The 115,343-nt window shown below is 54.3% G+C and carries 100 protein-coding genes (2 of these 100 cut by a window edge); 52 read left to right on the top strand and 48 right to left on the bottom strand.

Annotated elements, in window-relative coordinates; translation table 11 throughout:
- From TMES_RS14690 to TMES_RS14680, 3 genes are all read right to left on the bottom strand, one after another.
- Positions 1 to 622 carry the 5' portion of a TRAP transporter substrate-binding protein gene (locus TMES_RS14690; protein ID WP_085583846.1) on the bottom strand. 374 nt of this gene lie to the left of the window's left edge, so 622 of the gene's 996 nt are visible here — the first part of the coding sequence; its start codon is at positions 620 to 622; its stop codon lies off the left edge, out of view.
- A gap of 199 nt (positions 623 to 821) precedes the next feature.
- Complete coding sequence (gene kdgD / locus TMES_RS14685) at positions 822 to 1,751, bottom strand: 5-dehydro-4-deoxyglucarate dehydratase (RefSeq protein ID WP_085583954.1); 930 nt, start codon at positions 1,749 to 1,751, stop codon at positions 822 to 824.
- Between the two features lie 449 nt (positions 1,752 to 2,200).
- Positions 2,201 to 3,103: an SMP-30/gluconolactonase/LRE family protein gene (locus TMES_RS14680; protein ID WP_143589671.1), complete on the bottom strand. Its 903-nt coding sequence runs from the start codon at positions 3,101 to 3,103 to the stop codon at positions 2,201 to 2,203.
- 288 nt (positions 3,104 to 3,391) lie between these two features.
- Here TMES_RS14680 and TMES_RS14675 point away from each other — a divergent pair, with 288 nt between their 5' ends.
- Positions 3,392 to 4,315 carry a dihydrodipicolinate synthase family protein gene (locus TMES_RS14675; RefSeq protein WP_085583844.1) on the top strand — a complete coding sequence of 308 codons (924 nt, stop codon included), beginning with the start codon at positions 3,392 to 3,394 and terminating at the stop codon, positions 4,313 to 4,315.
- A gap of 216 nt (positions 4,316 to 4,531) precedes the next feature.
- On the opposite strand, the gene TMES_RS14670 is transcribed toward TMES_RS14675, so the two are convergent.
- Entirely contained in the window at positions 4,532 to 5,248 is a 717-nt protein-coding gene (locus TMES_RS14670) for a FadR/GntR family transcriptional regulator (protein ID WP_085583842.1), read from the bottom strand.
- Positions 5,249 to 5,461: 213 nt separating this feature from the next.
- Between TMES_RS14670 and araD (TMES_RS14665) the strand changes: the two genes are divergently transcribed.
- Entirely contained in the window at positions 5,462 to 7,189 is a 1,728-nt protein-coding gene (gene araD, locus TMES_RS14665) for an L-arabinonate dehydratase (protein WP_085583840.1), read from the top strand.
- A gap of 65 nt (positions 7,190 to 7,254) precedes the next feature.
- On the opposite strand, the gene TMES_RS14660 is transcribed toward araD (TMES_RS14665), so the two are convergent.
- Positions 7,255 to 8,178, bottom strand: coding sequence for an aldose 1-epimerase (locus TMES_RS14660; RefSeq protein ID WP_158091245.1), 924 nt, complete (start codon positions 8,176 to 8,178; stop codon positions 7,255 to 7,257).
- A 121-nt stretch (positions 8,179 to 8,299) separates the two neighbouring features.
- Here TMES_RS14660 and TMES_RS14655 point away from each other — a divergent pair, with 121 nt between their 5' ends.
- Positions 8,300 to 9,031, top strand: a complete 732-nt coding sequence (locus TMES_RS14655) for a FadR/GntR family transcriptional regulator (protein ID WP_085583836.1) — start codon at positions 8,300 to 8,302, stop codon at positions 9,029 to 9,031.
- Positions 9,032 to 9,210: 179 nt separating this feature from the next.
- Positions 9,211 to 9,351: a hypothetical protein gene (locus TMES_RS22805; protein ID WP_158091244.1), complete on the top strand. Its 141-nt coding sequence runs from the start codon at positions 9,211 to 9,213 to the stop codon at positions 9,349 to 9,351.
- A gap of 70 nt (positions 9,352 to 9,421) precedes the next feature.
- On the opposite strand, the gene TMES_RS14650 is transcribed toward TMES_RS22805, so the two are convergent.
- Positions 9,422 to 10,141: an HAD family hydrolase gene (locus TMES_RS14650; RefSeq protein ID WP_085583834.1), complete on the bottom strand. Its 720-nt coding sequence runs from the start codon at positions 10,139 to 10,141 to the stop codon at positions 9,422 to 9,424.
- Between the two features lie 213 nt (positions 10,142 to 10,354).
- Between TMES_RS14650 and TMES_RS14645 the strand changes: the two genes are divergently transcribed.
- Complete coding sequence (locus TMES_RS14645) at positions 10,355 to 11,944, top strand: FGGY-family carbohydrate kinase (RefSeq protein ID WP_085583832.1); 1,590 nt, start codon at positions 10,355 to 10,357, stop codon at positions 11,942 to 11,944.
- Between the two features lie 88 nt (positions 11,945 to 12,032).
- On the opposite strand, the gene TMES_RS14640 is transcribed toward TMES_RS14645, so the two are convergent.
- The 5 genes from TMES_RS14640 to TMES_RS14620 all read right to left on the bottom strand — a co-directional run bounded on the left by TMES_RS14640 (position 12,033) and on the right by TMES_RS14620 (position 16,283).
- Complete coding sequence (locus tag TMES_RS14640; protein ID WP_085583830.1) at positions 12,033 to 12,728, bottom strand: dienelactone hydrolase family protein; 696 nt, start codon at positions 12,726 to 12,728, stop codon at positions 12,033 to 12,035.
- A 245-nt stretch (positions 12,729 to 12,973) separates the two neighbouring features.
- Positions 12,974 to 14,728 carry an ArnT family glycosyltransferase gene (locus TMES_RS14635; protein WP_085583828.1) on the bottom strand — a complete coding sequence of 585 codons (1,755 nt, stop codon included), beginning with the start codon at positions 14,726 to 14,728 and terminating at the stop codon, positions 12,974 to 12,976.
- 27 nt (positions 14,729 to 14,755) lie between these two features.
- Positions 14,756 to 15,082, bottom strand: a complete 327-nt coding sequence (locus TMES_RS14630; protein ID WP_085583826.1) for a lipid-A-disaccharide synthase N-terminal domain-containing protein — start codon at positions 15,080 to 15,082, stop codon at positions 14,756 to 14,758.
- Between the two features lie 9 nt (positions 15,083 to 15,091).
- Complete coding sequence (locus tag TMES_RS14625; RefSeq protein ID WP_085583824.1) at positions 15,092 to 15,904, bottom strand: glycosyltransferase family 2 protein; 813 nt, start codon at positions 15,902 to 15,904, stop codon at positions 15,092 to 15,094.
- On the bottom strand, positions 15,894 to 16,283 hold the full coding sequence (locus tag TMES_RS14620; protein ID WP_143589670.1) for a hypothetical protein: 390 nt from the start codon (positions 16,281 to 16,283) through the stop codon (positions 15,894 to 15,896). The genes TMES_RS14625 and TMES_RS14620 overlap by 11 nt, the downstream gene beginning before the upstream one ends.
- Positions 16,284 to 16,335: 52 nt before the next feature.
- Here TMES_RS14620 and TMES_RS14615 point away from each other — a divergent pair, with 52 nt between their 5' ends.
- Both TMES_RS14615 and TMES_RS14610 read left to right on the top strand, forming a co-directional pair.
- Positions 16,336 to 16,992 (top strand): response regulator, encoded by a 657-nt coding sequence (locus tag TMES_RS14615; RefSeq protein WP_085583820.1) that lies wholly within the window; start codon positions 16,336 to 16,338, stop codon positions 16,990 to 16,992.
- Between the two features lie 3 nt (positions 16,993 to 16,995).
- Positions 16,996 to 18,378 (top strand): sensor histidine kinase, encoded by a 1,383-nt coding sequence (locus TMES_RS14610; RefSeq protein WP_085583818.1) that lies wholly within the window; start codon positions 16,996 to 16,998, stop codon positions 18,376 to 18,378.
- Positions 18,379 to 18,413: 35 nt separating this feature from the next.
- Here TMES_RS14610 and TMES_RS14605 read toward each other — a convergent pair whose 3' ends face one another.
- Both TMES_RS14605 and TMES_RS14600 read right to left on the bottom strand, forming a co-directional pair.
- Positions 18,414 to 19,973: a sensor histidine kinase gene (locus TMES_RS14605; protein WP_085583816.1), complete on the bottom strand. Its 1,560-nt coding sequence runs from the start codon at positions 19,971 to 19,973 to the stop codon at positions 18,414 to 18,416.
- Positions 19,970 to 20,683, bottom strand: coding sequence for a response regulator transcription factor (locus TMES_RS14600; protein WP_245835442.1), 714 nt, complete (start codon positions 20,681 to 20,683; stop codon positions 19,970 to 19,972). Before TMES_RS14600 ends, TMES_RS14605 begins: the two co-directional genes overlap by 4 nt.
- A gap of 221 nt (positions 20,684 to 20,904) precedes the next feature.
- Between TMES_RS14600 and TMES_RS14595 the strand changes: the two genes are divergently transcribed.
- The 3 genes from TMES_RS14595 to TMES_RS14585 are packed head-to-tail and all read left to right on the top strand — an operon-like array spanning position 20,905 to position 25,490.
- Positions 20,905 to 22,101, top strand: a complete 1,197-nt coding sequence (locus TMES_RS14595) for an efflux RND transporter periplasmic adaptor subunit (protein WP_085583814.1) — start codon at positions 20,905 to 20,907, stop codon at positions 22,099 to 22,101.
- Between the two features lie 2 nt (positions 22,102 to 22,103).
- Complete coding sequence (locus TMES_RS14590) at positions 22,104 to 24,062, top strand: MacB family efflux pump subunit (protein WP_085583812.1); 1,959 nt, start codon at positions 22,104 to 22,106, stop codon at positions 24,060 to 24,062.
- Between the two features lie 15 nt (positions 24,063 to 24,077).
- Positions 24,078 to 25,490, top strand: coding sequence for an efflux transporter outer membrane subunit (locus tag TMES_RS14585; RefSeq protein ID WP_085583810.1), 1,413 nt, complete (start codon positions 24,078 to 24,080; stop codon positions 25,488 to 25,490).
- 12 nt (positions 25,491 to 25,502) lie between these two features.
- Here TMES_RS14585 and TMES_RS14580 read toward each other — a convergent pair whose 3' ends face one another.
- Positions 25,503 to 25,985, bottom strand: a complete 483-nt coding sequence (locus TMES_RS14580) for a hypothetical protein (RefSeq protein WP_158091243.1) — start codon at positions 25,983 to 25,985, stop codon at positions 25,503 to 25,505.
- 140 nt (positions 25,986 to 26,125) lie between these two features.
- Between TMES_RS14580 and TMES_RS14575 the strand changes: the two genes are divergently transcribed.
- A complete protein-coding gene (locus TMES_RS14575) occupies positions 26,126 to 26,515 on the top strand; it encodes a cupin domain-containing protein (RefSeq protein WP_085583806.1) in 390 nt (129 codons plus the stop codon).
- A 72-nt stretch (positions 26,516 to 26,587) separates the two neighbouring features.
- On the opposite strand, the gene TMES_RS14570 is transcribed toward TMES_RS14575, so the two are convergent.
- The 11 genes from TMES_RS14570 to TMES_RS14520 all read right to left on the bottom strand — a co-directional run bounded on the left by TMES_RS14570 (position 26,588) and on the right by TMES_RS14520 (position 36,986).
- Complete coding sequence (locus tag TMES_RS14570) at positions 26,588 to 27,430, bottom strand: fumarylacetoacetate hydrolase family protein (RefSeq protein WP_085583804.1); 843 nt, start codon at positions 27,428 to 27,430, stop codon at positions 26,588 to 26,590.
- Between the two features lie 70 nt (positions 27,431 to 27,500).
- On the bottom strand, positions 27,501 to 28,235 hold the full coding sequence (locus tag TMES_RS14565; RefSeq protein ID WP_085583802.1) for an SDR family oxidoreductase: 735 nt from the start codon (positions 28,233 to 28,235) through the stop codon (positions 27,501 to 27,503).
- Positions 28,236 to 28,310: 75 nt separating this feature from the next.
- Positions 28,311 to 28,634, bottom strand: coding sequence for an L-rhamnose mutarotase (locus tag TMES_RS14560; RefSeq protein WP_085583800.1), 324 nt, complete (start codon positions 28,632 to 28,634; stop codon positions 28,311 to 28,313).
- Positions 28,635 to 28,641: 7 nt separating this feature from the next.
- Positions 28,642 to 29,757: a mandelate racemase/muconate lactonizing enzyme family protein gene (locus tag TMES_RS14555; protein ID WP_085583798.1), complete on the bottom strand. Its 1,116-nt coding sequence runs from the start codon at positions 29,755 to 29,757 to the stop codon at positions 28,642 to 28,644.
- 12 nt (positions 29,758 to 29,769) lie between these two features.
- Entirely contained in the window at positions 29,770 to 30,855 is a 1,086-nt protein-coding gene (locus TMES_RS14550) for an ABC transporter ATP-binding protein (RefSeq protein WP_085583796.1), read from the bottom strand.
- Positions 30,856 to 30,877: 22 nt separating this feature from the next.
- Positions 30,878 to 31,741, bottom strand: coding sequence for a carbohydrate ABC transporter permease (locus tag TMES_RS14545; RefSeq protein ID WP_143589668.1), 864 nt, complete (start codon positions 31,739 to 31,741; stop codon positions 30,878 to 30,880).
- Entirely contained in the window at positions 31,738 to 32,631 is an 894-nt protein-coding gene (locus TMES_RS14540) for a carbohydrate ABC transporter permease (RefSeq protein ID WP_085583794.1), read from the bottom strand. The genes TMES_RS14545 and TMES_RS14540 overlap by 4 nt, the downstream gene beginning before the upstream one ends.
- 136 nt (positions 32,632 to 32,767) lie before the next feature.
- A complete protein-coding gene (locus tag TMES_RS14535) occupies positions 32,768 to 34,066 on the bottom strand; it encodes an ABC transporter substrate-binding protein (protein WP_143589667.1) in 1,299 nt (432 codons plus the stop codon).
- Positions 34,067 to 34,147: 81 nt separating this feature from the next.
- Complete coding sequence (locus TMES_RS14530) at positions 34,148 to 35,005, bottom strand: amidohydrolase family protein (protein ID WP_085583790.1); 858 nt, start codon at positions 35,003 to 35,005, stop codon at positions 34,148 to 34,150.
- Positions 35,005 to 36,051 carry an aldo/keto reductase gene (locus TMES_RS14525; protein ID WP_085583788.1) on the bottom strand — a complete coding sequence of 349 codons (1,047 nt, stop codon included), beginning with the start codon at positions 36,049 to 36,051 and terminating at the stop codon, positions 35,005 to 35,007. Before TMES_RS14525 ends, TMES_RS14530 begins: the two co-directional genes overlap by 1 nt.
- Positions 36,052 to 36,206: 155 nt before the next feature.
- Positions 36,207 to 36,986 (bottom strand): IclR family transcriptional regulator, encoded by a 780-nt coding sequence (locus TMES_RS14520; RefSeq protein ID WP_085583946.1) that lies wholly within the window; start codon positions 36,984 to 36,986, stop codon positions 36,207 to 36,209.
- Positions 36,987 to 37,102: 116 nt separating this feature from the next.
- Here TMES_RS14520 and TMES_RS14515 point away from each other — a divergent pair, with 116 nt between their 5' ends.
- From TMES_RS14515 to TMES_RS14485, 7 genes are all read left to right on the top strand, one after another.
- A complete protein-coding gene (locus TMES_RS14515) occupies positions 37,103 to 38,407 on the top strand; it encodes an L-fuconate dehydratase (RefSeq protein ID WP_085583786.1) in 1,305 nt (434 codons plus the stop codon).
- A 378-nt stretch (positions 38,408 to 38,785) separates the two neighbouring features.
- A complete protein-coding gene (locus TMES_RS14510; RefSeq protein ID WP_085583784.1) occupies positions 38,786 to 39,772 on the top strand; it encodes a TRAP transporter substrate-binding protein in 987 nt (328 codons plus the stop codon).
- Positions 39,769 to 40,323, top strand: a complete 555-nt coding sequence (locus TMES_RS14505) for a TRAP transporter small permease (RefSeq protein ID WP_085583782.1) — start codon at positions 39,769 to 39,771, stop codon at positions 40,321 to 40,323. The genes TMES_RS14510 and TMES_RS14505 overlap by 4 nt, the downstream gene beginning before the upstream one ends.
- Positions 40,320 to 41,600 (top strand): TRAP transporter large permease, encoded by a 1,281-nt coding sequence (locus TMES_RS14500; protein WP_085583780.1) that lies wholly within the window; start codon positions 40,320 to 40,322, stop codon positions 41,598 to 41,600. The genes TMES_RS14505 and TMES_RS14500 overlap by 4 nt, the downstream gene beginning before the upstream one ends.
- Positions 41,600 to 42,298 (top strand): GntR family transcriptional regulator, encoded by a 699-nt coding sequence (locus TMES_RS14495; RefSeq protein WP_085583778.1) that lies wholly within the window; start codon positions 41,600 to 41,602, stop codon positions 42,296 to 42,298. The genes TMES_RS14500 and TMES_RS14495 overlap by 1 nt, the downstream gene beginning before the upstream one ends.
- The gene (gene hydA / locus TMES_RS14490; RefSeq protein ID WP_085583776.1) at positions 42,291 to 43,706 is read left to right on the top strand and encodes a dihydropyrimidinase; all 1,416 of its coding nucleotides are present in this window, start codon (positions 42,291 to 42,293) and stop codon (positions 43,704 to 43,706) included. Before TMES_RS14495 ends, hydA begins: the two co-directional genes overlap by 8 nt.
- Before the next feature lie 15 nt (positions 43,707 to 43,721).
- Positions 43,722 to 44,468, top strand: coding sequence for an aspartate/glutamate racemase family protein (locus tag TMES_RS14485; protein ID WP_085583775.1), 747 nt, complete (start codon positions 43,722 to 43,724; stop codon positions 44,466 to 44,468).
- A 222-nt stretch (positions 44,469 to 44,690) separates the two neighbouring features.
- Here TMES_RS14485 and TMES_RS14480 read toward each other — a convergent pair whose 3' ends face one another.
- A complete protein-coding gene (locus TMES_RS14480) occupies positions 44,691 to 45,542 on the bottom strand; it encodes a LysR family transcriptional regulator (RefSeq protein WP_085583773.1) in 852 nt (283 codons plus the stop codon).
- A 105-nt stretch (positions 45,543 to 45,647) separates the two neighbouring features.
- Here TMES_RS14480 and TMES_RS14475 point away from each other — a divergent pair, with 105 nt between their 5' ends.
- Positions 45,648 to 46,970 carry an aspartate aminotransferase family protein gene (locus tag TMES_RS14475; RefSeq protein ID WP_085583771.1) on the top strand — a complete coding sequence of 441 codons (1,323 nt, stop codon included), beginning with the start codon at positions 45,648 to 45,650 and terminating at the stop codon, positions 46,968 to 46,970.
- Positions 46,971 to 47,110: 140 nt separating this feature from the next.
- On the opposite strand, the gene TMES_RS14470 is transcribed toward TMES_RS14475, so the two are convergent.
- The 7 genes from TMES_RS14470 to TMES_RS14440 all read right to left on the bottom strand — a co-directional run bounded on the left by TMES_RS14470 (position 47,111) and on the right by TMES_RS14440 (position 54,739).
- Positions 47,111 to 48,958, bottom strand: a complete 1,848-nt coding sequence (locus TMES_RS14470; RefSeq protein ID WP_085583944.1) for an ABC transporter ATP-binding protein — start codon at positions 48,956 to 48,958, stop codon at positions 47,111 to 47,113.
- Between the two features lie 84 nt (positions 48,959 to 49,042).
- A complete protein-coding gene (locus TMES_RS14465; protein WP_085583770.1) occupies positions 49,043 to 49,921 on the bottom strand; it encodes an ABC transporter permease in 879 nt (292 codons plus the stop codon).
- A complete protein-coding gene (locus tag TMES_RS14460; RefSeq protein WP_085583768.1) occupies positions 49,918 to 50,859 on the bottom strand; it encodes an ABC transporter permease in 942 nt (313 codons plus the stop codon). Before TMES_RS14460 ends, TMES_RS14465 begins: the two co-directional genes overlap by 4 nt.
- Positions 50,853 to 51,977 (bottom strand): NAD(P)/FAD-dependent oxidoreductase, encoded by a 1,125-nt coding sequence (locus TMES_RS14455; protein WP_085583766.1) that lies wholly within the window; start codon positions 51,975 to 51,977, stop codon positions 50,853 to 50,855. The genes TMES_RS14460 and TMES_RS14455 overlap by 7 nt, the downstream gene beginning before the upstream one ends.
- 2 nt (positions 51,978 to 51,979) lie before the next feature.
- Positions 51,980 to 53,353 carry an FAD/NAD(P)-dependent oxidoreductase gene (locus TMES_RS14450; RefSeq protein ID WP_085583764.1) on the bottom strand — a complete coding sequence of 458 codons (1,374 nt, stop codon included), beginning with the start codon at positions 53,351 to 53,353 and terminating at the stop codon, positions 51,980 to 51,982.
- Entirely contained in the window at positions 53,350 to 53,649 is a 300-nt protein-coding gene (locus TMES_RS14445; protein WP_085583942.1) for a (2Fe-2S)-binding protein, read from the bottom strand. The genes TMES_RS14450 and TMES_RS14445 overlap by 4 nt, the downstream gene beginning before the upstream one ends.
- Positions 53,642 to 54,739, bottom strand: coding sequence for an NAD(P)/FAD-dependent oxidoreductase (locus tag TMES_RS14440; protein WP_085583762.1), 1,098 nt, complete (start codon positions 54,737 to 54,739; stop codon positions 53,642 to 53,644). Before TMES_RS14440 ends, TMES_RS14445 begins: the two co-directional genes overlap by 8 nt.
- A 94-nt stretch (positions 54,740 to 54,833) precedes the next feature.
- Between TMES_RS14440 and TMES_RS14435 the strand changes: the two genes are divergently transcribed.
- Positions 54,834 to 55,736 carry a LysR substrate-binding domain-containing protein gene (locus TMES_RS14435; RefSeq protein WP_085583760.1) on the top strand — a complete coding sequence of 301 codons (903 nt, stop codon included), beginning with the start codon at positions 54,834 to 54,836 and terminating at the stop codon, positions 55,734 to 55,736.
- Between the two features lie 89 nt (positions 55,737 to 55,825).
- Here TMES_RS14435 and TMES_RS14430 read toward each other — a convergent pair whose 3' ends face one another.
- Positions 55,826 to 57,385 carry an ABC transporter substrate-binding protein gene (locus tag TMES_RS14430; RefSeq protein ID WP_085583758.1) on the bottom strand — a complete coding sequence of 520 codons (1,560 nt, stop codon included), beginning with the start codon at positions 57,383 to 57,385 and terminating at the stop codon, positions 55,826 to 55,828.
- A 523-nt stretch (positions 57,386 to 57,908) separates the two neighbouring features.
- Positions 57,909 to 58,982 carry an NAD/NADP octopine/nopaline dehydrogenase family protein gene (locus TMES_RS14425; RefSeq protein WP_085583756.1) on the bottom strand — a complete coding sequence of 358 codons (1,074 nt, stop codon included), beginning with the start codon at positions 58,980 to 58,982 and terminating at the stop codon, positions 57,909 to 57,911.
- An 858-nt stretch (positions 58,983 to 59,840) separates the two neighbouring features.
- Here TMES_RS14425 and TMES_RS14420 point away from each other — a divergent pair.
- The gene (locus TMES_RS14420; protein ID WP_085583754.1) at positions 59,841 to 61,430 is read left to right on the top strand and encodes an ABC transporter substrate-binding protein; all 1,590 of its coding nucleotides are present in this window, start codon (positions 59,841 to 59,843) and stop codon (positions 61,428 to 61,430) included.
- A 75-nt stretch (positions 61,431 to 61,505) separates the two neighbouring features.
- Here the strand turns inward: TMES_RS14420 and TMES_RS22800 are convergent, their stop codons facing one another.
- Complete coding sequence (locus tag TMES_RS22800; RefSeq protein WP_158091242.1) at positions 61,506 to 61,661, bottom strand: hypothetical protein; 156 nt, start codon at positions 61,659 to 61,661, stop codon at positions 61,506 to 61,508.
- 47 nt (positions 61,662 to 61,708) lie between these two features.
- On the opposite strand from TMES_RS22800, the gene TMES_RS14415 reads away from it, so the two are divergent.
- The 4 genes from TMES_RS14415 (at position 61,709) to TMES_RS14400 (ending at position 67,355) form a co-directional block, all read left to right on the top strand.
- Positions 61,709 to 62,716 carry an ABC transporter permease gene (locus tag TMES_RS14415; protein ID WP_085583752.1) on the top strand — a complete coding sequence of 336 codons (1,008 nt, stop codon included), beginning with the start codon at positions 61,709 to 61,711 and terminating at the stop codon, positions 62,714 to 62,716.
- Positions 62,713 to 63,540, top strand: coding sequence for an ABC transporter permease (locus tag TMES_RS14410; protein ID WP_085583750.1), 828 nt, complete (start codon positions 62,713 to 62,715; stop codon positions 63,538 to 63,540). The genes TMES_RS14415 and TMES_RS14410 overlap by 4 nt, the downstream gene beginning before the upstream one ends.
- Positions 63,533 to 65,164, top strand: a complete 1,632-nt coding sequence (locus TMES_RS14405; protein ID WP_085583748.1) for an ABC transporter ATP-binding protein — start codon at positions 63,533 to 63,535, stop codon at positions 65,162 to 65,164. The genes TMES_RS14410 and TMES_RS14405 overlap by 8 nt, the downstream gene beginning before the upstream one ends.
- Positions 65,165 to 65,339: 175 nt before the next feature.
- Complete coding sequence (locus tag TMES_RS14400; protein WP_085583746.1) at positions 65,340 to 67,355, top strand: CocE/NonD family hydrolase; 2,016 nt, start codon at positions 65,340 to 65,342, stop codon at positions 67,353 to 67,355.
- Between the two features lie 329 nt (positions 67,356 to 67,684).
- Here the strand turns inward: TMES_RS14400 and TMES_RS14395 are convergent, their stop codons facing one another.
- Together TMES_RS14395 and TMES_RS14390 are read right to left on the bottom strand one after the other, a co-directional pair.
- Complete coding sequence (locus tag TMES_RS14395; RefSeq protein ID WP_085583744.1) at positions 67,685 to 68,626, bottom strand: alpha/beta hydrolase; 942 nt, start codon at positions 68,624 to 68,626, stop codon at positions 67,685 to 67,687.
- Between the two features lie 29 nt (positions 68,627 to 68,655).
- Complete coding sequence (locus TMES_RS14390) at positions 68,656 to 69,588, bottom strand: L-lactate dehydrogenase (RefSeq protein WP_085583742.1); 933 nt, start codon at positions 69,586 to 69,588, stop codon at positions 68,656 to 68,658.
- Between the two features lie 85 nt (positions 69,589 to 69,673).
- Between TMES_RS14390 and TMES_RS14385 the strand changes: the two genes are divergently transcribed.
- A complete protein-coding gene (locus TMES_RS14385) occupies positions 69,674 to 70,060 on the top strand; it encodes an ester cyclase (RefSeq protein WP_085583740.1) in 387 nt (128 codons plus the stop codon).
- A gap of 162 nt (positions 70,061 to 70,222) precedes the next feature.
- Here the strand turns inward: TMES_RS14385 and TMES_RS14380 are convergent, their stop codons facing one another.
- Together TMES_RS14380 and araD (TMES_RS14375) are read right to left on the bottom strand one after the other, a co-directional pair.
- Complete coding sequence (locus TMES_RS14380; protein WP_085583940.1) at positions 70,223 to 70,945, bottom strand: ribonuclease activity regulator RraA; 723 nt, start codon at positions 70,943 to 70,945, stop codon at positions 70,223 to 70,225.
- A 19-nt stretch (positions 70,946 to 70,964) separates the two neighbouring features.
- The gene (gene araD, locus TMES_RS14375; protein ID WP_085583938.1) at positions 70,965 to 72,707 is read right to left on the bottom strand and encodes an L-arabinonate dehydratase; all 1,743 of its coding nucleotides are present in this window, start codon (positions 72,705 to 72,707) and stop codon (positions 70,965 to 70,967) included.
- Positions 72,708 to 73,009: 302 nt separating this feature from the next.
- Here araD (TMES_RS14375) and TMES_RS14370 point away from each other — a divergent pair, with 302 nt between their 5' ends.
- The 4 genes from TMES_RS14370 to TMES_RS14355 all read left to right on the top strand — a co-directional run bounded on the left by TMES_RS14370 (position 73,010) and on the right by TMES_RS14355 (position 77,334).
- Positions 73,010 to 73,729 carry a GntR family transcriptional regulator gene (locus TMES_RS14370; protein ID WP_085583738.1) on the top strand — a complete coding sequence of 240 codons (720 nt, stop codon included), beginning with the start codon at positions 73,010 to 73,012 and terminating at the stop codon, positions 73,727 to 73,729.
- Positions 73,730 to 74,207: 478 nt separating this feature from the next.
- Positions 74,208 to 75,188, top strand: coding sequence for a C4-dicarboxylate TRAP transporter substrate-binding protein (locus TMES_RS14365; protein WP_085583736.1), 981 nt, complete (start codon positions 74,208 to 74,210; stop codon positions 75,186 to 75,188).
- 320 nt (positions 75,189 to 75,508) lie between these two features.
- Positions 75,509 to 76,054, top strand: coding sequence for a TRAP transporter small permease (locus TMES_RS14360; RefSeq protein ID WP_085583734.1), 546 nt, complete (start codon positions 75,509 to 75,511; stop codon positions 76,052 to 76,054).
- A gap of 2 nt (positions 76,055 to 76,056) precedes the next feature.
- Positions 76,057 to 77,334: a TRAP transporter large permease gene (locus TMES_RS14355; RefSeq protein ID WP_085583732.1), complete on the top strand. Its 1,278-nt coding sequence runs from the start codon at positions 76,057 to 76,059 to the stop codon at positions 77,332 to 77,334.
- A gap of 110 nt (positions 77,335 to 77,444) precedes the next feature.
- Here TMES_RS14355 and TMES_RS14350 read toward each other — a convergent pair whose 3' ends face one another.
- Positions 77,445 to 78,338 (bottom strand): LysR family transcriptional regulator, encoded by an 894-nt coding sequence (locus TMES_RS14350; RefSeq protein ID WP_158091241.1) that lies wholly within the window; start codon positions 78,336 to 78,338, stop codon positions 77,445 to 77,447.
- Between the two features lie 134 nt (positions 78,339 to 78,472).
- On the opposite strand from TMES_RS14350, the gene TMES_RS14345 reads away from it, so the two are divergent.
- The 4 genes from TMES_RS14345 to TMES_RS14330 all read left to right on the top strand — a co-directional run bounded on the left by TMES_RS14345 (position 78,473) and on the right by TMES_RS14330 (position 82,905).
- The gene (locus tag TMES_RS14345) at positions 78,473 to 79,759 is read left to right on the top strand and encodes a TRAP transporter large permease (RefSeq protein WP_085583728.1); all 1,287 of its coding nucleotides are present in this window, start codon (positions 78,473 to 78,475) and stop codon (positions 79,757 to 79,759) included.
- A gap of 37 nt (positions 79,760 to 79,796) precedes the next feature.
- Positions 79,797 to 80,795: a TRAP transporter substrate-binding protein gene (locus TMES_RS14340; protein ID WP_085583726.1), complete on the top strand. Its 999-nt coding sequence runs from the start codon at positions 79,797 to 79,799 to the stop codon at positions 80,793 to 80,795.
- 16 nt (positions 80,796 to 80,811) lie between these two features.
- On the top strand, positions 80,812 to 81,354 hold the full coding sequence (locus TMES_RS14335) for a TRAP transporter small permease (RefSeq protein WP_085583724.1): 543 nt from the start codon (positions 80,812 to 80,814) through the stop codon (positions 81,352 to 81,354).
- Between the two features lie 99 nt (positions 81,355 to 81,453).
- The gene (locus TMES_RS14330) at positions 81,454 to 82,905 is read left to right on the top strand and encodes an N-acyl-D-amino-acid deacylase family protein (protein WP_085583722.1); all 1,452 of its coding nucleotides are present in this window, start codon (positions 81,454 to 81,456) and stop codon (positions 82,903 to 82,905) included.
- Positions 82,906 to 82,979: 74 nt separating this feature from the next.
- On the opposite strand, the gene TMES_RS14325 is transcribed toward TMES_RS14330, so the two are convergent.
- Positions 82,980 to 83,990, bottom strand: coding sequence for a fumarylacetoacetate hydrolase family protein (locus TMES_RS14325; RefSeq protein WP_085583720.1), 1,011 nt, complete (start codon positions 83,988 to 83,990; stop codon positions 82,980 to 82,982).
- 217 nt (positions 83,991 to 84,207) lie between these two features.
- Positions 84,208 to 85,581 carry a homogentisate 1,2-dioxygenase gene (gene hmgA / locus TMES_RS14320; RefSeq protein ID WP_085583718.1) on the bottom strand — a complete coding sequence of 458 codons (1,374 nt, stop codon included), beginning with the start codon at positions 85,579 to 85,581 and terminating at the stop codon, positions 84,208 to 84,210.
- A 79-nt stretch (positions 85,582 to 85,660) separates the two neighbouring features.
- On the opposite strand from hmgA, the gene TMES_RS14315 reads away from it, so the two are divergent.
- Positions 85,661 to 86,089: a MarR family winged helix-turn-helix transcriptional regulator gene (locus tag TMES_RS14315; protein WP_085583716.1), complete on the top strand. Its 429-nt coding sequence runs from the start codon at positions 85,661 to 85,663 to the stop codon at positions 86,087 to 86,089.
- Between the two features lie 8 nt (positions 86,090 to 86,097).
- Here TMES_RS14315 and TMES_RS14310 read toward each other — a convergent pair whose 3' ends face one another.
- Positions 86,098 to 86,916, bottom strand: coding sequence for an IclR family transcriptional regulator (locus TMES_RS14310; RefSeq protein WP_245835441.1), 819 nt, complete (start codon positions 86,914 to 86,916; stop codon positions 86,098 to 86,100).
- 218 nt (positions 86,917 to 87,134) lie between these two features.
- On the opposite strand from TMES_RS14310, the gene maiA reads away from it, so the two are divergent.
- The 6 genes from maiA to TMES_RS14280 all read left to right on the top strand — a co-directional run bounded on the left by maiA (position 87,135) and on the right by TMES_RS14280 (position 93,743).
- Complete coding sequence (gene maiA, locus TMES_RS14305) at positions 87,135 to 87,773, top strand: maleylacetoacetate isomerase (RefSeq protein ID WP_085583712.1); 639 nt, start codon at positions 87,135 to 87,137, stop codon at positions 87,771 to 87,773.
- Positions 87,774 to 87,860: 87 nt separating this feature from the next.
- Positions 87,861 to 88,919, top strand: a complete 1,059-nt coding sequence (locus tag TMES_RS14300; protein WP_085583710.1) for a TRAP transporter substrate-binding protein — start codon at positions 87,861 to 87,863, stop codon at positions 88,917 to 88,919.
- On the top strand, positions 88,916 to 89,452 hold the full coding sequence (locus tag TMES_RS14295) for a TRAP transporter small permease (protein ID WP_085583708.1): 537 nt from the start codon (positions 88,916 to 88,918) through the stop codon (positions 89,450 to 89,452). The genes TMES_RS14300 and TMES_RS14295 overlap by 4 nt, the downstream gene beginning before the upstream one ends.
- Positions 89,452 to 90,765 (top strand): TRAP transporter large permease, encoded by a 1,314-nt coding sequence (locus tag TMES_RS14290; RefSeq protein ID WP_085583707.1) that lies wholly within the window; start codon positions 89,452 to 89,454, stop codon positions 90,763 to 90,765. The genes TMES_RS14295 and TMES_RS14290 overlap by 1 nt, the downstream gene beginning before the upstream one ends.
- 186 nt (positions 90,766 to 90,951) lie before the next feature.
- Complete coding sequence (locus TMES_RS14285) at positions 90,952 to 92,118, top strand: hypothetical protein (RefSeq protein WP_085583705.1); 1,167 nt, start codon at positions 90,952 to 90,954, stop codon at positions 92,116 to 92,118.
- 332 nt (positions 92,119 to 92,450) lie between these two features.
- Positions 92,451 to 93,743 carry a WG repeat-containing protein gene (locus TMES_RS14280; RefSeq protein ID WP_158091240.1) on the top strand — a complete coding sequence of 431 codons (1,293 nt, stop codon included), beginning with the start codon at positions 92,451 to 92,453 and terminating at the stop codon, positions 93,741 to 93,743.
- A 63-nt stretch (positions 93,744 to 93,806) separates the two neighbouring features.
- On the opposite strand, the gene hppD is transcribed toward TMES_RS14280, so the two are convergent.
- The gene (hppD, locus tag TMES_RS14275; RefSeq protein ID WP_085583701.1) at positions 93,807 to 94,919 is read right to left on the bottom strand and encodes a 4-hydroxyphenylpyruvate dioxygenase; all 1,113 of its coding nucleotides are present in this window, start codon (positions 94,917 to 94,919) and stop codon (positions 93,807 to 93,809) included.
- A gap of 142 nt (positions 94,920 to 95,061) precedes the next feature.
- Between hppD and TMES_RS14270 the strand changes: the two genes are divergently transcribed.
- Positions 95,062 to 95,526: an Lrp/AsnC family transcriptional regulator gene (locus TMES_RS14270; protein WP_085583699.1), complete on the top strand. Its 465-nt coding sequence runs from the start codon at positions 95,062 to 95,064 to the stop codon at positions 95,524 to 95,526.
- A gap of 56 nt (positions 95,527 to 95,582) precedes the next feature.
- On the opposite strand, the gene TMES_RS14265 is transcribed toward TMES_RS14270, so the two are convergent.
- Complete coding sequence (locus TMES_RS14265; RefSeq protein WP_085583697.1) at positions 95,583 to 96,713, bottom strand: Gfo/Idh/MocA family protein; 1,131 nt, start codon at positions 96,711 to 96,713, stop codon at positions 95,583 to 95,585.
- A 101-nt stretch (positions 96,714 to 96,814) separates the two neighbouring features.
- Here TMES_RS14265 and TMES_RS14260 point away from each other — a divergent pair, with 101 nt between their 5' ends.
- The 10 genes from TMES_RS14260 (at position 96,815) to iolG (ending at position 108,758) form a co-directional block, all read left to right on the top strand.
- Positions 96,815 to 97,639, top strand: a complete 825-nt coding sequence (locus tag TMES_RS14260; protein ID WP_085583695.1) for a MurR/RpiR family transcriptional regulator — start codon at positions 96,815 to 96,817, stop codon at positions 97,637 to 97,639.
- A gap of 205 nt (positions 97,640 to 97,844) precedes the next feature.
- Positions 97,845 to 98,801 carry a sugar ABC transporter substrate-binding protein gene (locus tag TMES_RS14255; protein ID WP_245835440.1) on the top strand — a complete coding sequence of 319 codons (957 nt, stop codon included), beginning with the start codon at positions 97,845 to 97,847 and terminating at the stop codon, positions 98,799 to 98,801.
- An 88-nt stretch (positions 98,802 to 98,889) separates the two neighbouring features.
- Complete coding sequence (locus tag TMES_RS14250; RefSeq protein WP_085583693.1) at positions 98,890 to 99,987, top strand: ABC transporter permease; 1,098 nt, start codon at positions 98,890 to 98,892, stop codon at positions 99,985 to 99,987.
- The gene (locus TMES_RS14245; RefSeq protein WP_085583692.1) at positions 99,987 to 100,766 is read left to right on the top strand and encodes an ATP-binding cassette domain-containing protein; all 780 of its coding nucleotides are present in this window, start codon (positions 99,987 to 99,989) and stop codon (positions 100,764 to 100,766) included. Before TMES_RS14250 ends, TMES_RS14245 begins: the two co-directional genes overlap by 1 nt.
- Positions 100,766 to 102,676: a bifunctional 5-dehydro-2-deoxygluconokinase/5-dehydro-2-deoxyphosphogluconate aldolase gene (locus tag TMES_RS14240; RefSeq protein WP_085583690.1), complete on the top strand. Its 1,911-nt coding sequence runs from the start codon at positions 100,766 to 100,768 to the stop codon at positions 102,674 to 102,676. The genes TMES_RS14245 and TMES_RS14240 overlap by 1 nt, the downstream gene beginning before the upstream one ends.
- Positions 102,673 to 104,502, top strand: a complete 1,830-nt coding sequence (iolD, locus tag TMES_RS14235; protein WP_085583688.1) for a 3D-(3,5/4)-trihydroxycyclohexane-1,2-dione acylhydrolase (decyclizing) — start codon at positions 102,673 to 102,675, stop codon at positions 104,500 to 104,502. The genes TMES_RS14240 and iolD overlap by 4 nt, the downstream gene beginning before the upstream one ends.
- 4 nt (positions 104,503 to 104,506) lie before the next feature.
- Positions 104,507 to 105,412 carry a myo-inosose-2 dehydratase gene (gene iolE, locus TMES_RS14230; RefSeq protein ID WP_085583686.1) on the top strand — a complete coding sequence of 302 codons (906 nt, stop codon included), beginning with the start codon at positions 104,507 to 104,509 and terminating at the stop codon, positions 105,410 to 105,412.
- Positions 105,412 to 106,215, top strand: coding sequence for a 5-deoxy-glucuronate isomerase (iolB, locus tag TMES_RS14225; RefSeq protein ID WP_085583684.1), 804 nt, complete (start codon positions 105,412 to 105,414; stop codon positions 106,213 to 106,215). The genes iolE and iolB overlap by 1 nt, the downstream gene beginning before the upstream one ends.
- Positions 106,216 to 106,251: 36 nt before the next feature.
- Positions 106,252 to 107,754: a CoA-acylating methylmalonate-semialdehyde dehydrogenase gene (locus TMES_RS14220; RefSeq protein ID WP_085583682.1), complete on the top strand. Its 1,503-nt coding sequence runs from the start codon at positions 106,252 to 106,254 to the stop codon at positions 107,752 to 107,754.
- Between the two features lie 11 nt (positions 107,755 to 107,765).
- The gene (gene iolG / locus TMES_RS14215; RefSeq protein WP_085583680.1) at positions 107,766 to 108,758 is read left to right on the top strand and encodes an inositol 2-dehydrogenase; all 993 of its coding nucleotides are present in this window, start codon (positions 107,766 to 107,768) and stop codon (positions 108,756 to 108,758) included.
- Between the two features lie 79 nt (positions 108,759 to 108,837).
- Here the strand turns inward: iolG and TMES_RS14210 are convergent, their stop codons facing one another.
- Both TMES_RS14210 and TMES_RS14205 read right to left on the bottom strand, forming a co-directional pair.
- A complete protein-coding gene (locus tag TMES_RS14210; RefSeq protein ID WP_143589665.1) occupies positions 108,838 to 110,634 on the bottom strand; it encodes a ShlB/FhaC/HecB family hemolysin secretion/activation protein in 1,797 nt (598 codons plus the stop codon).
- Positions 110,635 to 110,740: 106 nt separating this feature from the next.
- Positions 110,741 to 115,343, bottom strand: the final stretch of a protein-coding gene (locus TMES_RS14205) for a filamentous hemagglutinin N-terminal domain-containing protein (RefSeq protein WP_085583676.1). The gene runs 19,847 nt beyond the window's last position; the window shows 4,603 of its 24,450 coding nt (coding positions 19,848-24,450); the start codon falls outside the window, past its right edge; its stop codon occupies positions 110,741 to 110,743.

The following is a 115,343-nucleotide window of genomic DNA, read 5'->3' as shown; positions in this document are numbered from 1 at the left end:
CAATCACACCCAGTTTCAGCGACTGAAAGACCTCACCATAAGGCATCGGAGTTGCATTGCCGCCCAAAGCATCGACCATCTGAACATAAAGGTCGTTGCTCATAACGCGAAACTTCAGGCCTTTCATATCGGCCGGCGTTTCGATCGGATGTTTGGTGTTATAAAACGAGCGCGCACCCGAGTCATAATATGCCAGCGGCTGCAAACCGACCTTTTCCAAACCTGCCGAAATCTTTTCCCCAACCGGACCATCCATCACTTTGTGCATGGAATCCATATTGTTGAAAATAAACGGCAAGGAAACAACGTTCGCTTCCGGTGCCACTTCGCCAAGCGGGCCCAGGTTGAACTCCGCCCAATCCAGACCGCCAAGGCGAACCTGCTGGATCGCATCGGGCTGGTCGCCCAGAACGCCATTGTTATAAACCTTTGCCGACAGTTCCCCACCGGACTTTTCCTTGATAATTTCGGCAAATTTTTCCATGCCGATGGTCACCGGGTATCCCGGCGGATGAATGTTCCAGCCGCGCCATTCCCCGGCATAGGCTGAACCAGCGGTAAGCGTCGCACCCAGGGCGACGGCTGCCAAAGTCAAAGTGGTGGTCTTTAGAAAATTATTCATTCCTGGAATCCTCCCGTGACGTTAATCGTCGGATAAGCCTTCCCCGTGATCGGGGTTTTGTTGTTGTGAGAAAAGCGTACAACTTGTAACTTGTAATTACAAGACAGTGTTTATACGTTTTCCAAACAAATGACGTGCCGGGTTTTTATTGTGGCGCCGTCGGGTGCCAGATGACTGCAAACAGCCACCGGGCAAATGACTATGGATGGTAATTTACAGCATCTTTGCCAAAGGCCGCGGCCACGACATCGGCCAGCATGGCAACTTCGGTGGCAGTCAAATCAACCAGCGGCGAGCGCACCGGCCCGGTATCGCGGCCAATCACCTTCATGCCTGCCTTGACAATGGAAACGGCATAGCCCGTGCCACGGTCGCGAATGGCAAGGTAGGGATAGAAAAATTCGCGCAACATCTTGCTCATGGTGGCATCATCATCGGCACACAAGGCATCATAAAATGCCAGCGCCTGTGTCGGCAAAAAGTTAAAAATCGCCGATGAATAGGTCGTAACCCCGGCGGCCTTATAGGCCTTGGCATAGACTTCTGCCGTGGGCATCCCGCCAATATAGCTCAGCCGGTCGCCCATCAGGGTGCAAACACGGGTTACAAGCTCAACATTGCCATGCCCGTCCTTGAAACCGATCAGGTTGGGGCATTCCTCGCACAGGCGTGCAAGGGTTTCGGCACTTAAAATCGAATTATCGCGATTATAAACAATCACCCCAATATCGACCGACTGGCATACTTTTTTTACCCGGTCAAACAACCCGGCTTGCGAAGCCCCGATCAGATATTGCGGCAACAACAACAGGCCATCGGCCCCGGCCGCCTGGCAATCCCGGGCCAGGTCAACCGCCATTGCGGTGCCATAACCGCAACCGGCAATAATCGGCGTTTTCCCGGCAACATCCTTGGCGGCCTTCACCGTTTCGACCACTTCACGGTGGGTTAGCGAAAAAAATTCACCTGTCCCACCCGCCGCAAACAGGGCCGCGGCCGGATACTGTGCCAACCATGATACATGGGCGCGATACCCGGCAAGGTCCAGCCGCTGTTCGGCGTCAAACGGTGTCACCGGAAAGGACAACAGCCCTGCACCGATGGCAGATTTCAATTCGGTAAAATCCATTTCCATCCCCGGATATCGTGTTTCGTGTTCTTGTCGGGAAATTTAACAACTCATCATATCTTTATGTCAATTGTTATATTACGGGGGCGATCATTGAAAACACTCCGAAAATTCACTTAAATTCATATATATCAAATACTTGAGTGTAAAACTGACTACGAAAATCACAAAAAACCGACCGCCGGTCTTGTCAAATAGTATGATGATATATCACTTACAACCTGACAGATGGCCGATTTTCGAACGCCGGACGCCCCATCACCGCGACGGTGTGTTGCACCAGAAACCGCATCGGTCATGCCGCTCTATCGCAGTCCCACGGCGCAAACCAACGACCCCAAATACAAAACGGCCCGCAAACCGCGCGATACCTCACCCGGCTGCAGACCGTTTTAACTGTATAGCGCATATGCCGGCCTGAATGACCTTAGCCCGACGACAAAACCCGCCTATGCTTCGCGGAATTTATGCACCGGCACCCCCGCCACATCGACGCGCAACGACAGCACCATCCCCGCCAGCGGATAGGCTTCCAGTTTTGATGCGTCATAATTTTCGGTCAGGCTGGTCAGGAAAATGGTTTTCATATCCGGCCCGCCAAAACAGGGCATTGTCGGGCTGGGTACCGGCAATGGAATGGACATCAGCAAGGCGCCATCCGGGGCAAAGCGGTTAAGGTTTCCCGCCGAAACCCCGGCACTCCAGTAACATCCTTCAATATCGGTTGCGCCACCATCAGGCCGCCCCAGCGTATCGTCAAGGTCCAGGAACCGGGTGCCGTTTGAAACATCGCCAGTTTGCGGGTTAAACTGCCAGCGGTTGACCCACGGCCCGCGCGAGTCGGAATGGTACATCGCCCGCCCGTCCGGCGACCATGCCAACCCGTTCGAGATTTTAACCCCGCCAATCTTATGCTCGACTGCTCCATCGCCGGCAACACGATATAACCCGGCCACCGGCTGCTTTTCGACATTCTGGTCCATGGTGCCAATCCAGAACGCGCCGTCGGGGCCAATTTTGCCGTCATTTGTGCGGGTCATCTGGTTATCACCGTCAACCGCGGCAATCTTTTGCTGCACGCCGGTCTCAGGATCAAACAGGATCACGTCGCTTTTTAACGCCACCACCCAACGTCCCTTGTCGGTCAGGCCAAAACACCCCACTTCGCTGTCAAAGCTCCAGCTTTGCCGCGCCCCATCCGCCAACGACAACGCATGAATTTTCTGGCCCAGAATATCGGCCCACAACAAACGGTTATTGTCCGCATCCCAATTCGGGCATTCCCCCAGCAAGAACCGTTCGCGCACGGCGACATCCACCTTTGGCATTTGCTGCTGTTTGTTCGATGCCATTCCGGCCTCCTGCTTTCATCACATGACGTTTGACTAAATCTGTTTATGTCATGCCGTTCGTACCGATACTTGTCAATGTTGTTAGTATCTTTATGACAACCGGCGGCCCAATGGGCCGAAACCACGGCAAACCACACAAGCAAAGACCAGCGACAGTTTATTTTTATCATTAACAAAATCAATTTATTAGCGCCATGTAGCGCGCCGTGTCGGCTCAAACATCGGAAAAGAGATTGCCAAGATCAAACTTGTAACTTAAAAATACAACTAGACATCACGGAGGTTACAATGAAAACAAGTGCCGTTACCTCGGCAGATCTGGGGAAATCGATCCTTTCCGTCCCACCACTGGCGCGCAGCGCTGATTTCAGTGTATCGGACGTGGAAAATCAAAAACTGGTCAACCACCTGAAACAAGGCGGCGTCAGCACCTTCATGTATGGCGGCAACGCCAATTTTTACAATATTTCGGTTGGCGAATATGATGGTGTGCTGACACAGCTTGAAAGCTGGGTTGGTGACGATGACTGGGTTATTCCCTCCATCGGCGCCGATTATGGCAAGGCGCTGGATCAGGTTAATATCCTTAAACACCGCGACTTCCCAACCGCCATGGCCCTGCCGCTGAATTTTCCATCGACACCAAAGGGCGTTAACGAAGGCCTGCGCCGCCTTGCCGATGCCTATGGCAAACCCTTAATTGTTTATGTGAAATCCGACACGTATCTGACGCCACGTCTGGTCGCCGACCTTCTGGCCGACGGTGTTGCCTGTGCCGTCAAATATGCTGCCGTGCGTGAAAACCCCGCCATCGACGCCTTCCTGACCGAACTTGTTGGCTATGCCGGCACCGATCACATCATATCAGGCATCGGCGAACGCCCGGCAATTGAACATCTGATGGATTTCAAATTGGCTGGCTTTACCTCTGGCTCGGTGTGTCTGGCCCCGGCCCTGTCGACCGCGATGTTAAAAGCACTTCAGGCTGGCGACGTCACAACCGCCGCCAATATCCGCGAAAAATTCATCGCCCTTGAAGATTTACGAGACGGCTATTCACCGCTTCGCATTTTGCACGAAGCCGTGCGCCTGGCAGGCATTGCCGATACCGGGCCGATGTACCCGTTTTTGTCCAATATCGACGATGCAAAGGTTCTGACCGATCTGGAAACAGCATCAAAAGAACTTTTGGCCGCCAATAACGCCGCTTAACACACCAGAACCATCAATTCTTCCGCGTGCCAAACCGGGCACCCATGCGCACAAGCACCCCGGCAAAAGGGACAACGGGGCCGCACGCGGATTGATTGTGCATTAAAGCGGCGATCAAAACGGCACCATACGCCAAGCTTGCAAATCAAACACGGACGCTATGCAGGACACTGTTTTAGACAAGCGTGGCTAGAGCCTGAAATCACCGGGAACAGGTCATTTGTCGCGGGCATGGTCTGTTACACGCTGGCGCGCCTGCATCAAATGATACCGCATCAGCAAATCGGCGGCGGCGGAATCCCGGCTTAGAATGGCATCAAAAATTTGCTGATGCTCGCCCAGCACTTTTTGCGCCCGCTCCTTTGATCCCGTGCGTGTAATGCTTAATGCAACCCCCATGGAATTGGCGATAACGGTATGAAGCGAATTAAGCATGGTGACAAAAATATCGTTGCCGCTGGCCCGCGCAATGGCGAGGTGGAAATCAAAATCGGCCTCGTTGGCAATGCCGCCGCTGCCAATGCCTTGCTCCAATGTGCGCAGGGCAAATTCAATTTCCTTATGGTGGCGCGTACCGGCACGCTCGGCCGCAAGGCGGGCGGTTTCGCCTTCAATAGCAATACGGGCTTCAAAACAGCGCAGCAAACCGGCCACGTCACCCGCTTGGGCAAATTCGATCAGGCCCTGTGGCGGGCGTTTTTTAACAAACGATCCCACCCCCTGGCGGGCAAAAACAAGCCCGTCGGTTTGCAATTTGCGCAGGGCTTCGCGCACCACGGGGCGCGATACACCAAAGGACGCACAAATTTCGTTTTCCGAAGGCAATTTGGCCCCTTCGGCAAGGTTCCCCGAAACGATCTGCTCAAGGATCTGTCCATATAACTGATCTGCCAGTTTTTCGCGTTTCTGAATTTTAAGTTTCAACCCCGCCATGATGTGCCCGTGCCCCACTTGTCATCTTGTAAATTATCGTTGCAGGAAGTTAACGCCAAATGACAGGCGGGTAAAGGCCCAGAACACAAATCAAGGGCATGAAAAGCCCGGTTTTAAAATAATTTCAGCCGCTATCTAGCGGTTTTTTCTTGAACCATACCGCTTTGGCGATCACCATCCTGTTACAAAATTTTACAAGAATCGAGAGGGATCATGGAGAGGAAAAAAACACCCGAGCAGCTTAGAAGCCATCGCTGGTTTGGGGCCGAAGATTTACGTGCCTTCGGTCATCGCTCGCGCATGTTGCAAATGGGCTATTCGATTGACGATTTCAAAGGCAAACCGATTGTCGCCATCATCAACACCTGGAGCGACATAAACCCCTGCCACGCCCATTTCAAAAACCGTGTCGAAGACGTTAAACGCGGCATTTTACAGGCTGGCGGTTTCCCGGTGGAACTTCCCGCCATTTCACTGGCCGAAACCTATGTCAAGCCCACCACCATGTTTTATCGCAACCTTTTGGCAATGGAGGCCGAGGAACTGCTGCGATCCCACCCGGTGGACGGTGCCGTTTTAATGGGTGGGTGCGATAAAACCACCCCGGCCTTGCTTATGGGCGCCATCAGCATGAATTTGCCCGCCATCCTGATGCCCGCCGGGCCAATGTTGCGCGGCAACTGGGGCGGCAAAACCCTTGGCAGCGGGTCTGACGTCTGGAAATACTGGGCGGAAAAAGAAGCCGGCAATATCAGCCAGGCCCAATGGGAAGAAATGGAAGCCGGCATTGCCCGGTCCTATGGTCATTGCATGACAATGGGCACCGCCTCCACCCTTACATCCCTTGCCGAAACACTGGGCTTTACCCTGCCCAATGCGTCCTCTATCCCGGCACCGGATTCCGGTCACCCGCGCATGGCGGCCAATACCGGCAAGCAAATTGTTGAAATGATCTGGCAGGACCGTAAACCGTCGGACGTTTTAACCCGTGGCTCGTTTGAAAACGCCCTGACCGTGCAAATGGCGCTGGGCGGCTCCACCAACGCCATCCCGCATCTGATTGCCATGTCAAAACGGGCCGGGCTTGATATTGGCCTGAAAGATTTTGAGGCCGCATCGCGGCGCATGGGTGTGATTGCCAATTTGCGGCCATCGGGCGAATTTTTAATGGAGGATTTCTTTTATGCCGGCGGGTTGACCGGCCTGCTTGAAAACATCCGAAGCCACCTTGATACCGATTGCATGACAGTAAATGGCAAAACCCTGGGCGATAACATTGCCGGAGCGCCGATTTATAATGCAGATGTTATTCGCGGTGTGGAAAATGCCATATATAGTGCCGGTGCCACCGCCGTTTTATATGGCAACATCGCCCCGCGCGGCTGTGTGATGAAACCCAGTGCCGCCGACCCGCGCCTGTTAAAGCATACCGGCCCGGCGCTGGTTTTCCGCGATTACAACGATATGAACGCGCAAATCAACCGCGACGACCTCGACGTTACCGCCGACCATATTCTGGTTTTGCAAAATGCCGGGCCGGTTGGCGGGCCGGGCATGCCCGAATGGGGCATGTTACCAATCCCCAAAAAGCTTTTGAAACAAGGGGTGCGTGACATGCTGCGCATTTCAGATGCCCGCATGAGCGGCACCAGCTATGGCGCGTGTATTCTTCATGTCGCACCGGAAAGCTATATTGGCGGGCCATTGGCCGCCGTTCAAACCGGCGATATGATTTCGGTCGATATCGAAAACCGCAGCATCCACGTCGCGCTTGGCGATGACGAAATCCAGTCCCGCCTTGCAATATGGAACCCGCCCAATCGCGACTATGGAAGGGGTTATGGCCGCATGTATGCCAACCATATTACCCAGGCCGATGAAGGCTGTGATTTTGACTTTTTAACTGGCACTACCCCGATTGAAGACCCGGAAATTCACTAGTTCTGCTATCGCGACCAACAGCATTACAGCAAACAGGCCCGCTCACACCGGGCCTGTTTTGCCTTTCAGGCCTCAGACAGCAATTCGGGTGTTAACGTCATGGTCCCGGCCAATGCCTGGCCATTTGCCAGCACCACAACATCGCCAAACGCCTTAAAATCAGCCCGGTTGTGCACATTGGGCACATGCGATACCGGCTCCAGACACACAGCCCCGCCATCCTTGGGCACATAGACCTGCAAATTGCGCAAACTGTCCGATGAACTCATGGTCAAGGCAACACCATCTTCGGGCCAGTCAAGCCGTGCCGTGCCGTCCCAACCGCTATAATGGGTATCAAGCCCGCGATGATGACGCGCCATTTTGGCCCGTGAAAAATCCCGGCCCAAATCAACCACGGCGGCGGCAACCGGCAATACGTCATCGTCGGCGTTAAAACAGCCTTCGGCATCAAACGACAGGGTAACGTCCTCGGTCGCACGAAACCACGGATGCAGGCCAATGCCATAGGGCATGGCCCCCTGCCCCATATGTTTTACGCCCAATTCCCATTGCAAAGCCCCGTCACACACGCGCAATTCCTGCCACGCCATATAATCAAAGCCGTTTTTATGGATATCAGCATGGCGGGTCTCAAGACGCAGGGCGACGTCATCGTTTTGTGTAATTTGCCAGTCTTCCCGGTGGGAAAAACCGTGAATGGCATGCGGCCCCGAGCTGCGATTTACCGGGACGCTAATCGGGCGATGATCAAATTCAAACTGCGCAAAAGCGATCCGGTTGGCAAAGGGCACCATCGGAAAACAACCAAGATATGATGGATTACCCGATTCCAGTGCTGATTGGTCTGACGGCCGCAACAAATCCACCGGGCTAACCCCATCCGGCCGTGTCCATTCCAGCCGGGTGACAGCCCCCCCAAACGGAAGAAAACCCAAGCGAAAAGCACCACTTTCCCAAAACATTTCCTGCACTGGCTTTTTTTGCATGGTAATCATTCCCATATATCGTTAAATCATACTATGACTTTAGCTATAAACGATTTATCGCGTTTAAGCAAAACGCCGCCTGTCGAGTATATGACATGCAAACGTCAATTAAAGAGATTCCATGAACAACAGCGCGCCGCAGAAAACACACCGTAAAGTTTCATTGACCGAAAAGGTTATTTCCAGCCTGCGCCGGGAAATTGAAAGCGGCAATCTGACACCGGGGGCAAAACTGCCCACCGAACCGGCCCTGACCGAACAGTTTGGTGTCAGCCGCACCGTTGTGCGCGAAGCCATTGCCGCCTTAAAGGCCGATGGTTTGCTTGAACCGCGCCAGGGGGCGGGTGTGTTTGTGCTGGCCCCGGCCCCGCGCAAAAATACCGGGTCGATCTTTGATGTCGATTTTGCCCAGATTTCCGACGTGCTGGAAATTCTCGAACTGCGCATGGCGGTTGAAATCGAAGCCGCCGGTTTGGCCTGTGCCCGAAGCTCGGTTGCACAGCAAGCCAAAATTTACGAAGCCCTGCGCGAAATGGAATTTCAGGTACAGTCTGGCAGCCCGGCGGAAAAGGCCGATTACGAATTTCATCGTGCCATTGCCGATGCCACCAATAACCGCCGCTATGGCGAATTTCTGGAATATCTGGGCGATAAAACCATCCCCCGCGCCCAACTGCGCCGCAAACCGGCCGAAGCCGAAGACCAGAAAGCCTATATGGAAAAAATTCTGGCTGAACATCACCGCATTTATGATGCCATATCGCTGCGCGATGCCGAAGGCGCGCGCGAAGCAATGCGCGAACATCTCAGCCAAAGCCAGACCCGCTATCAAAGCCTGCTGCGCAATCGCTAGGCCGTGCAGAGTGCCGCCCTTATCTGGACGGAAAAAGGCAGTGGCCCCGCCCTGATTTGGGCGCACGGGCTGATGTTGAACAGTTATTCGCGGGCGCAAAAAGGCATTTACGATTTTGAGCCGGTAATCCTGCAGGATCGCGCCTGATACGGTATCACGCACGCGGGCATGGCCGCTCGATGGCGCAAGCCGTTCCGCCCCATCCCGTTACCTCGGCCCAGCGGCTGGCCGAATTCATTTCCGGTGCAAAATTACATATCGCCACACATGTCAACGATGTGCGCAACTGGGGACATCTGGTGGCTGATTTTCTGGCATAAAATTAAAGGGCATAAATGATAAATGTAACCGCACAGCTCGGGTTCAGGTGTGCGGTCTAAACACGCGCGCCTAGCAGGCAATTACCGCCGCAATATCGGCCATGCTGTCAAACACCTGATGCGCCCCGGCCTCGATCAGGCGCTGTGCAGCACCCGCGCGCGCGCCATCGTAATGGCCGCCACCGACAAAACCCCAGCATGTCATCCCTGCGGCAATGGCGGCTTGTACACCGGCAACGGAATCCTCAATCACGAGACAGCCTGCCGGGTCATAACCCATATCATTGGCGGCATACAAAAACAGATCGGGTGCCGGTTTGCCATTGCGCACAAAATCGGCACTGTAAATATGGCCGTCAAACCAATGCCCCAACCCGGTAATGCGCATGGTGGTTTCAAGGCGCTGAACCGAACTGCTTGATGAAATACAAAATGGCAGGTCGCGGTTTTTCAATGCTGCCAGAACATCATCAATATCGGCAATTTTATGCAATTCGGTTTCATAGCGCACAAACAGCCGTTCATAAAAAAACGGTTTGAAATCCGCGCTCACATCGCGCCCGGTTTCAGTGCGGATATGATCCATCGGTGCGGCACTGGACCGGCCCGTAAACCGGCGTGCCACTTCCGCGCCCGATAAGGGCGCCTCGAAATGGGCAAGCACATCAACCAGGGTCGAAAGCGAAATGGGTTCACTATTGACCAGCACACCATCGCAATCAAACAGGACCGCCTTGATAGCGGCGGGCAGTTCGATGCGCGACGCAGGAACATCGGGTTTGCTTTGCATTTGTTTCTCGGACGTTATTTTTTTAATGGTCAAACCCTATCCAATCGAGAATATTCACGTCAACTAAAATGAACATTTGACCAATAGGTGGTCTTTTGTTCAATTTGCAACCCGATTGCGCAAGATGGCATACTGGCCTTCTGTTGGGCGCATCAAATCGGGTATAAACCCGGCTTGGGAAAATAACGTCTAAAGGCGGGAGGAAATATCGCCATGACCCTGAAAGATACAGCAATTATTGGTGTCGACGTCGGCACCGGCAGCGCACGCGCCGGGGTATTTGACGGCACTGGCAAACTTTTGGGCAGCGCATCCCACCCGATTGCGATGAACCGCCCGCGCCCGGATTTTGTCGAACAGGATTCTGAAAATATCTGGCAATCCGTCTGCCAATCGGTCAAGGACGCTCTGATAAAAGCGGGCATCGATGGCAGCAAGGTATCGGCGATTGGCTTTGACGCCACCTGTTCACTGGTTATTCGCGGTGCCAATAACACCCCCCTGCCCGTATCGCCCGATGGCCCGGCCAACTGGGATGTAATTGTATGGATGGACCACCGCGCCACCCGCGAGGCCGAACAATGCACCGCCACCGGCTCCAGGGTTCTGGATTATATCGGCGGCACCATGTCACCCGAAATGGAAATTCCCAAACTGATGTGGCTAAAACGCCATAGCCCCTCGGTTTGGAACAAAATGACAGCGGCCTATGACCTGGCCGATTTTTTGGCCTTTCGCGCCACTGGCGACAATGCCCGGTCATGCTGCACGGTAACATGTAAATGGACACACCTTGCCCACGAAGAAAGCCCGTGGAACCAGGATTTTCTGTCATCTGTCGGGCTGGACGATTTTATTGAAAAAGTCGGCATTGATGGCCCTGCGGTTGCCGTTGGCGCCCCGGTTGGCAAACTTTCGGCCGATGCCGCCCGCGACCTTGGCCTGAATAGCAATTGCATGGTCGGTGCCGGGCTGATCGATGCCCATGCCGGTGCGCTGGGCACGTTGGGCGCGCATCTGGGCGGCAATTTGGACCAGCGCTTTGCCATGATTGCGGGCACATCCACCTGCCACATGGCCTTGTCGGCCGAACCCCGCTTTATCAAAGGGGTTTGGGGCCCGTATTTTGGGGCCGTTGCACCGGGACTTTGGCTTAACGAAGGTGGGCAATCGGCGACCGGCGCGTTGCTGGACCATATTTGTGCCATGCACCCCTTTGCCCGTGACATGGGCCGCGATGCCCACCGGCTGGCGGGCGAAAAACTGCTGCCCCGCATGATGGAAAAGGCCGACCTTGCCCCGCGCCTGCATATCCTGCCCGATTTTCACGGCAACCGCTCGCCTTTGGCCGACCCAGAAGCATTGGGCGTCATCAGTGGCCTGTCGCTCGATCAAAGCGAAGACAGCTTTCTCGATCTTTACTGGGCCACCGCCTGCGCCATTGCCTATGGCACCCGCCATATCATTGATGCGCTTAACGCGACCGGCTACGATATCCGCTATATCCATCTCAGCGGCGGCCACACTGCAAGCCCGGTTCTGGTTAAACTTTATGCCGATGTTACCGGGTGCGAAGTTGTAATGTCCGAATGCCCCGAACCTGTACTTCTGGGTTCCGCCATACTGGCCGCAGCGGCCCTTGACCCCGAAGGCGGGCTGGCAGCCGCGTCAAAGTCTATGGCGGCCCCTGATACGGTTAAATCACCAGACAGCACCGCCAAAGCCGACCACGACCGCCGCTATACCATTTTTCACAAACTGCACGCCCATCGTCAGGAACTTGACGCCATGAGCGAAGGTTAAACAAACACACGCGTAACATCGAAAAACAACAGCGCCCCGTCCAATCTCGGACAGGGCGCTGTATTACGGCAGTCTAAAACTTAACCGTTCAGGCGAGGTTCTGTTTCAAAAACTCTGCCGTGCGGGCATTTGCCGTTGCAGCATCGTTTTCATCGTAATGATTGCCACCTTTGCGGCAGAACGCATGATTACGGTCCGGATACTGATAAATGGTGGCATCGGTATTACCCTTTACCGCTGCCTTGATTTTATCCTGCGCCTCGGTCGGAATAAATTCATCCTGCCCGGCCAGATGCATGATCAGGGGTTTCTTGATGTTATCAACTTCACCCAGATAATTATCAATCCCGGCACCATAATAGGATGCAAAAGCATCGCCATCGGTGCGCGTGGCTGCCAGATAGGTCAGCATTCCGCCCATGCAATAGCCAACCACGGCGGCCTTATCGGTCGCATCGGGCAAGGCGCGCGCTGCGCTCAGGGTTGCCTGAATGTCAGAAGCCCCCTTGTCGGCATCAAATTTCTGCAAATAACCAAAGGCCTTTTGCCATTCTTCATCGGTTTTATCGGTCAGCTCGATACCGGGTTCGATCCGCCAGAACAGGTCGGGACAAACCGCAATATAACCCAGTTTGGCATAATCATCGGCCACACCGCGCATCACGGCATTGACCCCGAAAATTTCCTGGATCACCACAACAACGGGGGCCGGTAATGTCGCGGGTTTGGCGACATAGGCATTAAACGTGCCATCAGGTGTTTCAATGCTGAGATTCTGGCTCATGGGGCCTCCTTGGTGTTTACGACATTTATGTAACGCGCAGCGCCCGGTTAACCCCCGACCAACGCACGATTAACTGTGAGGTAAGACAGAACCCCGCCTTGCGCCAGTGCCATCATCAAATTTAACAAATTCAAAACACTGCCCACCATGCCCGCCGCGCGCGCCTGCACTGACAAACAAAACGGGCAGCACCCCATGGCACTGCCCGTTCGTTCTTCAATCCAACCCTCTGGAAACGTAAAATATCAGCGCGCCAGTATTTTTTCCGGGTCACGGGCAACGGTTTTGGCATCCCAAATCACCAAATGGTCGTTTTTGTAATCAAACCGGGCCATTGGCTGCGCCGAACCGATTACCGGGTTATCGCGCCGTGAAATCACTTCACCCTGTGGGTGGGCATCAATCCACGCATGAACTTCATCAATATCAAGCAGAACCGGGATCGGCTGTTCCAACCGCCCCAAAAACTGGAACTGGGCATGATATTTGCCCCAATAGGCCACATCATGGCCCGCCTGTTGCTGGCTTTTCAAATAAACCGCCATCGGGCGCATATTGTAATCGGTTTGCAAACGGGGCGCGGCAATCATAAACACCATCGCCACCAGCAGCAAATTAACCCCGGCAATCACGCCAACAACAGCCACCCGGCGCGCCTGTACCAGCACCAGTGCAATACCGGCCGCCAGCAAAAACGCCCCCCACCAGCCATCCAGCGTTCCGACCCATGCCGGAATTTTATCGAAAAAGCCCGGCAGAAACGGTCCGACCAGCCCGGCCACACCCAGAATAATCACAAAAACCGCCACCGGAATCTGATCGATCCGCCGGGTCGGCACATCGGCGATGATGCGGGCAAAAACCAGCACCATCAGCGGCAAAACCGGCAAAATATAATGAACACGCTTGCCCGAAATCAGGCTGAAGGCCACCAGCAGGAAAACCGAAACCAGCAAACAAAACCGTAACCCGGCATCGAGATCCGTGCGCCAGCCAAACCCGAAGACCGAGCGCCACAAACCACCCCAGAACACCCACGGCAACAACATGGCGGGCAAGGCGACCAGATAATAATAGAAAGGCTCAACATGGGCAAAGCTGTCAACCATGCGGCCCGCTGTCTGACCCCAGAAAATCGCATTGCGATATTCCGCGCCGCCAAATACCGCCGCAGGCACCGCCCACAAAAGCGCAATTACCGCACCCAGCAACACCGCAAGCCCCATACCGGCATACCAGCGTTTATACGCGCCACGCCCGGCAAACGGGCTGACACCGCTGCCATTAACGCGATCAGTTGCCGATGCGGAATATGTAGTGGCAGAAGCAGCAGCACCGTTCGCCCCTGCTTTACCTGCCTTGCGCGCCCTGAAGGATAAACCGGCCCAGCTTTTGTGCCAAACCGGGGCAAAAACCGCCGCTGGCAACACATACAGCAAAATCACCGGCCCTTTGGCCAAAACACCAAGGCCGATGGCAAACGCGGTAATAATCCAGCCTTTTTTGGCATTGCCATCACGGGCGACAAAAACCCCGTACCAGCCCAGCAAGGCAAAAAAGCACTGCAACATATCGAAATAGGTCAGCGTGCCATAGCCGGCATAATAGGTACCGCCGATCAGAAACATCGGCGCAATATGCGCTATCGAGGTTTTTTCCGGCCAGATGCGCCGTGCCAGCACCGCCACCATGACCATGTTCAACCCGGCAAATAACGGGGCAATCAGGCGGGCGGTAAAATCATTAACCCCGAAAATCGCCCAGCTGGCATTGATCAGCCAGAACAGCAAGGGCGGTTTGTGGGCATAAGGCTCGCCGTTAAGATGCGGCACCAGCCAGTTGTTATGCACCCACATTTCCCACGCCACCGACAGGTAACGTGTTTCATCGACCGGCAACAATGGCCGGGCACTTACCCCGACAACCGCAACCAAAGCCCACAATACCAAAATCACGCCAAACGATGCCGTCTTTGCGCCGGTACGATTGTTCAGGGTCATGTAAAATCCGTAAATTTGAACGCCGGGTTAATCGGCTACGATCGACGGGATGGTTTCGGTCTGGGCGTTGCGTTTTTCGCGGTGAATAAAATACAGGTTCCGCGCATAAACAATCAGGCCAAAGGACTGCCCTAAAATAATGATCGGCTCGGCCCGTTTCAGGCCGTAAATCATCAAACAGATGCCGCCAAGGATACTGAAATACCAGAACGCAACCGGGACGATACTTTTGGAATGTTTTTCACTGACAAGCCATTGCACCAGAAACCGCCCGGAAAACATGACCTGACCAACGATGCCCAAAACAAACCAGGCATCCATATGGGCGAACAAACGTGCAAACCAATCATGCATTGCCGCCCCCTATTCCTTTGATTTCACAACAGGTGCTTTGGCGCGGGCTTGCAGCCACATCACACCCATAATATCGACGATCCCAACCCAAAGGCGGTTCATCATGCTGTAATTTGACGTTCCTCGCAACCGGGGGCGATGATTGACCGCAACCGAATAAACCTTGCCGCCATCGCGCAACATCAGTGCTGGCAAAAAACGGTGCATATGGTTAAAACGCGGAAACGCCAGAAAATCATCACGGCGAAACAGTTTGATGCCACAACCGGTATCGGGCGTTTCATCCTTTAGCAACCCGCCGCGCACCTTGTTGGCAATGCGCGACTGAATGCGTTTCATCGCCGTATCGTGGCGATTGGCCCGCCAGCCCGCAATCAGAACGCGGGCATTGTCGCCCTCGGCACGATAGCGTTCCAGCAGTTGCGGAATATCGGCCGGGTCATTTTGCCCGTCCCCGTCAAGTGTGACAATCAAATCGCCACGGGCATTTTTAACCCCGGTCAAAACCGCAATCGACTGGCCACAGCTTTTTTCGTGGCAAATCAGGTGCAGTTCTTCAACCGACTGGCGCAACTGACGCACAATGCTTGTGGTCTCATCCGTGCTGCCATCGTCAACATAGATAATTTCAAACGCAACAGTACCGCGCAGCGCGCTGACGATCTCGGTGACCAGCGGCTCGATATTCTCGGCCTCGTTCTTAACTGGCACCACAACCGAAAGCACCGGCGCAGCCGCGCCAGGGGTGCTGGCAGTTACAGCTGCGGTCGCCACTTGTGACAAGGTCGGATCTTCGGGCAGCGAATTTTTGTCAAATGTCATTCTGATGAACCGTCGTGGCGATCAACGCATTACCTGCATCACGCACCCAAATCGGGGCGGTCGCGCGCGCAGAGGCGTCAATGTCCTTATCTTGTTGAAACGTCATATGTTTATGCACAAACAAAGCAATCAATAATACCGCAACATAACCGCCATTTCCACGAATGGAGATGCAATAACAGCCAGTTGACCATTCTATTACAATCTGATGTGAAAATAACGACGTCGTCCCGCATTGCCGTTCGCGGTGTTGATAATATTTTCCGACCCGCACCGCAAGAAAACTCTTGGGCTGTATCTGCATATGCGGTGCGCCTTCTGGCAGGCAAAGCTGACAGCCAGCTGAAACAACCTGCAAATGACGAAGCGATTTTAACACGCTATTGTGGCACTGTAAAACACTGGTAAAAATCGGGAAAAAGTGGCACCCCATGCGCATACTGCTAATCGAGGACGAACAGTCTCTGGCCCAGGCCATCAAGGACCATTTAATGGCCCAGGGCGAAGCTGTTGACTGGCTTCCTGCCCTTGCCGACGCCGAAGATACCCTGCGCAGTACCCGCTATGATATTATCTTGCTGGATTTGAACCTGCCCGATGGCAATGGCATTACCCTTTTGCAAAATATCCGCAAACGCGGCGATGTGACGCCTTGCGTTATCCTGACCGCCCAGGACCAGATATCAGACCGGATCAAGGGCTTAAACGCGGGGGCAGATGATTATCTGGTCAAACCGTTTGATCTGGGCGAAATGATTGCCCGGCTGGCCGCCGTTTCGCGGCGATATTCAGGTAACCCCAACCCGCTAATGGAAATTGGCAATCTGGAAATAGACCAGGCCAACCGCCTTGTGTTTGTATCGGGCCGCCAGATCGACCTGACCGCGCGCGAATGGGCCGTGTTTGACCAGCTTTTGCGCCGCCCCGGTGCCATCCTGTCCAAACGCCAGCTTGAAGATGCGCTGTATGAATTTGGTGCCGAAATTGAAAGCAACACGGTCGAGGTTTATATCAGCCGCCTGCGCAAAAAAATCGGGCCCGAACCCATTCGTACCGTGCGCGGCGTTGGCTACCGGCTGGAAGGATAAGCCATGCGTATCCTGAAAATGAAAAACAGCCTGATCATTGCCATCGTCACCCGGGTCACCGTGGTAATGACGCTGACATGGCTTTTGGGTTGCGCACTGGCGTTGCTGGTCATGCAAGATGAAATGGGCGAAGCCTTTGACAGCGGCCTGCAACAAACAGCGCACCGCATTTTGCCCCTCGCGGTTGATTATTTGTTCGAACATGGCGATGGCCCGGCCCCCCATCGCATGCCGGTTACCAACAGCGTCCCCAATGACGAATTTGTCGCCTATCAAATCCGCGATGCCAAAGGGGCCGTTCTGGTCCAGTCATTCGAGGCGGGCATCGGTGCGTTTTCCGCCCCCCTGAAACCGGGCTTTTTTGAAGACGACAAATTTCGCTATTACACCGAAACCACCATCTCGGACAGCCTGTTTATTCAGGTGGCCGAGCCCGTTGCGCATCGCCACGAAGCGTTGCGCGAAAGCATATCTGCCATTATTGCCCCGCTTGTGGTGCTGATCCCGCTTAGCATCATCGGCATCTGGTGGAGCGTGCGGCGCGGCCTGCGCCCGGTAACATTGTTGCAAGAAGACATCCGCAATCGTGGCAGCGGCAACATGATGCCGATTGACCGCCCCGAACTGCCCGACGAATTGCACCCGATTGTTATCGCCGTTAACAACCTGCTGGCCCGGCTAAAATCTGCCTTAACCGCCGAACGCAACTTTGCCGCCAACAGTGCCCATGAATTGCGAACACCCATTGCGGCGGCACTGGCGCAAACCCAGCGCCTGCGCGCCGAAATGCCCGCCCAGGATGCCAACACCGCCCGTGCAGAACATATTGAAACATCCTTGCACCGCTTGAAACGCCTGTCGGAAAAACTGTTACAGCTTTCCCGCGCCGAAGCCGGGGTGGCCGTGGTCGGCGACCTCCAAGACCTGTCGCCCGCGCTGTTACTGGTAATCGAGGATTTCAGCCGGGATCCCCGTTATATCCACCGCATTGCCGTTGATTTTACCGGCCACGATACCCTGCTTGGCAAAATAGACATTGATGCCTTTGCCATCTGCCTGCGCAATGTTATCGAAAATGCCCTGATCCACAGCAACGATGATGACCCGGTCCGCATATGGGCCAGCGGCGGCACAGAAGCCATCCCTGCCAGCATACATGTTGCCAACCAAAGCCCGGTGGTGCCGCCCCGTATTCTGGCAAAACTGACCGAAAGGTTCGAACGCAACAACCCGTCCAGCAAAGGATCGGGGCTGGGATTGGCCATTGTTGACACCATCATGCAACAGGCGGGCGGAAAACTGGTTTTATTATCCCCGGCCCACAATCGGGACAGCGGATTTGAGGCTGTTTTACAATTACCCGGCGATGATAACAGCGCCGCTTAACACCTGTTTGGCAAGTTTGGTAAATTGCCGCGCGGTCACACGAGGTCGCTGTCAATCCGCAAGGTAAAGGGCAGGGTGATGCGCACAATCAGCCCGCCCCCCGCGCGGTTTTGCGCGGCAATGGTGCCCCCGTGGGCCAAAATGGCGCGCTGGGCAATTGAAAGGCCAAGACCAAACCCCGATTTGCTGGCAAAAAACCCGCCAGACGGCCCGGCGGTGCTGCCGCTGGCGACGGCGACATGCGGGACTGGCGCAGGATGCACGGGGCCAACTTGTGTGTTTTCGGGTTTTATCCCGACATCGCGGGTAAAGGGATCAAACACCGTTTCAAGCATGTCCGGGGCAATGCCCGGCCCGCGATCGGCAATGGTAATATCAAAAAGCTGGCGGTCAAAATCGGCACGGGCGGCAATATCCACCTGTTGCCCCGCCGGGGTATGATGCAGGGCATTGCGGATCACGTTTTCAAAGGCCCGCCGCAATAATTCGGCATTGCCCTGCACCACTGGCACCGCGCCGCCGTGGGTGCGCCGCACCGCCAGATCGGTTTTAACCTCAATGCCCAGCCCATCGGCTTCAAAGCGGGCATCACCAATCACACGGCCTAAAAAATCATCAAGATCCATATAAACCGTTTGATGCGCCGCCCCGCTTTCCACCCGCGACAGGGTCAACAACCCGCCGACAAGTTCGTCAAGGCGAATGGTTTCCTTTTCAATACGGTCAAGCGAGCTTTCCACCCGTTCGGGTTTTTGCCGCGCCAGCCCGACGGCCAGTTGCATCCGCGCCAGCGGTGATCGCAATTCGTGCGATACATCGTTTAAGAGGCGATCACGCGCGCCGATCAATTGTTGCAGGCGATCTGCCATATGGTCAAAATCGCGGGCGAGATCGGCAATTTCATCGCGCCTGCGGCCCATTTTCGGACGTAACCGATGCGACATTTCGCCCGAGGACAATTCCTCAAATCCGCGTCGCAATTGCAAAATCGGCCGGGTTAAATACCACGCCAACAGTGCGCTAAAAATAAGCCCGCCAACCACCCCGGCAATAATCATGGGCATGGGCACATTCAAATGCCGGTCACGGGGAATTTGCCCCACAATATCACGCACATCAAAAGACAATTGCACCCATTGCCCGTCGGGGGCCTGAACCGCACGGTCAATTTGCCCGGTATCCCACACCTGGCGCGCCACCTGATATCCATCCCGAAGCTGTTCGGGCGTCAGGTGCGCGGTCGGGTTGCCGGTTTTTTGCGACCATTGGGCAAGCTCGGCGCTATCTGGTGCTGTGTGCGGGGCCAATGCGGCCTGTTTTGCGGCCTGTTCTGGCGATAGCAGGGTGAATTCAAATCGTTCCGCCTCGGCGCTGGGCCAATTGGCAACCAGTTGTTCAAGGGCGGGCACCCCGCCGCGCGTGGTGGCATGGGCCGCCATTTCGACATAGCCCGGCACGGTTGCCGACAAATACCCGATAAAATAGGGGATGGGCGGATGACCATAAAACTGAAACAGCAACCACACCCCTTCGGCAATACCGATAAAGGTAATGGCAAAACCAACCAGAATTTTCCAGAAAAGCCGCCCCTTCATAGGCCCGGCCTTAACCGGTAGCCAAAGCCGCGCACGGTTTCAATCACCGATGCATCCCCGCTAACCTGCTGAAGCTTTTGGCGCAGGTTGCTCATATGCACATCAATTGACCGGTCATATACTTCGCGCGGGCGGCCCAGCACGGTAAGCGACAATTCATTTTTTGACAGGGCCCGCTCGTTGGCCCGCATCAGGGTTTCAAGCAAATTGAACTCTGAAACCGTTAAATCCATTTCCTGCCCGCCATAGGCCGCCAGCCGCCGGGCGGGGTCAAGCATCACCGGGCCGTTGACCAGTTTGGCATTATCACTATTGCCATCACTATTGGCTGCGCCATCGCCATCATTCCCGCCCGCACGGCGCAAAACGGCACGAATACGCGCCACCAGTTCACGCGGGTAATAGGGCTTGGGAATATAATCATCGGCCCCCAGCTCCAGCCCCACCACCCGGTCCACATCATCGCCCTTGGCGGTTAACATGATAATCGGCATGCGGCTTTGGGCGCGCACCTGGCGCAAAACCTCTATCCCGCCAATGCCGGGCATCATGATATCAAGTAACGCCATTTCATAATCGCCCGACAGGGCATGCGAAATGCCGTCGCGGCCATTATGTACCACGGTAATTTCAAAACCTTCGCCGTCCAGATACTCTGCCAGCATCTCGCCCAGTTCGGTGTCATCATCAATCAGAAGTATGCGACTCACGACTGTCTTCTCCAAATCTGAATGCATCATACCGCTCGAACTCACCGCGCAAAGGCCATATCGCCCAGCTTTACACATCGCTTACACATGTTTTTCGCCCTGCTCACCCCATGATGGATCAATGAATGCTATCTAGGATCACGATAAGGTCGGAAACGATTGTTTTGTTCGTGCCTTTCGCCCCATACCGACGCTTCAAGAATTCAGCATAACGGATTCCCATGAAAAAACTGCTCGCCCATCGCACCACCATCATTGTCATTATCATCCTGCTGACCGCTGGCGGGTGGTTTGGCCGCGATTATCTGTTTCCGCCCGAAACAGCGCCCGGCTATGTCACCGCCAAGGTGACGCGCGGCGATCTGGAAAGCACAGTTCTGGCAAGCGGGGCGCTTGAATCCTATCAACTGGTGTCGGTCGGCGCCCAGGTTTCGGGCCAAATTCAAAAACTGCATGTCGCCCTGGGCGATGTCATCAAACAAGGCGACCTGATCGCCGAGATTGATCCCTCGACCCAGCAAAATGCCCTGAGCGATGCCAAGGCCAACCTTGCCAATATTCAGGCACAACTGGCCTCAAAAAAGGCTACCCTGCGCCAGGCACAACAGGCCTATGAACGCCAGCAAAAGATGCGCCGCCTCGATGCCAGCCCGCAAGAAGACCTTGAAACCGCCACCGCCACCCTTGCCGTGACCAAGGCCGAAATTAACGCGTTAAATGCCGAAATAGACCAAGCCAAAATCGCAGTTGATACCGCCCAGATCGACCTTGGCTATACCGAAATCAAAGCACCCATGGATGGTACGGTTGTGTCCCTGCCCGTCAAGGTCGGGCAAACGGTGAATGCGGTGCAAACCACACCGACCATCATCAAGCTGGCCCAGCTTGATACCATGACGGTCAAGGCCGAAATATCGGAGGCCGATGTTATTCGCGTCAAACCGGGGCAAAACGTATATTTCACCATTCTGGGCGACCCGGACACCAAATACCACGCCACCCTGCGCGCAATCGAACCCGCCCCCGATGAAATAGACGACAATGACGACGGCATCGCCGATGACGAGGCGGTTTATTACAACGCCCTGTTTGATGTACCCAACCCCGATGGCATTTTGCGCATTGCCATGACCACCGAAGTCACCATCATTTTAAAATCGGTCAAAGACGCATTAATCATTCCATCTTCCGCCCTGATAAGCGGGCAGGATGACAAACAATATGTGCAAATCGAAGATACCACTGGCGACGGTAAAACCGTGGTCAAACAGGTGCCTGTCACAGTCGGGCTTAACACCAATGTCAAAGCCGAAATCACATCGGGCGTTGCCGAAGGCGACAATGTTGTGATTGGGGCCGCCAGTGGCGTTGTCATTGACAGTTCCGGCATTCGTCGCCCACGGGGGATGATGTTCTGATCATGGCAGCACCGTTAATCGAAATTACCGACCTGTGGCGCGAATACCCCGCAGGCGACCAGAAAATTGCCGTGCTAAAAGGCGTTAACCTGACTATCGAACGCGGTGAAATGGTTGCCATTATGGGCGCGTCGGGCTCTGGCAAATCGACCTTGATGAATATTCTGGGCTGTCTGGACCGGCCCACACGGGGCACATACCGCGTTAATGGCCGCGCCACCGACGCGCTGGAACCCGATGAACTGGCCGCCCTGCGCCGCGAATATTTCGGCTTTATCTTTCAACGTTATCATTTGCTGTCCGACTTGACAGCACTCGGCAATGTTGAAGTCCCCGCCATTTATGCCGGTTATTCCGCCAGCCAGCGCCACGCCCGCGCCCATGACCTGCTTGATAAAGTCGGGCTATCGGACCGCACCCATCACCGCCCCGGCCAGCTTTCAGGCGGGCAGCAACAGCGTGTCAGTATTGCGCGTGCGCTGATGAATGGCGGCGATGTGATATTGGCCGACGAACCCACTGGCGCACTGGACAGCAAAAGCGGCGAGCAAACCCTGGCCCTTTTGCGCGACCTTCACGCCGATGGCCACACGGTAATTCTGGTTACGCACGACCCCAACGTTGCCGCCCATGCCGAACGGGTGATCGAGATTCTCGATGGCGCAATCATCCGCGATGAACGCCAGACCGCAGCCAATGGCAACGACACCGCCACCCCCGCCCCGATTGCCAAAAAACCATCGGGCAACCGCCTGTGGGCCGAATTTAGCCGCTTTGGCGAAGCCTTTAAAATGGCGCTGGTGGCAATGGCGGCGCACCGTTTGCGCACCTTCCTCACCATGCTGGGCATTATCATCGGCATTGCCTCGGTCGTGTCTGTCGTTGCCCTTGGCACCGGGTCGCGCGAAAAGGTGCTGGCCGACATTAGTTCGATTGGCACCAACACCATCGACATTCGACGCGGGCAGGATTTTGGCGACCGCGATGCCGACAGCATCCGCACCTTAACGGCGGACGACGCCACCGCGCTGGATGATGAATATTATGTCGATAGCGTCACGCCCAGCGTTTCTGCCAGTGTTACCCTTCGTTATCGCAATATCGAGGTTACATCGGCCGTCACCGGCGTCGGGGTTAATTACGACCGGGTGCGCGGCTATGAAATGGATCAGGGTATCTGGTTTAACCAGCGATCGGTGCAAAACCGCGATCAGGATGCCATTATCGACAATAACACCCGCGACAAACTGTTCCCCAATGGCGAAGACCCGCTGGGCAAAGTGATCTTGCTGGGTTCTGTCCCGGTGCGCGTGATTGGCGTAACCAAAAAACACGACAGCGCCTTTGGCCGGGGCGATACCCTTAATGTCTGGCTGCCCTACACCACCGTGATGACACGCCTGACCGGGCAAAATTACCTGACCAGCATCACCGTGCGCGTCGCCGACGCGGTGGATACCAAACTGGCCGAACAAAAAATTGGCGACTTCCTTGAAAAGCGCCACGGTATTCGCGATTTTTTCACCATCAACACCGATACCATCCGCCAAACCATTGAAACCACGACGGCAACGCTGACCCTACTGGTGTCCTCCATCGCGGTTATCTCGCTTATTGTGGGCGGCATTGGCGTTATGAACATCATGCTGGTATCGGTTACCGAACGCACCGGCGAAATTGGCGTGCGCATGGCCGTTGGCGCACGACAGGGCGATATTTTGCGCCAGTTCCTGATCGAAGCGGTGCTGGTATGTCTGATCGGCGGGGCGCTGGGCGTATCGCTGGCCCTACTGTTCGGGGTGTTGTTCGACATGCTGGGAACGGCATTTCAAATGATTTACTCCACCACCTCAATCGTTGCGGCTTTCGCCTGCTCGACCATGATCGGGGTGTTGTTCGGCTTTTTACCCGCGCGCAGTGCCGCCCGCTTAAACCCTGTCGATGCCTTGAACCGGGACTGATGGAGAATTTTGAAAATGCTTAAATCCACCCTCAAGACCGGAACCATTCTGTCGCTGCTGATCCTTGCGGGTTGTTCCAGCCTGAAAGAAGTCAGCTATTCAAGGCCCGATGTTGGCGTGCCCAATGGCTGGTATTCGGCCAGCGACAGCAATGTTAACGGCAACAACAAAGCCACCATCCCCGGCAAGGACGCGGCCTTTGCCCCGTCAAACTGGTGGCATAATTTTAACGACGATGCGCTAAACCAGCTTGTCGCCGATGCCCTTGCACGCAATAACGACCTTGCCGCCGCCACCATCAAGGTCCGTCAGGCCCAGTTGCAGGCAGGCATTGCCAAAACCGACCTGTTCCCCGACCTTTCGGCGACCGCCAACAGCTCCACCTCGCGCAACCTCGATAATGGCAATATCTCGCGCAGTTATGGCACCACCTCGGGTGTCAGCTACGAAGTTGATCTGTGGGGGAAACTTGGCAACGATTATGACACGGCAAAATGGGAAGCCCTTGCCACCGAAAAAGACCGTGCCAGCACCGCCTTAACCCTCACCGGCACCACGGCCAATCTGTATTGGCAAACGGTGTATGACCAGCAACGCCTTGCCATTGCCCAGGCCAGCATTGATTATGCGCGCAAAACACTGGAACTGGTGAACGTGCAATATGAAAGCGGGGCGTCAAGCTCGCTGGAACTTTATGAATCCCGCCGCAGCCTTGAAAGCCAGCAGGCCGATTATACTCAAATTGCACAAAGCCTGAAGGCCAATAAAAACGCGCTTTCGATCCTGTTTGACCAGCCACCGCAAAACATGGAAATCGCGCGCAATACCCTGCCCGATAACGGCCTGCCAATTGTCGCCTCGGGCCTGCCCGCCACCTTGCTGGACCGTCGCCCCGATATCAAAGCCGCCGAACTGCGCCTGCGCGAAGATGTGTCGCAGCTTAACTCCACCAAAACCAGCCTGCTGCCCACCCTGAACCTGACCGGCGAACTCGGTACCAGCAGCGACCAGTTGCGCAACTTCCTGCAAAACCCGATTGGTACGCTGGGTGCCAGCCTCGCCCTGCCGTTCCTGAACTGGAACGAAGGCCAGCTGAACATCAAGGTATCGCAAGCCCAATACGAACAGGATATCGCAACCTATCGCCAAACCCTGTATCAGGCGTTTAGCGACGTTGAAACCGCCTTGTCCGCCCGCGATCATTATCTGGAACAGGCCCAAAATCTGCGCGCTGCCCTAGATAACGCACGCAACGCCGAACGCATCTACGAAACCCGCTTTCGCGCCGGTGCCGTCTCCATACAGGATTGGCTGGACGCCCAGGAAAACCGCCGCACCGCCGAAGAATCGCTCCTGCAAAACCAGCTCAACCAGATTTTGAATTTGGTGACGCTGTATCAGGCGTTGGGTGGCGATGATATTTATTGACACAATGAACGGCTAAAACGTAAGAAAAATCTCTTTTTCATTTAATTCTTCATCTTCCCAAGTGACATTCAATCGATGCTTTCTTTTCGCATCCATTGCTAAAAAGACAGACAACTCTACACTTTGGCTTTTATATAAAGTTTCCAGAGGAAACTTTGAATTTATCGCATTCATCGGAACAGGTGCATCCCCGTCAGGAAAAGATATATTGACGTCTTTTGCTGCGGCAGAACCATCGTTTGAAATTAAAATAACATATTTTCCACTTATTTGTTTCTCCACAGTTGCGATTACGTCAGCTTTATTTATCTTCCTCATATATTCCATTGCTTTTTTCATATCTACTGTGCTCAGAAACTCCTGATTTTTGAGCAATTTTTGTTGCGCCCGATTAAAGGAAACTGTTTTTACAGTCGCATACCCAGAAAGGATCAAAGCCAAGAAAGATATTATATTCCCAGCAATTACAGAAAACGCATCCATTTCGCCACCCATTTTATTAAAAACCACGGTTCCAAAAAATATAAATCTCACATAAATAATCAGTCAATCGAAGAAAAATTCAAACAACTCTTTGATTATTTGGCTACATTTAATATACGGTACCTAATAGACATAAGACGGAACACAACACCATGAAATGCCTCCGAATCTACGCCGCCCCGGACGGGGAATCACATTTTGATGAAGTTGAATTGCCGACGACAAAGCGCACGGTGCATCCCGAGGCTGTGCCGTTTGATGTGACGGCGAGTTATCCGGCGTCACGGGTTCGCATCACGCATATTCCGACCGGGATGCGCGAGGTTTCGTGGCATACGGTGCCGGAGCCTGTTTTGACGGTTCGGCTGGATGGGGCTGTGGATTACGAAACAAGTGATGGCGAGGTGCGCCATGTGGCGGCGGGCAGCTTTGTACTGGTGGAAGATACCCATGGCAAAGGCCATCTCTCGCGCCATTCGCCAGAGGCGCAGACCGTGATCTGGGTGTCCCTGCCCAACAGTTTTAATGTGCCGCCAGAATAGAAAAAGCCGCCATCCGTGGTTAAACAGATGGCGACTTTCTAAAATACGGGTCTTTAAACAGCGTGTGGGCGATTAAGCCTGTACGGTTGTCTGCTTCTGGCTACCCATGCCTTCAATGCCCAGTTCCATAACGTCACCGGCTTTCAGGTAAACCTGCGGCTTCTGGCCCATGCCAACGCCGGGGGGCGTGCCGGTTGAAATGATGTCGCCCGGTTGCAGGCTCATGAATTGTGACAGGTAGTGGATCAGGAACTGCACGCCATAGACCATGGTTTTGGTGCTGCCATTCTGATATTTATGGCCGTTGACCGTCAGCCACATCGGCAGGTTTTGCGGGTCTTTTACTTCGTCACGGGTGACGAGGTAGGGACCGACCGGGCCGAAGGTGTCGGCACTTTTGCCCTTTACCCACTGGCCGGACCGTTCGATCTGAAACGCACGTTCGGACAGGTCATTAACCACGCAATACCCGGCCACATGGTCCATCGCGTTGGCTTCGTCGACATATTTAGCTTCTTTGCCAATGATAACGCCAAGTTCCACTTCCCAGTCGGATTTTTCCGAGCCGCGCGGGATTTCAACATTGTCATACGGGCCGCACACGGCCGAGGTGGCCTTAAAGAAAATCACCGGTTCGGGCGGCACGGCCATGCCGGTTTCAGCCGCATGGTCAGAATAGTTAAGCCCGATGCAGACGAATTTGCCAGGGCGGCCAACACAGGCGCCGATGCGCGGATCGCCGGAAACTTCGGGCAGCGTTGTCGCATCGATGGCGGCAATTTTATCAAACGTTTCCTGCGAAATCGTCGACGCATCAAGATCGGCAATCACGCCGGAAAGATCGCGGATGGTGCCATTGGCATCAAGAAGACCGGGTTTTTCTGCGCCAACCGGCCCATAACGTAACAGTTTCATTGAACATTTGTCCTTTTGGTTTTGTGTGAATTAAGGGTCAAAACCCAAAACCGGAGAGATCCTGAATGGATCAGTTTACCCAGCCGCCGTCAATCACATGAATGGTGCCGGTGGTATAGCTTGCCTCGTCTGAGGCCAGATAAGTGGCAAGAGCGGCAATTTCGCCGGGCTGGCCAATGCGGCCAATCGGCTGGCGGGCAACAAATGCCTTGCGGACTTCGGCAAAGTCGCCGCCCTGCGATGACATACGTTGTTCCAGCGACGGGCTTTCGACCGTGCCGGGGCAAATGGCGTTACAGCGAATGCCCTTGCCGACAAAATCAGCCGCAACCGATTTGGTCATGCCAATAACCGCGGCCTTGGTCGCCCCGTAAATAAAGCGCACCGGCACCCCTTTTACCGAGGATGCCACCGACGACATATTAACAATAGACCCACCGCCATTTTCCAGCATGGCGGGCAAAAAGGCGCGCATCATGCGATATTGCGAGCGCACATTAAGGTTAAAGCTGAAATCATAGGCGTCTTCATCGCACTCAAGAATGCTGCCATGATGCACAAACCCGGCACAGTTAAACAAAATGTCCACCGCCCCGGTTTCCTTGCCAAAGGCGGCAATGGCGGCACCATCGGTAACATCAAGCTTGCGGGTTTCCATGCCCGACAGGGTCGCCAGAGCATCTTCGTTAATGTCGGTGGCAATGACTTTTGCCCCTTCGGCGACAAACATTTCTGCGGTTGCCCGGCCAATGCCTTGGCCTGCAGCCGTAACGATGGCGGTTTTACCGGCCAGTCTTCCTGCCATTTCGCTCTCCTGCGTTTCTGGTCAAATCTGATGGGTCATAAAAAGGGTGTAACGGGTGCAATCGGTGCCACACCTTCATGCCATGTAAAAAACTTCTTCCATCTCGGCCCACCATTCGCCTTCCTTGCGCGTTGCAAGCGGGGACTGGCACGGGTCGGTCTGTTTCCACCATTCCTGTGTTACCGGGTCTTTGGCGATCTCGGCCATGTCGGCTTTAAAATCGTCGCCGTCATATTCCAGATGACCAAACAGCAAATCGGCATGGTGATAAATCACATAATTATGAACGTGATGGGCTTTCAGAGCGGCAATCACGCCGGGCCATGGCTCCGCATGGAGTTTTTTATATTCCGCCAGTTTTTCCGGCTTTACATGAATGACCATGCCAACACGTTTCATAACGGCCTCAATTGCTGATGGTGATGGTGATGGGTGTGAACATTTGTTGTGCTTCTATCGCGTCCCAGTCCCAGTCAATGCCCAGCCCCGGCTGGTTTGACGGCACCGCGTGACCATCAACAATATCCAGCCCGCTATGGGTCAGGCTATCAAGCTGCGGGATATATTCCAGCCAGCGGCTGTTGGGCACGGCACAGCACAGCGATACGTGCAATTCCATCAAGAAATGCGGGCAGACGGCAACATCAAAACTTTCCGCCAGATGAGCAACCTTTAGCCACGGTGTAATGCCGCCAATACGCGCCACATCAACCTGCACAATCGAACAGGCATCCATCGCCAGATATTCGCGAAACTGCCCCAGGCTATACATCGATTCACCCACCGCAACCGGCAGCGAGGTTGACGCCGCCAGCCGTTGATGGGCGACAACGTTATCGGCCGGTAACGGTTCTTCAAACCACGCAATATCAATCGGTTCAAACAGCCGGGCGCGACGAATGGCCTCGGCCAGATCAAACCCCTGATTGGCATCGGTCATAATTTCAAAATCATTACCAACAGCTTCGCGCACCGCTTGCAACCGGGCCACGTCCTCGGCCCCGCGCGGTTTGCCAACCTTGATTTTCGCCCCGCCAAAGCCCTTGGCCTTCATCGCCACCGCATCATCCACCAGTTGCGATTGTTCAAGCTGCAACCAGCCGCCTTCGGTGGTGTAAAGCGGGATTTTGCCCTTGGCCCCACCGGCCAGTTGATAAAGCGCAATGCCGGTTTTGCGCGATTGCAAATCCCACAGCGCGGTATCAATCGCAGCCAGCGACAGCGATGTAATTGCGCCAACCGTTGTGGCATGGCTTGAAAACAGTAAATCGCGCCAGATCGCTTCAATATCATTCGCATCCCGGCCAATCAGTTGCGGGGCCAAATGATCGCGCAGCAGCGCCACCACCGATGATCCGCCAGTGCCAATGGTGTAGCTATACCCCGTGCCCACCACGCCATCGGCATCGGTGATGCGGACAATCGGCGTTTCCTGACTGACAAAGGACTGGATGGCGTCGGTTCGAACGACCTTTGGTTTTAAATCCACCATCCGGATATCGACATGGGTAATAATCGCCATGATAAGCCCCCCTTACAGCCGCTTTTCGGTGGTTTTATCGAACAGATGGATGCTTTCCATATTCACATGCAGGGTTATGGTTTCGCCCGGCGCAATATCGCGCGGGTTAAACATCCGCGTCACCCATTCTGATCCGCCATATTCAAAGAACACAAGGCTTTCATTGCCAAGCGGTTCGGTCAAATTAACCGCCGCTTTGATGGTGCTGATATGGCTGCCAATGCGGCCATGCCCGTCAATCGCAAGGTCTTCGGCCCGCACGCCAAGGGTAACAGCCGTGCCTTCGGGCACACGGGCGGCCATATCGGGCGCAAGTGTTAAAACATCCCCATTGGCAAGGGTAAGTTTGCCGTTACTGCCGACAATCCCCTCGGCCAAATTCATCGGCGGGCTGCCAATAAACTGGGCGACAAACAGGTTGGCCGGGTTATGGAAAATATCCATCGGGGTGCCGACCTGTACAATATGCCCACCGCGCATAATCACAATCCGGTCGGCCAATGTCATGGCTTCGATCTGGTCGTGGGTCACGTAAATAACGGTGGTTTTAACCTTTTGATGCAGCTTTTTAATCTCGGTCCGCATCTGGGTGCGCAATTTGGCATCCAGGTTCGATAGCGGTTCGTCGAACAAAAACACATCGGGGTGGCGCACAATGGCACGGCCCATTGCCACACGCTGGCGCTGCCCGCCCGAAAGCTGGCCGGGCAAACGTTCCATCAAATCGCCAAGGCCCAAAATGGCGGCGGCTTCGGCGACACGTTTTTCAATATCGTCTTTGCTGCGTTTGGCAATTTTCAGGCTAAAGCCCAGATTTTCCGCCACCGTCATATGCGGATACAGCGCGTAATTCTGAAACACCATCGAGACGTTACGATCCCGTGGTGGCAAATCATTGACGATATTTTCGCCAATTTTTACCGCCCCGCCGGAAATTTCCTCCAGCCCCGCAATCATGCGCAGCGTGGTCGATTTGCCACAGCCCGACGGGCCCACCAGCACCACAAATTCACCATGGCCAATCTCAAGGTCGATGCCATGAACAACGTCAATCGGCCCATACCGTTTGACGACTTTTTCAAGAGTAACAGTAGCCATTTGTCTATTCCTGCCGTTCCGGTTAGCCTTTGACGCCGCCAAAGGTAAGGCCGGCCACAAGGTGTTTTTGCACAATGAAGGTCAGAAGCAATGCGGGCACGATCATAATCACCGCCAGCGCACACATTCCGCCCCAGTTAATGGTAAATTCCGATGTAAAATCGAGCAGCCCGACCGGCAGCGTTTTAGACGCGGTTGATCGCGTTAACTGGCTTGCCAGGGCAAATTCGTTCCAGCTGGTCAGGAAGGCAAAAATACCGGCCGAGGCAATGCCCGATTTCGCCAGCGGAAATTCCACCAGCCAAAACGCCTGCCACGGCGTACAGCCATCAATCTGCGCGGCCTGATTAAGCTCCTGCGGGACCTGGCGAAAAAAGCCGTCAATCAGCCAGATGGTGAAAGGCAGGTTGAGCGCCACGTAAATCAGGATCATGCCAAAATCGGTATCGATAATGCCCAGGCGCGCATAAACCATGAATAACGGCAACGACAGCGCAATGCCCGGCACGGTCCGCGACAGCATAAAGCCTAAAAACATCGTGTCTTTGCCCTTGAAGCTATAGCGCGCAAAGGCATATCCACCGGCCATGCCAATCAGCAAGGCAATCAACGTGCTGGTGGTGGCAATGATCAGCGAGTTCTGAAAATAGCTCCAGACCGGCACCGCCCCCTGACCGGGATCGGAGCTGAAAATGGCCGCATAATGGTCAAAATTCAGATCCTGCGGGATCCACACAGCCGGTTTTGCCAGAATTTCGACATTGGGCCGAAAAGACGACAGCACAATCCACAAACCGGGAATGCAAATGGCCGACATCGCCAGAAATGTTCCGATCCAGCGGCACCATTTCAGGTAAATCTTGCGTGTCCCATGCGATACCATCATTGCGCACCCCCCATATAGCGGCGTGCCGCCATCAGTTTGCGAAAGAAATAAAAGGTGAAGAAAATCGACAACAGGATCGAGATATAGGCCATCGCATTGGCCAGCCCCATATTGGCATCGACATAACCTGACCGCGAAATCATCGTCCAAAGCAGTTCGGTTCTGCGCGCCGGGCCGCCCGCCGTCATGATCTGCACAATGTCGTAGGCACGTGCGATATCAAGCGAGCGGATTGTCATGGCGATAAACATGAACGGCATCAGATATGGCAGGGTGATATGGCGAAATGTTTGCCACGGCGTGCAACCATCGACCCGGGCGGCTTCAAGCGGATCACGCGGGATCGCCATTAAACCGGCCAAAATCAAAATTGCAAAAACCGAGGTCGAAGACCATATTTCGGCAGTTAAAATGGAAAATAACGCCAGATGTTCATCAACCAGCCACGGAATAACCCGTTCCATACCCATGCTTTGCAGGGCGTTGTTAACCAGCCCGACCGTGTCGTTAAACATGAATTTAAACTGGAAACCGACCAGGATCGGCGAAAACATCATCGGGAACATCATGATGGTGCGCAGGGCACGCTGGCCCGACACCGCCTTGTTGACCAGCACGGCCAAACCAAGCCCCAACAGCATTTCAACGTTCAGGGCAATGGTCAGAACCACAAAGGTTCGAAGGAAAGCAGCCCAAAAATAATAATCTTCAAACAGGCGCATATAGTTACGCACCCCGATCCAGCGATACAGGGTATCGGGCCGGGTTAATTTGAAGGGCGTAAAGCTGGTGTAAAGCGATAGAAGCAGCGGCACCAGTACCACGGCGGCGATAATAATCATCGCAGGCAGCAGCAGCAAAACTGGCGGGCTGAGAAATTTGCGTTTCATGCGCTCGGCAACCGCGAAAAATGAACTGAAAAAGGGAAAAAAGGGCGGCTGATATTTGGGTCAACCGCCCCAAAATCCCGATGGTTAAAAGATATGGCACACCATCGGGAGGGAGCTTGTTTTAGCGATGGGCCGATCAGTATCCGTAATCGGCCATCATGTCGCCCACACGTTCTGCGGCGTCATCAAGGGCTTCCTTGACAGTTTTGTCGCCCACAATCGCGGCCTGAAGTTCAGGATAAATCAGGTTGGTGCTTTCGACCCATTCCGGGAATTTCGGCACCGCAAAGGCATGTTTTGAGGCTTCCTGAAAGGCTGTCAAAACTTCCCCGCGATAGGTATCGCCGCTTTCCTTGACCTGGGCGATCAAATCGTCCCACACCTTGGTGCGGGTTGGAAGCGGGCCTTTCTGGGCTTCAAACAGCTGGCTGTCATGGTTGGTTAAAAACCAGATCAGCGACGCGGCGGCTTTTTTGTCACCGCAATCCTTGGTCATGGAAAAACCATGCATCCCCGACCAGCCGGTACGTTTACCGCTGCTGCCCTTGGGCTGCACAATCACGCCAACGTCACCCGCCACCTTGGACTGTTTGGGATCGTTGAAATAGCTGGCCCAACCCGGCCAATCAAGGTCAAGTGCGACCGAGCCGCTGGCAAACCCGCTGCCCAGATCATCCCAGACATAGGACAAAACACCCGGCGGCACGGCTTTGGCCTTGTAAAGGTCAACAAACCATTGCAGGGCCTGCTGGCCTGATTCTGAATTAAAGGTCGGCTTCCAGTCTTTATCAAACATCTGCCCGCCATCGGCGACCAGTAATTCGTAAAACCGGCCCACAACCGCCTCTTCCTTGCCAGCATATTGCGTGCCGTAAAAATTGGGCGGGTCGGCAAAGAAAATCGCCTGATCCTTGAACTGGTCAAAGGTATCGGGCGGGGTCAGGGCGTAGCCGTATTTTTCCTTGAATGCCTTCTGGTTTTTCGGGTCGGCATACAGGCTTTTGCGATAATAAAGCGCGCTAACGTCAAACTGCGCGCGCGGCAACATTTGCAATTCACCGTTAATGGTGGCGGCTTCGATAAAAGACGGGTTGTATTTATCAAGCGTATCTTGCGGGATATACGGCGTCAAATCGGTATACAAATTGGTATATTGCGGCGCAAAACTGACATGGTTATAGCCCACACACCAGTCGGTCGATCCCGCTGCGATATCGGATTTGATTTCCTTGTCGATTTCAAAGTGACTTTTCTTTGAAATGATTTCAACCTTGCCACCGGTGGCTTTTTCCCAGTCGGTAATGCGCGCATAAAGCGGTTCGTACTGGTTGCCGCCAATAAACTTGGCTTTCAGGGTTACCCCCGAAAAATCCCCCATGACTTCATCCTTGGCAAAGGCCGCCTGGCCCGCACCGCACAGAATGACAGCCGACATGGCACTTCCAAACAGAAACGCCCTGTTTCCTATTTTCATGAACGTAGCCTCCGTGATCTGCCGGTTTTGACCGGCATTTAATTACAATCGGTAAAATTGCGTTGCCGTTTTTCCGGCAATCTTTTCAACGTCTTTTGGCGCAAACGCGCCCAGCCACTGCCGGGTCATTTTCACCCAGTCAGCATAATTTGCAGCCATGCCCAAAACCGGCCAATCGCTGCCCCACATCAACCGGTCCGGGCCAAAAACCCGGGGCAGATGATCCAGATAAGGTTTCAAATCATGCAAGCCCGCATGGGGTGCCGCCTCGGTCAACAGGCCCGAAACCTTGCAATACACATTTTTAAGTGCGGTAAATTCACCCATCATGCGCGCCCATTCGACATAGGCATCGGGGCCATGAATACCATTGCGAATTTTGGGTTTGGCGGCATGGTCAATCACGATACGCAAGCTGGCATAGCGCCGCGCCAGAATTTGCAAATTGGCCAAATGGCGCGGATGCACCAGCGCGTCAAAGGCAAGGTTTCGCGCAATCAAGGCCTCATATATCGGGGCGAAATCGGCGCGCAACATCCATGCCGGGTCTTCAATATCCTGTATCATGGGCCGCACACCGACAAATTTGTCGTATTTGGACCACCGCGCAATATCGGCAAGGGCGGCTTCGGGGTTTTCAAAATCCACCCAGCCCACCACACCGGCAATAAAATCATGCGCACTGGCCAGCGACAGCATAAAACCGGTTTCATCCACGCTGGGGGCTGCCTGCACCAGAACGGTTCTGGCAATGCCCTGCCCGGTTAAAATCGGGGCAAGGTCGTCTGGCAAAAAATCGCGATAAAGGGCGGTTAATTCCGGCGTTAGCCAACCATAATCCCCGCGATCGATTTGCCAGAAATGCTGGTGGGCGTCGATCAAGGCAATATCATTTGCCATCACGATGCATCCCCGCCACCTGCCAGCAAATCTTCACCGGGCACGGGCACATCGGCGCGCAACAGCCCCTGTTCACGCAAATCGCGCCACAGGGCAGATGGAATTGGCAATTCTGCCCACTCAACCGCCTGTGTCACATGGCGCGGCGAACTGGCACCGGGAATAACCGATACAACAGCGGGGTGGGTAAGCGGAAATTGCAGGGCCGCGGCAGGCAAGGGCACGTTATGGTCGGTGCAAATCTGCTCAATTTTTGTGGCACGATCAAGAATATGCTGCGGAGCATCTTCATAATCATATTTCGCCCCCGGCTTGGGACCGGTCACCAGTATGCCGGAATTAAACGCCCCGCCAACCACGACCGATGCATTGCGGCGCAAACATTCGGGCAGGAAGCTTTCCTGCGCTTCCTGTTCGAGCAGCGTATAGCGCCCGGCCAGCAGGAAAACATCCATATCGGTGGATTTCAGGGCTTCAAGGCAAACTTCCCATTCATTGACACCAAGGCCATAGGCCCCGATCAACCCGGCCTTTTTAAGCTCGTCCAGCGCGCGCGCACCGCCTTCCATGGCATCACGCATCAGGCGCGGGTGGGCATCCTTGCCATGGGTCAGGCTGCCGATATCATGAATATAGGCAATGTCGATGCGGCGCAGGCCCAGCCGCTGCCAGCTATCCTCGACCGAGCGCATAACCGCGTCATAGCTGTAATCGTAAACTTCAACAAACGGCAGCGCATCGACAAACGGGCGATCGGCAGGAATGTCACCGTCAATCCGGTGCAACAACCGGCCCACCTTGGTCGACAGAATATAAGGTTCGGTCTGGCCGCGCAAAAAATCGCCGGTGCGGCGCTCGCTCAGGCCATAGCCATAACGCGGAGCGGTATCGAAATACCGAAACCCGCAATCCCATGCCACCTGCAAGGTCTCGTGCGCCTGCGCATCGTCAAGCGGGCGATACATGTTACCAAGCGGCGCACCGCCAAAACCAAGAACACTAACATCTAAACCGGTATTACCAATTTGGCGCTTCTGACGGGCCATAAACGTATCCTCCCACTCTCGCTTTTTTGCGACGGAAGGGATCGTTTCATATTTAAACTATCATTTCAATTATATTTTACACCAAAACGACCATTACGGGTAAAACACCCACCGATAAACATCCTGTATCGCGCTATTTTAAAAGGGTACGAGCTTTACAGTCCGCCGTGCGATCCGGTCAGTCGGGTAATTTCCTGTGCCGTTTCAACAATGAAAGGCACCGTATCGGCCACTTTATATGGCGTGCTTGGCCCGCCCAGATAGGGAATGGTCAGGCTGGCAAGGATCTCGCCGCCATCGCCCTGCAATACCGGCGCCCCCACGTCGATAATGCCAACCGTGGCAGTACTTTGCACGTCAACATATCCGCGGGCGCGAATGGCCTTTAGCTCATATTCCCATACTTCGGCATTAAACGATGCACCCAGTCTTTCGCCGAAATATTCCATCAAAGGCGCACGCCGTTCGGGCGACATCCATGCCAGCAACACTTTGCCAGACCCGGAATCGGCCAAGCTGCGCCGATAGCCCACCCGCACCGAAAACCCGATGGCTTCCGGGCTTTCAACCCGGGCAATCACCACCATCTGGTCGCGCGATGGCACAGCCAAATGACACGACTGCCCCACCCGTGCCGCCAAACGGCGCATTTGCGGCAAGGCTGCTTCCAACAGGGTTGAAACCGGCGACACCTGCATCCCAAGCTCGAACAAATGGTTGGTAATATGAAACAGTTCTGATCCGTCTTTGCGCTCCAGATATCCCTTTTGCTCGAGCACCGAGAGCATCCGGAAAATCTCGCTTTTGGACCGGCCAAGGGCGCTTGCAATCGCCCCCATGCTCATCGGGCGGCGCTCGGCTGCCAGAATTTCCAGAATCTCCAACCCCTTTTCCAGGGCCGGGGCTTTGTAGACGCGTTTGATATCTTCGGACATATTTAACCCTTGTTCGTCATCTGCCGCAGCTTTTCGTAAAAAACGGGTCTTGCCAAGCACCAAAATACACCATATTTAAAACGATGTTCCATTTATAAAATAACGAGGCACAGGGCATGAATCCGGTTATCACAGGGATCAAGGCAATCGACATCCGGTTTCCGACATCACGTCAGCTAGACGGGTCGGACGCAATGAACAAGGATCCGGATTATTCGGCTGCCTATGTCATCATTGAAACCGACACTGCCGATATTTCCGGTCACGGCCTGACCTTTACCATTGGCCGGGGCAATGATATTTGCGTTGCCGCCATCAAGGCCATGTCCCATTTGCTGATTGGTAAATCGCTCGGCGACCTTACCACCAACATGGGACAAACCTGGCGCGATTTAACCGGCGACAGCCAGTTACGCTGGCTTGGCCCGGACAAAGGGGTGATGCATCTGGCAACCGGTGCGGTTGTCAATGCCATCTGGGATATGTGGGGCAAGGTTGCCAACAAACCGGTTTGGCAGCTTGTCGCCGAAATGACGCCCGAACAGTTTGTCGATTGCGTTGATTTTCGCTATCTGACCAACGCGCTGACCCGCGACGATGCCCTTGAAATTTTGCGCGCCGCCGAACCGGGCAAACAGGCCCGGTTCGACGAAATGCGCCAGCAAGGGTACCCCGCCTATACCACATCGGCGGGCTGGTTGGGCTATAGCGACGAAAAACTGCGTCGCCTGTGCCAGGAAGCCATTGATGAAGGCTGGAACTATATCAAACTTAAGGTTGGTGTCGACGTCAAAGACGATAAACGCCGCTGTGCGATCGCACGCGATGTTATTGGTGCGGACCGTAAATTAATGATCGATGCCAACCAGAACTGGGAAGTAGACCAAGCCATTTCGTGGATGAAAGAACTGGCCGTTTACGACCCGTGGTTTATCGAAGAACCGACCAGCCCTGACGATATTTTGGGGCATAAACAAATCCGCGATGGTATTTCGCCCATTCGCGTTGCCACCGGCGAACATTGTCAGAACCGCATCATCTTCAAACAGTTCCTTCAGGCCGATGCGATTGATGTTGTGCAAATTGACAGTTGCCGGGTTGGCGGGGTGAACGAAATCATGGCGATTTTGCTGATGGCAAAAAAATTCAACAAACCGGTCTGCCCGCATGCCGGGGGCGTTGGCCTGTGCGAATATGTTCAGCACCTGTCCATGATCGATTATATCTGTGTGTCAGCGTCCCTCGAAGACCGGGTTCTGGAATATGTCGACCATTTACACGAACATTTCGAAGACCCCTGCACCATCCGCAATGGCCGTTACATTGCGCCAACAGCACCGGGCTTCTCTATTACCATGAAACCACAAAGCATTATCGACCACACCTTCCCGACCGGCATTGTCTGGCAGGAAGGGCAATAACACAGCGTCACCCTTCCTAAGACGCAAGGCGTTTCGCGCCGCTGTCATCTTCAAACCCTCGGCCCTTTATCGCGGCCGGGGGTTTTGTTTTACTCGGCCCGCTCGAACACCTTCCCGCCCGCCGATGGCCCAAAACAGTGGCGTCCTTAATAGGGTCGCTCTGCGGAATCCCGCAACAAACGACCTTTCATTCCAATTTTAATATCGATAAAACCACATAAAAACAAATACTTATAATAAATTCAATTTTTTATTTAAAAAATACTTGCGCAAGCTAAAAACTGCCGCGATAGTTGCCGCTAACTTAAAGATGGCAAAGCCACATTATCTACAGGGAAACATCCATCCGAGGCTTCACACGCAAGACGGGAAGATCAGATGAAAAACTTAACAAGAACAATCATTGCGGCAAGTTTGTCCGCCCTGGTAGCTGCTCCGGCATCTGCTGAAACATTGCGCTTTGGCGGTAACTTCGCGGCGGATCATTCCAGCTCCATCGCCATGCAGAAATTCAAAGAAGCCGTCGAGACAAAAACCGACGGTGCCCTTACGATCGACCTTTTCCCCGACATGCAACTGGGTGGCGCACAGGAAAACGTTGACCAGACCCGGTCTGGCGCAATTTTTGGCACATGGATTGGGGCGGCTTATCTGTCACGGACAGTACCCGAGCTTGAGGCAATTTCGATGCCTTTCACCTACCCGGATCGCGCCACAGCTTTCCGCGTCATTGACGGCGAAGTCGGCACCATCGTCGATCAGAAACTGTCCGATAAAGGGTTTAAAGTTCTGGGCTGGATGGAACTTGGCCCGCGCAACATTACCAATAATGTGCGGCCCATTAAAACCGTTGATGATCTGAAAGGTCTCAAGATCCGCCTGCAACCCAACCAGACCCATCTGGATTCCTTCCGCGCCATCGGTGCCAGCCCGGTTTCCATGGGTATCAGCGAAGTATATTCCGCCTTACAACAAGGCGTTCTGGACGGCGAAGAAAACCCCTATTCGATCATTAAAACGCGCCGGTTCGACGAAGTTCAGAAATACCTTTCCGACAGCAACCATGTTTTCGACTTCATCACGATTGTTGCAAACAAAAAAGCCTTCGACAAACTTGATCCCAAAGACCAAAGCATTCTCAATGACGCCATGGTCGACGCCGTTGCCTTCCAGCGTGCCGAAGCTGCCAAGGAAGATGACACCGCAAAAGCCGCCTTGATTACCGCCGGGATGGTGTTTACCCCGATCCCCGATGACGTGCGTGCAAAGCTGCGTGAGCTGACGGCACCGGTTATCGAGGGCCTAAAAAAACGCATTGATCCGGCCCTTATCGAAAAGGTTCAAAGCGAGGTCACAGCAAAATGATGCCCGCCCATGGTCGGCACGAGCCTGCGAAAGCAGGCTCGCTCTTCTCGTCTTGCCAAAAAGCCCTGATCCGGATTGATTACGCGTCCAAAGGCGTCGTCATTTTTGCCATCGGCCTCATGACATGTCTGGTTATTGCCCAGGTGTTCTGCCGGTATGCCCTGTCATATTCCCTTGACTGGGCCGACGAAATGTCCCGCCTGGCATTTGTCTGGACCATCTTTCTGGCGCTTCCGCATGGTGTGCGTTTTGGCATTCACGTTGGCATTGATGTTGTCGTCAACAAATTTTCACCGCGCCTGCAAGACCTGTTATTTCGCCTGTCGGCCCTGCTGGGTGCCGTTCTTATGATTGTGGTTTTCCATTTCGGGCTTCAGGTCACACAAGACGGCTGGGCGGAACTGATGCCCACCATTAATATCACCTCTGCTGTTTACTATATCGCCGTCCTCATCGCTGCAGGCCACAGTCTTTTGCATTTATTGCTGCTGGCATGGGGCGGGGCGTCAACATGGGCAAGCATTGATGGTCAAAACGAGGTATCCGCATGACAATCGCTGTTATTCTTGCCTTCCTTGTTCTGGCCGTGATCGGCATGCCCCTGGCCTTTGCGCTGGGGCTGGCCTCTTTGATCGGGTTGCTGGCCGGGGGCATTGATCTTTCGGTTATGCCGCAACGCATGCTGCATGCCGTCGACAGTTTTCCACTGATGGCGATCCCGCTTTTTATGCTGGCCGGTGAGTTAATGGTGCGTTCCGGCATTATGCGGCTGTTAATTGAATTCGCTGATGCCCTGGTGGGTCGCTTGCACGGCGGGCTTGCACATGTAGCTATTGTTGCAGGCATGATTTTGGCCGCTGTTACCGGCGCCGCTGTCGCCTCGGCCTCGGCCCTTGGCTCCACTCTGGTACCATCGATGCGTAAATCCTATGACGATGGCTATTCAAGTGCCGTTATTGCATCGGCGGCCAATCTGGGCGCCATCATCCCACCGTCCAACGCCATGATTGTGTATGCCCTGATGGCGGGTTCAAGCGTTTCCGTGGGTGGCTTGTTCATGTCGGGTATCGTCCCGGGCATTATTCTGACACTGGGCTTTATGGCACTGGCCAGTTTCATTTCCTGGCGGCGTGGTTTTAAACTAACCGGCAATCGCCTCAAGGCCCGTGAACTCGCCATTCGCACATGGAAAGCCCTGCCGGTATTGCTGATGCCGGTTGTGGTGGTTGGCGGGATCATCGGTGGTGTTTTCACCGCAACCGAAGGGGCCGGTATTTCGGTTTTTTATGCTTTCGTCATGGGCATGTTTGTCACCCGTGAACTGAAATTATCCGATTTGCCTGATGCCCTGTTTCGGGCCGCCGTTTCGGCCGCCATGGTGGGGGCCTTGATTGCCTTTGCCGCAGCCGTGACCTTTATTTTCACCATCGATATGGTGCCTGCCCGCATTGCCGGGTTATTACAATCGGTCACCTCCAGCCCCGAAATGTTTCTGATCCTAGTCATGTTAATTCTGGTGACAGTCGGCATGTTTATCGAATCAAATGCCGCCTATATCATGCTGGTGCCGCTTTTTGCACCGGTGGCCATCAGCTTTCATATTGACCCGCTTTTGTTTGGCTTTTTGTTTGTTTTCAACCTGGTTATCGGTATGGTGACGCCGCCGGTCGGCATTGTTCTTTTCGTCATGAGCGGCATAACCAAACTCCCCATGGCAAGACTGATCCGCAACATTTGGCCTTACGTGCTTTTGCAGTATGGCGTTCTGGTTCTTTGCATGCTGTTCCCCGACATTGTGACGGCACTTCCACGGGCGATGGGCTATTGATGATGAACACACGAAAAAAGAAATTGTCGCGTCTTTTGCTGCCCGAACAGGTTGCCGAAACATTGCGCGAAATGATCATTGTCGGTGATTTGCCCTGGGGCAAAAAAGTGCCGGTAACCGCATTGGCTGCACAGCTTGAAGTCTCGCCAACCCCGTTACGCGAAGCCCTTAAAGTTCTGGCATCGGAAAACCTGGTCGAACTTCTGCCCAATCGCGGCGCGCGCGTTTGTGCCTACACCAAAGAAGATGCCCGCGACCTTTTTGAAGTGATCGCCGGCCTTGAAAGCCTTGCCGCCCGCCTGGCTGCAACGCGCATCACCGCACAGGAACTAGGCCAACTGCAAGACATGCATCAAACCATGCACGCGGCTTACGAACGGCACGACAAGGACGCATATTTTCCGCTTAACAGTGCCATTCACGACCTGATTGTCGACTATGCACGTAATCCCGTTTTGTCGTCCTCACGCGCCAAACTCATGGTGCGCGCCAATCGCGGGCGGTTCATTGCCATTGCCGATCCATACCGCTGGCGCGAGGCCCTTGATGAACATGACCAACTGATGGACGCATTTGAAAAACGCGATGCCGATGCCGCTGCCGCGATCTGGCAGGTCCATCTTGACCATACCGGCATTGCAACCGTCAAAGCCCTCAGTGACGCAAGCCTTGAACCAGCGGAGCAAGAAAATGACTGAATTTGACCTTGCCATTCGCGGCGGAAAGGTTTGCACAACGGCCAATACAATCAACTGCGACATTGGCATTCGTGACGGTCGGATTGTGGCCATCGCCGAAAAGATCGACGGTGCGACCCGTGAAATCGACGCGAGCGGCCTGCTGGTTTTACCCGGCGGCATTGACGCCCATGTTCATATCTCCCAGCCAGCCGGGGATGGTATTGTCATGGCGGACGATTTCATGTCCGCCACCCGCTCTGCCATGGCAGGGGGCACAACCACCGTTATGCCATTTGCCTTGCAACAAAAGGGCGATTCCCTGCGCGCTGTTGTCGAAGATTACCACCGCCAGGCCGAAGGAAATCTGTTTACCGATGTGTCCTTTCACCTGATCGTCACCGACCCGACCCCACAGGTATTGGGCCAGGAACTTCCGGCCCTGGTGAAAGATGGCTACACCTCGTTCAAGGTTTTTATGACCTATGACGACATGATGCTGTCCGATGGCGAGTTGCTGGATGTTTTTGATGTCGCCAAGCGTGAAAACGCGCTGGTTATGGTCCATGCCGAAGGGCATGATGCCATTCGTTATTTAACGCGCAAACTCGAAGAAAGAGGCCAGACCCAACCTTATTACCATGGTGTTTCGCGGCCCCAGATTGTCGAGCGCGAAGCAACCCATCGCGCCATCAGCCATGCCGAATTAATCGATCTTCCCATTGTGATCGTTCATGTTTCGGGAAGCGAAGCGATGGAACAGATCCAGTGGGCGCGCAATCGCGGGCGCACGGTTTTTGCTGAAACCTGCCCGCAATATATCGCCCTTACCCAGGATGACATGCGCGGCCTGAATATGGATTTTGAAGGCGCGAAATATGTATGTTCACCGCCCCCGCGCGACCATGAAAGCCAGGAAGCCATCTGGCGTGGCATTCAAGATGGCACCTTTGATATTTTTTCATCCGATCACAGCCCCTTTCGCTATGCCGATAGCCAAGGCAAAGACCGCCCGGGTGCCCGCACGTCATTCAAATGGATCCCCAATGGCATACCGGGTATTGAAACCCGCTTGCCGATCCTGTTTTCCGAAGGCGTTTCCAAAGGGCGCATTTCGCTGGAACGTTTTGTGGCCTTAACGTCCACCAACCCGGCGAAACTTTATGGACTGGCCCCCCGCAAAGGCAGCATCGCCATTGGGGCAGATGCCGACATAACACTTTGGGATGCCAACAAAAAAGTCACGATCAGCCAATCCCTTCTTCATCATGGTTCCGACTATACCCCCTATGAAGGCATGGCGGTCACCGGCTGGCCTGTCCTGACGATGCTGCGGGGAAAAACCGTTGCGGATGACGGGCATATCGTCGGCGACCCCGGTTTTGGCACACATCTTTTCCGCTCCCCATCGAATGACCGTATCCGTTAAAAAAGAAGATTTGACATGAATATACTGTTGATAAACCCGAACACTTCGGTCGAAGTGACGGAAAAGCTTTCCAATGCGGCAATGCGTGTCAAAAGCAGCGACACCAATCTGATTTGTGAAACAGCGCGTTACGGTGTTCCCTATATTTCAACCCGCAGCGAAGCCCTGATCGGCGGCACCGCCATGATGGAAATTCTCGCTGAAAAACACGATGAAATCGACGCCGCGATCATCGCAGCATTTGGCGACCCCGGACTTGGGGCCGCGCGCGAGCTTTTTGACGTGCCAGTTGTTGGGCTGGCCGAAGCCGGCATGCTGACCGCGTGCATGTTGGGCGGGCGTTTTTCCATCGTCAGTTTTTCCGAAACCCTGCGGCCCTGGTATCTGGAATGTGTGGCATGGCATCGCCTTGAAGCCCGTTGCGCCAGTGTCCGTACCCTGACCGGGGGTTTTCAGTCCATTGGTAATGTGCAGGAAGAAAAAGAAGACCTTCTTGTCGCCCTGGCCCAGGCCGCGATTGACGAAGATGACGCTGACGTCATTGTTCTTGCCGGTGCCCCCCTGGCCGGTCTGGCGCAAAAGGTGCGAGGCCGAATACCGGTTCCCGTTGTCGATTGCGCAGAAGCCGCAATGGCGCAAGCCGAAACACTTGTGCGGCTGAACGTGCGCCCCCCCATCGAGGGCAGTTTTCGACGCCCCGTCGCCAAACCAACTGTCGGCATGTCTTCCGCCCTTGCCCAGCGCATAGCAGGCACACGCTAACAAAATCGGCACCGCGCGCACTTTGTAACAGATGCGCGCAGTCGTCCCCAAAATATCCTTGTGAATAGTGCGAATTAGAACCCGGAAATAACCATGCAACGATGCTGCCTGACAACATCACATCCGTGACGGCAGGCTTGTCGTTATCATCAAACGACCGCCGAATTTGGCGGCATCCTCCGGTCAAACAGATAGCGGCGTAAACTTGCCAAAAGAAGCCCGCTAGATCTCGGCCATATAGGACTTGATAAACTCGCCAAATGTTTTGACAATCGGGGGCGGCTTAAGGGCCGCATAAGCAAGGGTAATGCCAATATCGGGCAAGGCCGGAAGGCCGTTTTGCAAAATAGACAGATCTGGCGGGACAGCAGCACGCGTTACCACACTTATCGCCTCGCCAGATCGGGTAACGGCCAAAAGCCCGGCAAGACTGTTGCTGGCAAATGCAATGCGATAGGCGCGCCCAACCCGGTCCATTGCCCCAATTGCTGCTTCATGATCCAGCGTTCCGGGTGCCGAGAGGGCCAATGGTAACACTTCACGCGCCAGAATTGCCGGATCGGGGCCATTCCCCACCCAGACAAAAGATTCCGGGCGCATGATCTGGGCCCGGTCGGCATCTTCTGGCACAGACAGCACTGCAAGATCGATTTGCCGTCGTTGCAAAAGCTGCCGTAATTCCACCGTGCCCGCACAGACAACCTCAATTTCAATGCCACCATGAAGGGCGGCAAAACCGCGCAGCAAACCGGGAAAAAAGGCCGTCATATAATCTTCCGGGCACCCGATACTGATCGCACCATGAAGGGCCGTGCCCGATATGGCAGCGACGGCCTCGTCATGCGCGCCCAGGATGCGTTCGGCGTAGGAAAGCATGCGAATGCCCGCCGCCGTTAATTCTACCCCGACCCCGGTTCTGCGTAAAATCGGCTGACCAACGGCGTCTTCAAGGCGCTGCATCTGCATACTGACAGCCGATTGCGTTCGCCCGATTTTCCGGGCAGCCTCACTAACCGAGCCCGCACGCGACACCGCCACAAAACTGCGCAGCAGAAATATTTCAAGATCCGGCATGTTCCATCAATTTTATTGATATCGTATTTCTATATTATGAATTTGGCTGGACGAGTTTGGCAAGGCAAAATACTTTCACCCGCCAACCAACCGAAAGCCGTTTTGATGAGCAACAGCAAACCCGACAACACAAATCTTGATCCTGCCTTGTGGTCGGCCGTTTCAAACCATGTCATGCGCTATGGCCCGCAATTTGAAAAACGCATCATCAGCCGTGCGTCAGGCAGCTATGTTTATGATCTGGCAAATGATCCGATACTGGATTTCACCTCCGGACAAATGAGTGCCGTTCTGGGCCATTCCCACCCGGCAATCGTTAAAACCGTTCAGGATAATATCAGCCAGCTGGACCACCTTTTCAGCGGCATGCTGTCGCGCCCGGTAATCGAGCTTTCGCGACGTTTGGGTTCCATCACGCCGGGGCTGGAAAAGGTTTTGCTGCTGTCGACCGGGGGCGAGTCAAACGAAGCCGCCATTCGCCTTGCCAAAATTGTTACCGGCAAGCACGAAATTGTCGCTTTTTCCAAAAGCTGGCATGGCATGACAGGTGCTGCAGCCGCCGCAACCTATAGTGCGGCGCGCAAGGGATATGGCCCGGTTTCGGTGGGCTCTTTTGCCATTCCCGCCCCCCATGCCTATCGACCCCGTTTCACCCATGCCGATGGCACGCTGGACTGGCGAACCGAACTTGATGATGCCTTTAACCTGATCGACAGCCAGTCAACCGGCAATCTGGCCGCGTTTATTGCCGAACCCATCCTGTCGTCAGGCGGGATTATCGATTTGCCGTTGGGTTATTTGGCCGCGCTGAAGAAAAAATGCGAAGAACGCGGCATGTTGCTGATCCTCGACGAGGCCCAAACCGGCATGGGCCGCACCGGGCATATGTTCGCCTTTGAACGCGATGGCGTCACGCCCGATATTCTCACCCTTTCCAAAACGCTGGGCGCTGGGTTGCCGCTTTCAGCGGTTCTAACCAGCACCGAAATCGAGCAAAAGGCCCATGATCGCGGCTTTATTTTCCTGACCACCCATGTTTCAGACCCCCTGCCCGCTGCCATTGGCATCACGGTCATGGATGTCATCGCGCGCGAAAACCTGATCGCACGCGCCAACACAGCCGGGCAACATCTGCGCACCGGACTGGAAGCATTACAGCAGCGTTTTGACTGCATCGGTGATGTTCGGGGCCGTGGGCTTTTACTGGGACTGGAAATAGTTACCGACCGCCAAAGCCGCACGCCCGACCTTGCAATGGGCGATCGCATTGGCGAAGAAGCCCTTGCCCGTGGCCTGAGCATGAATATCGTCAAGGTTCCGGCAATGGGCGCTGTCTTTCGCATCGCGCCACCATTGACAATTTCAGACGATGAACTTGACCGTGGCCTTGACATCATGGCCGAGGCCATTCAGGCCGCCCAACGCTAGTTTTCATTCGCGATACATCGTGTTCGGCATCCCGGCAAAAAGAAGCAATTGCCGCTCTCGACCGGGATGCCGAATTTCATTCTCAAACATTAACACGGTCCGGCTCCCAAAACCGGTCATGTATCAATTTGTTCTTTGCCCTAACTCACCTGAACGAAATGATCGGTTGTAACTTCGCGATATTCACGCACAGGCGCTTCATACCCCGCTGGGCGAATAGGACTTCTAAGTTCTTCCACCGAAATTTCATTTCGCAGAGTCCGGCGTGACGGATCTGGCACAGGCACAGCGGACAGCAATTTTTTCGTATAGGAATGCTGGGGGTTTTCAAAAACCGCCGCCCGCGGGCCAATTTCAACAATTTCCCCCAGATACATCACCGCAACCCGATGACTGACCCGTTCCACCACCGCCATATCGTGGGATATGAACAGAAACGAAAGATCAAAACTTTCCTGCAAATCCAGCAACAGATTGCACACTTGCGCCTTAACCGAAACATCAAGGGCCGAAACAGCTTCATCGGCGACAATAATTTTGGGGTCAAGCATCAAGGCACGCGCAATTGCGATGCGCTGGCGTTGCCCGCCCGAAAATTCATGCGGGTAACGCTGCATCATGTCGGCATTCAGCCCAACTTTTTCCAAAAGGGATACGGCCTTGTCCCGTGCATCTGCACGCGTGCCAAGGCCATGTTGCCGAAAAGGTTCGATCAGGGCCGCACCAATACTGATACGCGGATTTAACGACGCATATGGGTCTTGAAAAATCATCTGGATGGAACGTCGCATCTGGCGAAGTTCGGATGCGCCAAGTTTCAAAATATCCTGCCCGTTTAGCAGAATCTGACCCTTTTGCGGGATCGTCAGGCGCAAGATGGAACGCCCGGTTGTCGATTTGCCACAACCCGATTCACCCACTAATGACAGCGTTTCACCCTTGCGGATGCTAAAGGAAATATCCTCGACAGCATGAACAGCCCCGACCGATCCGCCAAACCACCCGCTTTGTATCGGAAACCGGGTGGTTAGATTTTTAACTTCCAGGAGCGGCTGTTTTTCCGTCGAAACAGTATTACTCGTTTCCTGCACAGGCGGGCTTTCGCCCGTGTTTACATCTACAATCGGAAAACGCAGCGGCAGCCCCTTGCTACTGATTGCCCCCAATTGCGGAACGGCCGATAACAAGGCACGGGTATAAGGGTGTTCTCCGCGCACAAAAATATCGGCAGTTGCCCCTGTTTCCACCGTGTCCCCGCGATACATCACAATGGTACGATCTGCCACTTCGGCCACCACCCCCATATCGTGGGTAATGAACAAAACGGACATTCCTTCCTCTTCCTGCAACTGTTTAATCAGGTCCAGTATCTGGCTTTGAATGGTTACATCAAGGGCGGTTGTCGGCTCATCGGCAATCAATAGTTTAGGACGCGATGCCAGCGCCATTGCAATCATCACACGCTGGCGCATCCCGCCGGAAAACTGGTGTGGATATTCCTTAAACCGTCTGTTGGCGTTCGGAATGCGCACTTTTTCAAGTAACCGCAAGACCTCGGCCCGGGCATCAGCTTTCGATATTTTCTGGTGAACCATCAGCGCTTCGGCAATCTGCTCACCAATCGGGAAAATCGGGTTTAGCGATGTCATCGGTTCCTGGAAAATCATCGACACATCTTTGCCGCGAACCTTGCGCATTTCAGCTTCGCTCAGGGCAAGAAGATCGCGACCTTCAAGCAGAACCTTGCCTTCAACGCGGCTGCTTTCCGCTTGCAAAAGACGCATAATAGACAGCGACGTAACACTTTTCCCCGAACCTGATTCCCCGACAATGGCAACGGTTTCGCGCGGGTGAACATCAAAGCTGATATCGCGAATAACCGGGTTCCATTCGTCGTAAACCCGAAACGATGTCGTCAGGTTTCGCACAGAAAGAACCGGTGCTTCGCTGGCGGATGCCTGCACTGAATTAAGACTGGCGAGATGCATGGCTTTTCCCTTTTCCTTCCAAATCAAAACCGGAGAAATGCCGGGCTTTATCAAAAACGACATCGCAAAGAGGAAATGCTAAATTCATTGTCCGCTCCTGGTTTTGGGATCAATGGCATCACGCAAGGCATCGCCAAGAATATTAAGCGCCAGTACCGTTATCAAAATTGCGACTGACGGAAAAACAACCAGCCACCAGGCGGTTAGAATATTATCGAACCCCTCGCGGATCATACCACCCCATGTTGCCGTTGGCGGCTGCACCCCCAAGCCGATAAAGGCCAGTGACGCCTCGGTCCGGATGGCAGACGCCATCCAGAGCGAGCCCACAACAACCACATCTGAAAGAATATTGGGCAATATATGAACGCCCAGAATGCGCAACGGCGACAAACCAAGCGACCGTCCGGCATCGACAAAGTCGCGCCGTTTCACCGCAATGGTCGGGGCGCGGGCGACACGGGCAAACGGCGCTATTTCGGTGATGGCAATGGCAATGATCAGGTTTTCAAAACTTGATCCCAGCATGGCCGCAATCATCAGCCCCAAAAGCAGGGTCGGAAATGACAGCAACACATCAACAAGGCCCATCACAATCTGTTCAAACACGCCGCCGATATAGCCCGCCAGCATCCCCAACGATGAGCCAACAACCATAGCGGTTAAAACCGACAAAAAACCGATGGAAAGAGATATCCGCGCACCATAAAGAAGACGCGAGAGAACATCACGACCATAACTGTCTGTTCCCAGCCAGAAATCAGCCGATGGCGGGCTAAGACGCGCGAGAATATTTTGCTCTAGCGGGTCGTGCGGGGCGATCAGAGGCGCGAAAATGGCGACCAGCACAATAATGAAAAGCGTTCCACCGCCAAGCCACGCCATGCGATTACGGCGCAACGCAGTTAAAACCGGGCTGGATTTGACAGTTTCGGATGAATTGGAAATTGCTGCGCTGGTCATTTTTTATAACTCACTCGCGGGTCGACCAGGCCATAAATGACGTCGGTCGCGGTATTTACAAGAATGACGAAAATCGCAAAAACAACCATCAGCCCCTGCAACATGGTGTAATCACGCGATTGCAAGGCCCCCAGTATCAGCTTCCCCAGACCGGGCCGGGTAAAAACGATTTCGGCCAAAACGGAATTGCCAATCAGGGTGCCAAAATAAAGCCCCACCACCGTAACAATCGGGATCAGGGCATTGCCCAGCGCATGACGCATCACCAGGGTTCGTGCCTTCACCCCCTTGGCCTGCGCGGTGCGGATGTAATCCTCGCCCAGCACATCAAGCATTGATGAACGCGTTACGCGGGCGATATAGGCCATCATGATCAGACCCAGATTAAGGGCGGGCAAAATCAGGTTGCGAATATGCGTTACCGGGTCGGAGGATGCACGGCTCATAACCGGCAGCCAGTGCTGCCAGACAGCAAAACACAGCAACAACAAAATCGCCGACACAAACCCCGGAAAGGACAAACCGATCAACGACACGATGCGGCTTGCATAATCGGGCCATTTATTGCGCCGAACCGCCGCAATAACACCAAGCGGCAACCCAAACAGCGTTCCTAACACCATGGCCGAAAAGGTCAGTTCCAGCGTATAGGGCAAAACAGCGCCAACTTCGGACAAAACCGTGCGGCCCGTCACCATTGATTTGCCGAAATCACCGGTGATCATATTGCCTAGAAATTCGAAATACTGCACCGCAATGGGCTGGTTCAGGCCCAGCTGTTCGCGCAACGCTTGCAGTGTTGCCTCGCTGGCGCGATCACCCAGCATCGCAACAGCAGGATCGCCCGGCACCAGACGAACCAGAATAAAAACCACCGTCAGCATGACCAACAATGTTGGAATGGCTAACAAAATCCTGCGAAAAATATAGCCTAACATGAGGCCACCCCTTTTTCTGAGACGCGATTGACGTTAAATGCGTCCAGTTGTTGATTGGATTTTCCCTCTATTGCCAGATCGGCAACCACCCGCCCCACAGACGGGACAAGCTGAAACCCATGCCCGGAAAAACCGAATGCATGAATAAGCCCCTCGGCCTGATCTGAAAAGCCAATGACGGGCAAATGATCTTCTGTCATGGCTTCCATTCCGGCCCATGCCCGCACCATGCGCGTCCCCACCATTGAGGGAAACAACCGCACTGCGGCCTGCACGGCAACCGATAATGCCTGCACATCGACACTGGCCGACTGCTTGTCAGCGGCAAGGCGGCCCTGTGCGCCACCGCCAATCAGCAATGTTCCTTCGGCTGTCTGTTTAAACGACAGTTTGCGCCCAAACGAACTTATCACCGGGCGCACAACGTCCCCTGCTCTTTCTGTCACCACCATCATCGATGTGCGAATGGCCTGGCGCACGGGTTCACCCGCCATTTCGGCAATCTTGTCGGCCCAGGCCCCTGCCGCATTAATCACGACGGCCGCGCTAAAATCACCTTTGGTGGTGTGGATCTGCCAGCTTTGCCCATTGCGCCCGAGGCTGATGACCTGGCATTGTTCGATGATGTTTACGCCCGCACGCTTTGCCGCATCGCGAAAGGCACAAATGGCGCGGTGCGGGTCCGCCGACCCGTCCCCCGAAACCCATGCCGCCCCCACGCAATGTGGTGATATCGTCGGCACAAGTTCACGTAATTCATCCGCCCCGATCAGCTTTTCGTGGTGCATGCCCTGTTTTTCAAGGCGAGCAATACGGGCCGCAATCGATGCCATGGCCGCGTCATCCTCGGCTACCTGCAGTTGTCCGCAGGCCTTAAACCCGCAATCATCGCCCACCAGATCGGCCATTTTGTGCCAGGTTTCAGCCGCTTCGAGGCTTAACGGCAATTCAGCCGGGTCCCGGCCAAGGGTGCGCACACCTGCCGCCGTCGAGCCCGAGGCATGCCGCCCCAAAAAATGACGTTCCACCACCAGAACCGACGCCCCGCGCCGGGCGGCCTGCAAGGCGCACGAAAGACCATGCAAACCGCCACCAATTACCAATATATCCGGGTTCATATTCACGCTTCCACATCCTGCAACGTGGCAATTTCACCCAGCGTTACAGGCTTTAGCGGCGGGCGAATATTAAAGAAGCGCACATCACCCACTGGTAAATTGTTCACCTCCGCCACTAGCGCCTGAACCGAATAGCCGCATTGTCGCCCCTGGCATGGCCCCATGCCGCACCGGGTTGCTGCTTTAACAGCCCCGACATCGGGGGCCGAAGCACGGGCAGCTTCGCGAATGCGCCCGGCGGTTACTTCTTCACAACGGCAAACAACAACATCATCGGCAATCGGTGTTTGCGGCGGTGTATAAAGTGCATCCAGCAGCGGACGTAACGCCATTGCCCGTTTGCGCCCGTCGTCAAGGGCGGCTTCACGGCGCAGCTTTTCGGCATCAATGCCGATATTTAAAAACCGGGCAATCCCAAGGCCTGCAATTTCACCCGAAACAGTTGCCACCTTCCAGCCCCCAATGCCACCGGCATCCCCGGCAACAAAAATACCTTTGCGGCTGGTTTCGCCCCATTGGTCAACACGCGGCGCAAAGTATTTTTGCTGGTCATTCCAGTCATGATCACATCCCAGCGCCATGGTTTCATGAATACGCGGCACAACCCCTTCATGAACCAGCAACACACCAACATCGCGTTTACGGGTTTTGCCGTTACTTTCCCATTCGATCTGGCGTAGTTGGCCGTCACCCGTGGCACGCAAATTACGAGTATTGCGGACCAGTTTGCCGCTGCGCCGTAATTTCCAGATCCAGCGCAAGCCTTTCATCAATCCGGGGAAATCGCGCCATGCGGCGGGTAAATGTGAAAGCGCTTTCAGGGACGGTTTTTGCGATGTGTCGATATAACCGGCAACCTTACCGCCAAGCTCCAGCAACTGGGTGGCATAAAGCAATGGCAACGGCCCGGCCCCCGCAATCCAGACATCCCCTTCAGGCAACATTCCCCCGGATTTCAGCAAAATCTGGGCGGCACCAACGGTCATCACACCGGGCAATGTCCAGCCCGCAAAGGGAACCGGGCGTTCCTGTGCCCCGTTTGCCAGCAATATTGCCTTTGCGGTGATGCAACGGCTTTTGCCTTCGGCTGTCAAAAAAACTTTCCAGCCGTCTTCAATTTGCCAAACCTGGGCGGCGGGCTGATAATCGATACCAGCAGCATGAAAGGCCGCTGTTGCCGATGAACCTTTCTGGTAATCCTCGCCAAGGGCCTTAAAAACCGGGCTGGTGGCATTGCGTTCAACACCGCGCCATATCTGACCGCCCGGTGCAGGCTGTTCATCGACAACACAAACAGATATGCCAAGTTTCGCCAACTGCACCGCCGCGGCCATACCCGCCGGGCCTGCGCCAATTACCACAACATCATAACTCATTGCCCAACCTCCCGGCGGCCACGCTGGCGCTCAATTCGCATTCCATCTTTCAGCGGCATCAGGCAGCCCTGCACCGATGGCACACCATCAACAACGGCCAAACATTCAAAACACACACCCATCTGGCAATAAGGCAGGCGCGTTTCGCCGCTTACCGGTGTCTGGCGCCCAACATTGGGCACCCGCAAAAGAATGCTGGCGACGGTTTCGCCGTCCCAGGCTGGCGTTTCAACGCCATTAACATAAACAGTCATATCTGCTTGTTCTTTCAAGCCTGCCATCACACTTCTAAACATGAAATCTTCCATCAGAAAAATCGGACAATTCGCTATCCAGCCGTCCATTGATCATGGCTGGGCCAACAATCGCGGCATGGGCCGCAGCCAGTGTCACCCCGGAATGGCAAACAGCGGCAAACAGGCCGGGAGCGGATTTTGATTGCGCATAAATTGGCGAGCCATCAGGCGGCAAAATTCGAAACCCGCTCCATTGCCGCACCAGCCGAACCGATGCCAGTGCCGGAATGATCCGGGTGGCCCGCCGGGCGAGCGTCGTGGCCGAGCCAACGCTAACACCGCGGTCAGATGTATGTTCCTGTGTCGCCCCGATCATGACCGTGCCTTCGGCCGTTTGGCGCAAACCGCTGGCCGGAAACGGCAAAAACGGGTCCAGACGTTCGGTTACCAGAATTTGCCCGCGTGTGGTGCTGATTTGAACATCCATGTCATGGGAATTGGCCAGATCCGGTGTCCCTAGCCCGGCAGCGATAATGACATATCGGGCGGTCAGCGTCCCGGCGGGGCCATTAACGGCAAACCCGGTTGCAAGCGGTTTCACATCCGATACCGGATGCCGAAACAATACAGACCCACCCTGCGCCGCAATGCCCTTATGCAAAGCATCAAGTAATTGAAGCGGATTGACATGACCGTCCAGACGGCAATAGCTGGCACCAGTGACTTCTGGCCCAAAAGATGCCGCAGGCACCATTTTTTCCAGATCCTGCCGGCTAAGCATGTCAATTTCAGGGGTTTTGGCAGTGCTGTTAATACGTTCGGCCAAAGCCGCACGATTTTCAAATTCGGCATCGCCCAGGCAATAATGAAACCCGCCGGGGTTTGCGTAATCAACCTGTACCTGTGCGGTGTTGGCAAGTTCATCGCAAAAGCGCGGCCAAAGCTCGGCACTTTGATGTGTCAGTCGGCGATAGGCCGGTGCGTCCGCACCTTTTCCCTGTACCCAGACCAACCCGAAATTGGCACGGGCTGCGCGAAGATCCCTGTTTTTTCCGTCAAGCACTTTGACCTTGTAACCATCCCGGGCAAGGCCGAAGGCCAAGGCAGCCCCCACAACGCCTGCGCCGATAACGATGATGTCAGCGTCCATGTTTTCCTCGTTCTTTTTCTTGCTTCAAACTAAATAGGCAGGGTAGAAAGTCAAAGTCGTTTTGTTCGGGGATATATTCAAAAAGGTTATACCCATGCGCGCACCCAGCCTGAGGCAACTTGAAGCATTAATGGCCGTGATCGAGGGCGGAACCGTCAGCCGTGCTGCCGAGATCATGCGGATATCGCAACCTGCCGCCAGCAAGCTGATCCGCGACCTCGAAGCCGATACCGGGCTGGAACTTTTTGAACGCGAAAGCGGGCGCCTGGTGCCAACCGGACGGGGGATGCGCCTTTATGAAGAGGTCCAACGCATATTTGGCGGCGTTCACCAGCTTACCCGCGCGGTAGAGGCCATTCGCCGCGAGGAACGCGGGCATCTGGTTATCGGGGCGATGCCGGCCCTTTCGGGAATGTTTTTAAGCCGCGTATTATCGGGGTTTCTGGCGCGCTATCCCGATGTTTTCATTTCTGTCGAAACCCGCAGCTCACAATTTCTAAGCGAAGCCGTGCTGTTGCGCAGGCTGGACCTGGCACTGGTGGTGAACAGTCACGAACATCCATCTGTGACGGTTGAGCACCTGCAGGCCCCGCCTATGGTTGTGATTATGCCACATGGCCATCGGTTATCGGATAAATCGGAAATCACCCCCGAAGACCTTAAGGATGAACCCTTTATTGCGCTGGGGGAATCCAGCCGCACCCGTAATCTGGTTGATGCGGCTTTTCGGCGCTACAACCTTCAGCCCAAGGTGGTTATTGAATCAACCACCATTCATAATGTGGGGGAACTGGTCGCAGCAGGGCTGGGCCTGACCATTGCCGACCCGTTATCGCTTGAATTTGCAGCAAACCGGGTAACAGCCCGGCCATTCCGGCCAACACAGATTTACGATTACCACATCATCCGGCCAGTCCGTGCGCGCAACAGCAGCCTTGTGTCTGCCTTTGTCGAAGAGGTCCACGCCGCGTCCCTGAAGGTACAACTGATTGTTTGAACAAAAAATTGCCCCGACCACGATAGACCTGCCTTGCAGAACAATCGGTGGTCGGGGCAACTGCCAACACGGTAATGGCAGAAAACCTGTTACCGGCTTAAAGTTGTCAGCTCTGTTATCGGCGGTGCAAGGTTAAGCGACCCTTTTAATTCAACACCGTAATCAAGGGCGGTATTGCGCGCCCATACCTGCATCAGACTAAATAGCGGAACCGAACAAACCTGTTCCGAGATTTTCTTTTGTGCCGCCGACCAGTATTTTAAACGTTCATCGTCGGTTGCAGCTTTTTTGGCGGCAGTAATGTCGGCATCACCTGCGTCACAATGGCCAAAGTTGGTAACGGCGGTTGGTTTGCCAATCGCGGCATCAGAATGATAAAACTGGCTAAGATAGCTATCGGCGACCGGATAGCGCGCCGCCCCGTAAAACACCAGATCGCTTAAATCTTTGCGGATCTGTTGATGATAGGTGGGGTGATCGACAACATTCATTTGCAGATTGATGCCAACCTTTGCCAATTGCGCCTGAATAACTTCCATAATCGGCTTTTGCGCCGAATTTGAAGACACCACCGCTGTCAGGTTCAAACCATTTTCAAATCCGGCTTCAGCCAGAAGTGCTTTTGCTTTGTCGGGGTTATAGCTATAGGCCCAGCTGCAATCTTCGCCCAAATAGCCAACCGGCACCACCGAACAGCCCTTGCGCGCAATACCGGAACCTACAAATTGTACAATCTGGTCAACGTCAATGGCATCGGCGATCGCCTGACGCACCTTGATATTATCCAGCGGCGCATGCGCCCGGTTGATAAACAAGGTGCGGAACTCGCCGGGGGCAAAGATATCAACGTTGGTATTGTCCCAGAACATGGCCTGGTCCACCCAGTGACGTTCACGCTGACCATAAATCAGGTCCAGTTCGCCAGAGCGAAAGGCAAGTTCGCGGCTGGAATCCGACGGTATAAAATCCGCGCGGATACCATCAATTAACGGCGCCCCGCGAAAATAATCGGCAAAGGCCGTTAGGCTGACCGATTGCTGGGTAAGGGCCTCATCAAACTTGAACGGTCCCGTGCCGACAGGATTACGCTGAAAATCAGCCCCCAGTTCTTGCGCAGCCTTTTTGCTGATGATGTTGCCGCCATGATAATTTGCCACCAGCCCCAAAAAGCCCGGTACCGGTTCGCGCAAGGTGATGCGAACAGTTTGCGGATCCAGTGCCTCGATGTTCTCAAACGCGGCGTAATCGCTGGCATAGGATGATGTTTCCGGGTTTTTGGCCCGGTTAAAGGAAAAGACCACGTCATCGGCACTCAGGGTGCCATATCCCTTGTGGAATTTAACATTTTCTTTCAAATGAAACGTCCAGACCAGCCCGTCTTTTGACGTTTCCCAGCTTGTTGCAAGGTCTGGTTCGATCCGTGCCGGGTCAGCACTTCCCGGTGCAAAACGCACCAGCCCGTTAAACATCCACGATACCAGCGCCACATCCTGTGTTGCGGTCGCACGGTCTGGATCCAGGGTGGAATAGTCTGCGGCGGCAAGACCAACCCGCAATGTTTCGGCGATAGCCGCGTGTGAAACGGCCCCGACAGATGCCAGTGAAAGCGCTGCCGTGACGATAAGTTTGACCCCTAATGTTTTTCGCATATTTGCCTCCTGATTTTTTTTAACAGCCCGGATTAAAAGGCCATCACATATAAGTGTCAAAGTCGATATTTTGGGTATCGTATCACAAAAGGTTATAGCCGATTGCGAGAGTTCAGCCCTGTACCCTCGCATCACCCAGCTTCAAAATCGTCGTGCCAATCCACTTGGTCCCAGTTTAGGTCACCCCAAAATTCGCGATATTTTCGCTCAGAACAAATCAGTTCAATCAAAATGGTTGCCGAGGGCGCTTATAGTGTCCGATGCCGTCCAAACCTGCAAAACCCCGCCCAAGCCGATATAGCAAGAACCGGCATCAAGCAGGGTATTTTCATAACGCAAACCGATATTTACGAAGAAATGCGGTGTATGTTTCACCCTCAACACCCCTATAACCTGCACCCTGGCGCGCACCAAACCAACAAAGACGCGTCTTGTCGCCACCGGCACCCAAAAGTCGTGCCGCCCGCCCCCGGACGGCACGAAAACCAAACGACGACTATACCTGCCAAAGACTGGCCACGGCTTAATCGCGTTTAAAGCCATCCCGCACAAGGCGCTTCAGTGTGGCAATGTCATTGATCGCAAGAACATCCAAAAGGTTATTGTCCTGCTTGAAATCACGTTTGTAACAAGCCGCAAGGATGGCAGCACCAGCCTGATGCAACGGCGCATCCACCCCGGCAAGACGTGCAAGATAAAGAGTTGGCACCAGACCAAACGGCACATCCTCCAGCACGTATCGCGTCGTAATATCTTTTGGTCCGATCGGGTCAGTCCCGCGTGCGACCTGCATTTGATAAAGATCAGACGTGCTTTTGGGCTTCAGGCCCGATGCAAGACAGAAATTTTCAAGCTGGCTTCGCATCTGCTTGCCAAAGGCCTTGGCAATTGCCAACCTTTCACCATCAAGCGCCTCAAGGAAATTACCAACCTTGTCCGTCATGTTGGTGTTCTGGTGCCAAAGCTCGCCCTTTTCAATCCGGGTAAGATTACACAATGCAATGGCAAGGTGGCTTTGCGGGTTCAAATTGCTTAGCGCAATTGTCAAAAGATCATCCTGTAACGTAAACCGGTCCCCAAACAGCGCGACACACAGGTCTTTGGCCTGCTCCCCGCCCTCGGCCGGTATCACTGCCATATCAACATTGCTTCGTAACGCACCAATACGAAGTTCAGTTGCCACATGCGGCGACTTTGCCGTTAAGGCCGTCGTGCTCCAGACAACAATGGGGATTTGCACCTCGCGTTCGGCCAGCTTTTTAGACAGATAAAGGGCCGCAAATGACAGATGCCCGCTCATGATTAACGTATGACGCGCTTCAAGACAGGGAATTATCACATCAAGAACCATGCGGTGCCCGTTAGCCGGAAGTGCGAGAATAATGATATCATTCTGCGCAAGTTCGTTTGCACTGGTGCAATATGCCAGATTAAAACTGCCTTCAATTGCCCCGCTGACCGTCAACGGGGCATCCGCAGGAACAAGCTGCGCACTTTTTCCCGATGGCGACCACATTTCCGGCGTCATGCCCCGTTGCGTTAAAAACGCAAAATACCCTCTGGCAACAAGCCCGGCCCCGACAATACCAACATGCATGATTATCCACTTTCACATCATTACAAACAGACCCATAAACTGGGAAAGTTCGCGCCATAAAGTCAAAGTCGATAAATTGCGCCAGGCATTCTGAAAAGTTATAGGAGCTTAAAACAACGCAGCCCGCCTTGCTGTTTTACGGCCCGGCAACACTGCGAAATTGAGGGTGATCATGAATATCGAAAACCAGCGTTTCCAATTTTTATCGAACAGCGCAAAAGTTCCGCAAAAAGTAACCGTCACCGGGTGATAATTGCTGCCATCGCGCACAACCCTCTGTAACAATTATTTCGTTACCGCTCGCACGACGCGACTTGAAACAGCTGTTCCGCTTGGCACTGAATTTTGATTCGGTCAAAAGTTCTTTCCCGCCCAGCGCGATTTAATTTGATGTCAAAGCATCTTTTGGCACTATGTCGCGGCATTCCCGTAAAACAATTATTATTTTAAATCAATATGTTGTGTAAAATATCAGGATTAACCCTCACCCCTTGGGTTGTCAGGAACGATGTTGTCGTGCAACCTTAACAATCGTTCTACGAATGTGGTGTAACGATTATACGGTTGTCGAGGGGTGGAACAATTTGCGGTGCGCGACGTTATTGCGTTGCTTGAACTGCAAGATGCGCATCTGCCCCGGAAACATCCGGCACCATTATACGGGTATAAAACAGGTCATTTAAGGGGGGACACAACCACACAACCGTTTCGGTTTATCACGGCCCGTTTCCAATCTGCCAGATGCAGGTATCGGGGCCGCCAAATGACCATACCCAAAAGGGTTCGCCCACCAGAACAAAACAACAAGGGCCGAACCAACCGGACCAATATATTTTAAACACAAAAAGGAAATCGGGGATGACTGACCCACTTAAACATTTGACCGACCGTGTCAAATCACACGGCCTGAACCGCCGCGAATTTATCGCCAGTTCAATGGCCGCCGGTCTGACACTTGCTGCTGCGACCAGCCTTTATTCCAAAACCGCCAAAGCCGCCGAACCCAAACGCGGTGGCCATTTGAAACTGGGCCTTCAGGGCGGCTCCGCCACCGACATTCTCGATCCGGCAAAATCACAATCGCAATTCACCTTTGTTGCCGGTCGCAACTGGGGCGACACGCTGGTTGAAAGCCACCCGGAAGACGGCACGGCCGTTCCCGCCCTGGCTGAATCCTGGGAAGCGTCGGAAGATGCCGCCACCTGGACCTTCAAGATCCGCAAGGGCGTTCAGTTTCACAACGGCAAGGAAATGACGATTGACGATGTCGTCAAAACCCTGCACCGCCACACCGATGAAAAATCGGAATCCGGCGCACTTGGTATTTTAAAATCGATCACGAACATCAAGGCCGATGGCAATGACCTTGTCGTCACGCTGACCGAAGGCAATGCCGACCTGCCGTTGCTTTTGACCGATTATCATTTGATCATTCAGCCGGGCGGTGGCATTGACGACCCCAATTCAGCCGTCGGCACCGGTCCTTATACATTGGCCAGCTTTGATGCCGGTGTGCGCGCCACGTTTGAAAAGAACAAGAACGACTGGCGTTCGGATCGCGGTTATGTTGACTCAATCGAAATGATCAGCATGAACGATGCCACCGCCCGCATTGCGGCATTGTCATCGGGTCAGGTTCATTTTATCAACCGTGTTGATCCCAAAACGGTCAATCTGCTCAAACGTGCGCCTACTGTTGAAATTCTCAACACATCGGGTCGCGGGCATTATGTGTTCATCATGCATTGTGACACCGCACCGTTTGACAATAACGACCTGCGCCTGGCCCTTAAATACGCCATGGACCGCGAAACCATGGTCCAAAAAATCCTCGGCGGCTATGGCAAGGTTGGCAACGATTTTCCGATCAACGAAACCTATGCCCTGTTCCCCGAAGGCATCGAACAACGCACCTACGACCCCGACAAGGCCAAATTCCATTACAAAAAATCCGGCCATGACGGATCGGTTCTGTTGCGCACATCCGATGTTGCCTTCCCTGGTGCGGTCGATGCCGCTGTCCTGTATCAGGAAAGTGCCAAAAAAGCCGGTATCAATATCGAAGTCAAACGCGAACCGGGTGACGGCTATTGGTCCAATGTCTGGAACGTCCAGCCATTCAGCACGTCTTACTGGGGCGGTCGCCCGACCCAGGACCAGATGTATTCCACCGCTTACCTTTCGACTGCCGACTGGAACGACACCCGCTTTAAACGTGCAGATTTCGACAAACTTCTGCTCAGCGCGCGGGCCGAACTTGACCAGAACAAGCGCAAGGAAATGTATCGCGACATGGCGATGATGGTGCGTGATGAAGGCGGCCTGATCCTGCCGATGTTTAACGATTTTGTAAATGCCTCGACCAAAAAGGTCAAAGGCTACGTTCACGATATCGGCAACGATATGTCGAACGGTTTTGTCGCCACCCGCGTCTGGCTTGAAAGCTGATTGCTGCGGCGAAACATCAACCGCTGTTTCGTAATACGCCTGATTGGGAACTGCCGGGGCATCCCGGCAGTTCCATTAACTGATTTCGCCTGATCGGAAACTTGCGACGGGTCGGTTCGCTGGCAATTGCAGCTGCGCGGCAAATTCCGTTGCACCATGTGCCAAACCGTTACGCGCCACACCATCAACCGTCACCTGGCTCACCACCGGGTTGATAAACGATACGTGCATGCCGTCCCGACTTCCCGCTCAGGCTCTCATCAAGGAGAGATCACCCCATGGATACTGCCATGGATGACGGCCAACCTGGCCGTCGCAGTTTAAAACAGCGTTATCCGCTTACCGTCCTGATCCTGCAAAGGCTGGGGCTGAGTGCCGGACTATTGCTGGCCGTTTCAATGTTGATTTTTGGCGGTGTCGAGGCATTGCCCGGCGATTTTGCCCAAACCTATCTGGGGCAGTCCGCCACCCCGCAAGCCGTCGAAAATATCCGCTCCCAGCTTGGTCTGGATCGCCCGGTTACCACCCGCTATTTTGAGTGGCTGGGCAATGCCGTGCAGGGTGATTTTGGCAAAAGCTGGGCCAGCGGCAATTCAGTTTCCGAACAAATCGGCAAGCGTTTGGGAAACTCGCTGTTCCTGGCGTTTTGTGCCGCCATCATATCGGTCCCCCTCGCCGTCGGGCTGGGCATGGTTGCCGTTCATTTTCGCGACCGCATCCCCGATCGCATCATCAATATCATCTCGCTCGCCGCCATATCCTTGCCGGAATTTTTCATCGGCTATTTGCTGATCCTGTTTTTCTCGGTCAAATTCGGTGTCGCCAGTTTCCCGGCCACGGTTTACGACGGCATGGCGTTTTCCGACCGCCTGTCGGCCATTGCCCTGCCCACCGCGACCCTGGTGTTTGTGGTGCTGGCCCACATGATGCGTATGACCCGCGCCGCCATTATCAGCGTCATGTCATCGGCCTATATGGAAACCGCTGAACTTAAAGGTTTGGGCGCGTTTAAAACCATCATTAAACATGCGGCCCCCAATGCCATCGCGCCCATCGTCAATGTGGTGGCCTTGAACCTGGCATACCTTGTTGTTGGCGTTGTCGTGGTCGAGGTGGTTTTTGTTTATCCCGGTATGGGCCAATATATGGTTGATGCCGTTACCGTGCGTGACATGCCCGTTGTGCAGGCTTGCGGCCTGATATTTGCCGCAGTTTACATCCTGCTCAACATGGTTGCCGATCTGATCGCCATTATTGCCAACCCGAAACTGAGGCATCCGCGATGAGATTACGTGAAATCCCCCTTACCGCCTGGATCGGTATTTTTGGCATTTTACTGGCGTTTTTCTGCGCCATTTTTGCCCCGCTGATCGCGCCGCACGGCGAACGCGAAATTGTCGGCGATATCTGGCTGGCCGCCGACAGCCAATACTGGCTTGGCACCGATAATCTTGGTCGCGACCTTCTGTCCCGCCTGATCTTTGGCGCGCGCACCACTTTGTTTGTCGCCCTTGCCGCGTCGGTGCTGTCTTTTTCCATCGGCATTTTCCTCAGCTTTACCGCCGCCGTCTCGCGCGGCATCATTGATCAGACCCTGTCACGGTTTAACGATTTGATGATGTCGATCCCGACGCTGATTTTTGCCCTGGTGGTGCTGGCTGTGCTGCCGCAAAGCCTGTGGATTTTGATCGTCGTTATGGCGGTTCTTGATTCCACCCGGGTCTATCGTCTGGGCCGGGCCGTCGCGTTGGATGTTGCCGTGATGGAATTTGTCGAGGCCGCCAAATTGCGCGGCGAAGGAAAAATGTGGATCATTTTCCGCGAAATCCTGCCCAATACCCTGACCCCGCTTTTGGCCGAATTTGGCCTGCGGTTTGCGTTCTCAATCCTGTTTCTGTCCACCCTGTCGTTTCTGGGGCTGGGTATTCAGCCGCCCGCCGCCGACTGGGGCGGGATGGTCAAAGATAACAAGGATGGCATCATCTTTGGTATTTCCGCCGCCCTTATTCCCGGCGGGGCCATTGCCGCGCTGGCAATTTGCGTGAACATGGTTGTCGACTGGCTTTTGAAACGGACATCAAGCCTGAAGGGAGGCCGCGGGGATGGTTAATATGTTATCGGTACGCAATCTTCAAATTGGCGCCACGGTGTACCCGCCCGGTGAAAACCCCAAGGACATCACCATTGTTCATGGTGTGTCGTTTGAACTGGAACGCGGCAAGGTGCTGGGCCTTATCGGTGAATCCGGGGCGGGTAAATCCACCATCGGCCTTGCCGCACTGGCCTATGGCCGCGGTGGCGTGCGCATCACCGGCGGCGAAGTCCTGCTGGACGGCGAAGACATTTTGAAGGCTGATAAAAAAGGCATTCGCCAACTGCGCGGAGCAAAGGTGTGTTATGTTGCCCAGTCCGCCGCCGCTGCCTTTAACCCGGCGCATAAACTGGGCGATCAGGTAATAGAGGCCACCCTTGAACATGGCCTGATGACGCGCGAAGAAGCCCGCGAACGCGCCCTTTACCTGTTTAAAATTCTTGGCCTGCCCGACCCGAATAATTTTGGTGACCGTTTTCCCCATCAGGTTTCCGGCGGGCAGTTGCAACGGGCCATGACCGCAATGGCGCTGTGTTCCAACCCGGAACTGATTGTCTTTGACGAACCAACCACCGCGCTCGACGTTACCACCCAGATCGACGTTCTGGCGGCCATTAAAAACGCGATCGAGGAAACCGGCACAGCCGCGCTTTACATCACCCACGATCTTGCCGTTGTCGCCCAGATATCGGACGACATTATGGTTTTGCGCCACGGTGAAACCGTGGAATATGGCAGCGTGCAGCAAATCATTGAAAACCCGCAGGAAGAATATACCAAAGCGCTGATTTCAGTCCGCCAAACCAAACAGCGCGAGGCAAAGGACCAGTCCAATGCCCTGCTGTCGGTGGATAATATTTCAGCATCCTATGGTAACGGGTTTAAGGTGTTGCACGATGTGTCGCTCCATGTGCCGCGCGGGCAAACACTGGCGGTTGTTGGTGAATCAGGTTCGGGTAAATCCACCCTTGCCCGCGTCATTACCGGGCTGTTACCGCCCACCGATGGCACCATCACCTTTGGCGATGAAATCCTGCCCAGTCACCGCAAAAAACGCACCCGCGACCAGTTACGCCGGGTGCAATTGATCTATCAAATGGCCGATACCGCCATGAACCCGCGCCAGACAGTCGGGCAAATCATTGGCCGCCCGCTGACATTCTATTTCGGCCTGCGTGGTAAAAAACGCAAGGAACGGGTGCAGGAACTGCTTGATGAGATTGAAATGGGATCCGGCTTTTATGACCGCTATCCCGCCGAGCTTTCCGGCGGGCAAAAACAACGTGTGGCGATTGCCCGCGCGCTCGCGGCCGAACCGGAACTGATCCTGTGTGATGAACCAACATCGGCGCTCGACCCGCTGGTCGCAGAAGGCATTCTCGATTTGCTAATGCGGTTGCAGGCCGAAACCAGTGTTTCGTATCTGTTCATTACCCACGATATTGCCATTGTGCGCGCCATTGCCGATTCAGTTGCCGTAATGTTGCAGGGCAAGCTGGTAGATTTTGGCCCGCGTTCCAGTGTTTTATCGCCCCCGTTCGACGATTACACCGATCTTCTGTTAAAATCGGTGCCGGAAATGGAACTGGGCTGGCTGGAAAAAGTTCTCGCCACCCGCCGCATGGAAAGTGCCGGCAACTAATCTCGCGATTTTCCCCCACCGCCCGGGCTATGTCCGGGCGGTGCTTTTATGCGCCATCTCATCCTTTATCGCCCCCGTCACCGTTATTGCCCCGTGACCCTATTGCTGCCGCAAAGCAATTACAGGCTGGTAATGCCACGGTTGCCCTCCCCCGCTTCCGAAGATTGGATAAACAATGACCAACGCCCCTTATTCCGTCATTGAAAACAAATGGATCACGTTAAAAGACGGCACCCGCCTTGCCGCCCGCATCTGGATGCCCGACAGCGCCGACCTCACCCCTGTCCCTGCCGTGCTTGAATTTTTACCCTATCGCAAACGCGACGGCACCAGCCCGCGTGATGAGTCAACCTATCCCGTATTTGCCAGTGCCGGCATTGCCGGGGTCAGGGTGGATATTCGCGGTTCAGGTGAATCCGATGGGGTGATTGACGGCGAATACACCCCGCTTGAACTCGATAATGCCTGCGAAATCATTGCCTGGATCGCCGAACAGGCTTGGTGCAATGGTGCGGTTGGCATGATGGGCATATCATGGGGCGGTTTTAACTGTTTACAGGTCGCGGCCCTGCAACCACCCGCCCTCAAGGCTGTTATCTCCATTGCCTCGACAGTGGATCGTTATAACGACGACATCCATTATAAAAATGGCTGTCAGCTTGCCGTCCAGCTTTCCTGGGCGGGCACCATGCTGGCTTATCAATCCCGCGCACCCGACCCGGAACTGGTCGGCGATCGCTGGCGCGATATGTGGATGGAACGGTTACAAAACGAACCGTTTTTCATGGAAGAATGGCTGGAACATCAAACCCGCGATGATTTCTGGAAACATGCCTCGATCTGCGAGGATTTTGATTCTGTCAAAATTCCATCCATGGTGATGGCGGGCTGGGCCGATGGTTATCGCAACACGCCCATCCGCGCCATTGAAGGCATGCCCGACCGGGCCAAGGCGCTGATCGGCCCGTGGGTCCATAAATACCCGCATTTTGCGTGGCCAAAACCCCGTGCCGATTTTCACGGCGAAGCCATTCGCTGGTGGGATAAATGGTTGCGCAATGCCGATAATGGTGCGCAAACCCTGCCGCAAATGCGCGCCTATATTCTTGATGCGGTTAAGCCCGCGCCAAGGCGCGACCATGATGCCGGTTTCTGGATCGCCAAGCAAACCTGGCAAGCCCCCGCAAGGACCCATTTCGGCGTTGCCGATGCACGGCTGGTGGCACAAGATGACACCACAGCCGCCCCGAAAGGCAAAAGTGCTGATGTCTTCGTGAAATCGCCGCTTGATACCGGTACGGCGTCGGGCGAATATTTCACCCTTAAACCCGATGCCGAAATGGCGATTGACCAGCGCAGCGACGATGCCGGGTCGCTTTGCTTTGACAGCAAACCGCTTGAACAAAATCTGGATCTGTTAGGCCGGGCTGAAATTACCCTTGCGCTTGCGTGCGATGCCGACTGGGCCAATCTGTGCGCCCGTCTGGTCGATGTGCATCCCGATGGCACTGCGGCCCGCATTTCAGTTGGCGTGCTAAACCTTGCCCACCGCGACCCTGACGGAAACTATAACGACCCCAAACCCATGCCAACGGGTGAAAAAGTTTCGGTAACAGTGGTGTTTGATGCCTGTGGCTATCGCCTGCGTGCGGGCCACAAATTACGCCTTGCCCTGTCAACGGCCTATTGGCCCATGATCCTGCCCGACCCGTTCAATGCCGGGCTTACCATCGATACTGCCAGCATCGACCTGTCGCTGCCGTTACTGGGCGATCACGAAATCATCGATATGCCGGAACCTGAAAACCCCGATCCCCTGCCGACCTATATCGAACACCAACCCGCCACCACCCGGCGCGAGGTGCGCCATAACCTGACCCAAAACAAAACCGAATATTGCATTTCGGAAGATACCGGCAGGTTCGAACATCCCGATACCGGCCTTTCCACCCGCCAGATCCGCGATGAAACATGGGCAATATCGCTTGATGACCCCACATCAATGCGCGGCCACGCCGTTTGGACCTGCGATATGGAACGCGACGGCTGGTTTACCCGCACGGTGTGTACCGCCACACTTACCTGCACCAAAACCGACTGGCGCATCGCTGCCAGCGTCATCGCGGTTGAAGGTGATAACGAAGTTTACGAAAAAACCTGGAACCGCACCATTCCACGCAATTTCATGTAAAGACATAAACGGCCCGCAAGTCACATTGCGGGCCGCTACTTTCTGCCTGTTCGCGGCAAAATCGTTAAAGCATATTTCTTTTAATAAGACCCATTTTGTTTGTTTTTGGCGTGTCGTTTGGCAAGGCACAGCGCGCTGCGCGATGCGGCGCATCGGGCGAGCGGTGTAACGCCGCCAAACACCGCCAAAAATAAACCCTGCGGGCCGGTGCAGTCTACCGCCTGGCCGCGTCGAAATCCTTGTCCGTAAACCCATTACGCTCTGCGGACTTCTCCTTGCCAGGCTGTAGACTGCATCGGCAAAATGGATCTTATTAAAAGAAACATGCTTTAATCGCAAAACCCGGCAACCGCACGGCACATATGGTCAAACCCGGTGCGTGCGCCCGCACTCATGTGGCGTGCACGCAGCCAGCCATGCACCATTTGCGGTTCTTCACGGTATGTCACATTCACCCCGGCCTGTGCCAATTTGGCGCCATATTCGCGCCCGTCATCGCGCAGCGGGTCAAAAAAGGCCGAACTGATATAGGCCGGTGGCAGGTTTGATAAATCTGTCGCCCGCAGCGGGTTTGCCACCGCATTCTCATCGGGTGCTGCCAATATATCGCGGTAATAAAGCACATCTTGCGTTGTCAGGCCCGGTGCATTTGCCATGTCAATATAGGACCCGCGTGTAACATCGCCGCCCAATGCCGGGTAAATCAACACCTGCCCGGCAATGGCCCCGGCCAAACCGGCCTCGCAGGCCCGCAACATCAAGCCTGCAACCAAATTCGCACCGGCGCTATCGCCCATCACCACCAACCGTTGCCCGCTGGTAACAAGGTGGCGAAGCACGGTAAATCCATCATCCGATGCCGCAGGCCAAACATGTTCCGGGGCCAGCCGGTAATCCACCGCCACCAGCTCCGCCCCGGCATAATCGGCAATTTCGGCACAAATGGCGTGGTGGCTATCGCGCGAGCCCACAACAAAACCGCCGCCGTGCAAATACAGCAAACAGCATTTGGTGCGCTGCTTTGCCGGGTAAAAATACCGCACCGGCACGCCATCTATGGTGCTATCCTTAAATGTCAGCCCCTCGGGGTCGGCGGGGTTAAAGCTGGCACAAAACGCATCATACCAGGCGCGTTGCTGCGCAATTGAAGCATTCACGGCGTCGGGCGGATAAAAGGCATCGGCTTTTTTCTGAAATGCCAGAATACCTTCATCCTGTGGCATCGGTGCGGATGGCGTTTTTGGCGTACTGTCGCGCTGTGGGTCGGTCATGATTTCGCGTGTGTCCTTAATCTCGAACCTTAAATTTCAACGGCTTCGATGGCGGTTTTAAGCAAGGCGGCACTGCGATGCAGGGCCTCTTTTTCAGCATCATCAAGGGTTGGCATCAAATCGGCACTCACCCCGCCGGCCCCCACCACACGCGGGATCGACAAAGCAACATCGTCCACCCCGGCAACATGTTCGGTCACAATTGAAACCGACAAAACATCCTGCTGGTCCTGTGCAATAGACTTCACAATGCGCGCCAGCCCTGCGCCAATACCGTAATAGGTCGCACCTTTGCCATTAATAATTTTATAGGCGGCATTGCGCACACCATCGTCAATTTCGGCTTTCACATCATCGGTTAACGGCAACCCCATCTGGGCCGCAATCGACAATAACGGCTCCGACCCTGCCCGCGCATTCGACCATGCCAGAACTTCACTATCGCCATGTTCCCCCAAAACATAGGCATGCACCGATTGCGGCGAAATTTGCAAATGACGGCCAAGCAAACTGCGAAACCGGGCAGTGTCGAGGATCGTCCCCGAACCAATCACCCGGCTGGCGGGCAAGCCCGACAAGCGCACTGTAATTTGCGTCATGATATCAACCGGGTTTGACGCAATCAGCAAAATGGCATTGGGGGCCACGCGCAAAACCTCGGCCACGACCTCGCGAAAAACAGCGGCATTGCGCCCCAAAAGCTGCAAGCGGGTTTCGCCAGGTTTCTGGCTGACCCCGGCGGCCAAAATCACCACCGACGCCCCTTTTAAATCGCCATAATCACCGGCATAAACCATGCAGGACGACATAAATGGCACGGCATGGGAAATATCCTCGGCCTGGGCGCGGGCCAAATCGGCATTGCGATCAACAAAAATCACCGAACTGGCAATCCCCATCAGGGCAATGGCATAACCCGCCGAACTTCCGACCATTCCGGCCCCGACAATGCCAACTTTCATATCCCTGCCTCGCGCTAATTTGTGTCTGCATCCATCCTAGCGTAAAACAGGGTCTGTTGCACGGCACCGAAACAAGGATACAAAAATGACCCAGCCCGATCTCGCCACCCTGTATCGTCACTATATTGACTGCCTTAACAATCAGGACTGGGATAATCTGGCGCAGTATGTCCATACCGACGCCTCGCATAACGGGCGCAAGCTGGGCATCGCCGGATACCGGGCAATGCTGGAAAACGATTATCGACAAATCCCGGATCTGAAATTTAACATCGAAATGCTAAGCTGCGATGCGCCATTGGTTGCCAGCAGACTGATGTTTGACTGCACACCAAAGGGTGTTTTTCTGGGTCTTGATATCAATGGCAAAAAGATAAAATTCGCCGAAAACGTCTTTTACGAATTTCGCGACGGCAAAATCATCAATGTCTGGTCGGTTCTCGACAAGGCCGCCATTGAGGCCCAGATTTAAACGAGAAATCAGGATCAGTTTTCGTCAAAAATGGTTTCAACCACACCGTATTCATGATTTTCGATACCACATCGGCGTCCCTGCGCCACGGCCTGTACAAATCAAAACACCCCGCACATCATCATGTACGGGGTGCTTGTATGTAACCGGTTTGCTGAAAAATCAACGACCGTTTTTCTCGCGCCAGACTTTAAAATCAAGCGGAGTTTGCGGGTTGGTTGCCGGGTACAGCCCGACAATGGTTTTACCCGCCAGGACCTGCTCGGTCACAAAATCCTCGAACGCGGTCATTTCAAAGGCTTCATCGGCAATTTCGTCGGCAATCTTCGCCGGAATGATAATCACGCCTTCGCGGTCACCGACCACAACGTCGCCTGGAAAAACCGCAACATCGCCACAACCAATCGGCACATTGATATCAAGCGCCTGATGCAGCGTCAGGTTGGTCGGAGCCGATGGCCGGTTGTGATAAGCGGGGATTGCAAGCTCGGCAATTTCGGGTGAATCGCGAAAACCACCATCGGTAACAATCCCGGCCACACCGCGCACCATCAGGCGCGACACCAGAATGGAGCCAGCCGATGCCGCGCGGGCATCCTTGCGGCTGTCAATCACCATCACCGCCCCTTCCGGGCATTGCTCCACCGCAACCCGTTGCGGATGTTCCGGGTTTTGAAACACCGTAATCGGGTTTAAATCTTCACGCGCCGGGATATAGCGCATGGTATAGGCTTCGCCAACCATATTGGGGCCATCGGCCTTTAACGGGCGCACATCCTGAATAAACTGGTTGCGCAAACCGCGTTTGAACAGCGCGGTACACAAGGTGGCTGTGCTGACCTGCATATATTTTGCGCGGGTTTCTGCACTTAGTTTGGTGGTCATTTTTGAACGCTCCGCCAGATCAGTAAATATCGGGTTCACCGGCCGTCGGGCCGAAACCGGTTTCAAGAAAATCAAAATCGCAACCGTCATTGGCCTGTTTAACGTGGCGGCCAAACATCCAGCCATAGCCACGTGCAAAGGCCGGTTCGGGCTTCTTCCATTCCGAACGGCGCTTAGCCAGTTCTTCGTCCGATACCATCATTTCGATGGTGCGATCAGGAATGCTCACCCGGATCATATCGCCGGTTTTAACCAGCGCCAACGGCCCGCCAATCGCGGCCTCGGGTGCTGCATGCAACATGCAAGCCCCATAGGACGTGCCGCTCATGCGCGCATCAGACAGACGCAACATATCGCGCACACCCTGTTTCACAAGCTTGGTCGGGATCGGCAACATGCCCCATTCCGGCATGCCAGGCCCGCCCAGCGGACCAACATTGCGCAACACCATAATATGGTCGGCCGTCACATCGAGGTTTTCATCATCAATGGCGGCTTTCATTTCCGGATAGCTGTCAAACACCAGTGCCGGACCAACATGTTCAAAATATTTCGGATCACAGGCCGATGGTTTAATCACACAGCCATCGGGTGCCAGATTGCCGCGCAACACCGCAAGCGACCCTTCTTTATATATCGGGTTTGAAAGCGAGCGGATGACATCTTCATTATGCACCTTCGCCCCTTCCAGCGTTTCGCCCAACGGCACGCCGGTCACGGTCTGGCAGGTTAAATCCAGCTTGGGGGCAAGCTGGCTCATCAGGGCACGCAGGCCCCCGGCATAATAAAAATCTTCCATCAGATATTTATCACCGGTCGGGCGGATATTGGCGATTACGGGGGTTGTCCGGCTTAACCGGTCAAAATCGTTTAAATCAAGATCAACCCCGGCCCGGCGTGCCATCGCAATCAGATGGATCACCGCATTGGTCGAACAGCCGGTCGCCATGGCAACCGTTACCGCATTTTCAACCGATGCCGCAGTAATCACCTGATCGGGGCGCAAATCTTCCCACACCATATTCACAATGCGGCGGCCCGATGCCGTACACATGCGAATATGGTTCGAATCTGCCGCCGGGATCGAGGTTGCACCGGGCAACGTCATGCCCAGCGCCTCGGCAATTGCCGTCATGGTGCTGGCCGTACCCATGGTCATGCAATGACCGTAAGACCGCGCAATGCCGCCCTCAATGCCTTGCCATTCCTCGTCGGAAATATTTCCCGCCCGGCGTTCGTCCCAGTATTTCCACGCATCCGAGCCACTGCCCAGCACATTGCCATGCCAGTTGCCGCGCAACATCGGCCCGGCGGGCACATAAATGGTGGGCAAACCCATGCTGACCGCGCCCATGATCAGGCCCGGTGTGGTTTTATCGCACCCGCCCATCAGTACAACGCCATCCACCGGGTGCGACCGCAAAAGTTCTTCGGTCTCCATTGCCAGCATGTTGCGATACAACATGGTGGTGGGCTTCACATAGCTTTCCGACAGCGAAATTGCCGGCAATTCCATCGGGAAACCGCCCGCCTCGGTAATGCCACGGCGAATGTCATCGACCCGGAATTTGAAATGCGCATGGCACGGATTGGCATCCGACCAGGTGTTGATGATGGCAATTTGCGGTTTGCCTTCCCAGTCTTCCGGGCCCAGGCCCATTTGCATGGCGCGTGAACGATGCCCGAACGACCGCAAATCATCGGGGGCGAACCACCGTGCGCTGCGCAGGTCTTCGGCTTTGATCGTTTTCTTGTTTGTCATGAATTCCTCGGAACGGTGGTCGGTGGTCACAGGGTCAAAATTCAAATTCGGCGGCGCATGAAAGGCTGTGCTTCCCTTTGGTCTGGCAGATCCCCGGCGGAGCAAGCCCCACTGGACACCAACGGGGCACTAACAGAGAACTGATACGCCAGATGGTCGGCAAGAAGATAAAAAAACAGGATACAGCTAACTTTCCGCGCCTGCCCTGAAGTTGTTTTGCGTTTGGCCGGATAGTAAAATATTAGTATTGCGCTTGCAAGCCATATTGTAGGATAAGAGGAAGTGACATAGGAAAGAGCACGATGAGACAAAAGATTACCAGCGGCATCCCCGAGGGAAGCCTGGACACAACCCCATTTCAAATCAACCGGAACCGCCCGGTTGCGCTGCAGGTTTATGAAGACCTGCGCGACAGGATTGTCTCGCTTGATTTACGGCCGGGTTACAGCCTGTCGCGTGCTGTGCTGGCCGATTTTTATGGTGTCAGCCAAACCCCGGTGCGCGAAGCGTTTTTAAAGCTGGAAAAGGACGGACTGGTTGAAGTTTTTCCGCAATCAAAAACCCTGATTGCCCCGATCAGCATCCATAAGGTTAAATCCACCCATTTCTTGCGGACATCTCTGGAACTTGAAGTAGCGCACAATCTGGCGCTGGCAATGGACAAGGCGAAAATCACGCCTGCTGAAAAAATCCTGTCTGATCAACGCGACAACAGCATGGATACTGCTGCATTCTCGCGCCTGGACAGCGCCTTTCACCGCGCCCTGTTCATTGCGGCTGGCTACGAGGATTTGTGGGAAGTTGTCCGCGAACATAGCGGTCATCTGGACCGGGTCCGCTGCCTGCAATTGCCAACCCCGGGCAAGATCGAACGGGTTATTTTCCAGCATGGCAAAATCCTTGATGCCATTCGCGCATCCGACCTGCACACAGCCGAATCCCATGTCCGCGACCATCTTTCCGGCTCGCTTAACGAACTCGATAATATTATCCAGAACAACCGCGAAATGTTTGGTGCCTGATCTGCGCCGCCCGGACGCAGCCTTACCCGCGCAACCAAACATCGCAGATTGTGCCGTCGCCCAGATCAACGCGCTAGAACCGCAAGCTCGGCAGGGCGGAAACGCCCCAAAACGGCTTAGCCCGCCTTTTGTTATGCGGGACATTGTCTCTTATTGCACGCAACAACAGCATTGTTTTGCAGCAAATTTCCCGTGTGACAAGATGCCGGCCTGCGCAAACAAAACGATACCCGCAACGTCGGGTACGGCCTGCCAAAACATGCAATGAAAGCATAAGGCCCGTTGCTATCGCACCCGCGCTCGAACATCGTCCTTTGCGCAACCTGAAATAAACTGCGATCTGGAGGACATATAAAATACAGCGCAAAGCCCCCAATAGCACCTTTTATGCCTCTGTTAATTGACACTGATATATTAGTATGCTATTTGACAAAAAATAAGGCTGGCACTTATAGCTGGCATCTTCAGGGAGGAAAGAATGAAGATCTCACGTTTGACAACTTTCATCGTATCGGGCGTTGCCGGTATGACCATGGCAATGGCGGCACATGCTGCGGATTACACGCTTAGTGTAAACACAGCCCTTGCCACCACCGACCCGCTTTATAAAGGCCTTGAAGCCTTTGTTAAAAATGTCGATGAACGCACCAAAGGCCAGATCAAGGTAACCCTGTTCCCCAATTCGCAGCTTGGCCCGGATGAAGACGTGCTCGAACAGGCCCGTGCCGGTGCCCCGGTTGCCGTTATTGTCGATGGTGGCCGCCTGGCCGTTTTTGAAAAAGAATTCGGCATTCTTGGCGCCCCGTATCTGGCACAGGGCTATGATGGCATTCGCAAGGTCGTCACATCCGACCTGTTTGAAACCTGGGTGCAAAAGCTGCGCAAGGCTTCAGGTCATCAGGTTCTGTCGTTTAACTGGTGGCAGGGCGAACGCCATTTGCTGACCAAAAAACCGATCACGAAACCGGCTGACCTTAATGGTCTGGTTTTGCGGACCCCGGGCGCACCGGTCTGGACCGAAACGGTCAAGGCAATGGGCGGCACGCCGACCCCGATGCCGTTCTCTGATGTTTACAGCGCCCTGCAGCTTGGCACGATTGACGGTACCGAAGCACAGCTTCCCGCTGTTATCGGCGCAAACCTGCAGGAAGTGATCACGCACATCACCAAAACCGGTCATATCAACCTGATCACCGGTCTGGTCACCAGTGCCGCATGGTTTGACAGCCTGCCGAAAGATTTGCAGAAAATCCTGCGCGAAGAATCACTTAAAGCCGGTGACATTGCATCTTACGGCACCCGTGATGCGCTGGCATCGATTGAACAGCAGCTTAAAGACGACGGCGTTGAAGTCTCCGAAGTCGACACCACCCCGTTCAAGGAAGCCACCCAGGGTGTTTACGAAAAACTGGGTTACAGCGAACTGCACAAGCAGGTCGACAAAATCCTGAACCAGTAAGCCTTCTGACAGACGAGGGGCCGCCCAAACGGTCCCTCGTCTGTATTATATCCGTGCTAGATTTTTGTGCCGGATATCGATCGGGCAAAAACCTTCCTGAATTGACCGGCATGTGATGTTCAGGTGTGATATTTATAATCCGGCTAACGGGCCCTGTTTTGCCCTGCAGCACCGTCTTTTCTGGTGGCATATCAGCACTGCAAGTTCCGATTTTCACACACCGGGTTGCATTTTAAAAACGCACTGATACCCCAATTCACCCATCCCACCATCGGTCCATGGCGCTTTTGGGCGCCCAAGCAAAGGGAGGAAAACCGGGCATGAAAAAACGTCTGGCTCAGGCCGAGTTTGCACTGGTTTCCGCAATATTCATCGCCATCGTCATGCTGGTTTTTGTCGCTTCCATCATGCGGACCTTTGGTCACCCCGTCATGTGGTCGGTCGATATGGCGCAATTGCTGTTTATCTGGCTGTGCTTTTTTGGTGCCATCCGCGCCATGCGCCAGCGCGGCCACCTTGGCGTTGACCTGTTTGTCCGCATGGCCCCGCACCGTTATCGGCTGATCATTGAAACGGCTGTTGGCCTGATTTTCTGCGCCATGCTGGCCGTTCTGGCAGTTGAAGGCTACGACCTGACGATCCTTAACAAGCAACGCCAGTTCGGCGATTCCGGCATTTCCTATGCCTTTGTCACCATTGCGGTGCCGGTTGGGTCGATCATTCTGGGCGGCACCATCATTTACAATATCATCGATGCATGGCGCAATCGCCGGGCGCAAACCGTTCTGGTTTATTCGCTGCCCGAAGAAGAGGTTGACGCAATCCCGCCGGTGACCACACCTCCCACGACCACGCAGGAAATCTGACCATGCTGTTGATCGGTTCCATCTTTTTGTTTTTCCTGATCATTGGCGCCCCGGTATCCTTTGCCATTGGCCTGTCAGGTTTCGCATTTTTTGTCACATCCGATGTCATGCCATTGTCTATCGGTGTGCAAAAAATCGCCGCTGTTTCGCAAAGTTTCCCGCTTTTGGCCGTGCCGTTTTTCGTGCTGGCCGGGCATTTGATGAATGAAAGCGGTATCACCGACCGCCTGTTCAAATTTTCCAACATCGCCGTTTCGTGGATGGCCGGTGGTCTGGCACAGGTTTCCATTATCCTGTCGACGTTAATGGGGGGTATCTCCGGTTCTGCCGTGGCCGATGCCGCTATGGAAGCCCGCGTTATTGGCCCGAAAATGATCGAAAACGGCTATTCCAAAGGCTTTTCCGCTGCCGTTATCGCGCTTAGCTCGCTTATCACTGCCACCATCCCGCCATCCATCGGGCTGATCCTGTATGGCTATGTCGGCAATGTTTCGATCGGGCGGTTGTTTCTGGCGGGCATCATTCCCGGTATATTAATGATGATTGTGTTGATGGTAACGGCCTATATCATCGCCAAAAAACGCAACTACGTTGCCAAGGATGCCCGCAAACCCACCGTGCGCGAACTGACCGTGGCTTTCTGGGAAGCCAAATGGGCACTGCTGTTTCCGTTATTGCTGATCATTACCATCCGTGGCGGGTTGTTTACCCCGTCCGAAGTTGGCTCGTTTGCAGTGGTTTATGCCGTTGTCGTCGGTATTTTCAGCCACCGCGAACTCAGCTTTGCCGACATCAAACGTGCACTGGCCGACGCAATTTCCGACCTTGGCATGATCATGCTGATCATTTTAATGTCGGGCATGGTTGGCTTTGCCATTACGTTTTTGCAAGTTCCACAAACTGTTTCGGGCGCACTGTTATCGGGCCTTAGCAACCCGACCGCCATTGTTGCCGCCATTCTGGGCATTCTGTTTATCGCCGGGTTGTTTGTGGAAAGCACGGTTCTGGTGTTGCTGCTAACACCAATTTTTGTGCCGATCATTAAACAGCTTGGCGTTGACCCGGTTCATTTCGGCATTCTGATGATGACACTGGTCACCCTGGGCTCGATGACCCCGCCGGTGGGCGTGGCCATGTATACCGTCTGCGCAATCATGAATGTGCGGGTTGAACATTACGTTCGCGAATCCCTGCCATTTCTGGCCGCCATCCTGGTGCTGGTTTTTGCCTTGCTGATGTTACCCGACGTGGTGTTGTTCCTGCCGCGACTGGCCTTCTAACGCCACACCCAAACACCCTGTTCCAACCCAAAACCCCTGCCGTTATATGCGCGGCAGGGGTTTTGTCTATACAGGCGTCGGTTTCACTTCGACTTGTTTCTGCGTGGTTCTTATCTTTCGGCCAACAAGCCGCGCAGCGCTTCCGAGAAAAGGCGGATAGCATTGCGGTTGCCAGAAGACGATAATGTCACAGCCCAGATATCAAAACTTATCGCCGGTTCCAGATCGACACAGACAAGATCGGTTTGCGGCAGGGAGCGCGCGGTGAACTCGTCGATGATGGCACATCGTTTTAAAATTTGCGCCGTCGGGGGGACGGCTTCAAGCGAGTTACACGTCACCGCCCCGCCCAAACTCAGCCCGCGCATTCTAAGGGCTTCTTCAAGAACATTGCCAATCGGCCCGCGTGCAGTAGTGTCGACCATCGGATAGTCAAAAACCTGTTCCAGTGTCACCTGGCTTTTTTGCGCAAGCGGGTTTTCGCGCGGTACAATCGCCTTGAGTTTCCCCCGGCCCAACAGGGTGAATTCCTCGCCGTGCATCGCCACCCGCCCAGCCATAATCCCAAGGTCAATCAACCCGGCATGCAGCAATTCCAGCTGATGGGCTGCCTTGCCAATATCTAGGATCAGGCGCAATTGGGGCATTTTCTGCATTAATCTGGCCGATGCCTGCGGCACAAAATGGCTCATCATCAGGCCGATCGACATCACGGACAGTTTCCCGCCCACCCCTTTTTTCAGCGCTTCAATGCGGCCTTCAAGCTGGCCAATGCCGTCTTGCAAGAACCGGCTTTCGCTGTAAATCGCATCAGCATCAGCCGTTTGTAAAATGCGCCCGCGTTCCAGCACAAACAATGTCAGGCCCGAAGCCGCCTCGAAATCGCGCAAATGTTTGCTAACCGTTGGCTGTGACAGGCCAAGGGCACGTGCCGCGGCACTGATCGAATTGCGTTCATAAACCGCGCAAAATACCTGCAATCGCTGAAGCGTTATTCCGCGCATAAACCATCCCCATGCCTGATCCGTCCAGATTTGACCCATAGTATATAGCTATGGATGAAGGAAATATTTTCTATTTCCTATCGCAGGAAAGCACGCCAGTCTTGCTTTAAATAAAAAACAGAAAGGGGAATAGGATGCAGGCGGTATTTCTGCTTATCCTAATCGGAGTGGGGCTTTTATCTGGCGCGGCGATAGCCTATGTCATCGGTGCGGCATCAATCATGACGTTTATTCTGGGCGGCCACGCCAATTTCATGGCGGCCCTGCCACAGCGCCTGTTTAGCCAGTTAGACGTCTTTGCTTTTCTGGCAATGCCACTTTTCATCTTTGCCGGGGATTTGATGAACCGGGGCGGCATTGCCTCCGCACTGATCGATTTTTCGATGTCATTGCTGGGCCGGGTCAAAGGCGGGCTGGGCCATGTCAACATTTTAACCAGCGTGTTTTTTGCCGGTGTGTCAGGATCGGCGGTGTCCGATGCCGCCGCATTGGGCAATTCGCTGGTGCCCGAAATGCAAAAACGCGGTTATTCGCTTGATTATGCCGTCGCCATTACCGGCGCGTCCTCCATCATCGGGCCGATCATTCCGCCGTCCAGCATCCTGATTTTTTATGGCGCATTGATGAACACATCGGTTACGGCCCTGTTTGCCGCCGGTGTTGTGCCGGGGCTGCTTTTAGCCGCCGTGCTGATGGTGATGAACGCCTTTTATGCGTGGCGCGACGATCATCCCGGTGGTGGCGACCCGTCGACCATTCCCCCGATAAAAAAGTCGTTTTTGCGCGCCCTGCCTGCAATGACCCTGCCGATCATCATTCTGGGTGGCACCCTTTTTGGGATCATGACACCGGCCGAGGCCGCCGGAGTTGCGGTTGGCGCGGCCCTGATCATTGGCTTTTCATATCGCAAGCTGGACCTTGAAGCGGTTCGCCAAAGTGCCATTCGCACGGCCGTATTGTTGGGCGCATTATTTATAATTTTATGTGCGATTTCGACCTTCTCCTATATCGCCGCCCTGGATCGTTTGCCGCAGGCAATTGCCGCCCAGATCACGGAATGGGGCCTTGGCCCACTGCAATATCTGATGCTGGTCAATGTGGTGTTTTTAATTGCCGGTATGGCAATGGATGTCAAAGCCGCAGTGGCATTATTCGCCCCGATTTTTGTGCCTGTTGCGCTGGCGATGGGCATTGATCCGGTCCATCTCGGCATCGTCATCTGCTTTAATATTTCGACAGGGCTGTTATCGCCCCCCATTGGCGGCGTCCTGCTGATTTTGGCAACCACATGCAACATCAATTACTGGCGGCTGATCCGCGCAACGCTGCCGTTTTTCTTTGCCGAAGTCGCCCTGCTGATCGTGCTGACGTTCTTTCCGGCCATCTCACTGGCTTTGCCACATGCCCTGGGGCTTAGCTGATAACAAAAAAAGGGCACAACAGAGGAGTTCACGTAACATGACGTTGATGAAATCGGGGAAGGCGCTTGCCTCTCTCACCCTGTTATTAACCACAGCCATGGCGGCCCCTGCATTTGCCGCTGATGTTAAAATCGCCATGAACGGCATTGACGACCCGACAACCAATGCCGAAGCCGCCTTTGTCCACGGCTTTGCCAACGCGCTAAAAGGCACAGACTTCAAGGCGGTTATTTTCCCGTCCGACACGCTGGGCAGCGAAAAGGAACGGTTTGACGAAACAGCCCAGGGGCTGGTTGAAGTTGATCTGGCGACCGTTTCCACCGGTGTCGGTATGAGCCCGCTATTAAAAGGCATTTTGCTGCCTTTCCTGTTCAAGGACAGCAATGAATTCGACGCTGTTATTGAAAAAAGCGACCTTCTTGACGAGATGAACAAACCGCTGCTTGAGAACGGCGTTCGCCTTGCCGGGTTCAACTATATCGGTGTCGGCATTGGCATTCACAACAGCCAGCATGACGTAACGAAAATGTCCGATCTTAAAGGGCTGCGGCTTCGCGCACTGAATGCCGAACAGCTCGAATATGAAGAAGCCCTGGGGGCCAGTGGCACAATCGTTGCGTGGTCCGAAGTCGCCAATGCCATTCAGGTCGGTATTGCTGATGGTTATCTTAACCCGCCGAACTCGTCGCTTCGAACCGGTCACACTGCCTTTCTAACGCATTTCACACCGGCCAATATTTCGCCCTCTACCCGTGCTGTTTTTGTATCTAACGACTGGTACGAAACATTATCGGCCGACGAAAAAACCCAAATCGACAAGGCGCTTGATGCCGGGATTACCGCCAACCGCGCATGGCTGGCGAACTGGAGCGACAGTGTCATGGCCCGTATGGAAAAAGCCGGTGTGACCATTTCCCAACTCGAACCTGGCGAGCGCGACAAGATGGTCAAGGCGACCGCGCCAACATGGACATCGATCATGGCGGTCGACGACTTACAGAAATATCTCGACGCACTCAAAATCGTACGCAACTAAACAAGAGGCGGTGAAGGTGAATACGATCCGAAAAACAGCCCTGGCAATCAGCCACGGCCTTGATCAACTTGCAGGTTTTATTGCCATTATCGCACTGGCGGTGCTGGTGGGATCGGTGCTGTTGCAGGTTGTCGCCCGTTATCTGTTCGCCTCACCGCCCTCCTGGACCGAAGAACTGGCACGCTATGCCATGATCTGGGCGGGTTTGATCGGCGCCACCATGAGCTTTAAACGCCGATTTGACCCTGCCCTTTTCACCGGCAGCAGCACCGGCGGCGGCCTGATAGCTGTCATCACCGGCACCGTCCAGTCTGCCGTCGTCATCATCTATCTTACCCCGGTTCTCTGGTATTGCTTCGTCGGACCGGGCAACAATCCGGCACGCGGCTTCCTTTTGCGCCACAGTCGTACCATGGCCGACGCCCTTGATTTCTCGACACTCTGGGTCGCGATTGCCGTACCGCTCATGATCGTGATCATCTTTGTTCACGTCATCGCGCGCTGGGCGGGCGATGACGGCGCCCCTTCTGCGCCCGCAAAAGCCGACACGTTCAACTAAGGCCGAATATGCAGGCATTTCCACGAATAGCTCGGCCAAGAGCCGCCCATAAACACGCCTGAACAACAATAAATTATAAGTATTCTGGAGTTTCCGACGATGCAAGCTGATGTCATTTTTCGCAACGCCGATATTGTGGACGGCACAGGCCAACCGCGCATACACGGCGATGTCGCAATCCGTGACGACCGGATTGTCGCCATTGGCGCACTGGCAAAATGGCATGGCGGGCGCGAGGTTGATTGCACCGGCCTCACCCTTGCGCCGGGCTTTATCGACCCGCATGTTCATCACGACGAGGCCCTGCTAACTGATCCCGGTATGGATTGCATGCTGAGCCAGGGTGTGACGACGATCATTGCGGGTAATTGCGGTTTTTCAATTGCTCCCCTCACAGCGACGATTGATATTTTGCCCCAGCCGCTCGGCATGATCCTGACATCGAGCCGCCCCCGCTTTGCCCGTTTTGCCGATTATCGTAACCAGTTGCGCCAGTCACCCGCCGCTGTTAATTCCGCCTGCCTGATCGGGCATGGCACCTTGCGCATTAACGAAGTTGCCGACCTTGGCCGCCCGGCAGATGCCGCCGAACTAAAAGCGATGGAAAAATCGCTAGATCAGGCATTAGGCGAAGGCGGCATTGGCGTCTCGACCGGCCTGTTTTATCCTCCGGCGCGGGCTGCCACCACCGAGGAAGCCATTGCCATGGCCCGCATTGCCAGGGCGCATGGCAAACTTTATGTCACCCATATGCGCGACGAAGGCGATCAGGGCATTGAAGCCCTGGAAGAAACGTTTGAGATCGGGCGCGAGGCCTGTTGCGGGGTTCACGTTAGTCATCATAAATGTGCCGGTCTTGCCAATCACGGCCAGTCGGAAATTACCCTGCCAATGTTTAGCAAGGCGATGCGCAATCAGGATGTCAGCCTTGATACCACCCCCTGGACGGCATCTTCGACCATGCTGAATTCCGGCAGGCATCGCCAGGCAACCCGCGTGATTGTGGCAGAATCGCTGGCTTATCCGAAAATGGCGGGCCGCGACTTGGCCGACATTGCCAAGGAATGGAACACCGATATCGACACCGCGATGGAGCGTTTGCTACCCGCCACCGGTATTTTTTTTATTATGGATGAAAGCGATGTCCGGCGCATTTTGTCATTTGAACATACCATTATTTGCTCGGACGGCATTGCGCGCGGCACCCATTCGCACCCGCGTGTATGGGGCACCTTTCCGCGTGTTTTAGGCCATTATGTGCGTGATATAGGCCTGTTTACGCTAGAAGAAGGTGTGAAACGCATGACATCAATGCCTGCCGACCGCTTCGGCCTTAAGGATCGAGGGCGGATCAAGGACGGCGGCTTTGCCGATTTGGTGTTGTTTGACCCGGCAACAATTGAATCTGGTGCGACCTATGAAAAACCCAAAACACCGGCACATGGCATTAAAAGCGTATGGGTGAATGGCCGTGAGAGCTGGTCGGATGGGGCAAACAAGGGCGCGCGTGCCGGTATGCTGCTGGACCGCGACCCGAGCGTTTTATCATGACCTAAAAGCAAAGCCCCTGCCGTTATCTGCGACAGGGGCCTGGTCTATGTATAACGTTGGTCGAGCCAACCGCCTTAACCGGTATATTTTTGAACCGTCTGATCAATCATACCAAAAATGGATTGGCCATTTTCATCGCACATGGCAATTTTGACATTATCGCCAAACCGCATAAATGGCGTTGCCGGTTTGCCATCGCGGATGGTTTCAATCATACGAATTTCGGCAATGCAGGAATAACCCGCCCCGCCATCGGCCACCGGTTTACCCGGTTCACCGTCCAGTTTGTTCGAAACCGTACCCGAACCAACAATACTGCCCGCGCATAGCGGCCGGGTTTTGGCGGCATGGGCGACCAGTTGGCCAAAATCAAACGTCATGTCGATACCGGCATTGGCCCGGCCAAACGGCTTGCCGTTCAAATCAACATTCAAAGGCAAATGCACCTTGCCACCGTCCCAGGCATCGCCCAGTTCATCGGGCGTAATCGCAACCGGTGAAAAGGCCGAGGATGGTTTAGACTGGAAAAAGCCAAATCCCTTTGCCAGCTCGCCGGGGATCAGGCCGCGCAACGACACATCATTAACCAGCATGATCAAACGAATGTATTTACGCGCATCTTCGGGCGTAACACCCATTGGCACATCGCCGGTAATAACGGCAACCTCGCCTTCCATATCAATGCCCCAGGCTTCGTCACCCAGCACAATCGGGTCGGTGGGGGCGAGAAAACTGTCTGATCCGCCCTGATACATCAACGGATCAGTCCAGAAACTTGCCGGAATTTCCGCCCCGCGCGCCTTGCGCACCAGTTCAACGTGGTTAACATAGGCCGATCCATCGGCCCACTGATAGGCACGCGGCAGCGGTGAATGGGCCTGTTTTTGATCAAACGGCTGACCGCAATCTGTGTCGCTTTCCAGCCGGGTTGCAATATCGGCCAGCGGATCGGTCAGATCATTCCAGTGATCAAGCGCGAATTGCAGGTTCGGGGCATGGTCGCAGGCGATATAACGGGTTAAATCGCGCGATACCAAAACCAGCTTTCCATCACGGCTGCCGTCTTTCAGGGTGGCAAATTTCATCGGTCCTGTCTCCTTGCCGGATGTTTCCGGCTATTTTTAAAATTATATTTCAAATAGTGAAATTTGGGTTTTCCTCGTCTCTGCGAAGTCAATTCGCAGGGACGTGGTTAGGTGCGACGGCACCGCGCCGCTTATGCCGCGTAAGGCAAGGGCTTCCAAGAAGCCCTCCCGCCGATTGAGGGCTGGTTGGCCGATTTCCGATCAACCAGCTTTAACACTAATCCTGGCGCCCTTCAGGGGTGCCATCAAACCGGCGTTCCAGCCCTTGCCAGCACTCCTGATAATCGTTTTGCAGGCCGGGCAATTCGGCGGCAAAGCGGGTCAGTTGCTGGGGAAAACGGGTTTCAAACATAAAGGCCATTGTGCCTTCCTGCTTGACCGGTTTTAATTCCATTTCCGATGCCTTGGTGAAACCCTCCGCATCGGGGCCGTGGGCCAGCATCATGTTATGCAGGCTCATGCCACCGGGAACGAAGCCTTGTTCCTTGGCATCATACTGGCCTTCGATCAGGCCCATAAACTCGCTCATGATGTTGCGGTGATACCAGGGCGGGCGAAAGGTGTTTTCCGCCACCATCCAGCGCGGCGGAAAAATAACAAAATCGATATTCGCCGTGCCGGCTTCGCCCGATGGCGCGGTTAACACGGTAAAAATCGACGGGTCCGGGTGATCAAACAAAATCGCGCCGACCGGTGAAAAGGTGCGCAAATCGTATTTGAACGGGGTGTAATTGCCATGCCAGCCCACAACATCCAGCGGAGAATGGCCAATATCGGTAACATGAAACTGCCCGCACCATTTTACCAGCACCCGGCACGGTGTTTCCTTGTCTTCATAGGCGGCAACGGGTGTTTTAAAATCGCGCGGGTTGGCAAGGCAGTTTGCGCCAATCGGCCCGCGTTCGGGCAGAGTAAATTTCGCCCCGTAATTTTCGCACACATATCCGCGCGCCCCGCCATCGGCACCAGCATCGAGAATGGAAACCTTGAACATCATGCCGCGCGGAATTAACGCAACTTCTAACGGCGCAACGTCCATAATCCCCAGTTCGGTGAAAATGCGCAGCGTGCCAATTTGCGGCACCACCAGCAATTCTGCATCGGCATTAAAAAAGTAATCATCGACCATATCGGCATTGCACACATAAACATGAGTCGCCATGCCCGACTGGCCCAGTGCATCGCCCGCCGTGGTGATGGTGCGCATCCCGGCGATAAAATCGGTCGGGGTGGTTGGCATATCCACCGGGTCCCACCGCAACTGGCCCAATGCAAGGGTATGGTCATTCAGGCAGGGAGCTGTTTTCCAATGCGGCAAATCAAGTGTTTCAAACCGGCCATTGTGGCGCACGCTGGGGCGAATACGATACAGCCAGGAGCGTTCATTGGTGCCGCGCGGGGCGGTAAAGGGCGATCCTGAAAGCTGTTCGGCATAAAGGCCATAGGCGCATTTTTGCGGGCTGTTTCGGCCTTGCGGCAACACACCGGGCAGGCATTCGGTTTCAAAATCATTGCCAAAACCGGGCATATATTGCAAATCGCCCGTGTTTGGTGCCGGGTTCTTTTTTGCTAAAACAATGTGATCACTCATTGCCTTCTCCCTAACATTATTTGATATAGTTACATTCGTAACTATAATTTTTGTAACTATCAAACAGCGATCAAACGCGATGACAGAAAAATTCGACCTGCACGGTTTCCTGCCATTTTTGCTGCATCACACCAGCGAAAAAGTCAGCCTTGGCTTTGCCGATATTTACCGCGACCGCTATAAAATGACCCGGTCGGAATGGCGCGTTCTTGCCACCCTTGGCCAGTATGGCGCGCAAACCGCAACCGATATCGGCATTCGCACCGGCCTGCATAAAACCAAGGTTTCCCGTGCGGTTCATTCCATCGAAACGCGGCGCTGGCTAAAACGCCGACAAGATGAAAACGACCGCCGCATTCACCTGATCGAATTAACCAGACAAGGCGAAAGCGCCTTTTTATCCCTGTGCCAGGCGGGCATTGCCTATAATCAAAAAGTCCGCGATTTTCTGGGCGACAAGGACTTTGAGGCGCTGACGACCCTGCTTGGCAAACTCAACAGCATGTAATTCAATCATCAGGGGGCCGCACGGGCGCGCCCGCCCCAGCTATGATTAAACAGATCAATTTCGTGCAAAAACGCCTCAAAGGCGGCATGACCGGGCTGAAAATAATTGGCCTGCGGGTTCATCAGGGTGACGCAGCACGCCACTGCCCCGTCAAGATTAAAAACCGGCGCGCTGATCGCCGACAGGCCCGGCACAATGTCACCCTCAATCACGGCCGCCCCGCGTTTACCGGTTTCCGTGATCAACTGATCCACCGTGGCATCGTTCCAGCCCAGAATTTCCTGCTCGGCGACAATGACATGTTCAATTGCCGAGCGTGGCATAGCGGCCAAAAATGCCTGCCCGGTGGCGGATCGCAACAGCGGCATCACCGTGCCCAACCCCATGGTCGAAATAACCGGCGGCCCGCCATGTTCGGTGCGGATCAACACCGGGCCGCGTTCGCCCCAAATCGCCAAATGCCCGGAAGATCGCCATTCAAGGGTAAGGCTGCGCAATAAACGCCCGGCGCGCATCACCACATCATTGCGTTCAATCGCCGATAAGCCCATGCGCAAGGCCATTGGCCCCAAACCATACAAGCCCGATTGGTCATCCTGAAACGCCAGCCCGATGCGCGCCAGGCTGGTCAGATAACGATGCACCTTTGCCGCCGGCATATCGACCGCCGCGGCCAGATCCTTTAACGGCACGGGATATTGAAAATCGCACAAGGCCGAAATAATACGCCCGCCGACCTCGATCGACTGAATACCCTTGCGGGTATCGCCAGCGTCTTCGACCGTCGGGTCAATGGCATCGTGTTGCGAAAGTTGGGTTGGGGTCACGATTAAAAAATGCCTGTGAAAATTTCATATTGCGTAATTCATTATATATAGCATAATTCCAATCTGAAAGAGGAAATCGCTTTTGCCCTGCCGTCGCGTTGCCAGAGCCACCAAAACAGGGGTGCCGCCAACAGACGATATCAAAGGCAATGCCCTTTTTTATGCAGGCGGGCACGGCCCCGCACGCAGCCAAGGCACATTAAAAAAAAGAGCCCGGGATGAAACTGAACGACCTGACTTTTTACGATTACTTCCGTTCATCGGCCTCGTACCGCGTGCGCATCGCCCTTAATCTGAAAGGGTTGCAGCCAGAAACGGTCGAGATTGTTGATCTGCGCACCGGCGCGCAATCGCAAAGCCTCTATAAATCGGTCGAGCCATCGGGGCTGGTGCCGTCCTTTACCTTTGGCGGCAAAACCTTCGGCCAATCGCTGGCGTTGATTGAATGGCTCGATGCGATGTATCCATCCCCGCGCCTGATCCCGGCAGATCCGCTGGCCGCCCTTGGCGTGCGCGAGGTCGCCCATACCATTGCCTGCGACATTCACCCGTTGAACAATTTGCGGATTTTAAAATACATCACCAACACGCTAGGTGCGTCGGCCGATGCGAAACAGGAATGGTATCGCCACTGGATTTGCGCGGGGTTTGACACGCTTGAAGCCCTGATTGCACCCCACCGCAATAACGGACCGTTTTGTTTGGGGGCGGACCTGTCACTGGCCGATACCTGCCTTGTGCCGCAGGTTTATAATGCGCGGCGGTTTGATGTCGATTTATCGCCCTACCCGGCCATTTGTGCAGTGAATGCCCATTGCACCAGCCTGCCTGCCTTTGCCAATGCCGCCCCGGAATAATCCCAACAGCCTGAACCAGAAACAGAAACAAATCGGCTGCACCGCAACAGGTGCCGCCAGACAAGACAAAACAACAGGGAGAGAAACATGAAACATCTGAATTTCCGCAAAACCATGCTTGGCCTTTTGGTCGGCGCAACGGTGCTTGCCGGGGCAAGCTATGCCAATGCCGCCGAAATTACCCTTAAAATCAGCCATTACCTGCCGCCCAGCCACGGCTTTCAAAAGGATTTTCTGGAACCCTGGGCCAAACAGTTAGAAGAAAAGACCCACGGCAAGGTCGAAGTTAAAATTTACGATGCCACATCGGCCTTTGGTAAAATTGACCGCCAGGCCGATCAGGTGCGTGCCGGTGTGATTGACATGGCGGTGGGCCTTAACGGTATTCCGCGTGACCGTTACCCGGCGGCATCGATTATTGAAATGCCGTTTCTGGTGAAATATGCCGATTCCGGGTCTGAAACCCTGTGGAACCTGTATAAAGAAGGCATGCTGGGCAGCGATTACAAGGATTTCAAGGTTCTGGCCCTGTTCACCCATGAAGGCGGGTTGATCCATACCCTTGATAAACCGGTACGATCCCTTGAGGACCTGAAAGGTCTTCGTTTGCGCACGCCAAGCCCGGCGGTTTCCGCCATGCTGGAATCGTATGGGGCGTCGCCGGTTGGTTTGCCGCCCTCGGCGATTTATGAAAACCTGCAAAAAGGCAATATCGACGGGCTGGTTACCACCTGGGACCTGGTTAATGCGGTTAAAGCCAACGAACTTTTGAAATACCACACCGATGCCGGGGCCTATGTGGCCGGGTTCTATTTTTTGATGAACCAGAAAAAGTTTGATTCCCTGCCCGAAGATGTTCGCAAAGCGATTGACGAAATTTCGGGCGATCCTCTGGTCGCAAAATTTGGCGGCTGGTGGGATAAATGGGAAGCCGCCGGCAAGGCCGATGCGGTTAAGCATGGCAATGAAATCATCAAAATTGATGATAAAACCCGTGCCGAATGGAAAGACGCCGTTCAGCCCATGATCAAGGAATACCTTGAGGGCCTGAAAGCCAAAGGTGTGAAAGACCCCGAAGCCATTTACCAGCGCGCCCAGGAACTGGTCACGCAGTTTGACACCAAATATCACGCTGGCGACAAATGAACCAACCGACCCACATTCGTGATGAACCGCAGCTCTATGCTGCGGTTCGCCGCCTTGACCATATCATGACCCGCATCACCGATATTTTCGCCTTTGCCGGTATGACCGCCCTGATTGGCGCGATTGCGGTTGTGGTGGCCGATATTGTCTGGCGGCGCATTGGCGGCCAGTCTTTTATCGGGGCGGTCGATTTAACCCAGTTTTGCGTGATGGCGGCGGCATCCTGGGCCATTCCTCATGCCTTTAGCACTGGCGCACATGTCACGGTGGACCTGTTTGGCAAGCGGATATTTCGGCGGTTCTTTTACATTATTGATGCCCTGATCCCGCTGACCGGCGCGGCATTAATGGCGTTTTTGTTTTATCTGTCATGGGGCCGGGCGATGGAACAACTGGCCTATGGCGATGTCTCGCAAAACCTGGCAATCCCGATGATTTTGTTCTGGGTGTTTTTGCTCAGCGGGTTGGCTCTGTCGACACTGGTTTGTTTTGTTAAATTTCTGAAATTTGTTTTTACGGGCGAGACGATTTAATGGCGACGGAATGGGCAGGATTAATCGGCTTTGTGGTCGCCCTTGGTTTGGCATTGCTGCGCGTGCCGGTGGCCGTTGCCATGGCGCTGGTCGGCATTGGCGGCACCTTGATGCTGATGGACTGGTCTTCGGCCAGCTATGTGATGGCAAGCCTGCCGTTCGAGGCGATATTTCCCTATGGGCTTTCGGTAGTACCCTTGTTCATCTTTATGGGGGTGTTTGCATCGCATTCCGGCCTGTCGGGTAATTTGTTTCGCGGCATAACGGCCTTTGCCGGGCACCGTCGCGGCGGCCTTGCGGCATCCAGCGTCGGGGCCAGTGCCATTTTTGGTGCCATTTGCGGATCATCGCTGGCGACCTGTGCCACCATGGGTCGTGTGGCCCTGCCCGAAATGCAAAGCCGGGGTTATGCCAAAAGCCTGGCCGGGGCGTCGATTGCGGCGGGCGGCACATTGGGCGTTCTCATCCCGCCCTCTATCTTGCTGGTGATTTATGCGCTGATGACCGAACAATCGATTGGCGCGCTGTTTGCCGGGGCCATGATCCCCGGTGTTTTGGCAACCGTGCTTTATATCATCTCGATCCGTTTACAAGTCATGCGCAAACCTGAACTGGCCCCTGTCAGCGATTATACCCCGTGGTCGCAACGCTGGGGGGCGCTGTTGCGGATGTGGGATGCGATTGTTCTCATCCTGCTGGTGATTGGCGGCATTTACGCCGGGTTGTTTTCGCCCACCGAAGCCGCCGCTGTGGGTGCGGGCGGGGCGTTACTGTTTGCCTTTATCCGCAAAAAACTGACCTGGACGGTTTTACGCAGCGGCATTCGTGAAACCGCTGGCATGACCGGCATGATCTTTTTGATCCTGATCGGTGCATCGTTATTTAACTTTTTCATTGAAACCAGCGGGCTGACTCAAACACTGGTTAACTGGATCACCAGTCAGGGTTTTTCGCCGCTGGCGGTGCTGATTTCACTACTGGTTTTTTATGTCGTTCTGGGCTGTTTCATGGACAGCCTTTCCATGATTTTGCTGACCGTTGTGCCCGCCTATAGCGTAATAACCGGTGTTGGCTATGACCCGGTATGGTTTGGCGTTGTTCTGGTGTCGGTGGTTGAAATTGGCCTGATCACCCCGCCGATTGGCATGAATTTGTTCATCATTCAGGGTGTTGCCCCCGACATGAACATCGCCACCCTGTCACGCGGGATTTTACCGTTTCTGGCAGCGGATTTTATTCGTGTGGTGCTTATGATCGCCATTCCCGGTTTGATCATGTGGTTACCGCAAATGCTGGGGTTGGGCGGGTATTGATTTGTTCACGAGATGTTATGAACCCCGGGTTTTCCAACACCAAATCCGGGGTTCCGTTTTTCATCACAGCAAAACCAACCAGGCGATTGCCTAACACATTGATTCAATCGTAATAACTCATTCCAAAATCAGCCAGACCGATATATAGAATTATACAATTCTATAGTACAAAATCGGGTATTGGTGATGGATGAGCAGAAGATCGTTATTAACTGTCCGATTTGCGGTGAACCCACCCGAATACCCCTCAGGGATAAAGTCCTGAAAATCATTTGCCCGTCATGCAAAGGCGATTTTCACTATTCTGCCAGTACCGGTTTTATTGATCCCGCAACAGAAACGAACGAGACACCGGATGATACAGAAACCGAAGAACCTGTCGCGCGAAAGGCCAAAGCCTATCAGCCAAGACACGAAAACAAGGTAACCGATCTCATATTGCCGGGCGCGCTGTGGCTTGTCGTCGTCGCAAACGGGTGGCTGATCACGCAATTTGGCACAGATACGTTTCTGGATACCAGTATTCGCATCATCGCCTTTATTGCGGTCATTGTGAGCGGTAATTTCCTGCTCAGCCGAAACGAAAACATCGGCTGGGCAACAGCGATTGTCGGCCTCATGCTGGCCACCAAATGGCTCAGCAACTGGCTTTTTGTTGAGCAACTCTTGGCCGCCTTTGCCATCTTGCTGGCGTTTTATGGGCTTTTGCGGTTAATCACCGGTCGCGACAAGGATGCCTCACGGGTCAGCGGATTTTTTAAGGTCTCTTGCGTGGTTGCCGTGCCGCTTCTATCGATAGCAACCCTTGTTTATTCTGACATCTGGGACGCAAAAATCGTTCGGAAAAACCTTACGACCATGATATCGACCGCGGTTTCAGACACAGAAAACGCATCTTGCGCACCAAAGGCCCTTCCCGCCCTAATGCAACGGTTGGGCCTGTTGCAAAAGAAAACACCGAATGTCGAGTTGCCCAAATACCTTACGTTCAAACTGAGCGACAAAAAGATTGCCAATGCCCGGGAAGCCGAAAAAGCCCTTTTTGATGACAACAAGACGATGGCCGAAAACTTGCTTCGATATGCGGCCCACGCCTTTAAAGAACAGGATTTCGAACTAAGCCTGCAATATATGGGGCTGGCTCGCAAGGAAACCCGCGATCTGCCGGGCAGCTATTATTTCTATTACGCCTATATGGTGCAAAAAATTTCCCATTCAGAACGATATTCAACGTCAACCGAATTTTTTGCACAATACACCAAAGATTATGCCAATACCTATCTCGCCCTATCGGGAGACTGCGCTGCTTTTAAGAACGAGGCCCAGATACTCGCCCAGGGGAAAGAATTATGAAATTTTCAGTCATCCGGTTTGTATTTTTAATTGTTACCCTGATTTTATCGCTCCATACCCCCGCCTTTGCCGATGAAGAGGACATCACCCGCATTAACAAGGTGGAATCCGACGTCATTACCTTTAAAGATGTGCAGGTTCGGTTCCCCGCGCCGATGTTAGACGGATGGGAAGCAACAGGGGAAGGAACGGCCTGGGTTGATATTCGGGCAAAGCTGCTAATTTATACCCTGTGGGGGGAACCTGTTGTTTATTGCACGGCAAACTGGACCTTTAAAAAAGCCGCAACCAAAAACAGTTTTGTCTCGGCCATAAAAGGTATCGGCACCTATGTGCCTGATGACATTGCCAAAAAGATTGAGCTTTATAGCGTCGACTTGAAATTTTCCCCGATCCTTTTTGAGAGTGTATGGGTCGAATGTGACCCCGGTATTTTTGGGGCCTCGGGCGACCCGGATATTAGCTTTAACATCCCTGGCAGCCCAAGCTGGGACGATCTTTTCCAAAGCAACGGATTTGAGCTTTCAGACGCCACAAAACGCGCAAAATCCTATTATCGCGACCTGCTAAAAACCGGCAAGGTCCAAACTAACGCGCTGCATGAAGTACAAAAGGCGCACATTAATCTGTATGCAGTTGGAGAATGGCTTGCGAAGCGCGACCAGAAAATAGCACAGGACAAACTCGACCAGGCCCGCACGCGCCAAAACGACATTCCCGCCGACCCGGAAAAAGAGATTAGCGAAGCAGACATCCAGAACCTGTTTGAAAGCACGTTTCGCGCACAACGCCTTGAACAAATACAGGACCGTTTTCCAACCGATATACCGGTAAACAAGGCTTTGCGCGCACGTGAGAAAAGTTTAAGCCAACAATTCGCAAGCTGCCCGTCTTTTCATCAACCCGATGGGTTTGAAGACGCCCCCAACGCCCTTGTAGCCTATCGTACCTGTCTGCCCTCACCGCTTGATGAACTTGTTGATTTTTCCGTTGGCGAAGGAAATGACTATCGCTGTGGATACAAGGATAAGCAGGGCAAGGTTGTGCTGGAGGCGGAATATACAAACTGTAGCTCAAGCCTGAACGGGATTGGCCTTGTTAAAAAAATTGTTGGCACGCGGGAAATAAGCCTTCCAATATTCGGCCTATGCATCGGGCGTTGTTCGAGAGGCACTGTCTCACACACGACACACACAGAAAATATCACAAAATGGACGATCATTAATTCGCGCGGCCAGACCCTGGCACAGGAAGGCAATGCCGCAGACTTCTTTGGCTTTGAACCCTACCGTTTCAGGTTCTATGACGGTTATCTGGTCCTGACCCGGAAAGAAAATGATGTGGAACAGGACTTTGTTTACGATACCCGGATGAGGCTGAAAATGTCCCTGCCCGAGAACTGGCACTATCAGGGTTATTCGGAAGGGTTATTTGTGCTTCGATCCAACGCCGACCGAAATGATGATGGCGAGTATTTGTTTGGGTATTACGGTTTTGACGGGCAATTTGCCTTTGATCCCATAGAGGCGAAAGACGCCGATCCGTTTGAAAAGGGACTTGCCCGGATCGAATTTTCAGATGGTGACGCACTGTACTTTGATAAAAATGGACGTTACGTGAGATAAACACGAAAACAAAAAGCCAGAGGCGCGCATATACACGCACCTCTGGAACCACAATGAACGGTTTTATTCCGCCGCATCCACCTTCAAAACACCGCGACGGATCTGGTCTTCCTCGATGCTTTCAAACAAGGCACGGAAATTGCCTTCGCCAAAGCCTTCGTCGCCTTTGCGCTGAATGAATTCAAAAAAGATCGGCCCGATCACGGTTTTTGAGAATATTTGCAGCAAAATCTTGGTCATGCCGCCATCAATCACCCCTTCGCCATCAATCAGGATGCCGTGTTTTTTCATCCGCTCTATCGGCTCGTCATGGCCGTTTACGCGGTCAAACGACTGTTCGTAATAAACTTCAGGCGGGCCGGGCATAAATTTAAGGTCATTGGCCGCCAGTTTGTCAGTTGCTTCGTAAATACCATCGGTGCCAACGGCGATGTGCTGAATACCTTCGCCATTGTATTTTTTCAGGTATTCCTCGATCTGGCTTTTATCGTCGGTCGATTCATTTAACGGAATGCGAATTTTACCACAGGGCGAGGTAATGGCACGGCTGACCAGTCCGGTCATTTTACCGGCAATGTCAAAGAAATGAATCTGTGTGAAGTTAAACAGATTGCGATAAAAATCCCACCATTTGTCCATATTGCCGCGATAGACATTATGGGTCAGATGGTCGAGGAAATAAAAGCCAACCCCTTCGGGTTTCGGGTCCCGTTCGCCGATCCAGTCAAATTCGGCGTCATAGGCCGAACCGGTATCGTTATAACGATCAACAAAATAAATCAGCGAACCGCCAATGCCGACGATGGCCGGCACATCAAGCGTTTTATCATCGCCCAAATAAGGTTCGGCGCCCTTGGCAACCGCGTGGTCAAAAGCATGTTGGGCATTCACAACCCGCCATGCCATCGCTGGCGCACACGGACCATGCTTTGCAACAAATTTCATCCCGTGTGATCCGGGTTCGGCATTAACGATATAGTTAATATCGCCCTGACGCCAGACAGTGATATTTTTGCTTTTATGTTTGGCGACGGGGACATACCCCATGCGGTCAAACAGCACCGCGAGTTTTTCCGGGTCATCATGCGCAAATTCAACAAACTCAAAACCATCGGTGCCAGCGGAGTTTTCATCGCTGATGGTGGCGCGCGGCGCATCGTGCGGGAACGGACCCATGGGAAGTCTCCTGATTTTGGATTTGTCTAATTATTAACTGCCCATAATCTTGCGCCCAATCGCGTACAATGTGCTTGCATTCTTAGAGGGATTTGCCAGTATTTTGCACGAAACACGCATCAAAATATAAAATGGCGCACATATGACGCATCTGGATAAAATGGACCTGAAATTACTGGCCGAACTACAACGCGATGGCCGATTGACCAATAACGAGCTGTCGGATCGCATTGCCCTGTCGCCGTCGCAATGCTCGCGCCGACGCACCCGGCTAGAGGCGGAAGGCTTTATTTCGGGCTATCATGCCGCGATTGACCGGCAGAAGCTGGGGCTGGGCCTGATGGTGGTAATTTCGGTAACGCTGGCCACCCATAACCGCGATAACGCCAAACGGTTTGGCGAGTTGCTGGCCGATTTACCCGAGGTGTTAGAGGCCTATGCCCTGACCGGGGAAATGGATTATCACTTAAAAGTCGTCACCCGCGATTTGAATGATTTATCGCGATTTGTGAATGATGTGCTGTTGCCACATGATTCCGTTCAGCACGTTAAAACATCGATCGTTTTAAACGTGCTGAAGGATTTTGAAGGATTATCGGTGCAATAAACGTGCATGAAAAGCAGACGGGATGACGTAAACCCCACCCCGTCTGGTGTTTTCAATCACTCAAATTCGGCAACACTCACCCGGCGGTCTTCGTGGGCCGCTGTCGCTACGGCGTGAATAAGTTTTTCAAATTCAAAGGCGTCGTTGAAATTGGGGTAGGCATCCTCGCCCCGGGCCAAAGCCGACAGGAAGGTGGCACATTCAATGACCTTAAGGTCGTTAAAACCCAACTGATGGCCCGCTGCCGGGCAGAAATTGCCATAGGGCGCGTGATGCGGGCTGGTCAGAATGGTTTTAAAGCCCTGTTCCGCGGGGTTGCCGGTGTTTTGATAAAGCTGCAACTCGTTCATGCGTTCCTGATCAAAACAAATCATACCTTCACTGCCGTGAACTTCCCATGCCAGGCGGCTTTTGCGACCCCAGGCCGACCGCGATGTTGAAATGCTGCCCTGCACCCCACTTTCAAAGCGGATCACGGCCGTTGCAGTATCTTCGTTTTCAACGGCCGCATGACCGGACCCATCGGCCAACGGGCGGGTTTGATGCACGGTTTGCATATCGCCAATCAGGCTGTTGACCGGACCAAGCAAACCATAGGTCATTGATACCAGATGGCAGCCCATATCGCCCAACGCGCCTAGCCCGGCATCGGCAAGGGTGCTGCGCCATGTCCAGGCCAGATCAGGGTCCGCCTGATAATCCTCGTCCACCCAGCCGCGAAAATGCACCACCGGGCCAATCGCGCCGGATTTTACCAACCGACAGGCATGGGTAAAGGCCGGGTTATGGATGTAATTATAGCCGACCATGGTTTTAACCCCGGCTTTGGTCGCGGCATCGCGCATCTCGCGCGCCTGATCCAGTGTTAGAGCCAGCGGTTTTTCGCAATACACATGTTTGCCTGCGGCAATCGCGGCCAATGCCATTTCATGGTGCAACATATTGGGCGTGGTGATGGAAATGATATCAATCGCCGGGGCGGTTAACAGGTCGCGCCAGTTATCGGTTGCGCGGGCAAAGCCAAACTGGTCGGCAAATTTTTCGGCCTTGTCAAAGGGTTGCTCGCATAACAGTTCCAGCCGAACATCCGGCACATCCCCCATAACCGCCTTTGCCGCCCCATAAGCCAACGCATGGGCCTTGCCCATAAAGCCGGTTCCAATCAAACCAACGCCAATGCTGCTCATTTTCCTAGACTCCTCGCCCAAATAAAAATAGAATTTTTGTTCTATATTCTGGATGACCATGGAACATGTCATTCGTCAAGAAAAAACAAAAAAGGCACGACATGAGCGATCAAACCGCCCCCGTTTCGTTGGAAGAATTTAATCACCGCCTGCTCGACATTTCCGAATCCATGCCCAAACGCCTGCGTCAATGTGCCGATTACATTGCCGAAAACACCGACCGCATAGCGGTTTCAACGGTGGCCGAACTCTCATCTGCCGCCGGTGTGCAACCATCGGCCTTTATGCGGTTTTGCCAGTTAATGGGGTTTTCCGGCTTTAGCGACATGCAAAAAATGTTTCGCGAAACCTATGCCCTGAAATGGCCGGACTACGCCACAAGACTGGAAAATTTAAAGGCATCGGGGGCTGATAGCCCATCGGCATTACTGGCCGAATTTGTCGAGGCCGGGCGCATATCGCTGGAAAACCTGGCATCCTCGATTGACCCTGAAACGCTGGAACAGGCTGTGGACTTGCTGGCCCATGCGCCGATGATCCACATCATTGGCCTGCGCAGGGCGTTTCCGGTGGCGTCCTATTTGTCCTATGCGTTGGAAAAAATGGATATTCCCGCTGTTTTCCATGACGGGGTTGGCAAGCTGAACCACCGCCATACCATTCGCAAAGGTGATGTTCTCATCGCCATCACCTTTGCCCCCTATTCGCAGGAAACCGTGGAACTGGCGCAATATGCACGCGGACTCGGCAATGAAATTGTTGCCATAACCGACACCATTACCAGCCCGCTTCAAAAATTACACGCCCTGACCCTGCATGTGACCGAGGTTGATGTGGGGGCGTTCCGCGCCCTTTCGGCCACACTTTCGCTGGCGATTTCCCTTGCGGTTGCAATTGGTGCCAGGCGGGACCAGACAACAAAATAGAAAATTTTGTTGCATTTCATTTTTAATGGAATAAAAATTCCATACGCAAACAAAAGGGGAAGCAACCCGCTTTCCCGTTTTGCCAAGCGGTTCGCCGCAATAAACCAGAAACCGTAAAGCAAAATGCCGAGACAACGGCAGGAACCACCGCACCGATCCTACAACGGTGTTACGACCAAAAGCCGATAGGGAGGCTAAGACCAAGATGAAAATGAAAAAGACACTGACCGCAATTGCCGCCACAACCGTGGCACTTGCCGGATTGGCCACATCGGCCACCAGCGCCCAGGCTGCAGGCGAAAATTTTGTTCTGATCAGTCACGCACCGGATTCCGATAGCTGGTGGAACGTGATCAAAAACGCCATCAAGGTAGCGGGCGACCAGATGGATGTGAATGTTGAATATCGCAACCCGCCCACCGGCGACCTTGCCGATATGGCCCGCATTGTGCAGCAGGCCGCTGCATCCAACCCCGATGGCATCATCGTTACCATTGCCGATTTTAACGTGCTGAAAGGCCCGGTCGAAGACGCGATTGCCAAGGGTATTCCGGTTATTACCATCAATTCCGGCACGGTCGAACAATCGCACGAACTCGGCGCGCTGATGCATGTGGGCCAGCCCGAATATGACGCCGGTTTTGGCGCAGGCAAACGCATGGCCGCCAAGGGTGTAAAATCCTTCCTGTGTGTGAACCATTACATCACCAACCCGGCGTCGGTTGAACGGTGCCGTGGCTTTGCCGATGCGATTGGCACCGATCTGGGCAACCAGATGATTGATACCGGGCTTGATCCGTCGGAAGTGAAAAACAAGGTTTCGGCCTATCTTAATGCCCATCAGGATGTGGGGGCCGTTTTGGCCCTTGGCCCGAATTCGGCTGAACCAACCCTGGATGCCCTGCGCGAACTGGGCCTGAACGGCCAGATCCCGTTTGGCACATTTGATCTTTCGGCCAAAATTGCTGATGGCATCAAAAAAGGCGATATCGACTTTGCCATTGACCAGCAGCCTTACCTTCAGGGGTATCTGCCGGTTGTCATCCTGACCAACTATGTGCGTTATGGCGTTCTGCCGTCAGGCGATATCAATTCAGGTCCCGGTTTTATCACCAAGGAAAATATCGGCCTGGTGGAAAAATATGCGGGCGAATATCGCTAATCGCTAAACCTTTTTTCTCCCGTCAGGGGGCGTGTGCACGTCACCGCCCCCTGGCAACTCTCCCTTCCCAAAATACAAGAGTAATGCCATGACGGACGAGCGATTAAAGCAAGTCTCAAGCCTTCGTCGTGCCATGATCCGACCCGAACTGGGCGCGATTTGCGGTGCAATTCTGGTTTTTGTGTTCTTTTTGATGATCGCGGGCGACAGCGGTATGTTCGCACCGGAAGGCATCAAAAACTGGACCGTGGTTTCGGCACAATTTGCCATCATTGCCGTGGGTGCCTGCCTGTTGATGATTGCGGGCGAGTTTGACCTGTCGGTCGGCTCCATGATCGGCTTTTCCGGTGTCGTCATCGCCATTCTTTCCGTGCATATGGGCTGGCCAGTATGGGCCGCCATCATTGCGGCCTTTGTCGTTGCAATGGCAATTGGCGCCTTAAACGGGTTTTTGGTGATTAAAACCGGGTTGCCCAGTTTTATCGTTACCTTGGCATTTTTATATATTCTGCGCGGTTTAACCATCTGGCTGTCAATTTCCACCACCCGCCAGACCATTATTGGGGGCGTCAAAGAAGCCGCCGTTGGCGACCCGCTGGCGTTCCTGTTTGGCGGCGTGATTTTCAAGGATCTGTTTCAGTGGTTTGGCGATATGGGCTGGGTTGGTACTTTTACCCGTGGCACACGCACCGGACAGCCTATTGTTGAAGGCATTCCAATGCTGGTGGTGTGGGCGATTGTACTGGTGATTTTTGGCCACTTCCTGCTGACCCGCACGCGTTTTGGCAACTGGATTTTCGCCGCGGGCGGGGACGCCAAAGCCGCGCGTTATGTAGGCGTGCCGGTCGACCGGGTTAAAATCCTGATGTTCATGTTTACAGCCTTTTGCGCCACTGTTTTTGCCACCTGCCAGGTGATGGAATTTGGCTCGGCCGCAGCGGACCGTGGCTTGCTCAAGGAATTTGAAGCCATCATTTGCGTGGTTATCGGCGGCGCCCTTTTGACTGGCGGTTATGGCTCTGTCATCGGGGCAGCATTAGGGGCCCTGATATTTGGTGTCGTGCAACAGGGCCTGTTTTTTGCCGGGGCCGAAAGTTCGTTGTTTCGGGTGTTTCTGGGCACAATCCTGATACTGGCTGTGATTATGAACACCTATATCCGCCGCTTGATTACGGGAGAACGGTGATGGCGACACCCTTGATGGAAATGGACAACATCAAAAAGAACTTTGGCCCGGTGATTGCGCTTGGCGGCGTTTCCTTTGATGTTTTTGCCGGTGAATGCCACTGTTTGCTCGGTGATAACGGGGCGGGTAAATCGACCTTCATTAAGACCATGTCAGGTGTGCATAAGCCAACCGGCGGCGTTATTCGCGTTAATGGCAAAGAAGTCAGCTTTGCCACCCCGCGCGATGCCATGACCGCCGGCATTGCCACGGTTTATCAGGACCTGGCGATGATCCCGCTGATGTCTGTCACCCGCAATTTCTGGATGGGCCGCGAACCGCGCAAGGGGTTTGGCCCGTTTAAATGGATTGATTTTAAAACTGCCCATCGCATCACATTTGAAGAAATGGCCCGTATGGGCATTAACCTGCGCGAAGCCGATCAGGCGGTTGGCACCCTTTCGGGCGGCGAGCGGCAAAGTGTGGCGATTGCGCGCGCGGTACATTTTGGTGCCAAGGTTCTGATTTTGGACGAACCGACATCGGCCCTTGGGGTGCGGCAAACATCGAATGTTCTTGCCACGATTGACCGGGTGCGCAAAGCCGGGATCGGCGTTGTATTTATCACCCACAATGTGCGCCATGCCATGGCGGTGGGCGACCGGTTTACGGTGTTAAACCGCGGACAAACCCACGGCACGGCCAAGCGCGGCGACATCAAGCCCGAAGAATTACAGGATTTGATGGCAGGCGGGCAGGAACTGGCCGAACTTGAAGGATCGCTGGGAGGAACCATCTGATGACGCTCGATGTCATTACCATCGGCCGATCATCGGTCGACCTGTACGGAGCGCAAATTGGCGGCCGCCTGGAGGACATGGCATCCTTCAACAAATATATTGGTGGCTCGCCCACCAATATGGCGTGTGGCACCGCAAGGCTTGGCCTTAAATCGGGCCTGATCACGCGGGTTGGCGATGAACATATGGGCCGGTTCATTCGTGAACAACTGGTGGCCGAAGGGGTTGATGTGCAAGGCGTCATTACCGACCCCGAACGCCTGACCGCCCTTGTATTGTTAGGCATTCGCGACCAAGAACAGTTTCCGTTGATATTTTACCGTGAAAACTGTGCCGATATGGCGCTGTGCGAAGACGATATTGACCCCGATTATATTGCCAGCAGCCGTTGTGTAACCGTTACCGGCACCCATTTGTCGCACCCACGCACACGGGCTGCAGTGTTAAAGGCGCTGAAACTGGCCCGTGCCAACGGGGCGAAAACTGCGCTGGATATTGACTATCGCCCCAATCTCTGGGGCCTTGCCGGGCACGGTGATGGCGAAAACCGTTTTATTGCATCAGCCAAAGTCACCGGTGAATTGCAGGCGACACTAAACCTGTTTGATTTGATTGTTGGCACCGAGGAAGAATTTCACATTGCCGGGGGCACCACCGACACGCTGGCTGCCTTACGTGCGGTGCGCGCCATTTCATCGGCGACGCTTGTGTGCAAACGTGGCCCGATGGGGGCGTCGGCCTTTAGTAGCGAGATTGGCAACAGTCTGGATGACGGCATTTCCGGCCCCGGTTTCCCGGTTGAGGTTTTTAATGTTTTGGGTGCTGGCGACGGGTTTATGTCGGGCCTTCTAAAAGGCTGGCTGACCGGCGAGGACTGGAAAACCACCCTTAAATATGCCAATGCCTGCGGGGCCTTTGCCGTATCGCGCCATGGCTGCACCCCGGCCTATCCCAGTTGGGAGGAATTGCAGTTTTTCTTTAAGCGCGGCATGAAAACCCCGGCGCTGCGCCATGATGGCGAACTTGAACAGGTGCATTGGGCCACCAACCGCACGGGTGACTGGCCGGAAATGCGGGTGTTTGCCTTTGACCACCGCATGCAGCTTGAAGACATGGCCGATGAACTGGGCGTATCGCCCGACAAAATCGGCCCGTTTAAAAAGCTGTGCCTGAACGCGGTTAAAACCGTGGCCGGTGGCAAGCCCGGTTATGGCCTGTTATGCGATGGCCGTTTGGGCCGCGATGCCCTTTATGCCGCCGCCGGGCAAGGATTATGGATTGGCCGACCGGTTGAACTGCCCGGATCGCGCCCGTTGCAACTTGAAATCGGCCCCGATCTGGGCAGCAAACTGGCCGAATGGCCGGTGGAAAACGTGATCAAGGTTTTGTGCTTTTATCATCCCGACGATGATGCCGATATGAAAGCCGATCAGGAAGCAACCATTTTACGCCTTTTTGATGCCGGGCGCGCCAATCGGCTGGAATTTTTGCTCGAAATCATTCCCTCAAAGGTTGCGCCGTGCGATGATCAGACAACGGCAAAAATCATTCAGCGGTTCTATGACATTGGGGTTTATCCCGACTGGTGGAAACTGGAACCGATGAAAAGCGATGCGGCGTGGTGTCATGCCTGTGACACCATTTCGCGCAATGATCCCTATTGCCGGGGCGTGGTTGTTTTGGGCCTTGAAGCCCCGAGCGAGGAACTGGCCGCCAGCTTTGCCGCCGCCGCCCGCCACAAGCTGGTACGTGGCTTTGCCGTGGGGCGGACCATTTTTGCCGCAACGGCCCGCGACTGGCTGACCGGCACCATAGATGATGCAACCGCCACCAATCAGATGGCGGATAAATACCGTGCCCTGTGCCAGTCATGGGATCAGGCACGCAAAAACATCGGAGGAACGGCGTGAAAACCATCCGTTTAACAGCCGCCCAGGCCATGGTGCGGTATTTAAGTGTGCAATATAACGCCGATGATGTGCCGTTTTTTGGCGGCTGCTGGGCGATTTTTGGTCATGGCAATGTGGCGGGCCTTGGCGAAGCATTGCACGGCATTGGCGATGCCCTGCCCACATGGCGCGGCCATAATGAACAGGGCATGGCGCATGCCGCCATCGCCTATGCCAAGGCATCGAACCGCAAACGCGCCATGGCGGTAACCACATCCATCGGACCCGGTGCCACCAATATGATAACTGCTGCGGCACTGGCCCATGTTAACCGCCTGCCGGTTTTGCTGATCCCCGGCGATGTGTTTGCCAACCGCGCCCCGGACCCGGTTTTGCAACAGATCGAGGATTTCAACGACGCCACGATCAGCGCCAATGACTGTTTTAAACCGGTCAGCCGTTATTTTGACCGTATCAGCCGCCCCGAACACTTATTAACCGCCCTGCCCCGTGCCATGGCCACCCTGACCGACCCGGCCGATTGCGGCCCGGTAACGCTGGCTTTTTGTCAGGATGTACAAACACAAGCCTATGACTGGCCGGAAAGCTTCTTTGCCCCCAAAACATGGAAAGCGCGCCGCCCACGCCCCGATCTGGACGAACTGGCAGCAGCGGTTCGCGCGATTAAAGGCGCGCAAAACCCCATGATTATTGCCGGGGGCGGTGTGCATTATGCCGATGCCTGCGCAACCCTGCACAACTTTGCCCACAAACACGGCATTGGTGTTGGCGAAACCCAGGCTGGGAAATCGGCCTTGCCGTGGGATGACGATCTGAACCTTGGTTCCATCGGTGTCACCGGGGCCAGCAGTGCCAATGCGGTGGCGGAAAAGGCCGACCTGGTTATTGCCATTGGCACCCGCTTGCAGGATTTCACCACCGGCAGCTGGTCGCTGTTTAAAAATCCCAACCGTCGCCTTTTGGGCATTAACATTACCGGTTTTGATGGCAGCAAACACAATGCCCTGCCCCTGATCGGCGATGCCAAAATCGTGCTGGAAGAGCTTTCAGCCGCGCTGGGTGATTATTGCGCAAATCGCCCCGATGCACATCTGAAAGCCGAATGGATTGCCGCCGTGGATGCCGCAACGGCAACGCCAACGGGCAATGCCCTGCCAACCGACGCGCAAGTCATTGGCGCTGTTCAACGCAGCCTGAATGATGACGCGATTGTTGTCTGTGCTGCCGGTGGCCTGCCCGGCGAACTTCACAAACTTTGGAAAACCGCAAAACCCAACAGCTACCATGTTGAATATGGCTATAGCTGCATGGGCTATGAAATTGCCGGGGGTGTGGGTGTTAAAATGGCCCGGCCCGATCAGGACGTTGTCGTGATGGTTGGCGACGGGTCCTATATGATGATGAATTCCGAACTGGCAACCAGTGTGATGCTGGGCCACAAGATTATCACGGTTATTCTCGATAATCGTGGCTATGGCTGCATCAACCGGCTGCAAATGGCAACCGGTGGCGCAAGTTTTAACAATCTGCTTGATACAGCCCGCCATGTTGAACCATCAGCCATTGATTTTACCGCCCATGCCGCATCAATGGGGGCAATTGCCGAAAAGGTTTCGTCGATTGCCGAACTGGAAGACGCCATGGGGCGTGCCCGCGCGGCAACCAAATCCTATGCCATTGTTATTGATACCGATCCGCTGCCCTCGACCGAGGCAGGCGGCCACTGGTGGGATGTTGCCGTCCCCGAAGTTTCCGTGCGCCCCGGTGTGAACGAAGCCCACAAAAATTACCAAAACGCGCTGAAGAACCAGCGCCCCGGAGATTAGCCCCATGATTCTTTATGGTACAAACCCCATTGCCTGGTCCAACGATGATGACCAGACCCTTGGCGCGGACATTTCGCTTGAAACCTGCCTGCGCGAAGCAGGCGAGATCGGCTTTGACGGCATTGAAAAAGGCCACAAAATGCCGACCGAACCCGCCGCCCTGAAGGCTGCCCTTGAACCAAACGGCCTTAAATTCGTTTCGGGCTGGCATTCATTGAACCTGCTGGTCCATTCGGTCGAGGACGAGAAAAAGGCCATTCAGCCGCACTTGGACCTGCTCAAGGCCATGGGGTGCAAGGTGTGTATTGTGTGCGAAACATCCAATGCCATTCATGGCAATGATGATATGCCCCTTGCCAACAGCCCGGTTTTGCCTGCCGACCAATGGGAGAAATTTGGTGCCGATGTTGAAGCCATTGCCCAATATTGCGCCGATCAGGGGGTAACGCTGGTGTATCATCATCACATGGGCACGATTGTTGAAAGTGGCGATGAAATTGATGCGTTCATGGCCCATACCGGCCCGGCAACCCGTTTGCTGCTCGATACCGGTCATGCCCTGTTTGGCGGGGCCAACCCCGAAGAACTGGCAGTTAAATACATGAACCGCGTTGGCCATATCCACTGCAAAAATGTGCGCCCCGTTATTCGCAAACAGGTCGAAGGTGAGAAATTAAGCTTCCTTGAAGGGGTGCGGCGCGGCGTGTTTACCGTACCGGGCGATAGCGAAGGCGAAGTGGCCTTTGAACCGGTTTTAAAAGTGGCCGCCGACCATGGCTATCAGGGCTGGCTGGTGATTGAAGCCGAACAAGACCCTGCGGTGCGCAATCCTTTGAAATATCAAACCCTAGGCCTTAAATCACTGCGCGAGATGGCCCAACAAACCGGACTGGATAAAGGAGACGCCTGATGGCCGACCTGTTACGCAAACCCACCGCCACCCACGGCAAGGTGCATGACATTACCGCACAATCGGCCAATTGGGGCTATGTCGGTTTTGGGCTTTATCACCTTGAGCCGGGCGAAACCGCGTCTGAGCCCACCGGTGACCGCGAGGTTATTCTGGTACTGGTGGAGGGTCGCGCCGATATTTCGGTCGATGACCAGAAATTTGGCGAGCTTGGCGACCGCATGAGCGTGTTTGAGCGCAAATCGCCCCATTGCGTTTATGCCCCAAATGACGCGAACTGGACAGCACAGGCCACCACCAAATGCACCCTTGCGGTTTGCACGGCACCGGGCAAAGGCAATTACCCCGCCCGTGTCATTCGCGACATTGAAATGGTGGAACGCGGCAAAGGCGGCAATACCCGATATATCCACCCGATTGCGATGGAGGAATCCGATGTCGCCGACAGCCTGCTGGTAACCGAGGTTTTCACCCCGCAAGGCAACTGGTCGTCTTATCCGCCGCACCGCCACGATGAAGATAATTACCCCGAGATGACCTATCTTGAGGAAACCTATTATCATCGCCTCAACCCCGAACAGGGTTTTGGCTTTCAGCGGATTTTCACCGAAGACGGCGCACTTGACGAAACCATGGCGGTGCAAAGTGGTGATGTGGTGCTGGTGCCCAAGGGGCATCACCCGTGTGGATCGCCTTATGGCTATGAGATGTATTACCTCAATGTCATGGCCGGGCCGATGCGCAAATGGCGGTTTCAGAACCACCCCGATCACGACTGGATTTATCAGCGCGACAGCAAATAAGCTGGCGCGAATGCCCAAAACCAAAGGATTTTACCCATGACCGAGATTGCCCATTACATTAATGGCGCACATGTTGCTGGCACATCGGGCCGGTCGCAGGATGTTTTTAACCCTGCCACCGGGGAAGCCGAAAAAACCGTTGCCCTGGCATCCACCGCCGAGATTGACCAAGCCGTTGCCACCGCCAAAGCCGCCTGGCGCGACTGGTCCAAAACACCGCCATTGCGCCGTGCGCGTATTTTGGACCGGTTTAAAACCATTTTGTGGGACCGCGCCGACCAAATGGCCGAAGCCATTAGTGCCGAACATGGCAAAACCCACGACGACGCCCTGGGCGAAGTGACCCGCGGGTTGGAAGTGGTGGAATTTGCCACCGGCGCGCCGCACCTGTTAAAGGGCGAATTTACCGAAAATGTTGGCACCGGTGTTGATAGCCATTCTATCCGTCAGGCTCTGGGCGTGGTTGCCGGGATTACCCCGTTTAACTTCCCCGCCATGGTGCCGATGTGGATGTTTCCCGTGGCCCTGGCATGCGGCAATACCTTCATCCTTAAACCGTCTGAACGCGACCCGTCGGCCTCACTTTTGATGGCCGATTGGTTAACCGAAGCCGGTTTGCCCGCCGGTGTTTTCAACGTGGTTCAGGGTGACAAGGAAGCGGTTGATGCCTTGCTTGCCAACCCCGATGTCAAAGCGATCAGCTTTGTCGGTTCCACGCCGATTGCCAAATATATTTACACAACTGGCACGGCCAATGGCAAACGTGTGCAGGCATTGGGCGGAGCAAAAAACCACATGGTGATTATGCCCGATGCCGACCTCGACATGGCGGTTAATGCCCTGATGGGGGCGGCCTTTGGTTCGGCCGGGGAACGGTGCATGGCGATTTCGGTGGCAGTCCCCGTGACCGACGCGGTTGCCGATGCACTGGTCGAAAAACTGGTGCCGAAAATTAACGCCCTTAAAATTGGCCCGGCGTCCGATAAATCATCCGATATGGGGCCGCTTGTCACCAAACAGCATTTGGAAAAAGTACGCGGTTATATTGACAGCGGCGAGGCCGAGGGGGCAAAAATTGTGGTTGATGGCCGTAATTTCCGCCAGGACAAACAGGGCTATGAAAACGGATATTATATTGGCGGCACCCTGTTTGACCATGTGACGCCGGAGATGAAAATCTACCGCGAAGAAATTTTTGGCCCGGCATTAACCGTTGTGCGCCGCGCGGATTACCAGGCTGCCGTTGATTTGATCCATAGCCACGAATACGCCAATGGCACAGCGGTTTTCACCCGCGATGGCGACGTTGCCCGGGCTTTTAGCCAGGATATCGAAGTCGGCATGGTCGGCATTAACGTGCCGATCCCCGTACCCATGGCGTTTCATTCCTTTGGTGGTTGGAAATCATCGATGTTTGGTGACCACCACATGCATGGCATGGAAGGGGTTCGTTTCTTTACCCGCCTTAAAACCACCACCACCCGCTGGCCCACCGGCCAGCGCACCGACCCTGAATTCACCATGCCGACCCTTGGTTAAGGAAAATAGCCATGCTTAATATCGGATTGCTCGGTGCCGGACGTATCGGCATCACCCACGCCAAAGCTGTTCTGGGTGTTCCCAATGCAAAAATTGCGGCGGTTTATGACCCGGTGGATGCTGCGGCCGATGCCGCCGTCGCCCTGACCGGGGCCAAACGCGCCACGGTCGCGGAAATTATGAACGATGCCAATATTGGTGCCGTCATCATTGCCACCCCGACCGACCTTCATGCCGACCAGATCGAACTGGCGGCAAGGGCTGGCAAGGCGATTTTCTGTGAAAAGCCGGTGGATCTTTCGGCCGAACGCGTACGCGCCTGCCTGAAGGTTGTTGAAGAAACTGGCACCAAACTGATGGTTGGTTTCAACCGCCGCTTTGACCCCAGCTTTGCCCGTGTCCATGCCGAAATTCGGGCCGGGAATGTTGGCGATGTGGAACTGGTGCAAATTACCTCGCGCGACCCGGGGGCGCCGCCGGTTGATTATATCAAACGCTCTGGCGGGCTGTTTCGCGATATGATGATCCATGACTTTGACATGGCGCGTTTCCTGCTGGGCGAAGAAATAACCGAGGTTTTTGCCACCGGTGCTGTTCTGACCGACCCGGCGATCAAGGAAACCGGCGATGTCGATACGGCAACCGCGACACTGCGCACAGCCAGCGGCAAAATGGCCGTGATCACCAATTCACGCCGGGCAACTTATGGTTATGACCAGCGCGTTGAGGTTCATGGCTCCAAGGGCATGGTGCAGGCCGAAAACCACCGGGCAACATCGGTAACGATTGCGAATGGCGATGGTTATACGACCGAACCGCTGCTGGACTTTTTCATGCAGCGTTACGCCGATGCCTACCGGTTTGAACTGACCACGTTTTGCAACATGCTTAATGGTGAAAACGTGGCCTTCCCCAGCGGCCATGACGGGCTAAAGGCACTTGAACTGGCCGATGCGGCGGTTCAGTCGCTTAAAACCGGGGCGGCAGTAAAACCCGGCGCCTGATCAATTTTACAACGCACTGCAAAAGCCCGGCCGGTTTTATCCGGCCGGGCTTTTTGTTGTCCGAACAGATAAAGCAGGCTTAAAAATTCATCCGCAAGCTGATCAGGAAACTGGGTTTACGGGCTTCATCATTATTGGTGTTGTAATCCAGATCCTGGAAAAACGCGGCATCAAGCGCGCCAATACCGACAAAGTTATTCACCCGCACACCAATACCCGCTGCACTGGTGAAATCTTCACGGCGGTAACGATCATTTTGGGAGCCGTCACGATAACGAAATGCCCCGGCATGGTCGAAAAATACATAAACACTGGCCTGCGTGTTTTCAGGTTTTCCCTTCGAGAATTCGGTCGGGAAGTTGAAATTATAATGCAGTTCGGTATCGATGAAATAACCGTCATCACCGGAAAAAGCACCGGGTTCATAACCACGCATGGTGCCAACCCCGCCAACCGAAAACTGTTCTGCGGGTGGCAAAACACGGTCCTTGGTCATTTGTCCTCCGGCGGTGACCTGCGCTGTAAACGGCCCGCCAAGCTGTTGATAGGCAAAGGCATTGGCGGTGTATTTGCTGGTCACACGGTATTCTGTTTCAGCCTGGCGAATATGGGAAAACATCCGATAACCACGCAAGCCGAATGAATAAAAGCCGGTATCGCCCAAATAATTAAAATCCACACCCACCGAATGCCGGTTAATCCAGGTTTCCGTCAGGGCTGCGCCAAAGGTGGTATAAGAAACATTGCCATTATAGCTGTAATCAACATTCAGCAACCAGTGTGGCGACAAAATAAACGGTTGTTTTAACGATGCCGTGATCAACTGTGTTTGCCCGTAAACATCGGGATCGGCCGGGTCATCGGCAAAGGGGCCATCAATGATATGAATACGTGTTTGGGTATACCCCACTGACAGACGCGTATCATAGGAACTTACCGGCACTTCATAGGATGTAAAAACCGACCGCGACCCGCGTGATTCTGTCACGCCAACGGTTAGCGGGTCATCAATCCCAAACACACTATTGGCACGGGCATAACCGCCACTGCGGCGATGCCCGGTGGAAAGCGCACCGTAATTATCGATAAACAGCGAATAGGCCATGCGGTCGGGTTCTTTGGCCGTCACGACAATATCGGTCTGACCAAATTCCTGCCCCGGCTCCAGCTTTGCCGTCAGCTTGGTCTGGTTTAGGCGGTTAAACCGGCCCAGTGCCTTTTCCAAAACATCCAGACTAACCAGATCGCCTTCTTCAATGTGCAAATGGCTAGCGATATAATCGCTCAGCATATAGTCGTTCTGCTCGACACGCAGGTGGCCAACACGGCCCTCAACCAGAATAACCCGCACTTCGCCGCCAGCGATTTTTTGCGGCGGGATATAGGCGCGCGCGGTAACAAAGCCCTTCTGATGGTAAAGCTCGTTGAACTCGGCCAGCATATCGTACAAATCTGCCAGATACAGCGGACGGCCAACATATTTTGCCAAAACATCGCGAATCGTTTGATCTTCGAGAATTTCCGACCGGTTAATATCAAACCGCTGCACCGTAAACTTCGCCCCTGCTCCGGCTTTGGGCGGGGTAAAATCCGGGCTGCCATCAACAATTTCGGGCAATTCAAAGCCGTTAAATTCATTGATCTGTTTCTGGCGCTGCTCCTGGCGGATGATATTTGCCGTCGGGTTGCTTTGCTGTTCGCTTTGCAGGCTTTTCGGTGCCTGCTGGGCCAGGGCATTGCCCATCATACCGCCCCAACAAACCCCCGCAAAGCCCCCAACCACAAGAGCAGCCCGTAGCACCCGCCCCAAAGTACGGGCTCCCACCTGCCCGGCCAAACCGGGCATACCCGCTATGTTACGGCTGTTGAACGCCAAAATGTCTTCCCCCTCAGACAGCGCCCTCACGACGCTGCTTATGCACGTTATGTCTGCTAACAAAGATGGCAACCTTCATTGCCGCCCCACTGATTGTCTTCGATTTTTACTGATCCTGCTCGTCCGAACCGGTTCCAGGAATGGTATCAGATCCGGTCGGGCCTGTACTGTCCACGGCTATGCCATTCGATCCAGAATTACCTGAGACGGGCTGACTTTGTTGTGGCGCTGGTGCTGGTGTTGTCGCGCCCGGCGCAATGCCACTGGCCGTTGCCGGTGTAACGGGACGGGGTGACGGCGTGACGGTCGAGCGCTCCACCGTGATACTGGGTTGGAAACTGGCCGCAGCAAAGCCCGTCGCGTTGGTCCCGCCATTCCCCGATGTGCCAATAACCGCGTTGCCCTCAGCCGCGCCCTGCGCCGGGCGGCCAAGCCCGACAACATTACCCGCCGCCAACGCCACCATTCCCGTGGCACCCGCGGTCGTCCCCGTGGGCTGAACCGGCACATTTGCCACCGTGTTCACTTGCGGTGTTTCGGTGGGGGTGGTTGCGGTAATCCGGCCAATCCGGTCTTCCGGATCGTCAATCACAAGCGGACCGTGCAGGATGGAATCGTCCATCGTCACGATCCGGGTATCAACCGGCAATTTGAAATCAGACTGATCAAAGGCCAGATCATTAAAATAGGTATTATTGTCAAACAGTTGCAGTTGATACCCCAAGCGGATTTTCTGGGTCACATTGTCCATCAGCATTTTAGCCACCGGCAAGGTCATGATCATTTCATTGGTAATCTGGCCGCTGGTGATCCGGGTTTGAAGCGATTTGATATCAAACACAGCCGTGTTGGTGCGCAACAGATCAAACTGAACTTTTTTAGGTGCGGTAATATTGGCATTTACCGTTTTCGACAGGCTGCCATTCAAGCCGGTCACCTTCATCAGCAATTGCAGGCTATCAACATAGTTTTCCAGCTTGGTCAGGGAAATATGCTGGGCTTCCATCACCGTGCTTGCCCCCAGGCGGCCCTTTTCAATATCTAACCGCCCGTCGCTGCCTTCGACATAAAGATTGGCATTACGTGATGTCAGGTCTTCAATCTGAATGTCCTGTCCGCTGGCACGGATATCTATTTTTTCCGGTGCCGAAATGGTGCCGATGTCGCTGCTGCCATTCCGAATGGCAAGGGCAATTTCCGCAGCATCGTTTTTCCCGCCTTTTGCTGTTCCGGCAATCACACGGTCAGCACTCAAATCACCGCTAACTTCGGCCATGTAAATGCCATCGCGGGCCTGAAGGGTTGTGTACCGCCGCTTGGTTAGGAACTGATCACGATTAAGGCTAATTTCGCTACCATCTTGCGCCGTTGTTTCAACTTCAAACCGGTCGCTGGCAGATGTGCCGATGGTCCCGCCTTCGGCAACAATCCCGACGCTATCGCCTTTCAAAACTGCCGTGGACAATTGCACCATGCCGTTGCCATGATCAACAAAGGCATTCGCTTCGACAATCGAGTTTCCGGCAACGATATCAATATGGTTGGTCGCACTGATTTCACCTAGCGAAATGGTGCCCGAAACCGAACGCAGCGAAACACCGATCATGCGGGTTACACCATCATAGGCAACCCCGCTGGTTCCAGCCCCCGTGCGCAAGGTGGCAATGCGCATATCTTGCGCTGCTGTCAGCGAAACCCGACCATCACCGCCATCAATTTCCGACCCGTCATTTTGAACAATCTTGCCGGTGGTCGCCGTGATGTCGATGCTGCCCGATGCTTCGGAAATGACATCTGATTCAGGCTTGTTCAGCGTCACATCTTTATTGGCAAGGATCGCAATCGAACCGTCCTTGGTGCGAATAAAATCATTTGCCAGTACCGAGCCGTTCTGCGCGGTAATCGCAATGTCTGCCGCCGTGGTTTTAACCTGATCAAGCGTCACATCATTGCCCGCCAGCAACGTCACCTTACCCGTGCCGCCGTCAATCGTGCTGTCGTTTTCCTGATACAGGTCACCTGCCGTCGCGGTGATGGTCACATCACCTGAACCCGCCGAGGTCACATCGGCTTCATCATTGAACAGTGTCACGTTCCGAGCAGCGATAACGCCAATATTAGCGTTACTGGTCGTGATGAAGTCTTTTGCCGTCACCGAGCCGGTCTGCGCGGTAATCGCGATATCGGCACCCACCGTCTGAACCTGATCAAGTGTCAGGCTGTCGCCCGCCGTCAGCGTTACTTTGTCACTGCCACCGTCGATGGTCGAGCCATCGGCTTGGGTAATGCTGTCCTTAGTGGCGACGACGGTGACCGCACCGGTGCCCGTCGAGGTTACGTCCGACAGTTCGTTGGTAAAGGACACATTGTTGTCACCAGTGATGTCGATAGCGGCATCAGTTGTTTTGATGAAGTCATTGGCAACAACATCGCCGCCCTGAGCCGCAATCCTGATTGCGGAGGTAGTGGTCTTAACCTGATCAAGCGTGACTTTTTTGCCCGCTGTCAGAGAGACTTTACCCGTCCCGCCGTCAATCGTGCTGTCGTTTTCCTGATACAGGTCACCTGCCGTCGCGGTGATGGTCACATCACCCGAACCTGTCGAGGTCACATCGGCTTCATCATTGAACAGCGTGACATTCTGAGCCGCTGATATGCCGATATTAGCGTTGCTGGTGGTAACGAAATCCTTCGCCATAACCGAGCCGGTCTGCGCGGTAATCGCGATATCGGCACCCACCGTCTGAACCTGATCAAGTGTCAGGCTATCGCCCGCCGTCAGCGTGACTTTATCGCTGCCACCATCGATGGTCGAGCCATCGGCCTGCGTGATGTTGTCTTTGGTAGCAATGATTGTGACTGCACCGGTGCCCGTCGAGGTTACGTCCGACAATTCGTTGGTGAAAGACACATTGTTGTCGCCCGTGATGTCGATAGCGGCATCGGTGGTTTTAATGAAGTCATTGGCAACAACATCGCCGCCCTGAGCCGCAATCCTGATTGCGGAGGTAGTGGTCTTAACCTGATCAAGCGTGACTTTCTTGCCCGCTGTCAGAGAGACTTTACCCGTGCCGCCATCAATCGTGCTGTCGTTTTCCTGATAAAGATCGCCTGCCGTGGCGGTGATGGTGACATCACCTGAACCACTCGAGGTGACATCGGCTTCATCGTTATCAAAGGCAACGTTCCGGGCTGCCGTGATGTCGATTTTGGCTGCACTGGTCGTGATGAAGTCTTTCGCCATGACCGAGCCAGCTTGCGCGGTGATCGCAATATCGGCACCTGCTGTCTGAACCTGATCAAGTGTCAGGCTGTCGCCCGCCGTCAGCGTTACTTTGTCACTGCCACCATCAATGGTCGAGCCGTCGGCCTGCGTGATGTTGTCTTTGGTAGCAATGATTGTGACTGCACCGGTGCCCGTCGAGGTTACGTCCGACAATTCGTTGGTGAAAGACACATTGTTGTCGCCCGTGATGTCGATAGCGGCATCGGTGGTTTTAATGAAGTCATTGGCAACAACATCGCCGCCCTGAGCCGCAATCCTGATTGCGGAGGTAGTGGTCTTAACCTGATCAAGCGTGATCTTTTTACCCGCTGTCAGCGTGATTTTACCCGTGCCGCCATCAATCGTGCTGTCGTTTTCCTGATAAAGGTCGCCTGCCGTGGCGGTGATGGTGACATCACCTGAACCCGCCGAGGTCACATCGGCTTCATCATTGAACAGTGTCACGTTCCGAGCAGCGATAACGCCAATATTAGCGTTACTGGTCGTGATGAAGTCTTTCGCCATGACCGAGCCGGTCTGCGCGGTAATCGCGATATCGGCACCAGATGTCTGAACCTGATCGAATGTGAGGCTGTCACCTGCGGTTAGCGTGACTTTGTCACTGCCACCATCAATGGTCGAACCATCGGCCTGCGTAATGTTGCCCGCCGCGGCAATGATCGTGACCGCACCGGTACCGGTCGAGGTAACGTCAGCTTCTTCGGTATCAAAGGCCACATTCTGTGCCGCAGTTATAGCGATCCCGGCGGCATTGGTGCTGATGAAATCTCTGGCGGTGACAGACGCCGACCGCGAGACAATATCAATTGCAGCACCGGTTGTTTTGACCTGATCGAGGGTCACGGTCTGGTCTGCCGACAGACTAACAGTGCCGGTACCGCCGTCAATGGTGCTGCCGTTGGTCTGCGTTAGCGAACCACTGCGCGAATTGATCGATATTGCCCCGGCACCCGACGAGGTAATGTCTGTTTCAGCCTTATACAGATAGACATTTTTTTCCGCGACAAGCGTAATGTCGGCACCGTCTGTTTTAATGAAATCATCTGCTTCCAGATAACCGCCATCGGCCGTTACCTTAATGGCTGCACCACTGGTTTGCACCTGATCCAGCGTAACATCACCACCCGCAAACAGGGTAACGGCACCGGTACCGCCATCAATCTGCGAGCCGTCTTTTTGCAAGATGTTGCCCGAGGTTGCGGTAATAGTGACAGCCCCGCCATTGGCCGAGGTAACATCGGCATTGCCGTTAAACAGGTTTACTGAATTGGCAGCCGTAATGACGATGTTGCCGCCATCGGTGCTAACGACATTGTTGAGGCCAATCGCATTGGTTTGCGCGGTAATGGCAATGTCGGCATTGCGGGTTTTAACTTCATTAAGCGACAAGGCCTGATTGGCCAGCAAGGTTATCTTGCCTGTA

The organism is Thalassospira mesophila, assembly GCF_002115755.1.
Classification (GTDB): Bacteria; Pseudomonadota; Alphaproteobacteria; order Rhodospirillales; family Thalassospiraceae; genus Thalassospira; species Thalassospira mesophila.
The sequence above is the reverse complement of the archived record's forward strand: the minus strand, read 5'-3'. Positions and strand labels throughout refer to the sequence as shown.

Coding starts and splice junctions, on each gene's coding strand:
- TMES_RS14425 (WP_085583756.1), bottom strand. CDS start 58,982: ATGCATGTTGGTATTGTCGGGGCCGGGCTTGTTGCCAGAGGGTATTTT.
- araD (WP_085583840.1), top strand. CDS start 5,462: ATGGAGAGGAAAAAAACACCCGAGCAGCTTAGAAGCCATCGCTGGTTT.
- araD (WP_085583938.1), bottom strand. CDS start 72,707: ATGACAAACAAGAAAACGATCAAAGCCGAAGACCTGCGCAGCGCACGG.
- TMES_RS14670 (WP_085583842.1), bottom strand. CDS start 5,248: ATGGCGGGGTTGAAACTTAAAATTCAGAAACGCGAAAAACTGGCAGAT.
- TMES_RS14415 (WP_085583752.1), top strand. CDS start 61,709: ATGGATACTGCCATGGATGACGGCCAACCTGGCCGTCGCAGTTTAAAA.
- TMES_RS14535 (WP_143589667.1), bottom strand. CDS start 34,066: ATGTCGGCTGTCATTCTGTGCGGTGCGGGCCAGGCGGCCTTTGCCAAG.
- iolE (WP_085583686.1), top strand. CDS start 104,507: ATGATTCTTTATGGTACAAACCCCATTGCCTGGTCCAACGATGATGAC.
- TMES_RS14485 (WP_085583775.1), top strand. CDS start 43,722: ATGAATATACTGTTGATAAACCCGAACACTTCGGTCGAAGTGACGGAA.
- TMES_RS14290 (WP_085583707.1), top strand. CDS start 89,452: ATGGCGACGGAATGGGCAGGATTAATCGGCTTTGTGGTCGCCCTTGGT.
- TMES_RS14645 (WP_085583832.1), top strand. CDS start 10,355: ATGACCCTGAAAGATACAGCAATTATTGGTGTCGACGTCGGCACCGGC.
- TMES_RS14460 (WP_085583768.1), bottom strand. CDS start 50,859: ATGTTAGGCTATATTTTTCGCAGGATTTTGTTAGCCATTCCAACATTG.
- TMES_RS14360 (WP_085583734.1), top strand. CDS start 75,509: ATGAAAAAACGTCTGGCTCAGGCCGAGTTTGCACTGGTTTCCGCAATA.
- TMES_RS14495 (WP_085583778.1), top strand. CDS start 41,600: ATGATGAACACACGAAAAAAGAAATTGTCGCGTCTTTTGCTGCCCGAA.
- TMES_RS14680 (WP_143589671.1), bottom strand. CDS start 3,103: ATGGCATCGAACAAACAGCAGCAAATGCCAAAGGTGGATGTCGCCGTG.
- TMES_RS14530 (WP_085583790.1), bottom strand. CDS start 35,005: ATGGCAAATGATATTGCCTTGATCGACGCCCACCAGCATTTCTGGCAA.
- TMES_RS14315 (WP_085583716.1), top strand. CDS start 85,661: ATGACAGAAAAATTCGACCTGCACGGTTTCCTGCCATTTTTGCTGCAT.
- TMES_RS14240 (WP_085583690.1), top strand. CDS start 100,766: ATGACGCTCGATGTCATTACCATCGGCCGATCATCGGTCGACCTGTAC.
- TMES_RS14350 (WP_158091241.1), bottom strand. CDS start 78,338: ATGCGCGGAATAACGCTTCAGCGATTGCAGGTATTTTGCGCGGTTTAT.
- TMES_RS14420 (WP_085583754.1), top strand. CDS start 59,841: ATGACTGACCCACTTAAACATTTGACCGACCGTGTCAAATCACACGGC.
- iolB (WP_085583684.1), top strand. CDS start 105,412: ATGGCCGACCTGTTACGCAAACCCACCGCCACCCACGGCAAGGTGCAT.
- TMES_RS14605 (WP_085583816.1), bottom strand. CDS start 19,973: ATGAAGGGGCGGCTTTTCTGGAAAATTCTGGTTGGTTTTGCCATTACC.
- TMES_RS14505 (WP_085583782.1), top strand. CDS start 39,769: ATGATGCCCGCCCATGGTCGGCACGAGCCTGCGAAAGCAGGCTCGCTC.
- TMES_RS14655 (WP_085583836.1), top strand. CDS start 8,300: ATGAACAACAGCGCGCCGCAGAAAACACACCGTAAAGTTTCATTGACC.
- hppD (WP_085583701.1), bottom strand. CDS start 94,919: ATGGGTCCGTTCCCGCACGATGCGCCGCGCGCCACCATCAGCGATGAA.
- TMES_RS14545 (WP_143589668.1), bottom strand. CDS start 31,741: ATGATGGTATCGCATGGGACACGCAAGATTTACCTGAAATGGTGCCGC.
- TMES_RS14675 (WP_085583844.1), top strand. CDS start 3,392: ATGAAAACAAGTGCCGTTACCTCGGCAGATCTGGGGAAATCGATCCTT.
- TMES_RS14245 (WP_085583692.1), top strand. CDS start 99,987: ATGGCGACACCCTTGATGGAAATGGACAACATCAAAAAGAACTTTGGC.
- TMES_RS14660 (WP_158091245.1), bottom strand. CDS start 8,178: ATGCAAAAAAAGCCAGTGCAGGAAATGTTTTGGGAAAGTGGTGCTTTT.
- TMES_RS14445 (WP_085583942.1), bottom strand. CDS start 53,649: ATGTTTAGAAGTGTGATGGCAGGCTTGAAAGAACAAGCAGATATGACT.
- TMES_RS14595 (WP_085583814.1), top strand. CDS start 20,905: ATGAAAAAACTGCTCGCCCATCGCACCACCATCATTGTCATTATCATC.
- TMES_RS14560 (WP_085583800.1), bottom strand. CDS start 28,634: ATGAAACGTGTTGGCATGGTCATTCATGTAAAGCCGGAAAAACTGGCG.
- TMES_RS14260 (WP_085583695.1), top strand. CDS start 96,815: ATGAGCGATCAAACCGCCCCCGTTTCGTTGGAAGAATTTAATCACCGC.
- TMES_RS14220 (WP_085583682.1), top strand. CDS start 106,252: ATGACCGAGATTGCCCATTACATTAATGGCGCACATGTTGCTGGCACA.
- TMES_RS14515 (WP_085583786.1), top strand. CDS start 37,103: ATGAATCCGGTTATCACAGGGATCAAGGCAATCGACATCCGGTTTCCG.
- hmgA (WP_085583718.1), bottom strand. CDS start 85,581: ATGAGTGATCACATTGTTTTAGCAAAAAAGAACCCGGCACCAAACACG.
- TMES_RS14575 (WP_085583806.1), top strand. CDS start 26,126: ATGAAATGCCTCCGAATCTACGCCGCCCCGGACGGGGAATCACATTTT.
- TMES_RS14300 (WP_085583710.1), top strand. CDS start 87,861: ATGAAACATCTGAATTTCCGCAAAACCATGCTTGGCCTTTTGGTCGGC.
- TMES_RS14550 (WP_085583796.1), bottom strand. CDS start 30,855: ATGGCTACTGTTACTCTTGAAAAAGTCGTCAAACGGTATGGGCCGATT.
- TMES_RS14625 (WP_085583824.1), bottom strand. CDS start 15,904: ATGACATTTGACAAAAATTCGCTGCCCGAAGATCCGACCTTGTCACAA.
- TMES_RS14455 (WP_085583766.1), bottom strand. CDS start 51,977: ATGAACCCGGATATATTGGTAATTGGTGGCGGTTTGCATGGTCTTTCG.
- TMES_RS14585 (WP_085583810.1), top strand. CDS start 24,078: ATGCTTAAATCCACCCTCAAGACCGGAACCATTCTGTCGCTGCTGATC.
- TMES_RS14370 (WP_085583738.1), top strand. CDS start 73,010: ATGAGACAAAAGATTACCAGCGGCATCCCCGAGGGAAGCCTGGACACA.
- TMES_RS14500 (WP_085583780.1), top strand. CDS start 40,320: ATGACAATCGCTGTTATTCTTGCCTTCCTTGTTCTGGCCGTGATCGGC.
- TMES_RS14295 (WP_085583708.1), top strand. CDS start 88,916: ATGAACCAACCGACCCACATTCGTGATGAACCGCAGCTCTATGCTGCG.
- TMES_RS14400 (WP_085583746.1), top strand. CDS start 65,340: ATGACCAACGCCCCTTATTCCGTCATTGAAAACAAATGGATCACGTTA.
- TMES_RS14615 (WP_085583820.1), top strand. CDS start 16,336: ATGCGCATACTGCTAATCGAGGACGAACAGTCTCTGGCCCAGGCCATC.
- TMES_RS14405 (WP_085583748.1), top strand. CDS start 63,533: ATGGTTAATATGTTATCGGTACGCAATCTTCAAATTGGCGCCACGGTG.
- TMES_RS14480 (WP_085583773.1), bottom strand. CDS start 45,542: ATGCCGGATCTTGAAATATTTCTGCTGCGCAGTTTTGTGGCGGTGTCG.
- TMES_RS22805 (WP_158091244.1), top strand. CDS start 9,211: ATGGCGCAAGCCGTTCCGCCCCATCCCGTTACCTCGGCCCAGCGGCTG.
- iolG (WP_085583680.1), top strand. CDS start 107,766: ATGCTTAATATCGGATTGCTCGGTGCCGGACGTATCGGCATCACCCAC.
- TMES_RS14610 (WP_085583818.1), top strand. CDS start 16,996: ATGCGTATCCTGAAAATGAAAAACAGCCTGATCATTGCCATCGTCACC.
- TMES_RS14525 (WP_085583788.1), bottom strand. CDS start 36,051: ATGGCCCGTCAGAAGCGCCAAATTGGTAATACCGGTTTAGATGTTAGT.
- TMES_RS14630 (WP_085583826.1), bottom strand. CDS start 15,082: ATGCATGATTGGTTTGCACGTTTGTTCGCCCATATGGATGCCTGGTTT.
- TMES_RS14345 (WP_085583728.1), top strand. CDS start 78,473: ATGCAGGCGGTATTTCTGCTTATCCTAATCGGAGTGGGGCTTTTATCT.
- maiA (WP_085583712.1), top strand. CDS start 87,135: ATGAAACTGAACGACCTGACTTTTTACGATTACTTCCGTTCATCGGCC.
- TMES_RS14640 (WP_085583830.1), bottom strand. CDS start 12,728: ATGAGCCAGAATCTCAGCATTGAAACACCTGATGGCACGTTTAATGCC.
- kdgD (WP_085583954.1), bottom strand. CDS start 1,751: ATGGATTTTACCGAATTGAAATCTGCCATCGGTGCAGGGCTGTTGTCC.
- TMES_RS22800 (WP_158091242.1), bottom strand. CDS start 61,661: ATGCACGTATCGTTTATCAACCCGGTGGTGAGCCAGGTGACGGTTGAT.
- TMES_RS14250 (WP_085583693.1), top strand. CDS start 98,890: ATGACGGACGAGCGATTAAAGCAAGTCTCAAGCCTTCGTCGTGCCATG.
- TMES_RS14470 (WP_085583944.1), bottom strand. CDS start 48,958: ATGCATCTCGCCAGTCTTAATTCAGTGCAGGCATCCGCCAGCGAAGCA.
- TMES_RS14465 (WP_085583770.1), bottom strand. CDS start 49,921: ATGACCAGCGCAGCAATTTCCAATTCATCCGAAACTGTCAAATCCAGC.
- hydA (WP_085583776.1), top strand. CDS start 42,291: ATGACTGAATTTGACCTTGCCATTCGCGGCGGAAAGGTTTGCACAACG.
- TMES_RS14475 (WP_085583771.1), top strand. CDS start 45,648: ATGAGCAACAGCAAACCCGACAACACAAATCTTGATCCTGCCTTGTGG.
- TMES_RS14510 (WP_085583784.1), top strand. CDS start 38,786: ATGAAAAACTTAACAAGAACAATCATTGCGGCAAGTTTGTCCGCCCTG.
- TMES_RS14580 (WP_158091243.1), bottom strand. CDS start 25,985: ATGGGTGGCGAAATGGATGCGTTTTCTGTAATTGCTGGGAATATAATA.
- TMES_RS14390 (WP_085583742.1), bottom strand. CDS start 69,588: ATGAAAGTTGGCATTGTCGGGGCCGGAATGGTCGGAAGTTCGGCGGGT.
- TMES_RS14380 (WP_085583940.1), bottom strand. CDS start 70,945: ATGACCACCAAACTAAGTGCAGAAACCCGCGCAAAATATATGCAGGTC.
- TMES_RS14520 (WP_085583946.1), bottom strand. CDS start 36,986: ATGTCCGAAGATATCAAACGCGTCTACAAAGCCCCGGCCCTGGAAAAG.
- TMES_RS14325 (WP_085583720.1), bottom strand. CDS start 83,990: ATGAAATTTGCCACCCTGAAAGACGGCAGCCGTGATGGAAAGCTGGTT.
- TMES_RS14365 (WP_085583736.1), top strand. CDS start 74,208: ATGAAGATCTCACGTTTGACAACTTTCATCGTATCGGGCGTTGCCGGT.
- TMES_RS14330 (WP_085583722.1), top strand. CDS start 81,454: ATGCAAGCTGATGTCATTTTTCGCAACGCCGATATTGTGGACGGCACA.
- TMES_RS14440 (WP_085583762.1), bottom strand. CDS start 54,739: ATGGACGCTGACATCATCGTTATCGGCGCAGGCGTTGTGGGGGCTGCC.
- TMES_RS14410 (WP_085583750.1), top strand. CDS start 62,713: ATGAGATTACGTGAAATCCCCCTTACCGCCTGGATCGGTATTTTTGGC.
- TMES_RS14540 (WP_085583794.1), bottom strand. CDS start 32,631: ATGAAACGCAAATTTCTCAGCCCGCCAGTTTTGCTGCTGCTGCCTGCG.
- TMES_RS14570 (WP_085583804.1), bottom strand. CDS start 27,430: ATGAAACTGTTACGTTATGGGCCGGTTGGCGCAGAAAAACCCGGTCTT.
- TMES_RS14285 (WP_085583705.1), top strand. CDS start 90,952: ATGGATGAGCAGAAGATCGTTATTAACTGTCCGATTTGCGGTGAACCC.
- TMES_RS14340 (WP_085583726.1), top strand. CDS start 79,797: ATGACGTTGATGAAATCGGGGAAGGCGCTTGCCTCTCTCACCCTGTTA.
- TMES_RS14435 (WP_085583760.1), top strand. CDS start 54,834: ATGCGCGCACCCAGCCTGAGGCAACTTGAAGCATTAATGGCCGTGATC.
- TMES_RS14270 (WP_085583699.1), top strand. CDS start 95,062: ATGACGCATCTGGATAAAATGGACCTGAAATTACTGGCCGAACTACAA.
- TMES_RS14255 (WP_245835440.1), top strand. CDS start 97,845: ATGAAAATGAAAAAGACACTGACCGCAATTGCCGCCACAACCGTGGCA.
- TMES_RS14355 (WP_085583732.1), top strand. CDS start 76,057: ATGCTGTTGATCGGTTCCATCTTTTTGTTTTTCCTGATCATTGGCGCC.
- TMES_RS14635 (WP_085583828.1), bottom strand. CDS start 14,728: ATGACCCTGAACAATCGTACCGGCGCAAAGACGGCATCGTTTGGCGTG.
- TMES_RS14265 (WP_085583697.1), bottom strand. CDS start 96,713: ATGAGCAGCATTGGCGTTGGTTTGATTGGAACCGGCTTTATGGGCAAG.
- TMES_RS14385 (WP_085583740.1), top strand. CDS start 69,674: ATGACCCAGCCCGATCTCGCCACCCTGTATCGTCACTATATTGACTGC.
- TMES_RS14650 (WP_085583834.1), bottom strand. CDS start 10,141: ATGCAAAGCAAACCCGATGTTCCTGCGTCGCGCATCGAACTGCCCGCC.
- TMES_RS14555 (WP_085583798.1), bottom strand. CDS start 29,757: ATGGCGATTATTACCCATGTCGATATCCGGATGGTGGATTTAAAACCA.
- TMES_RS14565 (WP_085583802.1), bottom strand. CDS start 28,235: ATGGCAGGAAGACTGGCCGGTAAAACCGCCATCGTTACGGCTGCAGGC.
- TMES_RS14395 (WP_085583744.1), bottom strand. CDS start 68,626: ATGACCGACCCACAGCGCGACAGTACGCCAAAAACGCCATCCGCACCG.
- TMES_RS14590 (WP_085583812.1), top strand. CDS start 22,104: ATGGCAGCACCGTTAATCGAAATTACCGACCTGTGGCGCGAATACCCC.
- TMES_RS14430 (WP_085583758.1), bottom strand. CDS start 57,385: ATGCGAAAAACATTAGGGGTCAAACTTATCGTCACGGCAGCGCTTTCA.
- TMES_RS14450 (WP_085583764.1), bottom strand. CDS start 53,353: ATGAGTTATGATGTTGTGGTAATTGGCGCAGGCCCGGCGGGTATGGCC.